Annotated in this window: 94 protein-coding genes, 2 tRNA genes, 2 pseudogenes, 1 CRISPR repeat array and 1 other annotated feature; of the genes and pseudogenes, 56 read left to right on the forward strand and 42 right to left on the reverse strand. The window is 54.2% G+C overall.

Translation table 11 applies throughout. The features are described 5' to 3' along the window. Nucleotides 1-503: 503 nt before the first annotated feature. Nucleotides 504-3,089, reverse strand: coding sequence for a heavy metal translocating P-type ATPase (locus tag WMO17_RS06555; protein ID WP_316542970.1), 2,586 nt, complete (start codon nucleotides 3,087-3,089; stop codon nucleotides 504-506). Between the two features lie 73 nt (nucleotides 3,090-3,162). Next, entirely contained in the window at nucleotides 3,163-3,519 is a 357-nt protein-coding gene (locus WMO17_RS06560) for an ArsR/SmtB family transcription factor (protein WP_015536701.1), read from the reverse strand. A gap of 232 nt (nucleotides 3,520-3,751) precedes the next feature. On the opposite strand from WMO17_RS06560, the gene WMO17_RS06565 reads away from it, so the two are divergent. Genes WMO17_RS06565 through WMO17_RS06580 form a run of 4 tightly spaced genes read left to right on the forward strand, consistent with a single transcriptional unit; the run spans nucleotide 3,752 to nucleotide 7,054 of the window. Further along, nucleotides 3,752-4,279: a DUF6921 family protein gene (locus WMO17_RS06565; protein WP_005935827.1), complete on the forward strand. Its 528-nt coding sequence runs from the start codon at nucleotides 3,752-3,754 to the stop codon at nucleotides 4,277-4,279. Continuing rightward, nucleotides 4,267-4,806, forward strand: coding sequence for a hypothetical protein (locus WMO17_RS06570; protein ID WP_005935830.1), 540 nt, complete (start codon nucleotides 4,267-4,269; stop codon nucleotides 4,804-4,806). Before WMO17_RS06565 ends, WMO17_RS06570 begins: the two co-directional genes overlap by 13 nt. Continuing rightward, complete coding sequence (locus WMO17_RS06575) at nucleotides 4,803-6,356, forward strand: FAD-binding protein (protein WP_349137719.1); 1,554 nt, start codon at nucleotides 4,803-4,805, stop codon at nucleotides 6,354-6,356. Before WMO17_RS06570 ends, WMO17_RS06575 begins: the two co-directional genes overlap by 4 nt. Continuing rightward, nucleotides 6,353-7,054 carry a succinate dehydrogenase/fumarate reductase iron-sulfur subunit gene (locus WMO17_RS06580; RefSeq protein WP_015536699.1) on the forward strand — a complete coding sequence of 234 codons (702 nt, stop codon included), beginning with the start codon at nucleotides 6,353-6,355 and terminating at the stop codon, nucleotides 7,052-7,054. Before WMO17_RS06575 ends, WMO17_RS06580 begins: the two co-directional genes overlap by 4 nt. 44 nt (nucleotides 7,055-7,098) lie before the next feature. On the opposite strand, the gene WMO17_RS06585 is transcribed toward WMO17_RS06580, so the two are convergent. The 5 genes from WMO17_RS06585 to WMO17_RS06605 all read right to left on the reverse strand — a co-directional run bounded on the left by WMO17_RS06585 (nucleotide 7,099) and on the right by WMO17_RS06605 (nucleotide 10,957). Next, on the reverse strand, nucleotides 7,099-7,350 hold the full coding sequence (locus WMO17_RS06585; protein ID WP_015536698.1) for a DUF6061 family protein: 252 nt from the start codon (nucleotides 7,348-7,350) through the stop codon (nucleotides 7,099-7,101). A 174-nt stretch (nucleotides 7,351-7,524) separates the two neighbouring features. Beyond that, a tRNA-Leu gene (locus WMO17_RS06590) sits at nucleotides 7,525-7,611 on the reverse strand. A gap of 220 nt (nucleotides 7,612-7,831) precedes the next feature. Then, a complete protein-coding gene (locus WMO17_RS06595; protein WP_332376642.1) occupies nucleotides 7,832-9,154 on the reverse strand; it encodes an ArsB/NhaD family transporter in 1,323 nt (440 codons plus the stop codon). Beyond that, entirely contained in the window at nucleotides 9,151-9,885 is a 735-nt protein-coding gene (locus WMO17_RS06600; protein ID WP_044954127.1) for a response regulator transcription factor, read from the reverse strand. Before WMO17_RS06600 ends, WMO17_RS06595 begins: the two co-directional genes overlap by 4 nt. Next, nucleotides 9,875-10,957 (reverse strand): sensor histidine kinase, encoded by a 1,083-nt coding sequence (locus WMO17_RS06605; RefSeq protein ID WP_005944943.1) that lies wholly within the window; start codon nucleotides 10,955-10,957, stop codon nucleotides 9,875-9,877. The genes WMO17_RS06600 and WMO17_RS06605 overlap by 11 nt, the downstream gene beginning before the upstream one ends. Nucleotides 10,958-11,128: 171 nt before the next feature. Between WMO17_RS06605 and WMO17_RS06610 the strand changes: the two genes are divergently transcribed. Together WMO17_RS06610 and WMO17_RS06615 are read left to right on the forward strand one after the other, a co-directional pair. After that, the gene (locus WMO17_RS06610) at nucleotides 11,129-12,151 is read left to right on the forward strand and encodes a threonine aldolase family protein (protein ID WP_005944946.1); all 1,023 of its coding nucleotides are present in this window, start codon (nucleotides 11,129-11,131) and stop codon (nucleotides 12,149-12,151) included. A 164-nt stretch (nucleotides 12,152-12,315) separates the two neighbouring features. Beyond that, nucleotides 12,316-12,831, forward strand: coding sequence for a PTS sugar transporter subunit IIA (locus WMO17_RS06615; RefSeq protein ID WP_005944949.1), 516 nt, complete (start codon nucleotides 12,316-12,318; stop codon nucleotides 12,829-12,831). Between the two features lie 64 nt (nucleotides 12,832-12,895). Here WMO17_RS06615 and WMO17_RS06620 read toward each other — a convergent pair whose 3' ends face one another. The 10 genes from WMO17_RS06620 to WMO17_RS06665 all read right to left on the reverse strand — a co-directional run bounded on the left by WMO17_RS06620 (nucleotide 12,896) and on the right by WMO17_RS06665 (nucleotide 21,381). Next, on the reverse strand, nucleotides 12,896-13,540 hold the full coding sequence (locus WMO17_RS06620; protein ID WP_097777278.1) for a YczE/YyaS/YitT family protein: 645 nt from the start codon (nucleotides 13,538-13,540) through the stop codon (nucleotides 12,896-12,898). A 48-nt stretch (nucleotides 13,541-13,588) separates the two neighbouring features. Then, nucleotides 13,589-14,533, reverse strand: coding sequence for a GTP-binding protein (locus WMO17_RS06625; RefSeq protein ID WP_120121288.1), 945 nt, complete (start codon nucleotides 14,531-14,533; stop codon nucleotides 13,589-13,591). Between the two features lie 120 nt (nucleotides 14,534-14,653). Continuing rightward, nucleotides 14,654-17,683 carry an EAL domain-containing protein gene (locus WMO17_RS06630; RefSeq protein WP_349137720.1) on the reverse strand — a complete coding sequence of 1,010 codons (3,030 nt, stop codon included), beginning with the start codon at nucleotides 17,681-17,683 and terminating at the stop codon, nucleotides 14,654-14,656. A gap of 36 nt (nucleotides 17,684-17,719) precedes the next feature. After that, on the reverse strand, nucleotides 17,720-17,980 hold the full coding sequence (locus tag WMO17_RS06635; protein WP_349137721.1) for a hypothetical protein: 261 nt from the start codon (nucleotides 17,978-17,980) through the stop codon (nucleotides 17,720-17,722). Nucleotides 17,981-18,053: 73 nt separating this feature from the next. Further along, complete coding sequence (locus WMO17_RS06640) at nucleotides 18,054-18,440, reverse strand: hypothetical protein (protein ID WP_349137722.1); 387 nt, start codon at nucleotides 18,438-18,440, stop codon at nucleotides 18,054-18,056. A gap of 199 nt (nucleotides 18,441-18,639) precedes the next feature. Beyond that, nucleotides 18,640-18,716 (reverse strand) — tRNA-Met (locus WMO17_RS06645). 86 nt (nucleotides 18,717-18,802) lie between these two features. Continuing rightward, complete coding sequence (locus WMO17_RS06650) at nucleotides 18,803-19,942, reverse strand: DUF4349 domain-containing protein (protein WP_349137723.1); 1,140 nt, start codon at nucleotides 19,940-19,942, stop codon at nucleotides 18,803-18,805. Then, on the reverse strand, nucleotides 19,929-20,420 hold the full coding sequence (locus WMO17_RS06655) for an RNA polymerase sigma factor (RefSeq protein WP_044954130.1): 492 nt from the start codon (nucleotides 20,418-20,420) through the stop codon (nucleotides 19,929-19,931). The genes WMO17_RS06650 and WMO17_RS06655 overlap by 14 nt, the downstream gene beginning before the upstream one ends. 122 nt (nucleotides 20,421-20,542) lie before the next feature. After that, nucleotides 20,543-21,118 carry a hypothetical protein gene (locus WMO17_RS06660; RefSeq protein ID WP_242959978.1) on the reverse strand — a complete coding sequence of 192 codons (576 nt, stop codon included), beginning with the start codon at nucleotides 21,116-21,118 and terminating at the stop codon, nucleotides 20,543-20,545. A gap of 125 nt (nucleotides 21,119-21,243) precedes the next feature. After that, the gene (locus tag WMO17_RS06665; protein WP_005944979.1) at nucleotides 21,244-21,381 is read right to left on the reverse strand and encodes a hypothetical protein; all 138 of its coding nucleotides are present in this window, start codon (nucleotides 21,379-21,381) and stop codon (nucleotides 21,244-21,246) included. A 333-nt stretch (nucleotides 21,382-21,714) separates the two neighbouring features. Here WMO17_RS06665 and WMO17_RS06670 point away from each other — a divergent pair, with 333 nt between their 5' ends. Beyond that, nucleotides 21,715-22,275, forward strand: a complete 561-nt coding sequence (locus tag WMO17_RS06670; protein ID WP_120081152.1) for a biotin transporter BioY — start codon at nucleotides 21,715-21,717, stop codon at nucleotides 22,273-22,275. A gap of 56 nt (nucleotides 22,276-22,331) precedes the next feature. Here WMO17_RS06670 and argF read toward each other — a convergent pair whose 3' ends face one another. Continuing rightward, nucleotides 22,332-23,330 (reverse strand): ornithine carbamoyltransferase, encoded by a 999-nt coding sequence (gene argF, locus WMO17_RS06675; protein WP_097777271.1) that lies wholly within the window; start codon nucleotides 23,328-23,330, stop codon nucleotides 22,332-22,334. Nucleotides 23,331-23,719: 389 nt separating this feature from the next. After that, a complete protein-coding gene (locus WMO17_RS06680; protein WP_005944992.1) occupies nucleotides 23,720-24,199 on the reverse strand; it encodes a deoxycytidylate deaminase in 480 nt (159 codons plus the stop codon). Nucleotides 24,200-24,442: 243 nt separating this feature from the next. Here WMO17_RS06680 and WMO17_RS06685 point away from each other — a divergent pair, with 243 nt between their 5' ends. The 8 genes from WMO17_RS06685 (at nucleotide 24,443) to WMO17_RS06720 (ending at nucleotide 33,735) form a co-directional block, all read left to right on the forward strand. Next, nucleotides 24,443-26,527: an elongation factor G gene (locus WMO17_RS06685; protein WP_097775001.1), complete on the forward strand. Its 2,085-nt coding sequence runs from the start codon at nucleotides 24,443-24,445 to the stop codon at nucleotides 26,525-26,527. 245 nt (nucleotides 26,528-26,772) lie between these two features. Next, entirely contained in the window at nucleotides 26,773-28,260 is a 1,488-nt protein-coding gene (locus WMO17_RS06690; protein ID WP_349137724.1) for a leucine-rich repeat domain-containing protein, read from the forward strand. Between the two features lie 208 nt (nucleotides 28,261-28,468). Continuing rightward, on the forward strand, nucleotides 28,469-28,954 hold the full coding sequence (greA, locus tag WMO17_RS06695; protein WP_005945007.1) for a transcription elongation factor GreA: 486 nt from the start codon (nucleotides 28,469-28,471) through the stop codon (nucleotides 28,952-28,954). 25 nt (nucleotides 28,955-28,979) lie between these two features. Then, the gene (lysS, locus tag WMO17_RS06700; RefSeq protein WP_349137725.1) at nucleotides 28,980-30,491 is read left to right on the forward strand and encodes a lysine--tRNA ligase; all 1,512 of its coding nucleotides are present in this window, start codon (nucleotides 28,980-28,982) and stop codon (nucleotides 30,489-30,491) included. 293 nt (nucleotides 30,492-30,784) lie between these two features. Next, nucleotides 30,785-31,009 carry a DUF6462 family protein gene (locus WMO17_RS06705; protein ID WP_117948960.1) on the forward strand — a complete coding sequence of 75 codons (225 nt, stop codon included), beginning with the start codon at nucleotides 30,785-30,787 and terminating at the stop codon, nucleotides 31,007-31,009. Between the two features lie 132 nt (nucleotides 31,010-31,141). Continuing rightward, nucleotides 31,142-32,014, forward strand: coding sequence for a DUF6017 domain-containing protein (locus WMO17_RS06710; RefSeq protein WP_349137726.1), 873 nt, complete (start codon nucleotides 31,142-31,144; stop codon nucleotides 32,012-32,014). Further along, a complete protein-coding gene (locus WMO17_RS06715) occupies nucleotides 31,995-32,846 on the forward strand; it encodes a ParA family protein (RefSeq protein ID WP_349137727.1) in 852 nt (283 codons plus the stop codon). Before WMO17_RS06710 ends, WMO17_RS06715 begins: the two co-directional genes overlap by 20 nt. Then, the gene (locus tag WMO17_RS06720; RefSeq protein ID WP_349137728.1) at nucleotides 32,803-33,735 is read left to right on the forward strand and encodes a ParB/RepB/Spo0J family partition protein; all 933 of its coding nucleotides are present in this window, start codon (nucleotides 32,803-32,805) and stop codon (nucleotides 33,733-33,735) included. Before WMO17_RS06715 ends, WMO17_RS06720 begins: the two co-directional genes overlap by 44 nt. A 288-nt stretch (nucleotides 33,736-34,023) precedes the next feature. On the opposite strand, the gene WMO17_RS06725 is transcribed toward WMO17_RS06720, so the two are convergent. Further along, nucleotides 34,024-35,199: an IS110 family RNA-guided transposase gene (locus WMO17_RS06725; RefSeq protein WP_005936957.1), complete on the reverse strand. Its 1,176-nt coding sequence runs from the start codon at nucleotides 35,197-35,199 to the stop codon at nucleotides 34,024-34,026. A gap of 257 nt (nucleotides 35,200-35,456) precedes the next feature. Here WMO17_RS06725 and WMO17_RS06730 point away from each other — a divergent pair, with 257 nt between their 5' ends. From WMO17_RS06730 to WMO17_RS06740, 4 genes and pseudogenes are all read left to right on the forward strand, one after another. Further along, nucleotides 35,457-35,927 carry a hypothetical protein gene (locus WMO17_RS06730; RefSeq protein WP_349137729.1) on the forward strand — a complete coding sequence of 157 codons (471 nt, stop codon included), beginning with the start codon at nucleotides 35,457-35,459 and terminating at the stop codon, nucleotides 35,925-35,927. A 7-nt stretch (nucleotides 35,928-35,934) separates the two neighbouring features. Then, nucleotides 35,935-36,060 (forward strand): annotated as a pseudogene (locus WMO17_RS13190) (DpnD/PcfM family protein); the annotation flags it as partial. 66 nt (nucleotides 36,061-36,126) lie between these two features. After that, nucleotides 36,127-36,552 carry a DUF3846 domain-containing protein gene (locus WMO17_RS06735; protein ID WP_423406592.1) on the forward strand — a complete coding sequence of 142 codons (426 nt, stop codon included), beginning with the start codon at nucleotides 36,127-36,129 and terminating at the stop codon, nucleotides 36,550-36,552. Nucleotides 36,553-36,581: 29 nt separating this feature from the next. After that, the gene (locus WMO17_RS06740) at nucleotides 36,582-37,250 is read left to right on the forward strand and encodes a tyrosine-type recombinase/integrase (RefSeq protein ID WP_349137730.1); all 669 of its coding nucleotides are present in this window, start codon (nucleotides 36,582-36,584) and stop codon (nucleotides 37,248-37,250) included. Nucleotides 37,251-37,967: 717 nt separating this feature from the next. Here WMO17_RS06740 and WMO17_RS06745 read toward each other — a convergent pair. From WMO17_RS06745 to WMO17_RS06760, 4 genes are all read right to left on the reverse strand, one after another. Beyond that, entirely contained in the window at nucleotides 37,968-39,443 is a 1,476-nt protein-coding gene (locus WMO17_RS06745) for a glycoside hydrolase family 32 protein (RefSeq protein ID WP_349137731.1), read from the reverse strand. Between the two features lie 24 nt (nucleotides 39,444-39,467). Then, a complete protein-coding gene (locus tag WMO17_RS06750) occupies nucleotides 39,468-41,138 on the reverse strand; it encodes an extracellular solute-binding protein (protein WP_349137732.1) in 1,671 nt (556 codons plus the stop codon). Between the two features lie 76 nt (nucleotides 41,139-41,214). Next, nucleotides 41,215-42,150 (reverse strand): carbohydrate ABC transporter permease, encoded by a 936-nt coding sequence (locus WMO17_RS06755; RefSeq protein WP_005945023.1) that lies wholly within the window; start codon nucleotides 42,148-42,150, stop codon nucleotides 41,215-41,217. Next, entirely contained in the window at nucleotides 42,134-43,081 is a 948-nt protein-coding gene (locus WMO17_RS06760; RefSeq protein ID WP_005945026.1) for an ABC transporter permease, read from the reverse strand. The genes WMO17_RS06755 and WMO17_RS06760 overlap by 17 nt, the downstream gene beginning before the upstream one ends. Before the next feature lie 360 nt (nucleotides 43,082-43,441). On the opposite strand from WMO17_RS06760, the gene WMO17_RS06765 reads away from it, so the two are divergent. The 5 genes from WMO17_RS06765 to WMO17_RS06785 are packed head-to-tail and all read left to right on the forward strand — an operon-like array spanning nucleotide 43,442 to nucleotide 48,581. Beyond that, complete coding sequence (locus WMO17_RS06765; RefSeq protein WP_349137733.1) at nucleotides 43,442-44,497, forward strand: LacI family DNA-binding transcriptional regulator; 1,056 nt, start codon at nucleotides 43,442-43,444, stop codon at nucleotides 44,495-44,497. 17 nt (nucleotides 44,498-44,514) lie between these two features. Beyond that, nucleotides 44,515-45,165 carry a YesL family protein gene (locus WMO17_RS06770; RefSeq protein WP_349137734.1) on the forward strand — a complete coding sequence of 217 codons (651 nt, stop codon included), beginning with the start codon at nucleotides 44,515-44,517 and terminating at the stop codon, nucleotides 45,163-45,165. After that, entirely contained in the window at nucleotides 45,152-45,769 is a 618-nt protein-coding gene (locus tag WMO17_RS06775) for a hypothetical protein (RefSeq protein ID WP_349137735.1), read from the forward strand. Before WMO17_RS06770 ends, WMO17_RS06775 begins: the two co-directional genes overlap by 14 nt. Before the next feature lie 43 nt (nucleotides 45,770-45,812). After that, nucleotides 45,813-46,745, forward strand: coding sequence for a carbohydrate kinase family protein (locus WMO17_RS06780; protein ID WP_349137736.1), 933 nt, complete (start codon nucleotides 45,813-45,815; stop codon nucleotides 46,743-46,745). A gap of 3 nt (nucleotides 46,746-46,748) precedes the next feature. Then, nucleotides 46,749-48,581, forward strand: a complete 1,833-nt coding sequence (locus WMO17_RS06785; protein ID WP_349137737.1) for an amylosucrase — start codon at nucleotides 46,749-46,751, stop codon at nucleotides 48,579-48,581. Nucleotides 48,582-48,793: 212 nt separating this feature from the next. Here the strand turns inward: WMO17_RS06785 and WMO17_RS06790 are convergent, their stop codons facing one another. From WMO17_RS06790 to WMO17_RS06825, 8 genes are all read right to left on the reverse strand, one after another. Further along, nucleotides 48,794-51,850 (reverse strand): autotransporter outer membrane beta-barrel domain-containing protein, encoded by a 3,057-nt coding sequence (locus tag WMO17_RS06790; protein ID WP_349137738.1) that lies wholly within the window; start codon nucleotides 51,848-51,850, stop codon nucleotides 48,794-48,796. Between the two features lie 219 nt (nucleotides 51,851-52,069). Beyond that, the gene (locus WMO17_RS06795) at nucleotides 52,070-54,745 is read right to left on the reverse strand and encodes an InlB B-repeat-containing protein (protein WP_349137739.1); all 2,676 of its coding nucleotides are present in this window, start codon (nucleotides 54,743-54,745) and stop codon (nucleotides 52,070-52,072) included. A gap of 229 nt (nucleotides 54,746-54,974) precedes the next feature. Beyond that, nucleotides 54,975-55,919, reverse strand: coding sequence for a bile acid:sodium symporter family protein (locus tag WMO17_RS06800; protein WP_349137740.1), 945 nt, complete (start codon nucleotides 55,917-55,919; stop codon nucleotides 54,975-54,977). A 79-nt stretch (nucleotides 55,920-55,998) separates the two neighbouring features. Then, nucleotides 55,999-56,255, reverse strand: a binding site (T-box leader). Between the two features lie 251 nt (nucleotides 56,256-56,506). Then, complete coding sequence (locus tag WMO17_RS06805; protein ID WP_349137741.1) at nucleotides 56,507-56,791, reverse strand: hypothetical protein; 285 nt, start codon at nucleotides 56,789-56,791, stop codon at nucleotides 56,507-56,509. A gap of 207 nt (nucleotides 56,792-56,998) precedes the next feature. Next, complete coding sequence (locus WMO17_RS06810; RefSeq protein WP_349137742.1) at nucleotides 56,999-58,279, reverse strand: TRAP transporter large permease; 1,281 nt, start codon at nucleotides 58,277-58,279, stop codon at nucleotides 56,999-57,001. Nucleotide 58,280: 1 nt separating this feature from the next. Beyond that, on the reverse strand, nucleotides 58,281-58,778 hold the full coding sequence (locus WMO17_RS06815; protein ID WP_179860418.1) for a TRAP transporter small permease: 498 nt from the start codon (nucleotides 58,776-58,778) through the stop codon (nucleotides 58,281-58,283). 89 nt (nucleotides 58,779-58,867) lie between these two features. After that, the gene (locus WMO17_RS06820; protein WP_349137743.1) at nucleotides 58,868-59,941 is read right to left on the reverse strand and encodes a TRAP transporter substrate-binding protein; all 1,074 of its coding nucleotides are present in this window, start codon (nucleotides 59,939-59,941) and stop codon (nucleotides 58,868-58,870) included. Between the two features lie 269 nt (nucleotides 59,942-60,210). Continuing rightward, complete coding sequence (locus tag WMO17_RS06825; RefSeq protein ID WP_349137744.1) at nucleotides 60,211-60,420, reverse strand: hypothetical protein; 210 nt, start codon at nucleotides 60,418-60,420, stop codon at nucleotides 60,211-60,213. Between the two features lie 353 nt (nucleotides 60,421-60,773). On the opposite strand from WMO17_RS06825, the gene WMO17_RS06830 reads away from it, so the two are divergent. The 6 genes from WMO17_RS06830 to WMO17_RS06855 all read left to right on the forward strand — a co-directional run bounded on the left by WMO17_RS06830 (nucleotide 60,774) and on the right by WMO17_RS06855 (nucleotide 66,975). Then, entirely contained in the window at nucleotides 60,774-61,811 is a 1,038-nt protein-coding gene (locus WMO17_RS06830) for a zinc-dependent alcohol dehydrogenase (protein WP_118526745.1), read from the forward strand. Nucleotides 61,812-61,865: 54 nt separating this feature from the next. After that, entirely contained in the window at nucleotides 61,866-62,633 is a 768-nt protein-coding gene (locus WMO17_RS06835; protein ID WP_207698472.1) for an SDR family oxidoreductase, read from the forward strand. 29 nt (nucleotides 62,634-62,662) lie between these two features. Then, entirely contained in the window at nucleotides 62,663-63,913 is a 1,251-nt protein-coding gene (locus WMO17_RS06840; protein ID WP_097773820.1) for an enolase C-terminal domain-like protein, read from the forward strand. Between the two features lie 89 nt (nucleotides 63,914-64,002). Next, nucleotides 64,003-65,151: a galactonate dehydratase gene (dgoD, locus tag WMO17_RS06845; protein ID WP_349137745.1), complete on the forward strand. Its 1,149-nt coding sequence runs from the start codon at nucleotides 64,003-64,005 to the stop codon at nucleotides 65,149-65,151. After that, entirely contained in the window at nucleotides 65,145-66,155 is a 1,011-nt protein-coding gene (locus tag WMO17_RS06850) for a zinc-dependent alcohol dehydrogenase (protein ID WP_349137746.1), read from the forward strand. The genes dgoD and WMO17_RS06850 overlap by 7 nt, the downstream gene beginning before the upstream one ends. Before the next feature lie 112 nt (nucleotides 66,156-66,267). Further along, entirely contained in the window at nucleotides 66,268-66,975 is a 708-nt protein-coding gene (locus WMO17_RS06855; RefSeq protein ID WP_349137747.1) for a FadR/GntR family transcriptional regulator, read from the forward strand. Between the two features lie 116 nt (nucleotides 66,976-67,091). Here WMO17_RS06855 and WMO17_RS06860 read toward each other — a convergent pair whose 3' ends face one another. Beyond that, nucleotides 67,092-67,529 carry an FAD-binding protein gene (locus tag WMO17_RS06860; protein WP_349137748.1) on the reverse strand — a complete coding sequence of 146 codons (438 nt, stop codon included), beginning with the start codon at nucleotides 67,527-67,529 and terminating at the stop codon, nucleotides 67,092-67,094. A 199-nt stretch (nucleotides 67,530-67,728) separates the two neighbouring features. On the opposite strand from WMO17_RS06860, the gene WMO17_RS06865 reads away from it, so the two are divergent. Beyond that, nucleotides 67,729-69,063 carry a threonine/serine exporter family protein gene (locus WMO17_RS06865; RefSeq protein WP_005942733.1) on the forward strand — a complete coding sequence of 445 codons (1,335 nt, stop codon included), beginning with the start codon at nucleotides 67,729-67,731 and terminating at the stop codon, nucleotides 69,061-69,063. A gap of 113 nt (nucleotides 69,064-69,176) precedes the next feature. Here WMO17_RS06865 and WMO17_RS06870 read toward each other — a convergent pair whose 3' ends face one another. Next, nucleotides 69,177-69,929, reverse strand: a complete 753-nt coding sequence (locus tag WMO17_RS06870) for a DUF4866 domain-containing protein (RefSeq protein WP_349137749.1) — start codon at nucleotides 69,927-69,929, stop codon at nucleotides 69,177-69,179. Nucleotides 69,930-70,133: 204 nt separating this feature from the next. On the opposite strand from WMO17_RS06870, the pseudogene WMO17_RS06875 reads away from it, so the two are divergent. Further along, nucleotides 70,134-70,307, forward strand: a pseudogene (locus WMO17_RS06875) (argininosuccinate synthase domain-containing protein); the annotation flags it as partial. 152 nt (nucleotides 70,308-70,459) lie between these two features. On the opposite strand, the gene WMO17_RS06880 reads toward WMO17_RS06875, so the two are convergent. Next, on the reverse strand, nucleotides 70,460-70,654 hold the full coding sequence (locus tag WMO17_RS06880) for a hypothetical protein (protein WP_349137750.1): 195 nt from the start codon (nucleotides 70,652-70,654) through the stop codon (nucleotides 70,460-70,462). A gap of 300 nt (nucleotides 70,655-70,954) precedes the next feature. On the opposite strand from WMO17_RS06880, the gene WMO17_RS06885 reads away from it, so the two are divergent. Then, complete coding sequence (locus tag WMO17_RS06885) at nucleotides 70,955-71,761, forward strand: AIM24 family protein (protein WP_349137751.1); 807 nt, start codon at nucleotides 70,955-70,957, stop codon at nucleotides 71,759-71,761. A gap of 145 nt (nucleotides 71,762-71,906) precedes the next feature. Here the strand turns inward: WMO17_RS06885 and WMO17_RS13195 are convergent, their stop codons facing one another. Both WMO17_RS13195 and WMO17_RS06890 read right to left on the reverse strand, forming a co-directional pair. Further along, entirely contained in the window at nucleotides 71,907-72,098 is a 192-nt protein-coding gene (locus tag WMO17_RS13195; protein WP_435387696.1) for a DUF7695 domain-containing protein, read from the reverse strand. A gap of 34 nt (nucleotides 72,099-72,132) precedes the next feature. Continuing rightward, entirely contained in the window at nucleotides 72,133-74,379 is a 2,247-nt protein-coding gene (locus WMO17_RS06890; RefSeq protein ID WP_349137752.1) for a DEAD/DEAH box helicase, read from the reverse strand. A gap of 280 nt (nucleotides 74,380-74,659) precedes the next feature. On the opposite strand from WMO17_RS06890, the gene WMO17_RS06895 reads away from it, so the two are divergent. Both WMO17_RS06895 and WMO17_RS06900 read left to right on the forward strand, forming a co-directional pair. Continuing rightward, on the forward strand, nucleotides 74,660-75,694 hold the full coding sequence (locus WMO17_RS06895) for a sigma-70 family RNA polymerase sigma factor (protein ID WP_349137753.1): 1,035 nt from the start codon (nucleotides 74,660-74,662) through the stop codon (nucleotides 75,692-75,694). A gap of 27 nt (nucleotides 75,695-75,721) precedes the next feature. Continuing rightward, nucleotides 75,722-78,877, forward strand: coding sequence for a DEAD/DEAH box helicase (locus WMO17_RS06900; protein WP_349137754.1), 3,156 nt, complete (start codon nucleotides 75,722-75,724; stop codon nucleotides 78,875-78,877). A 364-nt stretch (nucleotides 78,878-79,241) separates the two neighbouring features. Here the strand turns inward: WMO17_RS06900 and WMO17_RS06905 are convergent, their stop codons facing one another. Genes WMO17_RS06905 through WMO17_RS06915 form a run of 3 tightly spaced genes read right to left on the reverse strand, consistent with a single transcriptional unit; the run spans nucleotide 79,242 to nucleotide 82,317 of the window. Beyond that, a complete protein-coding gene (locus WMO17_RS06905) occupies nucleotides 79,242-80,687 on the reverse strand; it encodes a TM1812 family CRISPR-associated protein (protein WP_349137755.1) in 1,446 nt (481 codons plus the stop codon). A gap of 1 nt (nucleotide 80,688) precedes the next feature. Beyond that, complete coding sequence (locus tag WMO17_RS06910; RefSeq protein ID WP_349137756.1) at nucleotides 80,689-81,702, reverse strand: sigma-70 family RNA polymerase sigma factor; 1,014 nt, start codon at nucleotides 81,700-81,702, stop codon at nucleotides 80,689-80,691. A gap of 6 nt (nucleotides 81,703-81,708) precedes the next feature. Further along, on the reverse strand, nucleotides 81,709-82,317 hold the full coding sequence (locus tag WMO17_RS06915; RefSeq protein WP_349137757.1) for a TM1812 family CRISPR-associated protein: 609 nt from the start codon (nucleotides 82,315-82,317) through the stop codon (nucleotides 81,709-81,711). 1,140 nt (nucleotides 82,318-83,457) lie between these two features. On the opposite strand from WMO17_RS06915, the gene WMO17_RS06920 reads away from it, so the two are divergent. The 21 genes from WMO17_RS06920 to WMO17_RS07020 all read left to right on the forward strand — a co-directional run bounded on the left by WMO17_RS06920 (nucleotide 83,458) and on the right by WMO17_RS07020 (nucleotide 105,126). Beyond that, nucleotides 83,458-83,826, forward strand: coding sequence for a hypothetical protein (locus WMO17_RS06920; protein ID WP_349137758.1), 369 nt, complete (start codon nucleotides 83,458-83,460; stop codon nucleotides 83,824-83,826). Between the two features lie 149 nt (nucleotides 83,827-83,975). Next, a CRISPR array of direct repeats spans nucleotides 83,976-84,485; the repeat unit is 27 nt; unit sequence GTACCATCCCCGTAAGGGGGCGAAAAC. Between the two features lie 240 nt (nucleotides 84,486-84,725). Continuing rightward, the gene (gene cas10, locus WMO17_RS06925; RefSeq protein WP_349137759.1) at nucleotides 84,726-87,110 is read left to right on the forward strand and encodes a type III-A CRISPR-associated protein Cas10/Csm1; all 2,385 of its coding nucleotides are present in this window, start codon (nucleotides 84,726-84,728) and stop codon (nucleotides 87,108-87,110) included. Next, nucleotides 87,094-87,660, forward strand: coding sequence for a type III-A CRISPR-associated protein Csm2 (csm2, locus tag WMO17_RS06930; RefSeq protein WP_349137760.1), 567 nt, complete (start codon nucleotides 87,094-87,096; stop codon nucleotides 87,658-87,660). Before cas10 ends, csm2 begins: the two co-directional genes overlap by 17 nt. 4 nt (nucleotides 87,661-87,664) lie before the next feature. Next, on the forward strand, nucleotides 87,665-88,339 hold the full coding sequence (gene csm3, locus WMO17_RS06935; protein WP_349137761.1) for a type III-A CRISPR-associated RAMP protein Csm3: 675 nt from the start codon (nucleotides 87,665-87,667) through the stop codon (nucleotides 88,337-88,339). Beyond that, entirely contained in the window at nucleotides 88,320-89,285 is a 966-nt protein-coding gene (gene csm4, locus WMO17_RS06940; protein WP_349137762.1) for a type III-A CRISPR-associated RAMP protein Csm4, read from the forward strand. Before csm3 ends, csm4 begins: the two co-directional genes overlap by 20 nt. After that, nucleotides 89,282-90,385, forward strand: coding sequence for a type III-A CRISPR-associated RAMP protein Csm5 (csm5, locus tag WMO17_RS06945; RefSeq protein ID WP_349137763.1), 1,104 nt, complete (start codon nucleotides 89,282-89,284; stop codon nucleotides 90,383-90,385). Before csm4 ends, csm5 begins: the two co-directional genes overlap by 4 nt. Continuing rightward, the gene (gene cas6 / locus WMO17_RS06950; RefSeq protein WP_158395145.1) at nucleotides 90,382-91,137 is read left to right on the forward strand and encodes a CRISPR system precrRNA processing endoribonuclease RAMP protein Cas6; all 756 of its coding nucleotides are present in this window, start codon (nucleotides 90,382-90,384) and stop codon (nucleotides 91,135-91,137) included. The genes csm5 and cas6 overlap by 4 nt, the downstream gene beginning before the upstream one ends. Before the next feature lie 222 nt (nucleotides 91,138-91,359). Next, the gene (locus tag WMO17_RS06955) at nucleotides 91,360-94,518 is read left to right on the forward strand and encodes a DEAD/DEAH box helicase (RefSeq protein WP_349137764.1); all 3,159 of its coding nucleotides are present in this window, start codon (nucleotides 91,360-91,362) and stop codon (nucleotides 94,516-94,518) included. 12 nt (nucleotides 94,519-94,530) lie between these two features. Continuing rightward, entirely contained in the window at nucleotides 94,531-94,929 is a 399-nt protein-coding gene (locus tag WMO17_RS06960; RefSeq protein ID WP_349137765.1) for a (deoxy)nucleoside triphosphate pyrophosphohydrolase, read from the forward strand. Nucleotides 94,930-95,253: 324 nt separating this feature from the next. Beyond that, nucleotides 95,254-96,189, forward strand: a complete 936-nt coding sequence (locus WMO17_RS06965; RefSeq protein ID WP_349137766.1) for a DUF932 domain-containing protein — start codon at nucleotides 95,254-95,256, stop codon at nucleotides 96,187-96,189. A gap of 11 nt (nucleotides 96,190-96,200) precedes the next feature. Next, nucleotides 96,201-96,539 (forward strand): DUF3848 domain-containing protein, encoded by a 339-nt coding sequence (locus WMO17_RS06970; RefSeq protein WP_349137767.1) that lies wholly within the window; start codon nucleotides 96,201-96,203, stop codon nucleotides 96,537-96,539. After that, nucleotides 96,536-97,468 carry a YqaJ viral recombinase family nuclease gene (locus WMO17_RS06975; RefSeq protein ID WP_349137768.1) on the forward strand — a complete coding sequence of 311 codons (933 nt, stop codon included), beginning with the start codon at nucleotides 96,536-96,538 and terminating at the stop codon, nucleotides 97,466-97,468. Before WMO17_RS06970 ends, WMO17_RS06975 begins: the two co-directional genes overlap by 4 nt. Before the next feature lie 121 nt (nucleotides 97,469-97,589). Then, nucleotides 97,590-98,789: an ATP-binding protein gene (locus WMO17_RS06980; RefSeq protein ID WP_349137769.1), complete on the forward strand. Its 1,200-nt coding sequence runs from the start codon at nucleotides 97,590-97,592 to the stop codon at nucleotides 98,787-98,789. Nucleotides 98,790-98,861: 72 nt separating this feature from the next. Continuing rightward, a complete protein-coding gene (locus WMO17_RS06985; protein ID WP_349137770.1) occupies nucleotides 98,862-99,572 on the forward strand; it encodes a Sak single strand annealing protein in 711 nt (236 codons plus the stop codon). A gap of 112 nt (nucleotides 99,573-99,684) precedes the next feature. After that, the gene (locus WMO17_RS06990; RefSeq protein ID WP_005938717.1) at nucleotides 99,685-101,358 is read left to right on the forward strand and encodes an AAA family ATPase; all 1,674 of its coding nucleotides are present in this window, start codon (nucleotides 99,685-99,687) and stop codon (nucleotides 101,356-101,358) included. A gap of 25 nt (nucleotides 101,359-101,383) precedes the next feature. Beyond that, entirely contained in the window at nucleotides 101,384-101,566 is a 183-nt protein-coding gene (locus WMO17_RS06995) for a hypothetical protein (RefSeq protein WP_005938715.1), read from the forward strand. 104 nt (nucleotides 101,567-101,670) lie between these two features. Then, the gene (locus WMO17_RS07000; protein WP_349137771.1) at nucleotides 101,671-101,796 is read left to right on the forward strand and encodes a DUF3846 domain-containing protein; all 126 of its coding nucleotides are present in this window, start codon (nucleotides 101,671-101,673) and stop codon (nucleotides 101,794-101,796) included. A gap of 242 nt (nucleotides 101,797-102,038) precedes the next feature. Beyond that, nucleotides 102,039-103,145: an ATP-binding protein gene (locus WMO17_RS07005; RefSeq protein WP_349137772.1), complete on the forward strand. Its 1,107-nt coding sequence runs from the start codon at nucleotides 102,039-102,041 to the stop codon at nucleotides 103,143-103,145. Between the two features lie 19 nt (nucleotides 103,146-103,164). Then, nucleotides 103,165-103,452, forward strand: a complete 288-nt coding sequence (locus WMO17_RS07010) for a hypothetical protein (protein WP_349137773.1) — start codon at nucleotides 103,165-103,167, stop codon at nucleotides 103,450-103,452. 90 nt (nucleotides 103,453-103,542) lie between these two features. Next, nucleotides 103,543-103,779 (forward strand): hypothetical protein, encoded by a 237-nt coding sequence (locus WMO17_RS07015; protein ID WP_156072098.1) that lies wholly within the window; start codon nucleotides 103,543-103,545, stop codon nucleotides 103,777-103,779. A 66-nt stretch (nucleotides 103,780-103,845) separates the two neighbouring features. Further along, nucleotides 103,846-105,126 carry a site-specific integrase gene (locus WMO17_RS07020; RefSeq protein ID WP_349137774.1) on the forward strand — a complete coding sequence of 427 codons (1,281 nt, stop codon included), beginning with the start codon at nucleotides 103,846-103,848 and terminating at the stop codon, nucleotides 105,124-105,126. A 68-nt stretch (nucleotides 105,127-105,194) separates the two neighbouring features. Here WMO17_RS07020 and WMO17_RS07025 read toward each other — a convergent pair whose 3' ends face one another. After that, entirely contained in the window at nucleotides 105,195-106,334 is a 1,140-nt protein-coding gene (locus WMO17_RS07025) for an XRE family transcriptional regulator (RefSeq protein WP_349137775.1), read from the reverse strand. Between the two features lie 421 nt (nucleotides 106,335-106,755). After that, nucleotides 106,756-107,373 (reverse strand): recombinase zinc ribbon domain-containing protein (locus WMO17_RS07030; protein ID WP_349137776.1); only part of this gene is annotated, 618 nt, incomplete at its 5' end.

The following is a 107,373-nucleotide window of genomic DNA, read 5'->3' on the forward strand; positions in this document are numbered from 1 at the left end:
CGCAATGCAGAGGCCTGCTAACTACCTGACTGAAATCGAAACCTATCTGGAAAAGGCTCTTGCAGAAGCCCTTGAAGAAGAAAAAACGGCATAACGACAGGCACTTGTAAGCCATCAATGAGCCACCAGCCGCAAGTGCAGGGCGGAAAGCATCCGCGCCCTTGCGCCTGATAAAAATTGGAACTTTGATTTTCTCGCCCGGCTTTGCCATGGTGGGACAGTCAAAGGAGCGTGCGTTTGAACAAAAAGAAAAAGTCCACAAACATTTCCCCTTACCCCGATGATGTCATCGACCGTCTGGCACGGGCATTCTACCCGGCGATCCTTGCCTGCTGGAACAGCGAGGAAGGGCAGCGGGAGTTTGCCGCGTGGCAGGCGGAACAGGCTCATATTGCAACCAAAGAAAAACAGGAAGTTCCCGCTGGGGAACTCCCTGCCTTACTTATTGTGTGTGGATTTTTGCAGGGTGCGTCCGGGTGGGCGCACCCTGTTTTTGTTTGTGCTTATTTCTTCAGAATCCGCATTGCGTTCAGAACAGCGATGATCGTGACACCCACATCACCGAACACGGCTTCCCACATACCGGCCATGCCGAGTGCGCCCAGAACAAGGAACACGCTCTTGATGCCAAGAGCAATCACGATGTTCTGCATCACAATCCGTTTCGTAGCCTTTGCAACATCAATGGCTTCTACAAGTTTCGATGGTTCATCTGTCATCAGAACAACATCCGCAGCTTCAATCGCGGCATCCGAGCCAAGACCTCCCATGGCAATGCCGACATCTGCACGGGCAAGAACAGGGGCATCGTTGATGCCATCGCCCACGAAGGCGAGTTTGCTGCCCTGCCGTTTCTGCTTATCCAGCATTTCCAGCTTTTCGACCTTCTGGTCGGGCAAGAGCTGTGCATAATATGCATCCAGACCAAGTTCGTCTGCCACCGACTTGCCGATTCGCTCATCATCGCCGGTAAGCATAACAGTTTTTTCCACGCCGATCTTTTTCAGCTCTGCGATTGCGCACTTGCTGTCCGGCTTCACTTCATCTGCGATCAGGATACAGCCTACATAGCTACCATCCGCTGCTACATAGAACTTTGTTCCGGCTGCATCGCAAGCGGCATAGGCAATCTTTTCAGATTCCATCAGCTTACTGTTGCCAGCCAGTACCTTCTTTCCCTGCACCATAACGCTGATGCCGTGTCCTGAGATTTCCTCAAAGTCAGAGAACTGCTTCTGGTCGATTGGCTTTCCATAAGTCGCAAGAATCGACTTTGCAATCGGGTGGTTGGAATAACTCTCTGCCTGTGCAGCATACTCCAATACCTGCTCTTTCTGGTATCCGGCTGCCGGAATGATATTTGCGACCTCAAAAACACCCTTTGTTAAGGTGCCGGTCTTATCAAAGACCACCACGCTCACTTTGTTCAGTGCTTCCAGATAGTTGCTGCCCTTTACCAGCACACCGCGCTTGGATGCGGCACCAATACCGCCGAAGAAGGTCAGGGGAATAGAAATGACCAATGCACACGGGCAGGAAACGATCAGGAACACAAAACCTCTGCGCAACCACTCAGACCAGCCGCCGCCAAGGACGAGCGGCGGAATGATCGCCAACACAGCCGCCATTCCAACAACGACCGGCGTATAGTATCGTGCAAAGGTCGTGATGAAGTTCTCGGTGGGAGCTTTTCTTGCAGAAGCATTCTCCACAAGGTCAGTGATCTTCGATACCGTGGATTCCCCGAAGCTCTTTGTGACTTTCAGCGTCAGCAAACCGCTCTGGTTGATGCAGCCGGACAGGGCTTCATCGCCTTTGCGGATGCTTCTCGGCACAGATTCGCCGGTCAGTGCCTTGGTGTCCAGCATGGATTCGCCATCCACAACGATGCCATCCAGCGGGATTTTTTCACCGGGTTTTACCACGATGATCTCGCCCACCGCAACGCTTTCCGGAGAAACGACCTGCAATACGCCATTCCGCTTAACGGTCGCCGAATCCGGACAGATGTCCATAAGGTCAGAGATGGACTTTCTGGAACGCTTTACCGCCAGCGACTGGAAGAACTCTCCGACCTGATAGAACAGCATAACTGCAACAGCTTCCGGGTATTCCCCGATGGCAAATGCGCCGATCGTGGAAACACTCATCAGGAAATGCTCGTCAAACACCTGTCCTCTGGTGATATTTTTCACTGCCTGCCATACGACATCCCAGCCAAGAATCACATACGCCACAATCAGAAACGCCAGTTCCGCCAGAGTCGGCAGCTTTGCGAATACGGTCAATGCCATACCGATTGCATAGACCACAGCACCCACGGCAAGCCGTATCGTGCGCTTCTTATCCTCATCGTTATAGACCGCCGCTTTTTCATCCTTTTTGACAGGTGCAGTCGCTTCCAGCTGCTTTTCCGACACTTCAACATCCGGCTCATGGCTGTGTACGATCGTGGTAACGGTATCCAGCAAGGAAGCAGCTACCGATGTTCCAGCCTGAACAGTCAGCGTCTGGTTCATCAGATTCACGGTCGAAGAAGTCACGCCATCCAGCTCACCGACTTCTTTCTCGATCTTTGCTGAGCAGTTCGGGCAGTCCAAACCTTTCAGGAGATAGACTTTCGTCACCGCAGGTTCGGTCTTTTCCGACACTTCAACATCTGGCTCGTGGCTGTGGACGATCGTGGTAACGGTGTCCAGCAGGGAGGTAGCCACCGATGTTCCTGCCTGAACAGTCAATGTCTGGTTCATCAGATTCACGGTCGAAGAAGCCACGCCACCCAGCTCACCGACTTCTTTCTCGATCTTTGCTGAGCAGTTCGGGCAGTCCAGACCTTTCAGGAGATAGACTTTCGTCACCGCAGGTTCGGTCTTTTCCGACACTTCAACATCTGGCTCGTGGCTGTGGACGATCGTTTCGACCTGTTCCGCCAGTGTTGCATCCGCAGACTTTTCTGACTGAACGGTCAGTGTCTGCTGCATTAAATTCACAACCGAGGATTCCACTCCCGGCAATGCTCCGACCTCTTTTTCTATCTTGGCGGAACAATTCGGGCAATCCAGACCTTTCAGGATGAATACTCTTTTCATTTTGACCTCCACTACGTTTTCTTAATTGTTCAATCGCTCAACTTAAAAGACAAAAAGATAATCGCTTGCGCGATCATCCTCTTAAATGCTCAAATCCCTTGTCGATGATCTCCTTTACATGATCATCCGCCAGCGAATAATACACGATCTGGGCCTCTCTGCGGAATTTGACCAGTCCGGCAAGCCGGAGTGCTTTCAGCTGGTGAGAGATCGCCGATTTGGTGACGCCCAGCAGAACCGCAAGGTCGCATACACACATCTCGCTCTGTTCCAGAGCATGAAGGATCTGCACTCTTGTGCCATCTCCGAACAGCTTGAAAAGCGATGCAAGCTGGATGTAGTCGTCTTTCGGCTGCATTTTGCCTTTTACATCGTTCACGATGTCCTCATGGATCACATCGCAATTACAGGTGTATAAAGAATTTGACATCAGACGTTCTCCTTGTTTTGTAGTTGAACAACCGTTCAATCATATTATATCTGCTCTTCCTCCGTTGTCAAGAGGAAAAGTTAGCATCTGCTTCCTGCGATTTGTCGTCTAACAGACCTTGACAGCCTCCTTATTTCGCATACAATATAGTTGAGCGTTTACTCAACTGCCGTATTTTGCGCAGAAGATTTTTCATTTGAACAACCATGCAATAAATAAAAGAGGTCTGCCTGTGAAAGGAAAATTCATCACTCTGGTTCTGACATTGGGATTTCTTGCCGCGTTTGGCGTATTTATGCACTCGCCGCCCTCTATTCTGGATGGGCTGACCGGTGCGACCCCGAAAGCGAAACGTGCCGCACAGATGGCCGCACCGCTGGAGGGCAACTATCTGTTCTGCATCAACCCTGCGCTGGAACCGTTTTCCGATGCGGATTTCCGGAATGATCTGAAAGCATTTGTTTCCGGTGAGACAGAAGTCCTTTCCGATGCCGGACTGCCGCACATGACGCTTTCGGTCTGCGAAACAGACTATCCCTTGCTTTGCTATGCAACGGCTCTTTGTGAACGCCTGACTGCTGCCGGAGCAGATGTCACGTTGAAGCAGTACAGCGAAACCATGCTGCGTTCCCGTGCAATCAATGGGCGGTATCAACTGCTGCTGGTTTCGGAAAATACGCTTGATGCAACAGCATTGCCGGATGCAGACATCCTTCTGCTCTCCGCAGAAGAAATGGAGGACCCCTCATGCGAAAACTGAACACCATTCTCTCCGTTCTGCTACTTTTCATCTGTCTGCTTCATGGGCTGATGGGCAGTTTTATGTTGCTGGGCATCAGTTCCGGGGCAGGAAAGTTTCTGGCATGGATCGGCGTTGGCATTCTGGCGGCGCACACCGTCCTTGGGCTTTTGCTGACCGCACAGACATTCCGGGCTTCCCGGTCCGGCGGAAAACTCTACGGAAAGCAGAATGCTCTGTTCTGGGCAAGGCGCACCAGTGGGCTTGCTATTTTGCTCATGCTCTTTTTCCATATTGGCGTGTTCGGCAGAGTGCAGGACGGCGTATACATTCTGTTTCCGTTCACAACGGTCCGGCTGCTGACGCAGCTTTTACTGGTTGCTTCGGTATTTGTGCATCTTCTGCTCAATCTCCGACCCCTTCTGGTATCGCTGGGCATCGTCCGGGATAAGGAGCAGCGCGGCGACCTCTATCTGATTCTTTCTATACTGGTGCTGTTTGCTGCCGGTTCGATCATTCTATATTATATCGGGTGGAACAATGTATGAAACACACTTTGGTGATCGTGGGTGCAGGGCTGGCAGGGCTTTCCGCTGCTTTGACTGCTGTGAAAAACGGCTGGACGGTAAAGCTGGTGTCCTCCCTTGCCTCCGAGCGGGCGCAGTCTGTTATGGCAGAGGGCGGAATCAATGCAGCCTTGAATACCAAGGGAGAGGAGGATAGCCCGGAGCAGCATTATACAGATACCCTGACCGCTGCCTGTGGACTTGCTGACCCGAATGCAGTCTGGGGGATGACGCAGGCTGCGTCCGAACTGGTGCGCAGCCTGCACCATCTGGGAGTACAATTCAACGTGACAGATGACGATGAACTCGACCTGCGGAATTTTGGCGGACAGAAGAAAAAGCGGACGGCCTTTGCACAAAGCGATACGGGAAAGCAGCTAATGACCGCTCTGATTGATGCTGTGCGCCGGGAAGAAAGCGCAGGAACGGTCGAACGCTTTCCACACCATAAGTTCTGCACCCTGCTGCTTTCCGGGAACATCTGCGGTGGCTGCACAGTGCAGGACACCTATACTGGCGAACTGCTGCGGTTTGTATGCGATGCCGTCCTGATTGCCACAGGCGGGCTGCATGGCTTATTCGGTGATACGACCGGCTCTCTTGCCAATACCGGAGAAGTCACCGCAGAACTGTTCCGTCTGGGCGTTCCGATGGCAAATCTTGAAATGATCCAGTACCACCCTACCACGGTCGAACTGGGCGAAAAACGGATGCTTCTGAGTGAGGCCGCCCGTGGTGAGGGCGGGCGGCTGTTTGCATTACGGAACGGGAAGCCGTGGTATTTCATGGAAGAAAAATATCCGGAACTCGGCAACCTGATGCCGCGTGACATCACCGCGCGGGAAGTCTGGACGGTCAGCCGTGACTATGAGGTGTTCCTTGATATGACAGAGCTTCCTAAAGAAGTCATGGAGCATAAACTTGCCGGACTGGTGGATGATTGTCAGACCTATCTGCACAAAGATATTCGCAAAGAACCCATTCCGATTTTGCCGGGTATCCACTACTTTATGGGAGGCATTCAGGTGGACGAGCGGCACCGCACTTCGATGCGGAATCTGTACGCTGCCGGTGAATGCTGCGCTCAGTACCATGGCGCAAACCGTCTGGGTGGAAATTCTCTTCTGGGTGCGATCTATGGAGGACAGATTGCTGCGGAAACTGCCTGCCGGGAAACAGTCAGTTCCCCCAATATGCCCTGTGCCGAAGAATCCCTTCTGCCCGAACTTTCCCCGGACGCTCAAATGCAGATGAATCGTATCCTGCTGAACGCACTCGGTGTCGTGCGGGATGCACAGACATTGGAAGCGGGCATTCAGGAAATCCGCAAACTGTCTGGCACCCTTCCGCTTCTGGGCTGTGCCATGCTGGAAAGTGCCCTCGCCCGAAAAGAAAGCCGGGGTGCGCACTGGCGGGCAGATTATCCCCAACGCAACGATGCCGTTTACTGCAAAACCACCGTGGCACACTGGAACGGGCAGCATATCGCCATCAGCTTTGAATCCATCCCCGAAAGGCGGCATGATTTATGAACTACACCATCCGAATCAAACGGCAGGAAAACCCGCAGGCTTCACCCTGCTGGCAGGAGTTTTCCTTTGAGGGAAGTGCGGACACCTCGATTGCTTCGGTGTTGAACGAGCTGAATCACCGCAGCCCTCTGTGCGAAAAGAGCGGAACGGTCGTTTCCCCCATTGCGTGGGAATGCGGCTGCATGATACGCAAGTGCGGTGCCTGTGCCATGCGGATCAATGGTCTGCCTCGTCTTGCCTGTTCCGTTTTTCTGCGGGACTGTAAGGGAAGCGTTGTTACTCTGGAGCCTTTGAGCAAATTCCCACTGGTGAAAGATCTGGTCGTAGACCGTTCCGTGATCTTTGAAGCACTGAAGCGGACAAAGCTGTGGCTGGAAGGAGATGCGTTCCAGACCAGCTATACGCACAGCCAGCGGTATCGATCTGCTAAGTGTCTGCTCTGTGGCTGCTGCTTGGAGGTCTGCCCGAACTTTGACCCGAACAGTGAATTTGCTGGAGCTGTTCTGCCCGTCAACGCTTACCGTATTCTGAACGAAGAACAGGATATTGCCCATCAGACAGAACTCGCAAATGCGTATCGTCAGCTTTATTTTGAAGGCTGCGGAAAATCTCTTGCGTGCCAGGACATCTGCCCAGCCGGAATCCCGGTCGAAGAACTGATGTCACGTTCCAATGCCGCAGCGGTCTGGAAGCGATAAAGTGTAAAAGGGTATGCGGTTTATAGCCGCATACCCTTTTATGCTTAATCTTCTAATCCGTGACTTCCCGCCACATTCTTCAGATACTCCTCTGGTTCGCCGTTCAGAATCAAGTCTGCATAGCCAAGCGGGTCATTGTAGATGAGATAATCTAACTCCAACCTCTGCGCCATGGTCACGTCCAATTCATCCTCGACCCCAGTGCAGTCAATGGAGATCATTCTCCCATCCCGGAGCAGCAGCTCCACGCAGCCGGTATCCATGTTGAAATGGCAGGCTCTTGCATCGTACTTCATGTTTGTGTCCTTTCTGCCTTACGGCACCTTTACAGTTGTGACTTTTGTTATACGGTTCTTCTGATAAGGTTTTGGACACACAGCCGTCGGGAAGGAGCCTTCATTTTGCTTTCCGAAGAAAACAAAAAATCCGAACCCTTCTCCTATCGAGAAAAGGTTCGGATTTTCATGGTTTGGTGCGGATAAGAGGACTTGAACCTCCACCGAGTTGCCCCGATTAGAACCTGAATCTAACGCGTCTGCCAATTCCGCCATATCCGCATATTCTGTTGTATTCGTGAGCTGTGACGCTCGGAACGATAGTTATTATACCAGATATGGCAGAATTGTCAAGCATTTTTTCAAAAAAACTTTTTCCTCACTACAAAACGTCATACTTTCGCGAAAAAAGCCCTTTGCAGGCCGATTTTCCGGCGGTGCAGAGGGTCGGAGTTTCTTTGTTTTTTTTCTTCAGCAGGCAGCCGTTCCGGAGGCCAGAAGATCAGACTTTGCCCCACACCAGCCACAGGTACGCATAGCCTGCCAGCACGGCAGCCAGCGTAAAGGGCACGCCGATGCGCAGGAAGTCGCGGGTGGTGACGGTCTCGCCGTTTTTGCGCAGAATGCCAATGGCCGCGATATTGGCCGAAGCACCGATGGGGATCAGGTTGCCGCCCAACGTTGCACCGGTGAGCAGGCCGAAGTAAAACACATAGGGTTCCACGCCCACGCCATCGTTCATCAGGGCGGCGATGCTCTGCACCACCGGCAGCATGGCGGCCACGTAAGGGATGTTATCGATGAAGGCCGAAAGCACCACCGACACCACCACCAGCAGGGTGAACAGCCGGAAAGGGCTTTCCCCTGCCACGGCATGGAACAGCCGGGCTGCTGCGTCGATAACACCCGCCGCGTGGATGCCCGCGATCACGATGAACAAGCCAAACAACAGCAGCAGGGTATCGCAGTCCAGCTCGCCCAGCACATGCGCCAGCGGCTTTGCCGACCCTGCCCGCAGGCAGGCGCGCGCCACGCCAAACAGGCACAGCCCCATGCACACAAGACCGCTGCGCAGCTCGTACACCGTGTGCAGCGGCCCGGCTGCAGGCTCCGGCAGGAAAGATGCCGCAATGAGCAGACCCACCGTCAGCAGCATCAGGGCAGTGGGCACATCGTCCTCCACCTCAGTCTCCACCTTTGCGGCGATAGGCTGGGTCTCGCGGCGGAACAGCCACAGCAGCACTGCCAGCGAAGCAAGTGCGCCCAGCTCTACGCCCCAGAAGATGCCCGGACGGCCCCGCATCCAGAAGAAATCGAAGAAATTCATGTCGGCAAAGCTGCCCAGCAGGATGCTGGTGGTGTCGCCCACCAGCGTGGCCGCGCCCTGCAGGTTAGAGGACACCGCAATGGCAATGAGCACCGGCACCGGCGAGATCTTCAGCTTACGGGCAATGGCAAGGCCCACCGGTGCCACCATGAGCACCGTGGCCACATTGTCCACAAAAGCACTGATGACACCGGCGAACAGCGCCAGCATACACACCGCCCACTTGACATCCGGCACACGGACGATAAGCATTTCCGCCAGGCGGGCAGGCATTTTGCTCTCGATGAACAGTGCCACCGTACCCATGGTGCCCGCCATCATGAGCAGCACATTATAATCCACGGCCTGCAGCGCGGCGCGGAGTGAAAACTCGTAGACCCCTGCCTCGCCCAGCACAATAAAGAGCACCGCACTGCACAGTGCCACCCACGGGCGGTACTGCTGCAGCCGCAGCATCAATACATAGGTAACAGCAAACAGGATCAGTGCAAGTATCATTCGTTGATCTCCCCGCTGCGGGCATCCTCGTCGATCATGCGGTAGCCCACGCCCAGCTCATTGAGGATATAGGCATTGCTGCCCGGACGGCTGCCCAGCTTTTTGCGGATATTGGCCATGTTCACCTGCAGCTTTTTGGTGCTGCCGATGTCGGTATCGCCCCAGATGGCCTTGACGATGGCCGCATAGGTCATCACGCGGCCCGCGTGCTGGGAAAGAAACGCCACGATGTTGTATTCGGTCTGGGTCAGCTTGATCTCCTGCTCGTCCACGAACACCTTACGGCGGTCATAGTTGATGCGCATTCCCTGTGCGCGGAACTCACCCGCCGGGGCATTGCCGCCGTGCATGGCACTGTAGCGGTTCAGCCGCAGGGCAGCGCGCACGCGGGCCAGCAGTTCGCCGGTGCTGAAGGGCTTGGTGATGTAATCATTGGCACCCAGATCCAGCGCTTCGATCTTATCCATCTCGTCGGTGCGGGCCGAGAGCACTACGATGGGGGTCATATACTTCTGCCGCACGGTGCGGATGAATTCCAGCCCGTCCCGGTCCGGCAGGCCCAGATCCAGAATGACCAGATCCGGGTTGTGGGAGGCGAACAGGGTCAGGCCCATGGTACAGGTATGAGCCACCAGAGCCTGATAATCGTTGGTGGTGAGCAGCGTTTCGATAAAGCTGCAGATATTTGCCTCATCCTCTACGATCAGGACCTTGAATTTGTTATTGCTCATCTTCTGCATCCTCCATTTCAATTTCTTCGGTCTCCAGCCAGAAGCGGATGGTCGTTCCCTCACCCAGACGGCTCTCGGCCTTGATCTCGCCGCCGTGCGCCTTGATGATGGCCGCACACACCGAAAGGCCGATGCCCATGCCGTGCTTGCGGCTGTCTGCCGGTACATCCGGGTCGGTGCCGCCGGTGCCGGAGAACAGCGTTTTCAGCCGTTCTCTGGGGATGCCGCAGCCATTGTCCGTCACCTCGAACACCGCACGATTGCCCACCGTGAACACCTTCAAGGTCAGTTTTGTCATGCCCTCGGCGTGCAGAGCGGCATTTTCCAGCAGGTTCATCAGCACCTGCTGGATGAGCATGGAATCCATGGGGATCACGATAAAGGCATCCGGCGTTTCCAGCTCCACCGGGATCTCCGGGTAGCGCTTGCGGAACTTGACCAGCACCGTATCCAGCAGTTCGTCCAGCACAGTGGGGGTCTTTTGCACCGTCACCTTCTCGCTGTCGATGCGGGTGACGGAAAGCAGATTCTCCACCATGCGGGTCAGCCACTGGGCATCGCTGCAGGCTTCGCCAAGCAGTTTAATGGTCTTTTCCTTATCCAGCGAGTCATAATTTTCGATCACAGTGGAGCAGGCACCGTAGATGGAGGTGAGCGGGGTGCGCAGATCGTGAGAAACCGCGCGCAGAAGGTTTGCACGCATCTTCTCCTTCTCGCTTTCCATACGCAGCTGTTCCTGCTTTTTGATGCGGGTGGTAAGGGTGCTGGTCATGATGGACACCACCAGCATCACAAGGCCGGAGAACAGGTTTTCCGACAGGGTAAAGTTGAAGGCGAAATACGGTGAGAGGAAGGCAAAGTTCACAGCCAGCACGCTGATGAGCGAAGCCGCCACGCCCCACGCATAACCTTCTGTATACATAGAGGTGACGAATACCGCCAGCATAAAGATAAGCATTGCTACGCCCTCAATGCGGCCCATAACGGCCTGTGTAAGCATCACCATGGCATAGGCGGCGAACAGAGCCAGCAGCATTACGGTGGCATCCCGCACAAGCGTCTGTTTTTTCATGCACATTCCCCTTCCCAAATAATATATTCCGTTTCCCGCATTATACCATAGAAAAACTAAAGATACAGTAAAAATCCTTTGCCGTAAAGAGGGACGCGATTTGACACTCCCTCTCCCCCGTAGTAGAATAGCCCTATCAACACTTTATCTCACTGGATCAGGAGTAACGATATGCTGTATTTCGAGAACGACTACTGTGAGGGTGCACACCCTGCCATCCTGCAAAAGCTGGCCGAGACCAACTTTGAAAAGGTGCCCGGCTATGGCACCGACCCCTACTGCGCCAGCGCCAAAGCAAAGATCTGCGCTGCCTGCGGCTGCCCGGATGCAGACGTGACCTTCATCTCCGGCGGCACCCAGACCAACGCCATCGTCATTGCGTCCATGCTGCAGCGCTGGCAGGGCGTGATGGCTGCTGCCACCGGCCATGTGGCTGCACACGAAGCCGGTGCCATTGAGTATACCGGCCACAAGGTCATTGCCCTGCCCGCCCACGAGGGCAAGGTGAGCGCCGCCGATGTGCGCGACTGGTGCGCCACCTTCTATGCCGATGCCAACCACGACCACATGGTGTTCCCCGGCATGGTATATATCTCTCACCCGTCCGAGTACGGCACCCTGTACACCAAGGCTGAGCTGGAAGAGCTGCACGCTGTGTGTCAGGAGTACCACATGCCCCTGTTCATGGACGGCGCACGCCTGGGCTACGGTCTGATGGCCAAGGGCACCGATGTTACCCTGCAGGATATCGCCCGCCTGACCGATGTGTTCTACATCGGCGGCACCAAGGTGGGCGCGCTGTGCGGCGAGGCCGTGGTGTTCCCCCACGGCGCACCGGCCCACTTTATGACTATGGTCAAGCAACAGGGCGCGCTGCTTGCCAAGGGCCGTCTGATGGGCCTGCAGTTCGATGTGCTGTTCACCGACGATCTGTACACCCGCATCAGCCGGAACGCCATCGAAACCGCAGACCGTCTGAAGGAGGGCCTTGCTGCCAAGGGCTACCGCTTCTATATGGAGTCGCCCACCAATCAGGTGTTCCCCATTCTGGAAAACAGCCAGCTGGAAGCGCTGGAGCCACTGGCAAAGTTCGGCTTCTGGGAGAAGTACGACGACACCCACACCGTGATGCGCATTGCCACCAGCTGGGCCACCCGCATGGAGGAGATCGAGCAGCTGATCGACCTGATGTGACCCTGCCGAAGATTTTCTGCCGGTTTTATGCGGGATACCAATTGCAATTCCTTTCACAATGTGGTATCTTTTGGGTAGACCAATGGGTTGGAGACGGTGGGCCTTGCAGGACAGCGTTCCGGCCAGCTGGCTCTATGAAATGATCGGAAAGAAGGTATTTTAACATGGGCTTTTTTGATAAGCTGTTCGGCGGCAAGACCGAGCAGGAAGAGACTGTCAAATTCTTCGGTCAGAGCAAGACCGTTCTGACCCCCATCCGCGGCAAGGTGCTGGCACAGGCCGACATCCCCGACGAGACCTTTGCACAGGGCATCCTTGGCCCCGGCTGCGGCATCGAGCCCACCGGCAAGACCGTGTATGCTCCGTTTGACGGCACCGTGGAACAGGTGGCTTCCACCCTGCACGCCGTGGGCCTGACCAGCGAGGACGGCATCGAGATCCTGATCCATGTTGGCATGGACACTGTGGAGATGCAGGGCAAGGGCTTCAAGGCACTGGTCAAGGTGGGCGATAAGGTCAAGGCCGGCACCCCGCTGCTGAAGGTGGATCTGGACGCCATCCGCGCCGCAGGCCATCCCACCGCTACCGCCATCATCGTGACCAACGGCGATGACATGGGCGAGCTGAAGATGCTGGCCGAGGGCGATGTGCTGGCCGGCACCCCGCTGTTCAAGTTCTGATTTCTGCACAGCAAAAGGCGTGCACTTCCGCAAAGGAGGTGCACGCCTTTTTGATTTCCCGATCTTACTGGCCGCCCGGCTTGTAGTGCAGCACCCGCTCCGACACCAGCCCGTTGAAGAACTGGATGAAGGGCCCCAGGCAGAAGGCACAGATCAGCGTACCGATGCCCACAAGGCCGCCCAGCAGCCAGCACAGCAGCGCACACAGTGCATCGGTGAACACGCGGCAGCCGAAGTACGGCACCGGGGTGTAGTCCCGCAGGCCCAGCGAGAGGTAATCGTACGGGGCGATGCCCAGATCTGCCGTCTGGTACAGCGAAGCCCCCAGCGCCGTGACCGGCACCGCCAGCGCCACCCACAGCAGCTGCACCGGCAGGCCCAGCGCCTCGGCCGGGCCAAAGTGGGCTGCAATGGGGTCGTAGAAGGCCGTGACAATGAACCCGACGCCAATGCCGTTGACAAAGGTGCCCAGGCCGATGTACTTGCGCCCGAACCAGAACTGCAGTGCAAAGAACAGGATGTTCGTGCACAGGTTCTGCACGCCCAGCGAGATGCCCAGCATCTCGGCCAGACGCATATTCAGTGCGCTGATGGAGTCGTTGCCAAGGTGAGACTGCTTGAACAGTGCAATGCCCAGCCCGATGATCACAATACCGACCACCATGCCGAGGATGCGCCGCGCCGAGGGCATCTGCGGGTTCTTTTTCATGATTCTGTTCTCCTTTTTTGCACCAGTTTTACAACGTTCGTTGAAAGCTCAGCGGTGAAGCTGCGTTTCGATTCTTGCCCTGTCTAGTCCTTCGCCAATGACGATGAGCACATCCTGCCCCTGCGGGATGGGTTCCAGTGTTCTGCCGGCAGCGGTGGCGTTCAGCTCCAGCCAGCCGGTGGTGCCCTGCGGGTCCGGTGCAAAGCCCTTCACCCGCAGCACATGGCCGCAGGCGGCATCCGCAAACAGATGGTCGGCAGCGGCCTGCAGCTGCTGCAGCGTCAGGTGCTGCTCCAGAAAGCACAGAGAGCTGAAGGCTTCGTGCTCGTCAAAATGCAGCTTTTCGCAGCTGGCCTGCCTGCAGCCGCAGGCCGCAATGGCGGCAAGGTCGGCATCGGTAAGCCGTGCCCAGTCCTTGGTGATGATCTCTTCCGGCGCAAAGCGGCGGGAGCACTTGCAGCCCTCCAGCGCACGGGTCAGGTGGGCCACGGCGGCAGCGGTCTGCTGCTGCCCGGCCAACTGGGTACGGCTGACCAGCACCCGGCCCGCGTTGGCCGTCTCGGATGCCAGCACATACTCAGCCTGCGGCGAAAGCGTTTCCGGCAGCATGGCATCCACTATGGCGATCACATTGCCGATGTGATACCAGCGGTCCAGCGGGTCGTCCCGCAGCACATCAAAAAACTCATCCACATCAAAGATGCCGCTGGGTTCCACCACCACCCGGTCGAACCCGCGCATGGCCATGGCAATGAGCTTGGTGCGCATCCGGCGCTGGTGGGTGTCGCAGTCGCATCCGCCGCTGATGGTCTCAAGGTCGCAGTTCGGGCCAAGAAGGTCCTGCACCAGCATGGCATCCACGTTCACTGCGCCGAAGTCGTTTTCCAGAATGCAGACATTGTGGCCCTGTGCCACCAGATACCGGACATACCGGCGCAGAAAGGTGGTTTTGCCTGCGCCCAAAAAGCCGGTGATAAGGTCTACCTGTACCATAATAAAAAAGCACCTCCTGTGCTGTTGTTTGCCCGGTTCCAGTATACCGCAGCAAACTGCAATACGCCAGTGGCAGATGCAAAAAGCCCCGCATTTCTGCGGGACTTTTTATGTTCGTATTCAGCCGCTGTCGGATGCAGAGCTGTACTCGGCAATGACCTTGCGGGCGGCAGGTGCCATTTTGGCCGGCACGGCGGCAGGTTTTGCAAGGAAGTAGCCCTGCAGCGCATCCGCGCCCAGCTCGATGACCTTGCGCAGCTCGGCGGCGGTCTCCACGCCCTCGGCAATGATCTTCATGTTGCGCGGGTGGGCATAGGCCACGATGTTCTGCACGATCTGCTGCTTGTCCGGGTCGGTATCGATGCCGCGGATGATGGCGATATCCACCTTGATGAACCGGGGCGAAAGCTCCAGCAGGCTGTTCTCGTTGGCAAAGCCGCTGCCGTAATCGTCCAGCGCGAACATGCCGGAGAAGCCCGGCGCATGGCGCTTGACCTCCAGTGCTTCGTGGTTAATCTCCTCTTCCTCGGTGATCTCAATGACCATCTGACGGCGCAGTTCATGCCAGCGGCTATCCATATACTCGCTGTCCTCTCTGGGCAGGCAGATGCTTGCAATGGAGTTGATGAACAGCATCGTGTCCCTGCGCACAAGGCCCTCGCTGCGCAGGTGGTCGAAGTTCTCCAGCGATTTGAAGAAGGTCAGCCGCTCGATCTCGCACAGTGCGCCCTGCTCCCGCGCCAGCTTCATGATGGTAGCGGGCGAGCGCAGCGCTTCCATATCGGAGCGCATCAGGGCTTCGTATGCCATCGCCTTGCCGGTGCGGGCCGAGAAGACGGGCTGGAACACATAGTACACCCGCTCCTCGGTAAGCAGCTGCTGGAAGTCGCGTCTCAGCTGTGCGGCCTGTGCTTCCTGCTGGTAGATTTCCATGCTGAACTCTTCCAGATGTCCCTTGTTGGTGCGCTTGACCTGATAGAGGGCAAAGTCGGCATACTTTTTCAGGATGTCCATATCGGTGCCGTTGGCCGGGTACCACGCCACACCGCCGGAAATGCTGATACGCAGCTCATTGCCGCTGGGCAGGATGGCAACGCTCTTCTGCATGGCGCTGCTCAGGGTGCGGATCTTCTCACGGATCTGATCCTGACTGGAATAGCCGTAGAACAGCAGCACGAACTCATCGCCGGAAAGGCGGGACACCACAGTGCCGTTGGGTGTGTTCTCCGCAAGGCAGCGGCCAGTGCGGTGGATGTACTGGTCGCCCCAGTCGTGGCCGTAGGTATCGTTGATATGCTTGAGGTTGTCCAGATCCATCATCAGCAGAGCTGCAACGCCCAGCTGGTGCGGATCGCGGAACAGCTCTTCGCTCACGCGGTGGAAGGCCTGACGGTTATACAGGCCGGTCAGGATATCGTAATCGCGTTCGTGCTCAATACGCATGCGCTCCAGCGTGGTGGCGGTAACGTCCTCGGCCAGACCCACCTGCGTGGTCTGGTCGTTGGTGACGCGCAGCATGATGTAGCGGGTCTCGCCCTCCCTGCGGATGGTGAGTATCTTGTCTCCCTCTGCCGTGGTGGTACAGGGATGGGAAAGCTGGATGTTGCTCAGCTTTTCCTCAAAGCGGCGCACACTCAGGAAGTGATCCTTGGGCTGGGAGGCACCCAGCAACGCAAAAAAGTTATCGGTAACATACACACTGCCAGTGTCGAACCTCAGCTCATAGCCGCCCAGCTCCACACTGGCCATGTCCATGATGCGCAAAAACTTTGTGGAGTTGTTCAGCAGCTCGCTGTTCAAGCTGGTCAGTGCATCGGCCAGACGGTCCAGCTCCCGGATGTTGGTATGGGACAGCTGCGGGAACTGCTTTTTCTCCTGCCCGTCCACCACTTCGTGATACAGCAGCTCCACCGGATGGGCCAGATTGCGGGCAATGACCAGACTGCCCAGCGCGCCCAGCACCAGCGTAAACACAATGGCAATGGCGATCACGTTGCGCACATTGTCTGCAAAGGCAAACAGCACCTTGCTGTTCACGGTGCCGATCAGCAGCCAGCGCTCATTGGAAAACGGCGCGTTGCGGCTGTACAGGGTAATGGGCAGGGCCACGGCATAATAGTCTTTATTCCGTAGCGTCAGCCAGCACTCGTCCGCCCGGAGTTCGCAGTTCATCATGCCGGCCGGTGCTTCCGAAGTGATCATATCCTCGCTGGAAGTGACCGCCTTGCTGACGATAAAGGAGGTATCTTCCTCATCAGCAGTGGTGGAGACTAAGAAGTATGTGCCGGTATTGCCGTCCTGCAGTTCACTGTAAGGGAGCTTTGTCTGCAGGTAGCTGGTAAGCAGCTCCACACCCACCACACCGTAGATCGTGCCGTCCGGCAGGATCAGCGGCTGGGAGTAGGCAATGGCGGTGCGGCTGTCGTTGCCTATCTTATAGGCACTGGTGATCCAGCGGCCGTAATCCTCGGCGTTCAGCCTTGCGCCGTCCTCCCACGCGGTCTGGAAGGGAGTCTTGAAAAAGCCGTTGTCCTTCAGGCCGTAGTAGCGCAAGGTGGACTGCCAGCTTTTATCGGTGGTGATGCCCAGCTTTTTGACCACCGCCGAGCTGCCGCGCTCGATCATCAGATCGGCGTTGTCCTCCGAAGGACGGGCATCCGGGTCCAGATCCCGCAGGTAGATGCCGGGCAGGCCGCAGCCCACATCAAGGTTGTGCAGATTCACGGTGTTCAGTACCACAAAGATGCCACTGACCGGTTTTGCTCGCAGGGTGCTCACCAACTCCGGCGCAATGGCCGTGAGCAGTGCGTCGCTCTTCTCACGGCTCGTGTTCAGTTCGGCCAGATCGAGCTGGCCTTCTTCCTGCATGGCAAGAACGGTATTGTTGATGTGCTCCGACAGATCGGTCAGGTTCTGTGCATCCTGCATCAGGTCCTGCACGTAGCTGACGCGGTTGCGCACCTGCATGTTGAGCATGTCCTTGGCGTTTTGGTTCAGCCTGCCGTCCACATTGGTAATGGCAATGCTGACTGCCAGCAGCACCACCTCCACCAGCGTCACCAGCATCATGGCGTTAAAAATGGTGCGGAAGATAGGCCTGCCTGTTTTTTTGCGCCGGGCGGCATCCGTATCCTTCTGTCTGCGCAGCATCGCCATCACCTCTTTTCCTCAGCGTGTTCCGTCGGCTCAGTCCTCGTACTGTTTGAGCTGACCGCAGATATCCTGATACCATGCCTCAAAGTGATCGTTGGTCAGGAACTCGGCTTCTGCGTCCGCAGCGCTCTGACCCTCGGCGATGCGCTGCTCCACGGTCTCGCGGTCCGCAGCGGCAAGGTCACTCAGGCCGTATTCCAGCACCTTGCGGGCGCTGCTGCCGCAGCTCACGCAGCCAAGGGCCAGCGCCGCGGCGCACAGCCCGGACACGACCGCTTTGAGATATTTTTTCATCGATTTTCTCCCCTGAGGGCGCTCACGCAGCAGGACGTTCCGGCTACCATATTACCCGATTATGCTTAGTTTATCATACCATCTTTTTCCGGGTGCGTAAACAAAATCCGGCAAAAACCTTCACGATCACAAGAAAGCGGAAGAACTTTCCACCCATCGGAACAAAAAGCACAGCCGTCAACAGTTCATCCGCCTCGGCCAGCTGGGCCTCGGCAGCGGCATCGTCCAGCATATCCCTGCCCGCGCAGCGTTGCAGGATGACATGGCACACCGGGCGGCGTGTGGCCTCCAGCACCGAGTGACGGAAGCCGTAGCGGGAGACGTTCTTTTTGCCGTACAGCAGAATGAAGCCCATGCTGTTGCGGCTGTCCGCCCGCAGGAAGCCGTGGGTGATGTAGGGCATTGTAAATGGTAAATATAGAAGAAGCACCTCTGCGCAGTACGATTTTGCCGTCATCATTGAACGAGCGCAGCCCCCAGCAAGACCTTCAATCTGGCGGGCCTTGTGGGCAGCTACCATTTCAGCGGCGAGTAGGTATAAATTTTTGATACAGTAAGAGGGGCTGCTGCACTTTCGGCTAAAACGATGTGCAGCAGCCCCTTCTTCGTATCGGATACAGACAACAAAAAAGCGTTCTGAGAGATCTCAGAACGCTTGGTGGTTGCGGGGGCCGGATTTGAACCAACGACCTTCGGGTTATGAGCCCGACGAGCTACCAGACTGCTCCACCCCGCGATATTTACTTTGTGCTCTCAGCGGTTCTCGCTGACTGCTCAAGTATAATACCACAAGGGCGGGCGGATGTCAAGTACTTTTTTGATTTATTTTTTCTTCTTTTTCCAAACCACGAACCCTGCGCAGGCGGCGGCTGCGATCACCACCACCGGCCATGCACCGGCAAGGGCAACGATGACCTGCTGCAGGCCACCCACAAAGTTCTGCCAGCCAGCGGAAAGGGCGCTGACAAAGCGGCTGCCGAAGCCCTCGCTGGGCGGCGAGTAGGTGCTCACCTCGCTCAGGCTCACGTACACGGTGCACTCTTCCACCTGATCGTTGTACCAGTCCATCTGGCTCTGCCAGCTCTCGATCTGGCTCTGCACATCCGTCAGGCTGGACTCGATCTCAAGCAGGTCGGAGAGGTTGTCGGCCTGCTGCTGCAGCTGCTGCAGGCGGGTTCGCTGGTTCTTGAGATTCTCAAGCCGGGTCTCCACGTCCATGTACTGGGCGGTCACGTCGTCGGCCTGCTGGTTTTTGTAGGTCACGTTGCCTGCTTCGGCCACGGCGGCAAGAAAGTTCTCGTAGTTCTGCTGCGGCACCCGGTAGGTCAGGCTGACACTGCGGCTGTCACCGGTATCCGAGTATTCACTGCTGGATTCCAGATAGCCGCCCGCTTCAGCAAGGGCAGCATCCAGCGCAGCGCGGGCTGCGTCGTAGTCCTTGCTTTCCAGGCTGAGGTTCGCAGTGTAGATGATCTTTGCGTGGTCGGTGCTATGGGCCGCTGCTGCCGCGTCGTCCTCCGAATAAACAGCGGTGCCGTTGTCTGCGCCGCTTTCCAGCGCCATGGTGTTCAGACTGTAATCGGCTGCCATGGGGCTGTCCACAGCGGCGCGGTCCGCGCCGCCTGCCGCCATCGCCGCCGCAGTGCTGTCCGCAGAATAATAGACCGCCGGGCTGCTGCTCTTTGCGCCAAGGCCGATTTGTCCGGTGGCAAAAGCACCATAGCCTACCACGCACACAGCAAGGCAGGCCGCCAGTGCGCCCACCCGCTTTGCGGGGAAGCGGATCAGTTTCTTCTTCGGCTGCACCGGGGCGGACTGAGCCGGTACCGGTGCGGCGGTTTTCATCATGGGCTGGGCCTTTTCTTCTTCGGTCAACTGGTCGGTCATGGCCAGCAGCTTTGCCTTCAGATCGTCCGGGGCGTAGAGGTCGTCCGTCTCCATCTTGTACTCATACCACCTCATCTTCGATCTCCTCCTTCAGCATCGTATGTAACTGCGCCCGGGCACGCCGCAGCCAGCTCAGCACCGTGTTGGACGGTGCGCCCATCATCCGGCCGATCTCCGCCGCCGTGTACCCCTCGTAGTAATGCAGATAGATAGCATTGCGGTAGTTTTCCGGCAGGGCGCGCACTGCGTCCAGCACACTGCCGTCCTCAAACGCATCGGGCGCGGGCAGGTTCTCGTCCAGCTCGGTGTCCTTCTGATGGGCTGCGCGGGTCAGGTCCCGGCAGCGGTTGATGGCCACCCGCAGCAGCCACGCCTTGAGGTGCTCCTCACTCTCAAACGTACCATTATAATGCAGGAGCTTCTCGTAGACATCCTGCACCACGTCCTCGGCATCGGCTGTGCATCGGCTGTTGTGTATGGCAGCGCGGTAAACAGCATCGCTGTATTTCTGCACTGCCAGCGTAAATACTTCGTTTCTGGTCAGCTGTCCCATAGTTTCAAGCTCTCCTTTACCGCCTGTACAGGGCTGGTGGAATTCGTGTTCCACGGGGGACATTCACCCTATACACGGCTGAACGCCCCCGAAGATTGCATTGCTGGAAAAATTTATAAAAATCACCTTTTATATACTCTCTGCAGCAGGGCCACCCGTTCTGCAAGGAAGGTCTCGGCCTTCGGATGGTGCAGCCAGCGCTTGTTCGTCGCTGTGCCAGCCAGCTTTCTGCCCAGCGCTTCCGGGTCGGTATCGGCCTGCATCACATCCTGCATGGTCAGCTGCAGCGTCAGCGCCGCAGGGGTGTCCGGCAGCGGCGGCAGCGGGTCCTCCCACACAAAGGGCGGCAGCAGCTGCACCGCCACCGTGGCGCGGGTGCACTCCTCGGTGAGCAGCAGGGCTGCAGGCGTGCCGTCCGGCTGGACGTGCAGGGTGTTGTACAGCAGCTGCAGACTGCCCTCGGCCAGCAGGCGGATATCCCCCTCCCGCCCGGTAGGCGAAAGGCTCAAATATTCCCGCGCCTCGTCCAGATAGATGTGCCGGGCCGGTGCCTGCACGCGGGCATACAGCGCAGGCAGCGCAAAGCGGCCCGCTTTGTCCAGTGCGTGCTGCAAAAGCAGGTAGAACTCGGTCAGTGGGTAGGCCGGGTCCGGCTGCGGCATCCCGAAATCGGGGCGCGATACATGTCCTCCACCCATGGGGAACCTCCTTGACAAATAACGCTGATGCGGTATAATAAATACAGAAGGGGCGCTGACTGCAAGGGTCAGCTTTCCATCCCGTTTGTCAAAAAGATTGACCGCACAGTTTGGAAGCAGGGCGGTCAATCTTTTTTGTTATCATCGTCTTTCTTCTGGGAAAACTTTGCCACGACCTCAATGGTCAGGCGGATCACATCCACGATCAGGCTCAACAGTGTGAGAATGAACGTGAGCAATGCGAGAGTCTCCAAAAGAGTCATCCGACATCCCTCCCTTCGCCTTCAAGGCTCCGGGCAGGGCACTTGCAAAAAAGTTTCCTCCCGGAACCTCTGCTTCATCCTAAGTAGAAAACTAGATAAGAAGAATCAGCGATAACGGGACAGAAAGCATGACCACCAACTTTGCAATCAGCGCCTTATTGACAGTATATCACATTTCCCGACTCGACACAATGTGTTTTGTCCCCCGGTCAGTGTGCCGGGAGTTTTTATTGTAAACCCCCTCGAAACTTTATTGTTGACCATCTGTCTCCCGCTGCGCTATACTCGGGTACAGATGCCTTGTAAATTTTTAACAGAGGGGAATTTTATTCTATGAAAAACAAAAAACTGACCACCTATCAGATGGCTGTTACTGCGCTGATGGCCGCCGCGCTGTGCGTGCTTGGCCCGCTGAGCGTGCCCATCGGGGCCATTCCCATTTCGCTGTCAAACTTTGTCATCTGCCTGACCGTATGGCTGCTGGGGCCCAAGTTCGGCACCCTGAGCGTGGCGGTGTACCTGCTCATCGGCCTTGTGGGCGTGCCGGTGTTCTCCGGCTACGGCGCGGGCATTGCCAAGCTGGCAGGCCCCACCGGCGGCTATCTGGTGGGCTACCTGCTGCTGGCCTTCATCGGCGGTCTGTTCATCGAAAAGAGCAAGGGCCAGCCGGTGATCTCCGGCATCGGCCTTGTGCTGGGCGATGCCGCCTGCTACGTGCTGGGCACCGCATGGTTCGTGTTCCAGATGCAGTGCGATCTGGGCTATGCGCTTTCGGTGTGCGTGTACCCGTTCATTGCGCTGGACCTCGCCAAGATCGTGGTGAGCTGCATCGTGGGTGCACTGCTGCGCAAGCGTCTGGTACAGGCTGGCGTGCTGAAGCTGAAGGAAGCCTAACAGGAAAAGCAAAAGGGAGACTGCAAACGCAGCCTCCCTTTTTTATTTGTGATCCGTTATTTTACATAGCCAAGGGTCGCAGCCATCACGGCCTTGATGGTGTGCATCCGGTTCTCGGCTTCGTCGAACACGATGCTCTGGGGGCCTTCAAACACTTCATCGGTCACTTCCATGGCATCGCGGCCAAAGCGCTCTCCCATCTCCTTGCCCACGGTGGTCTTGTGGTCGTGGAAGGCGGGCAGGCAGTGCATGAACACAGCGTGCGGGCCTGCAATGTCCATCAGCTGCTGGTTGATCTGGTAGGCGGCAAGGTCGTTGATGCGCTCAGCCCACACCTCCACCGGCTCACCCATGGACACCCACACATCGGTGTACAGCACGTCGGCACCCTTGGCGGCCTTGGCGGGATCCTCCTCAAAGGTGAGGGTGGCACCGGTCTCGGCAGCGATCTTCTGGCACTCGGCCACGAGGGCAGCGTCCGGCTGGTACTTCTTGGGTGCACAGGCGGTGAAGTTCAGGCCCATCTTGGCGCAGCCCACCATCAGGCTGTTGCCCATGTTGTAGCGGGCATCGCCGAAGTAAACAAAGTTGATGCCCTTCAGGTGGCCAAAGTGCTCCCGGATGGTGAGGAAGTCGGCCAGGATCTGGGTGGGATGGAACTCGTTGGTCAGGCCGTTCCACACCGGCACACCGGCGTAGTGGGCAAGGTCTTCCACGATCTGCTGGCCATAGCCGCGGTACTCGATGCCGTCGAACATGCGGCCCAGCACACGGGCAGTGTCGGCGATGGACTCCTTCTTGCCGATCTGGCTGCCGGACGGGTCAAGATAGGTCACTTCCATGCCCAGATCGTGAGCAGCGACCTCGAAGCTGCAACGGGTGCGGGTGGAGGTCTTTTCAAAGATCAGGGCGATGTTCTTGCCTGCCAGCTGGTCATTGTGGCGGATGCCGGCCTTCTTTTTTGCCTTCAGGTCTGCGGCAAGGTCCAGCAGTTCTTCGATCTCGGCAGGGGTGTAGTCCAATAGCTTCAAAAAGCTGCGGTTCTTCAGACTCATTGTATATTTTCCTCTCTATGCAAATTTCATTGTATATTTATACTTATATTACATATTATACTGGGATTCTGAAAAAATTGCAATACCCTGTCGGATATGCTATACTGGCTGTGCTGCCCTTCTCCATTCTGGCAACAGAAGGGGGTGGATATCATGGACACCATTCTAACCAATTTTCTGGTGGCTGTCGCAGCACAGGTAGCTGCACACTTCCTGTGCAAGTGGCTTGAGAGTCACCGCAAGGGCAAGTAAGCACAAAAAGAACCCTCTCGGAGCTGCAACTCTGAGAGGGCTCTTTTTTGTGCGTGGATACAATGGAATGTTCTAACCAACTTCCTACCCTTAGTATATGCAATCCCACACAAAAGTCAAGATGCTATGAAAAAAGTTCACAGCTCCAGCTCGGCCTTCCGTCCGGTGGACTGATAGGCAGTCAGCTTCACGCCGGCCTTTTTGAACATGAACCGCGCCGCCACGCTGGAATCGCTGTCGTGGTACTTGTCGCCGTAGTACACCACCTCGGCAATGCCCGACTGGATGATGGCCTTGGTGCACTCGTTGCAGGGGAACAGCGTCACGTACACCCGCGCACCTTTCAGGTTATTGTGGGCGCTGTTGAGGATGGCGTTCAGCTCGGCGTGGCACACGTACATATACTTGGTGTCCAGCGGTGCGCCCTCCCGCTCCCAGGGCATCTCGTCGTCGCTGCAGCCAATGGGCATACCGTTGTAGCCCAAGGACAGAATTTTGTTTTCCGAGCTGACGATGCACGCGCCCACCTGACTGTTGGGGTCCTTGGAGCGCATGGCCGTGAGCAGCGCAATGCCCATGAAATATTCATCCCAGTTGATGTAATCCGTGCGTTTCATTTTGGTATGCTCCTTGTGCCTTTATTCTGCCTTTTATTATAGCGTATCGCTGTGGATTTTACAATAAACTTTGGCACTGCCGTGCAACTTGCACAAAACCTTGCCCCGAAGTTTGGCGCTTGATTCGTCAGAATTTTCAAACGAAATATTTAAAAATCATTTTGAGTGTGGTATTATCTTTGTAAAATATGCCACAAAAGCGGAGAGAATGCTCCGTGCGGCGGAAATGAGGGAAAAACCGATATGAAATACGCAAGCAACAACATCCGCAATATCCTGATTGCCGGTCATGCCGGCAGCGGCAAGACCACGCTCACCGAGGCGCTGGTCTATTTTTCGGGCGCTGCCGAGCGTATGGGCCGGGTCGAGGACGGCACTACTGTTTCGGACTTTGACCCCGAGGAAGCAAAGCGCAAGGCCAGCCTGTCGGCATCGGTCGTCCCCGTGGAGTACGAGGGCATCAAGTACAACCTGATCGATGCGCCGGGCCTGTTCGACTTCGAGGCCGGTGAGTACGAGGGCATCCGCGCAGCCGAGAGCGTGCTGGTGGTGGTGTCCGGCCGCAGCGGCGTGACTGTGGGTGCCGAGAAGGCGTTCCAGCTGGCCCGCAAGAATGGCAAGGCTACCATGGTGTTCGTCTCCAAGTGCGATCTGGAGAATGCCAACTACTTCAAGATCCTTGAGGATATGAAGATCAAGTTCGGCTCCACCGTCTGCCCCTGCGTGGTGCCCGCCAAGTTGGACGACGGCACCCCCGTGTACATCAACCTGTTCAGCCAGAAGGCCTTCAAGTACGAGGGCGGCAAGCAGATCCAGGTGGACCTGCCGGACATCGGCCACCGTTTTCAGGGCCTGATCGAGGCCATGAGCGAAGCCATTGCCGAGACCGACGATGAGCTGATGGAAAAGTTCTTCGGCGGCGAAGCCTTCACCACCGAAGAGATCGTGGAAGGCATGCGCAAGGGCGTCAAGGACGGCCTGATCACCCCCGTGTTCTGCGGCAGCGCCGTGAACCAGCAGGCGCTGGATATGCTGCTGTTCAACATGCACAAGCTGCTGCCCAGCCCGGAGCACGAAGCCAGCACGCTGGCCGAGGATGCCGCCGGCGAGCCGGTGGAGCTGCACTGCACCGTGGACGAGCCTACCGCCGCCTACGTGTTCAAGACCGTGGCCGACCCGTTCGTGGGCAAGCTGAGCTACCTGCGCGTGGTCAGCGGCAAGGTGACTGCAGGCGAACCCCTCACCAACGCCCGCACCGGCGATGTGGAGAAGATCTCCAAGCCCCTCACCGTCATTGGCAAAAAGCAGGTGGACTCCGACGGCATCATTGCCGGTGACATCGGCGCAGTGGCAAAGCTGGTGAGCGCCAAGACCGGCGACACCCTGTGCGACGCTGAGCGCGTGGTCAAGCTGCCCGCCCCCGTGTTCCCCAAGCCCAGCCTGTTCATGGCCGTCACTGTGGCCAAGAAGGGCGACGAGGGCAAGATCAGCAGCGCGCTGGCCCGCCTGATGGAAGAAGACCCCACCCTGAGCTACGAGAACAACGCCGAGACTCATCAGCAGGTGATCGGCGGTCTGGGCGAGCAGCATCTGGACGTGGTGAAGGCCAAACTCAAGAACAAGTTCGGCGTGGAGATCGGGCTGGAAGCACCCCGCATCGCCTACCGCGAGTCCATCCGCAAGGCCTGCCAGAAGCAGGGCCGTCATAAGAAGCAGACCGGCGGTCACGGCCAGTTCGGCGATGTCGTCATCAACTTTGAGCCCTGCGACAGCGAACAGGTGGTGTTTGAGGAGAAGGTGTTCGGCGGCAGCGTGCCCAAGAACTTCTTCCCGGCTGTTGAAAAGGGCGTGCGCCTTGCCGCCGAAAAGGGCGTACTGGCAGGCTACCCCGTGGTGGGCCTGAAAGCCACCCTGCTGGACGGCAGCTACCACCCGGTGGACAGCTCCGAGATGGCCTTTATTATGGCCGCAAAGCTGGCTTACAAGGCCGCTATGCCGGAGGCCGGCCCGGTCATTCTGGAACCCATCCACACCCTGAAGGCTCATGTGCCAAACGACAACACCGGCGATATCATGGGCGATGTGACCAAGCGCCGCGGCCGCGTGCTGGGCATGGAGCCGGACGAGGACGGCCTGCAGACCATCATCGCCGAAGTGCCGCTGGCAGAGCTTGCAAACTTTACCACCTTCATCCGGCAGACCACGCAGGGCCGCGGCTGGTTCACCACCGAGTTTGCCCGCTACGAGGTTCTGCCCGAGATGCTGGTGCCTGCCGTTGTGGAGCAGGCCAAGAAGCTGGGCAATCTGGACGAGAGCGCAGACGATTGATTCTCTAACTGAATAGGACATTTCCCCGATCCCCGCCGACACCTTTTTCCCTCTGTCGGCGGGGATTTTTGTTGTTATTTTTCTCAGATCCTCTAAAATCTCTGCCATTTTTAGGCATCCTTCCAATCTTGTCTAAAATCCTTGATTTCTGTTGGGGGGGTAGAATAAAGATTGGTGAATCTTTTTTGTCCACAATCCGCGCAGACAAGATCCACCCGCAAAAGTCGTATCAAGGAGGAATTTATATGAAAACGCGACTTATCAGCCTGCTGCTGGCATTCAGCATGGCACTGACATTTCTGCCTGTCGGGACAGTCTCTGCATTTGCGGCGGAGACGGGCGATACATTTAACTTTAACGGTCTTACATACGAGATAACAAGTGACACAACCGCCAAAGTCAAAGGACCCGAAGCAACCACCTTATTGACCCAAGTAACTATTCCAGAAAAAGCAACAAATTCCTTGAATGGAGAATCCTACACTGTAACAGCCATTGCGGATAAAGCTTTTCGCAACACAAGATTTAACGGCGAAATCACATCCATCACACTTCCCGATAGTTTGAAGGAAATCGGTGATTTCGCTTTCTTTTCTTGCTTCAAACTCGAAGACATCAATCTTCCCGATGGGCTTACTAAAATCGGGTATCAAGCTTTTCAGAACTGTTATAGTTTAACAGAAATCACCATTCCAAGCAGTGTAACTACTATGAGTTCACATGTGTTCAACCGCTGTATCGGACTAAAAAAAGTTACCTTTGAAAAGAATTCGCAGCTAAGCGCGCTTCCTGATGCAACCTTTGCCAACTGTGAAAGTCTGGAGTCTTTTACCCTTCCCAATGGATTCACTTCCATCGGCGAAAATGCTTTTTATAAATGCGGAAATCTCACCACATTAAACATCTCGGATGATGTTACTGAAATCAAAAAAGATGCTTTTATTGATTGCGCAAAGTTCAACACTATCAATTATGACGGTACCAAATACTCTTGGAACGCTCTACTAAAAAGCGGCAGCGTAGATAACACAGTTTTGGAAAAAATTCAAGCGGACGGCTTCACCGTGAATTACTGGGTACAGCCTTTGGTCGTCAGCGGCGGCATTTTCACAGTAGATGGCGATCCTGTAGTTGGCGATACAGCTATTGTGCCCGTCGGTGCTACAGTTGAAATCACTTTTGATCAGCAGTCTTTCGCTGACAGTGGTCTCTCTTTTGGTAGTTGGGAGATTGATGGTTTAAGCAATTCAGAATACTACAAAAATAAAGAAAGCTTCACCTTTACTATGCCTAAGAATCGCGTAGCAGTCACAGCTTCAACAATGGATATTCCCATCATCGATGACTCCCCTGTTGACCCTGGCATCAGCACTGCGGTAACGATCATTGGCGGTGCACTGCTGGTGGGCGGGCTGCATCAGCTGGGCACCGAGCTGTGGCTGATCCATCATCTGCCCAAGGGTACCGCCATCCCGGAAACTCGCATCGAACTGGCCGAAGTGCTCTGGAAGGATGCCGGACAGCCTGCTCCTGCTGCCGAAGCCGCTTATACCGATATCGACACCGACGACACCGATGCGCAGCAGGCTGCACAGTGGGCAATTGAAAACGAGCTGATGACGCTGCGCAGCAGTGAGCATCCGGAAAAATTCGACCCCCATATGCCGGTCTCCACCGTAAAAGCCATTCGCGCGTGGAAAAAGGCACAGCAGATGAAACCGTCTGCCAAGTAACACCCAATGGAATCAAAACAGCCCGTTCTCCTTTTTTGAAGAGCGGGCTGTTCCGTTATTTGCTCCAGCCGACACATTTTTCTGCCCTACCGCCGCCTTTTTTGTTGACAAAGCAGCCGCCTGCTATTATAATAATGTAGTCAAAATGGCATTCTTGTGCGGCTTTGCGGCTGCACAGCACAAATAGAGACAAGGAGAGATTCTCAACATGGCACAAGAGATCAAAATGTCCGCTGCCGGTCTGAAGGCAATGCAGGAGGAGCTGGAATACCTCAAAACGGTGCGCCGCAAGGAGCTGGCCGAAGAGATCAAGGAAGCACGCAGCCACGGCGACCTTTCCGAGAACAGCGAGTACGACGAGGCCAAGAATACGCAGGGTCTGGTGGAGAACCGCATCACCGAACTGGAGCAGATGATCAAGAACGCCGTCATCATTGATGAGAGCGAGCTGAGCGTGGACAATGTCTCTGTGGGCACCCACGTCACCATTCTCATGACCGGCGAGGACGAGAACGAGGAGTACGACATTGTGGGCCGCACCGAAGCCGACCCCCTGAACGGCAAGATCAGCGACGAAAGCCCCGTGGGCCACGCTCTGCTGGGCAAGGCTGTTGGCGACAAGGCCGAAGTGCTGCTGCCCACCGGCCACACCGTGGAGTACACCGTGCTGAACATTACCCACGCTGCAGGCTGAGCAGGCCAAACGAATAGGAGAAACCATGGAAGAACAAAAGAAGAACCCGGCGCAGGGCCTGTCCGAGAGCGAGCAGGTGCAGGTGCGCCGCCAGAAGCTGGCCGACCTGCAGGCTGCAGGCCACGACCCCTTCACCCTGACCAAGTACCCGCAGGATGCCTACTCTGCCGACCTGAAGGCCGAGTTTGCTGACCTGCCCAACGAGACCGACAGCGGCAAGACCGTGGCGTTGGCTGGCCGTATGATGTCCAAGCGCGTAATGGGCAAGGCAAGCTTTGCCCACCTGCGGGACGATAAGGGCGACATTCAGCTGTACGTCCGCCGCGATGAGCTGGGCGAAGAGCCCTACGCCGCCTTCAAGAAGCTGGACGTGGGCGATATCATCGGCGTGAAGGGCGAGGTGTTCCGCACCAAGACCGGCGAACTGAGCGTCCGCGCCACCGAGCTGACCCTGCTGGCCAAGAGCCTGCGTCCCCTGCCCGAGAAGTTCCACGGCCTGACCGACACCGAGATGCGTTACCGTCAGCGCTACGTGGACCTGATCGCCAACCCTGAGGTGAAGGACACCTTCGTGAAGCGCAGCCAGATCCTGAAGGAGATCCGCTCCTATCTGGACGAGAAGGGCTTCCTGGAGGTGGACACCCCCATCCTGACCCCCTTCGAGATCGGCGCATCCGCACGCCCCTTCTACACCCATCACAACAGCCTGAACATGGACATGGTGCTGCGCATCGAGACCGAGCTGTACCTCAAGCGCCTGATCGTGGGCGGCATGGACCGCGTGTACGAGGTGGGCCGCATCTTCCGCAACGAGGGCATGGACCCCAAGCACAACCCGGAGTTCACCAGCATCGAGCTGTATCAGGCCTTCACCGACTTCCACGGCATGATGGATCTGGTGGAGGAGCTGTACAAGCGCCTTGCCCAGAAGATCTGCGGCAGCATGGTCATCCCCTATCAGGGCAAGCAGATCGACATGGGCCACTGGGAGCGCCTGACCATGGTGGAAGCGGTGAAGAAGTATTCCGGCGTGGACTTCAACGACTGGAAGTCCGACGAGGATGCCATCGCCGCCGCCAAGGAGCACCACGTGGAGCTGCCCGAGGTGCCCACCAAGGGTGCCATTCTGGCCGAGTTCTTTGATGCCTTCGTGGAGGACAAGCTCATCCAGCCCACCTTCATCTACGACTACCCCGTGGAGATCAGCCCGCTGGCAAAGCGCAAGCCGGACGACCCCGCCTTCACCGAGCGCTTTGAGTATTTCATCGACTGCACCGAGTACGGCAACGCCTTCAGCGAGCTGAACGACCCCATCGACCAGAAGGGCCGCTTTGAGCGTCAGGTGGCCGAGCGCAAGGCCATCGAGCCCGACTGCAAGGCACAGGTGGACTACGACTATGTGAACGCACTGGAGTACGGTCTGCCCCCCACGGGCGGTCTGGGCTTCGGCGTGGACCGTCTGGTGATGCTGCTCACCGACAGCGCCTCCATCCGCGATGTGCTGCTGTTCCCCACAATGCGCCCGGAATCTAACTAAGCTACGTGGTAATCCTTGTGTCTCCGACAGTCTGCACGAACTGAAAATCCGACCCTGAATGTACCAAAAACCTGAATGTTCAGACGGATTTCTTAGGGGCTTGTCGGAGAAGGCAAAAATCCCAAACGGAGCGTGACGGATTTTCGCCAGTTCCACATCCAGCAGAAAACTGTAAACGAGAAAACAGTCAAGAGGACATTTCACCATCGGCAAAAGCCGAAAGTGGAGTGTCCTTTTTCTATATCCTGATAATGCAAGTATACCACATAACCTTGACAAAGGAGAAGAATACCATGGCACATAAGCGAAACTCGGTTGAAGTTCCTGAACTGGAAAAACTGCTGGCTGGAAAGAAAAAGAAATACGTTCGCTACGAGGAAGGGGCAGTCCTCTACTCGATGGGCAAAAACTCTTTCCGACAAGTCGCACAGGATGCTCACGCTGTCGTCCGGTTGAAACGCATTGCACTGGTGAACGTAGAAGTGCTGGACGAATATCTGGAATCCTTTCGTGAATAATTGAATTAGCTTTACATAGCGCACTTTCAGTTTCCACAAAATTGAAGGTGCGTTTTTTCTTTTGCAAAAATCAGACAAGGAGGTTTTGCACATGATCACACACTCACAGTTGAAAATCCGAGGCCACACCAAATGATGCTCGACTACTTCTATGGGCAGTCAGGTGAACTGTTCGCCTACTTTCGCATACCGAAAGCACTCTTTCAGGACAGCCGTTTCCGGCAACTCTCTACGGATGCCCGGACACTGTACGGCATCCTGCTCGATCGTATGAGCCTGTCTGCAAAGAATAGCTGGGTGGATGAACATGGGCGTGTGTATATCATCTACACCGTCCGGGAGGTGCAGGAATCTCTCTGCTGCGCCGAGCACAAGGCGGTCAAGTTGTTCCGGGAGCTAGAACAGGCAGACCTCATCGAACGCAAACGGCGTGGGCTGGGCAGACCCAGCTTGATCTACGTCAAGAACTTTTCATCTGGACTGCCAAAAGCGCAAATACAGAATTGTGCAAACAGCAATTCTTGTGCTGCCGAAAGTGCAGTTCAGGTGCGGCCAAAATCGCAATCTAATAAGACTGATAAGAATAAAACAGAGAGGAACCATCCTTTCCTCCCGGATGAAACGGACAGGCTGACCCAGCGAGAACAGCTTGAAGATTATTTTTATCAGGCATTGGAGGTCGAACTGCTGCTCCGGCTCTGCCCGGATGATGAGGACGCCATCTATCAAATCGTGGACTTGCTTGTGGACACTTGCTCCACCAAACGCAAGATGTTGAGGATTGCCGGGGATGATAAGCCTGTCGAAGTAGTGCGCAGTCGGTTGAAAAAGCTGAACGCAGACCATATCCGCTTCGTGCTGGGCTGTCTGGCAGAGAACACTTCCCCTGTGCGGAACATGAAGCAATATCTGCTGGCGGCATTATTCAATGCGCCTACGACCATGAATCTCTACTATCAGAACAAAACGAACCACGACTTTGCGCGTGGCTCTCCGGGGAGGTGATATTATCGCAAAGAAAGCAACCACAATCGCCATCGTCAACCAAAAAGGCGGCACGGCCAAAACCACCACCTGTGAAAATTTGGGCATCGGTCTGGCTATGGAGGGGAAGAAAGTTCTGCTGGTGGATGTTGACCCGCAGGGCTCACTCACCATCAGTATGGGCTGGCAGCAGCCGGATGAACTGCCCACTACGCTTTCCACTCTCATGCAGAAAGCTATGAATGACCAGCCCATCCAGCCCGGTGAGGTCATCCTGCACCATGCGGAGGGTGTTGACCTTATCCCGGCCAACATTGAGCTGGCGGGAATGGAAGTTGCCCTTGTCAACAGTATGAACCGGGAAAAGATGCTAAAGCAGGTGTTGGACAGTGCCAAACGCGAGTACGATTATATTCTACTGGACTGCACTCCTTCGCTGGGAATGCTCACCGTCAATGCGCTGGCTGCGGCAGATACCACGTTGATTCCGATGCAAGCGCAGTACCTCTCTGCCAAAGGACTGGAACAGCTCTTGCAGACGATTGGAAAAGTGCGGCGGCAGATAAACCCAAAATTAAAAATCGAGGGTATTTTGCTCACCATGACGGACAACCGCACCACCTATGGAAAGCAGATCGACAATCTAATCCGGCAAGGCTATGGCCGGAAGATCAATGTATTCGAGCAGACGATTCCCCGGTCTGTCCGTGCCGCTGAAATCAGTGCGGCAGGAAAAAGCATTTTTGCCTATGACCCAAAAGGAAAAGTGGCAGAAGCCTACAAATCTCTGACGAAGGAGGTGCTGGCCGATGCCGATAGACAGCGGAAACTTAGCTCTGAAAGGGCTAGATGAACTTTTCTCTACGGAGGAAAAGCGACAGGAAGAGCAGCGCGAACAGGTGCAACAGATTCCCATTGATGAGCTGCATCCGTTCACCAACCATCCTTTCAAAGTCGTGGACGATGAAGCCATGACCCGGACGGTGGAAAGCATTGCCCAGTTTGGTGTGCTGGCACCGCTTATCGCAAGACCGCGTCCGGATGGTGACGGATATGAGATTATCTCTGGCCACCGCCGCCAGTTCGCTGCAAAGATGGCTGGACTGGAAACGCTGCCCGTCATTGTGCGTGACATGGACGATGATGCCGCCACGATTTTAATGGTCGATTCCAACTTGCAGCGAGAACACATCTCGCCCAGTGAAAGGGCTTTTGCGTACAAAATGAAGATGGATGCCATGAAAAGAACTGCTGGTAGACCACCAAAAGAAAATCCCCGACAAGTTGTCGGGAATTTTGAAACAGCCGATCTTATCGGTAAAGAAAGTGGTGAAAGCGGCAGACAAGTCCAGCGATTTATTCGTCTGACAAACCTCATCCCCGAACTTCTGGATATGGTAGACGAGAAAAAAGTATCGTTCAATCCTGCGGTTGAACTGTCCTATCTCTCGCACGAACAGCAGCAAGAAGTGATAAACGCAATGGACGACACGCAAAATGCGCCCTCATTCTCACAGGCAAAGCGCATAAAGAAGCTGGCGCAGGAGGGCAATTTTACTTCAGAAGCCGTAGTCGATATTATGGGCGAGGAAAAGAAAAGCGAGCAAGACACTGTAACCATCAAAAACGAAACTCTGCGCAAATACTTTCCTCGCAGTTATACGCCCCGGCAAATGGAAGAAAAAATCATACAGCTTCTGGATGCGTGGCAGAAAAAGCGTCAACGTGACAATGAGCGTTGACAGCGCATGAACCGATAAGACCCGATTGGGTCTTTTATTTTGCAAAAAATTTAGGAGACTAACTATTAAAAGTCAAGCCCCAAAATGAAAAAATCCGTCTGCCGACCGCTGCCCCTGACAAACAGCATTCAAATGCCATAATCAATGCAGCGAGGGCGACGGAGAGAATAGCAAAGCAAGCCCGGCCAACCCTCGCAGAAACAGAATAGCATTTGAATGCTTCGGTTTGTCAAGGGTTCGCTGCGCCAGCTAAGTTGTTCTTGGATTTGGCTCAGGCTCTGGAGAGAATCAGGCAGCTACAAGATATGCTTTGCCAGATTTCTGCAAGGCATAGATTAGCCGCACAAGTTTCTTCGTGGCATGGGATAAGGCAACATTGTAGTGCTTTCCTTCAGCACGTTTCTTGGCAAGATATTCAGCAAAGACGGGATTCCAGTGGCAGACGTACTTGGTTGCGTTGTAGAGGGCATATCGCAAATAACGAGAACCACGCTTCTCCATGTGAGCGTAACAGTTTGTAAGTTTTCCGGACTGGTATGTAGATGGAGAGCAGCCAGCGTAAGCAAGGATTTTGTCAGGAGATTCAAAGTTGGAAAAATCACCGATTTCAGCAAGAATCATGGCTGCTGACTGGATACCGACACCGGGAATAGAAAGAATCGGTGGATTCAGTTCATCCATGATTTTCTGAATAGAAACTTCAATTTCATCAATCTCGGAGGTGAGTTCCCGAATGAGTTTAATGGTATGCTTCAGTTCCAGAAATTTAGCAGGCATAACGGAACCAATGGAAGTTCTGGCAGCATCTCGAATCTGGATAGCCTTATCTTTGCCATAACGACCCTTGGATGCTGTCGCAAGAAGGTTTGTCAGCTTGGTGAGATGAATTTCTGAAATCTGTTTTGCACCGGGATATTCACTGAGGAGCGCATAAACCGAAGCAATATGGAGAGAGGGAACGAGCTTCTCCAGTTCTGGAAACAGAATCGTGACCAGTCTGGACACTGACTGCTTCAGCTTGGCTCTTTCACGAACCTTATCGAATCGGTATCTTGTTAGTGACTTTAACTCTTCGTTATGGTATGCTGTATCCGTGTAGGACTTGAGGTCTACATCGGACAATAGCATAGTTGCAATCGTTCTTGCATCCACACGATCGGTTTTGGTTTTGCGAAGGCTGAGACTTTTTCGGTACAGGTTGGTGTGCAAAGGATTCATGACATAGACGGCCAGGTCATTGTCAAGAAGAAATCCAAGAATGTTGTAGCTGTAATGTCCGGTAGCCTCAAGTCCTACTTTTATTTTGTCTGACTTTTTGGTACAGTCTCGAATCGTCTGAAGCAGCTGCTTGAAGCCATCCATGTTATTGGGGATGGTAATGCAGTCGGCACGAATCGTTCCGTCCGAGTCGAGAATACAGCAGTCGTGCTTATCCTTGGCAACGTCAATTCCAACACAAACCATTTTGATACCTCCGGCGTATTTATTTCGATGCTGTTCAGGACCACAGACTTCTTTGCTCTTGTAACCTCGTTCTAAATAAACCGTCTGGCGGTATCTAACTGATTAACATTTCAACAAAGAAGCTGTGGTTGGAGCCTCCCAAAAACCGTCTTTGCGGTAGTAACGCCTCACCAATCCACAGCACCCTGAAACTATTGTAGCATTCCGCTGGAGAGCGGTCTATAAATACTACTATTTTATTATACGAGGTAACGCCCATGAACAATACGATTGATTTCAATACCGCAAAGACCATCGGCACCATGAGCAAGAAAATCGACCATATCGACGATACAGTGTCCAGCTTCTTCTCTTTCATGCACATGGTCATGCAGAACGAACTTGGCAATGCAGAGCCATACTTTGCAGCAACTTCTCCCGTTCTGGATTTGACCGTGATCCGGCCTGACGATGCGCCGCATATCCTGCCCTGCTTCGATGAAGCAGATGAGGGCATCAGCATTTCCGAAGATGAACCGCTGAGCTTCCGCTACAACCCCAAGCAGGTCATTAAGCTGATGGGCAAGCGGTATCTGGTCGGCCCGGTGATTTTCCATCGCTTCGATGATGACGGGAATTTTGCATCCCTGACGATGAGCGATATGTACGCCATCCAGAAATATCTGGAAAGCAGCAGTGTCACTCTGATGATCGACCGCGACAAGCTGACCTGCATCTGCATCGACTGAGGTGTGCATGAAGAAGTTTGATGTAGAAATCACAGAAACGCTCCAGCGCACGGTTTCTGTCGAAGCCGCTTCACAGGAAGAAGCAGAGAAAATCGTCACGAAAGCGTGGAATAATGAGGACTATGTTCTCGACTCCGCAGATTTTGTCGGTGTCGATTTCAAAACTGTGGGTGAGCAGGAACTTTCTGAAAGCAGAAAAATGGAGGTGCTTCTGGTTCAACCCGGTATGTATCCGCAGAAAGCCACCATCGGCACGGAACTGAAAGATTTTCAGGATGCTGTCGGTGGCACCATTGCGGCAAGCTACCCTTTCGATGATCCGGTTGCCATCGTTTACAACGATGAAGGAAAGCTGACTGGACTGCCCCTGAACCGTGCCTTGCGAGATGAGGATGGGCGGATGTACGACGCTGTTGCTGGAACCTTTCTGGTGGTGGGGTTGGGAGAGGAGGATTTTGCATCACTTTCCCCGGAGTTGGCACAGAAGTATGAGAAGCAATTTCACCAGCCGGAAACTTTTTTGAAATTGGGGAATCGCCTGTTGGTGATTCCTGTCCCGGACGATGCTGTGAAGTCTGCCGAGAATAAAGTCGTGATCAAGCCCCCAGCGGAACATGACCGTTAAATCTAAACTTCTGCACGGGAGGTGGTAAAATGCAGGAAGAAGTCGAGCAGAAAACATTCAACATCGTGGTGTCTACTACAAAGTTGACCGCCCGGACAATTCTTAATGCCGGAAAAGCTGCCATTCAACAGCAGCAAGCGAAGATGGCTGGCGGCAAACAGAGCGTCCGAATGCTCCTGCGGCAGAATCGGGGTGTTTCCAGTGTGGAAATCGACAAAACAAATATCCGTGGGTTTGAACGGTATGCAAAAAAATATGGCATCCGCATTATTCCAATGATTGATGAAGTGTTCGATGCCTTTCTGGAAGAATACCAGTATCAAAAGGTCATTGGTTTCTGCACCGATGAAATTGATGGGTACTCCGGCTTTGTTTTCTGCACTGGTGATGGAAAGGTTTATCTCCCCAATGCCATCAACCGCACTATCCGCTCGATTTGTGCAGACTATAATAAGGAAGAAGAATCCAAGGCGAAGGAAGAAAATCGTGACCCGGTTCTTCTGCCAAAGTTTAGCTGCCATATCCTGCGGCACACATTCTGCACTCGCTTCTGCGAGAACGAAACCAACCTGAAGGTCATTCAGGAAATCATGGGTCATGCGGATATTTCCACCACAATGGATGTATACGCAGAAGCAACCCAAGAGAAAAAGAAAGAATCCATGGCCTCTCTGCAAAGCGCATTGCTTGTCCGGTAAGGCATAGATTCAAAATAACAGAAATGTTCCTCTCTGCTGGACAAAGAAGCACATCTCGTTTATCACGGTTTGACAGCGAACAACACCCGTTGTCACGGTTTCCGTCACGCTCCATCAAAAAAGGGCTGTGACCAAAACTGTACACAACTTTCGTGGACGCTGTTGGAGCTTGTTGGAGGGTTCATTGAAAAGAGGGTTTACTTCGTGGACGTTGTTGGAGTCTGACGGACGATAACAGAGCCAGTTCTTGCCACATCCCCACGATGAAGCCGATTGAGCAGTAAATTCCGCGTTTGCGCAGCAATGAAAGCCCCAGTGGGGCTTTTAAGCGGCCGAGCGGTCTTGCGCCAGCAAGATGGAGGGGCCTTGCCCCGACAAGCTCCAATTTGCAATTAGAAAAGCCTGAAACTTCTTGATGTACCGAGAAGTTTCAGGCTTTTTCTTTTGATGGATTTCCAGCGAAAATTGCGCCATACGCCAATTTTACGCCAAACGATGCAGGATTTTGTGCAGAGCAAAAAGAGCGTTGTTCGGGTTTGCGTAAGCAAAATGGAGGGGCCTTGCCCCGACAAGTTCGCGTTTAGCGCAAAGTTGGAGCATATGGTGGATGGGCGTAGACCTGTAAAGAGCTAATATAACAAACACAGCCCCGCTTTGGCGAAGGAGAAGCCAAAGCGGGGCTGTATTCAATGAAGGAGAAATGAAAGGAATATCAGGTTACAGATTCAACTCAAACTGTTCCACCGTAACAGTTGCTTTGCCATCGGCAGCAAAGGTGATGCCGTCGGCAGACTGGGGCGTGTAGATCCATGCGGTCATGGTCTGCTCACCGTCGTTGGCGAAAACTTCGATGCTGTTTTTATCCAGCAGGATGCGGAGCTTCAGGGCACCGTTCTGGCTGCGCACCTTGCAGCTGCGGCGGTGAACAATGTCGGCACGGGAACCGGCATAGCTGCGATCCAGTGTCAGCTCGGAGGTGTAGGGGTCGTAGGTCAGGCTGGTGTGATGGTCTGCATCGGCGGCCAGCTTCAGGGTGAAGGAGCGGTATTCGCCGGGCTGCACCGTGACGGTCAGGTCGGCCACACGGCCCTTGATGCCTTCCAGAGAAGTTTCGCTTTGCACCGTCACATTTTCGTGCAGGGTGCGCTTGCCGTGGACGGCGTCCAGCTCCCGCACCGGGGCCTGAACAATGCGTCCATCCTTGATGTGCAGCTCCCGGGGGCAGATGGTCTGCCCGAACCACTTGCAGCCCTTGGGCTTATCTTCGGTGTCCGACCATGTCTGCAGCCATGCGGTCATGATGCGGCGGCCGTCCGGGGCAAGGGTGGTCTGGGTGGCGTAGAAGTCGATGCCGCCGTCCATCAGCTGCACGTTTTCCTTGGTGAAGGTGTGGGTGGCTTGGTCGTAATTGCCGATGAAGGCAATCACGTTGTGACCGTTGTGGAACTCGCCCTTGGGCAGCATCTCCATGGGGCCGAGCATCAAGACCTGCTTGCCGTCCAGCGGGAAGAAGTCCGGGCACTCCCACATTTTGCCGTACTGATTGTTGCAGCGTTCCAGCACCGTGACAAAGTGCCAGTCGAAGCCGTCCTTGCTCTGGAACAGTGCTGCTGCGCCGCTGCCGTCCTCGGCCAGGCAGACGGTGACGGCGGAGTAGGTGCCGTCGGCCTCACGCCAGATCTTGGGGTCCCGGAAATCGAACTTACTGAAGCCCTCCGGCAGGTCTTTCTGGGTCAGCACCGGGTTGCAGGCAGGCTTTTCGTAGTTGAGACCGTCACCGATGGCAATGCTCTGGGTCTGGATGTCCCGCATCTCCCCATTGGGCTGCTTTTCTGCCACCACACTGGTGTACATCAGCAGCTGCTTGCCGTCATCCATCTCGGTAGCAGAACCGGAGAAGCAGCCGGGGCCGTTGTCCGCCGGGGAATCCGGGGCGAGTGCACAGGGCAGATACTCCCAGTGCAGCAGGTCGGTGCTGACCGCGTGACCCCAGTGCATGGGCGCCCACCGCACATCGTAGGGGTTATACTGATAGAACTGGTGATACTTCCCTTTATAATAAGAGAAGCCGTTGGGGTCGTTGAGCCAGCCCACATAAGGAGTCATGTGGTAAGCAGGGCGTTCCGCCGGGGAAATGGCAGCGCCGTGCTCGGCCTCATAGGCACGGGCTTTTTGTAAAGTCAAATCGTTCATGGAATCCTCCAAAGGAAAGAATTCTTATGCGTAGTAAGCATCCAGATATTTCTGCATAATGCCCAGATAGTCGGACAGGCCGTAGTCTTCCAGCTTGCTCAGATATTCGTTCCACTCTGCATCCGTAGTGCCGTTCATGATCCAGTCGGCCTTCTGCGTATTCATGTAGGTCTGCAGATCTGCCTGCAGGTTAGAGACCTGCTCGGTGTCCTCGCTGCTCATAAAGACATTGGGATAGACATAATCGTTGTTCATATCCGGGGTGTAGATCTCCTTGATCCAGTCCAGACGATACTGTGCATCGTCCGGGCAGGTAACGTATACACCATAGTAATCATCCAGAACCGCCAGAGGTCCACTGACACACTGCGCTTCACGGACTTCCACGGGAGAAGCATCGCCCAGAGGAGCGTGCTTCAGCATGGGCTCGCCCTTATCGTTGGTGGACAGTTCAAAGATGTTAAAGCCTTCCGCATCGCCGTAAGTACCCCAGTTGTTCTGCGGAGACTGGAGGGGTGCGTACATCTGATCCAGCCATGCGCAAACCAGTGCAGGGTTCGTCGCCTTTGCGGTGACAACGCATCTGCCGCGGGCAAAGCCGCTGGTGAAAGAGCCGTTCTGCGGAGTGATATTCCGGGTATCGGCGGTCAGGGCGGGCAGCGGCTCCCAGTCGGTCAGGTTGTCAATGTTGGCAACATCCCAGCTGAAACAGACACCATAGCGGCCAGCCTTGCCCTTGGAAACATAGGTGGACCACTCCTGCGTGAAGCACTCCGGGTCGATGAGCTTCTCGGCATACAGCTTGTGCAGCCAGTCCAGACCATCACGGTAGCCCTGCTGGGTGGCGGCACAGATAACTTTCCGGTCATTGGTAACGGCAATATGGCGGTCCTTGTCAGCATCGCCGTAGCCTTCACCAAAGCCATTGATGAGGATGCTGGGGTCCTGATCGCCGTTGTTGACGATGCAGGACATGGGGATGATGTCGCCGTCAATGCCATACTCTGCCTTGATAGAAGCAGCGTTATCACGGAATGCAATCAGCACCTGCTCAAACTCGTCCACTGTGGTGGGCATCGACAGACCGAGGAAGTTCAGCCACTTGGTATTGATGAAGCTCATGTTGCCAATGGTCTGGATGGCGGTCTTTTCCGAGCCGAGCTGCTCGATCCAGGGCAGTGCCCAGATGTGGCCATCGCTGTCGGTGCACATGGTGCGGTACTCCGGGTACTGCTCAAAGACCTTCTGGAGATAAGGCATATTGTTGTCAATGTAGTCTTCCAGATTGAGGATGACACCCTGATCTGCGTAGCGCAGCAGATTGCTGTCGGTAAAATCAGCAGTAAAAACAAAATCCGTCAGGGTGTTGGGGTTGGACATATTCAGGGTGATCTTATCGCTCCACTGGTCGGACTGGATGGCGGTCCAGTCGATGTGCACATTGGTCTGCTCTTCCAGACGCTTGAAGATGGTGCGGTTGTTCGGTTCGGGTTCGCTGCCCACAGGGAAGCTGGTCATACCGGTAAAGGTGACCTTTTCGGACAGCGGAAATGTAACGGCACCGGTCACGTCCACAGCTGCGGCAGCAGAATCGCCGCTGCCGGTGGATTTGCCGCCACAGGCAGACAGAGCAGCGGCAGAGCCCGCCAGAGCGCAGACCTTGAGGAAGTTGCGGCGAGAGATCAGCTTTTTCATGGTATTTTCTCCTTTTTCGTGTTTCTTTTTTCGTGTAACAGATGAGCGTACCTGCTTATAAAATTCTGGAATATCCTCAGCCTTTAATGGAACCAGCCATGATGCCGGCATCAAAATACTTCTGGAAGAAGGGATACATCACCAGCAGCGGCAGGCTGGAAATAATAATGGTTGCATATTTGAGCAGTTCTGCCATCTTGGCACGTTCGGCAGTGCTCTGGATATCTGCGATCATGCCGGATTCCGGCTGGCTCTGGATCAGGATGGAACGCAGCACCAGCTGCAGCGGCTGCTTCGATGCGCTGTTCAGGTAGATCATGGCGTCAAAGTAGCTGTTCCACATGGCCACGAACTGCCACAGGGCCAGAACTGCCACCACCGGCATACAGACGGGCAGCAGGATCTTGAAGAAGTAAAGCATCTCGCTGGCTCCATCCACATCCGCAGCTTCGCGCAGCTCACGCGGGACGCCTTGATAATAGGTACGGGCAATGATCATGTTCCACACGCTGAATGCTCCCGGCAGAATGACCGCCCACATGGAATCCAGCAGACCCAGATTGTTGATGAGCAGGTAGGTGGGGATCAGACCGCCGCTGAAAAACATCGTGATCACAAACAAGGTGTTGAAGATCTTTTTGCCTTTGAAGTCCGGCAGCGACATGGGATAAGCGGCAAGCATCGTCACAGCTACCGAGATGATGGTGAAGATGATCGAGTAAAGCACTGCGTTCCTGAAGCCGACCCAGATCTGCTTGTCCGAAACGACACGCTGGTAAGCATCCAGACTCCACTTGCTGAAATCAAAGGAGATGCCCTTGTTTTGCAGCGTGACCGGGTCCATAAAGGACGCGATAACGATGTAGATCATCGGAACGATGATCGCCAGCAGGAACAAGCCCAGAAGTGCGTAGCCGCAGTACAGGATGATCTTATCTTGTCTGGTGTAGAGGGCCATTTTTGATTTTTTCTGTTTTGCCATGGTAAACCCCTCCTTACAAGCCCTTGCCATCGTTCATTTTGGCAACGATCTTGTTCACTGCGATCAGCAGGATGACGTTGACAACGGTGTTGAACAGACCGACTGCCGTGGAAAAGCTGTAATCGCCGTCCAACAGGCCCTTTTTATAAACGTACGTTGCAATGATCTCGGCAGTGTTCAGGTTCAGGTCCGTTTGCAGGGCATAGGCCTTTTCAAAACCGATGCTCATGATGTTGCCTGCCTGCAGGATAAACTGAATAACAACCATATCCTTAATGGCGGGCCACTCCACCGTCATGATCTGCTGGATCAGGTTTGCGCCGTCGATCATCGCAGCTTCCTTCAGATCTTTGCTGGCGTTAGAAAGGGATGCGGTGTACATGATGGATGCCCAGCCTGCACCCTGCCAGATGCCGCTGATGATGTAGATGGGGCGGAACGCTTCCGGCAGCGTCATGAAGTTGATGCTGGTGTGAAGCAGGCCGTTCACCGGACCGGTGACACTCAGCAGCACCCGGACGATGCCGCACAGCACGATGACCGAGATGAAGTTGGGCATATACAGCACCAGCTGCACCTTCTGCTTGATCTTCTTGCTCTCGATACGGTTGAGCAGGAATGCCAGCAGGATGGGGATCGGGAAGCCCCACAGCAGACCGTAGACGCTCAGCTTCAGGGTGTTGATCAGATAACGCTGGAAGTCCGGCGAGGACATGAAGCGGGTAAAGTTTTTGAAGCCTACCCACTCGCTGCCCCAGATGCCCTTGAAGGGATTGTACTTCTGGAACGCGATCAGCACACCGCCCATGGGAGCGTACTTGAACACCAGCGTCAGCGCCACGGCAGGCAGCAGGAACAACAGGTAAAGCTGCCAATGCCGTTTGATGTAGACCCATGTGTTGTGCAGCTTGCGTTCTGCTGTCAGCACAGCCGTTTCCGGCGAGGCCGTCTTTGCTTTCATGAATCATTCTCCTCCTTTTTGATTTGCTTGCCGTTTGATTCGCACTTTACATTTGCACCTTTGAATTTTACGTTTTTCACTTCTATTGTGCAAATGTAAAATCCTTTGATTTATTTATACCACTCACGCAAGCGAATGTCAACGATAATTCATGGTATACATCAAAAATTATTGTGGATTTGTACAGATGCACAAATCCAAAAGTGCGCAAATATGCAAAATGATGATTTGCATTTTTGCATTTGACTAATTTGTGCATTTGCACTATACTGGAGTCGCAAAGAATAAGATCCGTCACCGGACTTTATCTATAAAAGAAAGAACACCCGCCCCCTATATTGTAAAGAAAGAGGATGACTTATGGCAACCAAAGTCACCATTCAGGATATTGCAAACGAACTGCAGCTTTCCCGCAACACAGTTTCAAAGGCCATCAACAACACCGGTGTGCTGGCAGATGCCACACGGGAGAAGATCCTGCGCAAAGCCGCCGAAATGGGCTATAAGCAGTTTGCCTATCTGCCGCTGTTTCAGGAAGACACTGCAAAAGCAGCAGAGCATTCCATTCTGCCGAGTGACAAACGGGAGATCGCCATGCTGACGACCCAGTTTCTGAGCAGCTCTCACTTTTCCTCCATGATGCTGGATCGTTTCCAGTCGGAAATCGAGCATCTGCATAGCTGCACGACCATTCATCGCATTTCTCCCATAGAGCTGAAAGAGAAAAAGCTTCCATCTTCTCTCAACATCCAGCGCACAGCCGGCATCATCTGCATTGAAGTATTCGACTATGACTACGCACAGATGCTGTGCGATCTGGATGTTCCGCTGCTGTTTGTAGACACCCCTGTGATGGATATGCGTCCTCCCCTTAAAGCTGACCGCCTTTATATGGAAAACCGCATTGAGATCCAGAATGCGGTGGCCCACATGGTCCAGCGCGGCAAAAAACGCATCAGCTTTGCGGGGGATAAAAACCACTGTCAGTCCTTTTTTGAGCGTTATATGGCTTATAAGGATGCAGTGGAGTACTTTGGTCTGACAGAAGGCCTGAGCACCTGTGCGATGCCATCTGGACAGCAGAACTATCCGGTATCCCTGTACGAAACCATACGTCGGTTCAAAACGATGCCGGATGCCTTTGTCTGCGCCAATGACTTTGTTGCCATGGATCTGGTCAAGGCATTGAATGAGCTGGGGTATTCGGTTCCCGATGATATCTGGGTCTGCGGCTTCGATGACAGTCAGGAGGCTTCCTACTTTGCCCCCCATCTGACTTCGATCCATATCCATGGACAGATCATGGGCTACACCGCTGCCAATCTGCTTATGACCCGCATCGAAGAGCCATCGCTGAACTATCGCACCGTCTATACGGAAACCAACCTGATCCTGCGCGAATCCACAGGAGATTGAGCGAAAGGAGAACCCCCATGCGTGACCTGTGCAATACGGACAAGCCGCTGTTTGCTGTGCTGACGAAATTGACTTACAGTGCTTACCTGAACATCTTATGGCTCGTGTGCAGCCTGCCCATCGTTACCATAGGAGCTTCTACGACCGCATTGTTCTACGTCACGCTCAAAATGGCGGAAGATCGGGACGATGGTCTGACCCGGATGTTTTTTAAGGCGTTCCGGGAAAATTTTAAGCCTGCCACAAAACTCTGGCTGATCCTGCTGACAGTCGGCAGTTTCCTCGTTGCGGATGGCTTTGTGCTGCGCCGAATGTGGAGCGAAAACATTTTCTGGACGCTGCTCACTGCAGTGCTTATTGGTGCGGCAATTCTGTACGGCATCGTTCTGCTGTATGCCTTTCCTCTGCTGGCACGGTTTGAAAACACCACCTTCGGCATCCTGAAAACAGCGTTTCTCGTGGGTGTCCGGTATCTGTTTTGCACCCTGCTGATGGCGGCGATCTATGGCATCATGGGGTACGTCATAGTGTTTGTGTTCACGCCTGCATTCCTGCTGGGCATGGGCTTGTGCGCCATGCTCTGCTCCTTTCTGATGCTTCGGATTCTCTATCTGATCGGTGGAGACCCTGATGCAGTACACGAGGAATACGACCATGACAAAAACTGACCGGGATACGCTCCGCTCTCTCCATGGGCGCAAAAAGTGGGAGCACATCTGGGCATATTACAAGCTGCCCATTGTGATCGTGCTCATCGTCGTCTATATCCTCGGGTATGCAGCCTACCGTCATGTGACGAAAAAAGAGGATGTGCTTTACCTTGGTCTGGTAAATATCACTGCCGGGTCTGATCTGACGGAACAGCTTACCACCGGCTTTGCCGAGGCGCAGGGTCTGACCAAAAAGCAACAGGTCGATCTGCTGTCCGGCTTGCTGCTCAGCGAAAGCGAACGCGCAGAGGAGCAGTATGTATATGCTTCGGAGATGAAGCTGCTGGGTGCAGTCAGTGCCCAGCGGTTAGATGTTGTTCTGATGGACGAATATGCACGGGATCGACTGTTGGCAGATGATTATTTTCTCGATCTGCGGACACTGGATGCGTCTTTCCATGCACTGTCGGGTCTGAACGCCGGTGGGACCGTGCTGGATATTTCGGACACGCCGTTTGTCAGGCAGGCAGGTTTTTCTGGCAGGGTCTATCTTGGGGTAGTGCAGAATGCACCGCACCCGGAGCGTGCAGCCGCTTACATTCATTATCTGTTCCAGCGGTGACCGTTGGGTTTTAGCTTATAGGATAAAAATAAGGAGAAAACGCATGGACATTTTAACGATTGGTGAAGTTTTGATCGACCTGACCCAGACCGGCAAGGATGCGCGCGGCATCCCCCAGTTTGCCGCAAACCCCGGCGGTGCACCGGCCAATCTGGCTGTGGCTGCTTCCAGACTGGGCGCACAGACCGCCTTTATCGGCAAGGTGGGTGCGGATGCCTTTGGCCGCTACCTGAAAGAGGTTCTGGCAGAAAACAAGGTAGACGTTTCCGGCATGGCGGTGGATGCAGACCATCCCACCACTATGGCTGTTGTCTCGGTGGATGCCACCGGTGAGCGGGATTTCAGCTTCTACCGCAGCGCCAACGCTGACGTGATGCTGTGCAAGGAGGACATTTCGGACGAGGCTCTGAAGGCTGCCAAAATCGTCCACTTCGGCTCTGTCAGCCTCACCGCTGACCCCTCCCGCACTGCCACGCTGGATGCCGCCGCCCGTGCCAAAAAGCTGGGTGCTACCATCACCTACGACCCCAACTACCGTGCAAACCTCTGGAAGAACAAAGAGGATGCCATTGCACAGATGAAAGCTCCCCTGCCGCTGGTGGATATCCTGAAGGTGTCCGATGAAGAACTTCCCCTGCTCACCGGAACCACTGACTGCGAAAGCGGCACGGCACAACTGGCACAGAACGGCATCCGGCTGATTTTCGTCACCTTGGGTGCAAATGGCGTATTCTACCGCTTTGGGGACAAGACCGGCCATGTGGCAGGTGTCCCCTGCAAGGTGGGTGATACCAACGGCGCAGGCGACACTTTCTTTGGGGCGGCTCTGTCCAAGCTCTGCAAGGAGAAGCTGGACACCCTGACGGTGGACAAGCTGGAAGGCATTCTGGCCTTTGCCAACAAAGCGGCCAGCATCACCACCAGCCGACATGGTGCTATCCCCGCCATGCCCACCCTTGCAGAAGTGGAGGGCTGAACCATGGCAGCAAAACAGGAATTTGCGTCCCGGTTTGCCAAGCACAAGGACGAGCTGGAATGGCTGTTCATGGAACTGTACCACAACCGGGAAGGGCTGGAAGTTCTGGAGCGGGAGATGGCAGAAGCCTACAACGCCCGCAGCGCCGAGCTGAAAGCACTGGACAAGGCGCGCTCTGCCGACCCGGAGTGGTACAAGCGGGGCAATATGTTCGGCATGACCATGTACACCGACCTCTTTGCCGGAAACCTGAAAGAACTGGCAAAGAAGCTGCCCTACCTCAAGGAGCAGAAGCTGACCTATCTGCACCTGATGCCTCTGCTGCAGATGCCCCATCCCCACAACGATGGCGGCTATGCGGTGGAGGATTTTGACACCGTAGACCCGGCCCTTGGCACCAACAAAGATCTGGAAAACCTGACCCGGGAGCTGCGGAAAGCAGGCATCAGCCTGTGTCTGGATTTTGTCATGAATCACACCGCCAGCACCCACCGCTGGGCCATGGCGGCAAAAGCCGGAGACCCGTGGTTTCAGGCCTATTACCATCTCTACGAGGACCGCACCATCCCCGACCAGTACGAGCAGACGGTGCCTCAGGTGTTCCCCAACACCGCACCCGGCAACTTTACATGGTGTGAGGAAATGCACAAGTGGGTGCTGACCACCTTCCACGACTACCAGTGGGATCTGAACTACGCAAACCCGGCGGTGTTCGTGGACATGACCAAGAGCATTCTGCATCTGGCAAATCTGGGCGTAGAGGTGTTCCGCATTGATGCAGTGCCTTATATCTGGAAGCAGCTGGGCACCACCTGCCGCAATCTGCCCCAGGTGCACACCATCGTGCGGATGCTGCGCATGGTGCTGGAATGCGTCTGCCCGGCGGTCATCCTCAAGGGCGAGGTGGTCATGGCTCCCAAGGAGCTGGCCGCCTATTTCGGCACCCCGGAAAAACCGGAATGCCACATGCTCTACAACGTGTCCACCATGGTCAACCTGTGGGGTGCCCTTGCCAGCCGGGATACCCGGCTGCTGAAGGCGCAGCTGGATGCCCTCCATGCCCTGCCGGACAACTGCTGGTTCGTGAACTATCTGCGCTGCCACGATGATATCGGCTGGGGTCTGGATGAGGCGGTGGAGAAGCGGCTTGGCATTGACCCGCAGAAGCACAAGGAATATCTGTATCACTTCTATGAGGGCAATTTCCCCGGCAGCTGGGCAAAGGGTGAGCTGTACAACTACGACCCCGCCACCGGCGATGCCCGCAGCTGCGGCACCACCGCCAGCCTGTGCGGTATCGAGCAGGCACTGGAAAAAGGCGATAAAACCGCACTGGACTACGCCGTAAAGCGTGACCTGCTGCTGCACACTTCCATGGCGTTTTTGCAGGGCTTCCCCATGCTGAACTGCGGGGATGAAATTGCACAGCTCAACGGCTGGGACTACAAAAACGACCCTGACCGTGTGGAGGACAGCCGCAATCTGCACCGCAGCAAATTCAACTGGGAGGATGCCAAGCAGCGCACCCGGAAGGGCACGCTGCAAAACAAGTTGTGGCAGGGCATGGAGCAGCTGCGCCAAATGCGTGCAGACCCCTGCTTTGCCCCGGATGCATGGGTGACCACATGGGACAGCCACAACCCCGGTGTGCTGGCGCTGGTACGCAAGCGCGGCGAGGAAACGCTGGTGGGGCTATTCAACTTTACCGAGTACCCGGCAGGGGCAAGTCTGGACGCTCTGGGCGGCGAGTATCACACCCCGGAGGGCACTTCCGTCTGGCTGGCGGATGTGGAACTGGAGCCGTATCAGGCACTGCTGGTAAAAACAAATAAGTAAAGCGGAATACTCCGGTAACTTTCTCTTGGTCGGAAAGTTGCCGGAGTATTTTTGTTTCGCGCAAACTGCAAGGTCACTGGATCATTGAAATGTCGGAGATGATTGCCACCGCCAATGCCACGCGTGCCTGCGCAAAAAATCCCCCCGATACCGGGTATCCGGTATCGGGGGGATCTGTCATTCTGAGGCTTTACGGAGGAAGCGCTCAGAGGTTACTTTTTGGGGAACGCCTTGTTCCAGATCTCAATGGTCTTGAACTTGGGCATCCAGCCGTCCGATTCAAACTTGCCTTCCCGTGCATCCAGCAGACCCTGCTCCACGCACCACTGAGCGGCCTTGGCCTGCTCGGCATCGGTGATGTCTGCAAAGGCGGGCTGTGCGGCGGGTTCGGGCTTGCCCTTCTCAGTCCAGATGAGCAGTGCCAGCTGGCCGCGGTTTGCCGGGATGGCCGCGCCCTCGGGCAGGAGGTTGTGCAGGATGACGCGGGTGGCGATCTCGTAGCCGCCCCAGATGGCTGCACCGCCCACGGCCACGGCGGCAATGGTGCCACCTGTGGTATCCATGGGTGCAGGTTCTACGCCGAAGTCTTCATCAATAGGTTCGTCCGGTCCGGCCACCGGGCTGGCCGACCAGTGGGCGATCAGTTTGACCGGGTAAACGGGCATCTCAAACGTCGTGGCCGCGCTCTTGGCATTGTCCAGCTTGAGCTGCAGATTTTCCGGAATGCCACCGGGGAATTTCTCGTAGAAGCTATCGGGGTACTTGATCTCCCATTCCACGAACTCCATGCCGGGGTATTTCTCGGCATCATACGGGGTAGCTGTGATCTCCACCGTGGTGCCGATCTCTGCGGGGATATCGCCGCCCTCGCCCAGAGTGGACTTTGCCGTGCCGCCCGTAACAGTAACAGTACTCCTCAGCACGGAAGCGGGGATGCTGTAAACGGCGGTCAGCTTCACGCCGTCCTGCGGCATGGTAAAGACGATCTTTTCCGTGCCCTTTTCCGTTTCGGAGCCCAGACTACCCTCAATTATGCCAATATTCTTGCTGGAATCTTTTTCCACCTTCCAGTGATGGAACGACTCATTCTCCTTGGCAGGCTCATCGGCTTCGATCGTGACGGTCTGGCCCGGCTGTACGAACACCGTGCCCGTCTGGCTTTCGCCCTCTCCGACGCGGATCGTGCCGCCCTTCACTGTGACCTGCATATCTAATACAGGTGCCGGGAAGCTATAAGAAGCTTTCAGCTCCACCGGGCTGGCCGGCATGGTGAAGGTCATAGTTTTTTCGGTATTTTTCTGCGCTTCGGTCAGTTCAAAGCTTTCCGGGCTGATCACTTTCCAGCCGCCGAACTTTGTAACACTCGGGTTTTTGTTCTCACCGCTCACTGTGACCTTTTCGCCTGCAAAGGCGGTAGTCAGTTTTCCATCCGTGTCACCAACGACCTGCGCGGTGCCGTTTTTCACGGTAATGCTGTAAGTCTCCCTCGGCTCAATGCGCAGGTATCTTTTTTCTATTGTCTCAGGAATCGGGGTAATGCGGGAGTCCTTGTACTCCGAAGATTTGGCGTACTCCGAAGATTTGGCCATGATATAGACATAGGGTTTGCCATTCGCCTGAGTGAAGCTCACTTTGCCAAGGTTCTCGTAACTGTAACGGTTACTGTCCAGTTCCACAATACCGCTGCATGTGATCTCTGCGCCGTCCTGACCGATCGAACGATTCACACTGCCGGACGTCACCGTCACATTGTTTGCACTCTTCACCGTCAGCTTCGAAACCGTCGTGCCATGCTCATTACCAAGCTTTATATCGCCAATACAGTCAATCATCGTTTCGCCGCTAATGCCGCCTTCGGTCGTGACCGTGTCTGCCTTCACGGTAAGGCCATTCGTTATCAGGTTTCGGCCGTCACCACGCGAACCGCCCCAATTTTCGAGGATCACATCACCGGAACAGGTGATCTCCGCCTTGCCTTGAATTGCTGCAGCCGCACCGCCACCTAGCTTGGTCACTTTCACATCCTTTGCGCCGTTTACGGTCAGGTCACCTTCCACAACGTGGGATGCATCCGCTTCCAGATCAATGGAAACATCCTCCGGTGCCGTGATGGTCAGGGCGCCTTCAAAGGATTTTCCATCCTTCAGCTTCAGGGTCTTTTCCTCAATGTCATAGCAGAGGGCACCGTCGCTTAAGATATCTTTATAGTTTACACCGTTAACAGCTGTCTCATTGACCATAATATCCCAGTTTGCGGTATTCTCCACATTGCCGTTTTGGTTCACATAGGTGATGGCACCGGTCAGGTTGCTTTTGTCGATTTCGCCATTCGTGCCGCCAATCCAGACACCAGTACCGGATTTTACGGTAACATTGCCGCCGGTGATCTGGATGTTTTCGCCTTTGCCATTCACTCGCCCGCCGCCAATAGCCGCAACTTTTTCACCGCCGCCGGACTCTGCATGTACCGTGCCGCCATTGATGGTGATGTCTTTGCCGTTGCCCTTGAGGCCGCCGCCAATGCCTGCTGCTTCGCTGCCGCCATAAGCCGTTACATCACCGTCATTGATCGTAATATTGCTGCCGCCGAGCATACCCGGACGGTTGCCCACATTGCCGCTGCCGATGCCTGCACCCCATTCACCGCCGTGGGCGGTGATGGTGCCGCTTTCGATCACAATATTGCTGCAGCCTTTCTGGGAACCACTGCCAATGCCTGCGCCGCCCTGACCGCCGTAGGCTTCCAGCGTACCGGTGCCGCTGATGGTCAGGGTCCCGTTGTCGTCGGCCTTTTCCACACCGGCGTGGCCCCAGCCGCTTTGCAGGGTATTCGTGCCGCTGATGATCAGCTCCACATCACCGCTGACCGAGACTGCCGCACCGGAAGCATCGATATTGACATTATGCAGCGTCACTTTTGCTGCCGTGGTGCCGCCTTCGATGGTCAGGGTGTTGGTCGTCCGGCCGCCGTCCGTTGTGATATACAGATTACCACTTTGCTGGGCTTCATTATCGCCCTGCTTGGCATACTGTTTGCCATCATCCCCAATATAGACTGTGATGCTGCCGTACTTGAGATTCATCTGATACTCAGGTTCTGCCATCATATCGTTCTCTTCGTCCAGCACGCTCACCGCGCTTTTGGCGGCGGTGCTCTGCTGGAGCAGGGCATCGGTGCTTGCGGCCAGAGCCGGGGCGGAAAGGCTGAACATCATGCACGCTGCCAGCGCAGCGGAAGCTGCCCGCCGGGCCAAAATATTTCGTTTCATAGGGGTTCCTCCTTTGCGAAAATTATTACGGGGGGGGGTATGCATTACGGTACTTTGATTATCTCACACTTTACCGGATTTTGGAAGCAAACCTGCGTGAATCGCCCTAAAAGCAGCGTGAAAAGCATGATTTGTGCCGGTTCTGTTGCAGTTGTCCGGCCCGCAGGCACAGCAAAGCCCCCCGGCAGGCCTTCGTCTGCCGGGGGGCTGTTTGCTGTTTTACTGCTTGGGGAATGCCTTATTCCACACTTCGATCACCTTGAACTTCGGGGTCCAGCCTTCGGGCTCAAAGCGGTCGCCCTTGGCATCCATGGTGCCCTGCTCGGTGCACCACTGTGCGGCCTTTGCCATGTCAGCGTCGGCCACATCCGCAAAGGCGGGTGCGCCTGCGGGTTCGGGTCTGCCTGCGGTGTTCCACACCAGCAGGGCCAGCTGGCCGCGGTTTGCCGGGATGGCTGCGCCCTCGGGCAGGAGGCCGTTCAGGATGATGCGGGTGGCGATCTCGTAGCCGCCCCAGATGGCTGCACCACCAACGGCCACGGCGGCAATTGCACCGCCCGTGGTATCCATGGGTGCAGGTTCTACGCCGAAGTCTTCATCAATAGGTTCGTCCGGGTCAGGCTTGGCCACCGGGCTTGCCGACCAGTGGGCGATCAGTTTGACCGGGTAAACGGGCATCTTAAACGTCGTGGTCGCGCTCTTGGCATTGTCCAGCTTGAGCTGCAGATTTTCCGGAATGCCACCGGGGAATTTCTCGTAGAAGCTATCGGGGTACTTGATCTCCCATTCCACGAACTCCATGCCGGGGTATTTCTCGGCATCATATGGGGTAGCTGTGATCTTCACCTCGGTGCCGATCTCTGCGGGGATATCGCTGCCCTCGCCCAGAGTGGACTTTGCCGTGCCGCCCTCAACAGTAACGGTACTCCTCAGCACGGAAGCGGGGATGCTGTAAACGGCGGTCAGATTCACGCCGTCCTGCGGCATGGTAAAGACGATCTTTTCCGTGCCCTTTTCCGTTTCGGAACCCAGACTACCCTCAATTATGCCAATATTCTTGCTGGAATCTTTTTCCACCTTCCAGTGATGGAACGACTCATTCTCCTTGGCAGGCTCATCGGCTTCGATCGTGACGGTCTGGCCCGGCTGTACGAACACCGTGCCCGTCTGGCTTTTGCCCTCTCCGACGCGGATCGTGCCGCCATTCACTGTGACCTGCATATCTAATACAGGTGCCGGGAAACTATAAGAAGCTTTCAGCTCCACCGGGCTGGCCGGCATGGTGAAGGTCATGCTTTCTTCGGTATTTTTCTGCTCTTCGGTCAGTTCAAAGCCTTCCGGGCTGATCACTTTCCAGCCGCCGAACTTTGTAACATCCGGGTTTCTGTTCTTACCGCTCACCGTGACCTTTTCGCCCTGCAGCACAAAGATTGTTTCTCCGCTCTCGGTGCCTGCTTCGGCAATGCCGTTGACCACCGTAACAGCGGCACGGTACACAGCAGTCAGCTTGACCGCCGCATCCGGCATGGTAAACTTCAGCGGGTTGGCTTTCAGTTCTTCCTCGGTCTTGCCAATATCACCGCCAGACACCACCCAGTGGTCAAACTGGTAGCCATCCGCGCTGCGATCGGTCGCAGTCACGGTCACGTCTGCATCCGGGCGGGCAAAGTCCACCGCGTTGCCGTTCACTTCGGCAGTGCCGCCGGTCACACTCAACTTGCTGGCGTAGTGCGCAGTCAGCTCCACTTCGCCTGCAGGCATGATGAATTCAAACGATTTTTCTCTCAGCTTATCGGCATCAATGGTAAAGCCATCAGGAGCTACCACTTCCCAGCCGTCAAACTTCCGGTCGTCAGATTCGGCTCCGGTTGCAGTAACCTTGACCTTCTGGCCCTTAAAGCTGTCCAACTGAGCTTCTGTTGTATCGCCCACTGTAACAGTGCCATTGTTTACCTTGATCCTGGCGTTCTGCTTTTCTTCAATACGCAGGTAGCGATAGGGCACATCGGACGGGATAGGCGTAACGCTTGCATCAATTGCGCCCTCATCTGCACCTTCGCTGGTATAGTAGACGTAGTTTTTGCCTTTTGCCTGTGTAAAGGTGACAGTGCCCACAGGGCCGCCCTGTGCGTTGTTTTTCAGGATCACAGTGCCGGAAGCGGTGATTTGGGTGTTTTCGGAAATCGCTTGTGTGTCATTGATTATAACAGTAACATTATCAGCCTTGTTGATCGTCAGGTTTTTCGCCGCTCTACCGTCGGTACTCTCAATGGTCACGTTACCCTCGCTGGTGATATTTGCGTTGTCCGTTACAACGCTGTAGCCTGCAGAAAGGATCACTTCGCTGGAATCATAAATGTTCAGGCTTCCGTTCACAGCCCTATTTTTGTCGCTGCGGATATCCACCTTACCGGTGCAGTTGATCGTGCTGGTATCACCTCTGGAGAAAATCGCATCATACTCATCACTGCTGATCGTTACATTATGTGCCTTCACTACGATCAGTTTATCCGTTACTGTGCTGCTATTTTCTCCCTTCAGTTCTATATCCTTGCCGGGTGCGTTGATTTTTTGAAGCGACCTTGGTAGTTTGCCATTCGACTTCAACGTTTGGGTGGTCGGGTCATAACTCAGCACACCCTTATTTAAAATGTCTTTATAGTTTTTGCTGGTAACGCGGGTTGGTGTAGTGGATTCACCGCCTACTTCAAGGCCATAATCCTGCACATCCTCATCGTTCTCTTCGTCCAGCACGCTCACGGCGCTGCGGCGAGTCATGCTCAACTGCATCAGCGCATCGGTGCTTTCGGCCAGCGCCGGAGCGGAAAAGGTGAACATCATGCATCCGGCCAGTGCCGCCGATACTGCACGCCGGATAAGTTTGCCTTGTTTCATGGTACAACCTCCTTTTTCCCCTCGCATTTTTACGGGGGGGGGTATATATTACAGTATCTTGATTATCCCACACTTTACCGCATTTTGGAAGCAAACCTGCGTGAATCGCCCTAAAAGCAGCGTGAAAAGCACGATTTGTGCCGGTTCTGTTGCAGATGTCCGGCCCACAGGCACAGCAAAACCCCCGGCAGGTTTGCGCCTGCCGGGGGCTTTACTGTGTTATGAAAGATCAATCCTTCTTCTCTGCTGTGCGGGCAAAGAAGTTGGCGAGGATCGCACCGGAAATGTTATGCCACACGGAGAACACAGCGCCGGGAATGGTAGCCAGCGGATACTGTGCAAAGTGTGCGGCGGCCAGACTGGTTGCAAGGCCGGAGTTCTGCATGCCCACCTCGATGGAGATCGCGCGGCACTTGGTGGAGTCCAGCTTGAGCAGCTTGCCCACGCCAAAGCCGGTGAGATAGCCCAGCACATTGTGCAGGATGACCACCACAAGGATCAGCAGACCGCTGGTCATGATCTTGGCGCTGTTGGCGGAGACCACGGCGCAGATGATCAGCACGATGGCGGTAGTGGAGACCAGAGGCAGCACACGGACGGCTTCCTCGGTGAACTTATGGAAGAAGTGATTGACCACAAAGCCCAGTGCGATGGGCACCAGCACCACCTTGACGATGGACATGAACATGCTCATGGGGTTCACGTCAACACGCTGGCCAGCGTACAGCAGGGTGAGCAGCGGGGTGAGGAGCGGAGCCAGCACGGTGGAAACAGCGGTCATGCCAACGGACAGTGCAACGTCGCCCTTGGAAAGGTAGGTCATCACGTTGGAAGAGGTGCCGCCGGGGCAGGTGCCAACCAGGATCACGCCAATGGCCAGCTCGGTGGGCAGGTGGAACACCTGCGTGAGCGCCCATGCCAGAAACGGCATGAGGGTGAACTGTGCAACGCAGCCGATAATCACGTCCTTCGGGCGGCTGAACACCACCTTGAAGTCCCCCGGCTTCAGGGTAAGGCCCATGCCGAACATCACGATGCCCAGCAGGTTATTGACCCACGCCGTCTTTACCACGCTGAACGGGCCGGGGAAGAACAGGGCACCCGCGGCCACCACAATAACGATGGCGGCCATGTACTTGCCCACAAAGTCGCTTACTTTTTCCAGTGTCTTCATAATTGTTTCTCCTTTTCCTTCTGACATGCTTTGGGACAAAAGCATCCGCAAAACAAAACGCCCTTGTCCCCTACGGTCTGTAAGAGACAAAGGCGTATAATATCCTCTGCGGTACCACTCTTATTGCCAGCACAACGCTGACCACTCAGTGCACGTCCAACAACGCGCGGCCCGTGATAACGGGGGCCTGCCGTTCCTGCTTACTGGGGCGCACACTGCCCATTCAGCCGGAAAGCTCGGAGAGGATCTTCCCACGGATGCCCTGCACTGCCTTGCACCAACCGGCAGCTCTCTGCAGCATTCCTTCCGGGTACTTTTTCTCGTCATAGCCGTAATATTCTTGGTGACATGGAGTATACTCCCCTGCAAAGGCAAAGTCAATAGAATGGGGCCTTCTGATTTTTCATGCAGTTCATTTCAGGAGTGAAAGTGGTTCACGCAGCAGACAAAGCAGAACGGCATCGATGCCGACTGCTCCGGCAGGATGACGCGAAGCCATGGTCTAAAGAGTAGGCCGCAATGCCATCCCATCACACAACAAAAGACCGCTCATCTTTTCGGGTGAGCGGTCTTGCTGTTTCTGCGGTTTATTCGCCTTTGGCTTTTGTAAGCAGCATGTGCACGTATTCCGCGCAGGCATCCCAGTCGCGGGCGGCGACCTTGTCCTTCGGCATCAGGCTGCTGGCAAGGCCCACGCCAAGGCATCCCGCCTTGCGGAACTCCGGGATGTTCTCCGGCGTTACGCCGCCAATGGCAGTGTTGCTCTCGGCCCCCGCAATGCGGATGCCGTAGTTGGAAACATAGCGCAGCGGGCCCATGCGGTCCGGCGCAAAGGCGGCCATGGTCTCGCCAAGGGTAACAAGTTGTGCCATAAACAATGCTCCTTTCCGGGTCTTTGGCAAAAAAAGAGAATCAGGCCGCTTCCACCCGGGAGGGATGAAAGCAGCCTGACCTCTGCACGAATGGTTTCTGTTTTGGGAGATCGTTGGGAAGTAATGGAGAATGCAAAGCAAGGGATAGGAGATTTAGGAGAAAATTTAGAAAAAGCTTTTCATGAGCATCTGCTGTCCGGTTGCAGATCAGGCCAGCATGTTGGGGATGGTCAGGCAGATAGCCGGGCAGTAAGCAACTGCGAACATGACCGCGATGAACAGAAGGATGAACGGCCACATTTCCTTGAGCAGATTGGTGAACTTGATCTTTGCAACAGCGGTTGCGATGTACAGGGTAACGCCAACGGGAGGAGTGATGCCGCCCAGAATGAAGGTGAGCACCATGACCATGCCGAAGTGGATGCCGTCGATGCCGGCAGCTGCGGCGATGGGGTAGAAGATGGGCACCATGATGATGGCGGCAGAGGTGGTATCCATGAACATGCCGATGATGCACATGGCAATGATCATCAGGAGCATCAGGATGTTGGGGTTGGTGGAGATGCCGGTCAGCAGAGCGGACACCTGCTCGGGGAACTTCTCAATGGCCAGGCAGTAACCGAATGCGGTGGTGCTTGCCACGATGAGCATGGTCATGCCGGAGGTGCGGGCTGCGCTGAGGACCGTCTTGATGGCACCCTCAAAGGTGAACTCCTTGTAGACGAAGATGCCGATGATCAGACCGTAAGCACCGGCGATTGCACCGGCCTCGGTTGCAGTGAACACACCGGACAGGATGCCGCCAATGATGATCAGAGGCATGACCAGCGCAGGCAGAGCATTGATGAAGGACTTGACCATGCGCTTGAAGTCGAACTTGACCTTCACATCGCCGTCGTACTTGGCAGGGTTCTTCTTTGCCTTGATGAAAGCGTAGATCATCTGACTGACACCCACCAGAATGCCGGGGATCACGCCTGCCATGAACAGCTTACCAACGGAGATACCGGTAATGGAGCTGTATAGCACCATCAGGATGGAAGGCGGAATGATGGAACCGATGGTTGCGGATGCAGCGGTGACGGCAGTGGCGTAGTCGCGGTCGAAACCGGCTTCGTCCATGGAGCCGATCAGCATGCCGCCGATGGAAGCAACGTCGGCAGAGGTGGAGCCGGAAACGCCTGCAAACAGCATGGATGCCAGAATGTTGACGTGTGCCAGACCGCCGGGGATAAAGCCGACCAGCTCGTTTGCAAAGCCGACGATGCGCTTGGTAACGCCACAGGCATTCATGATCTCGCCTGCGAAGATGAACAGCGGAATTGCCATCAGGGTGAAGGAGTCACCACCAGCGAAGATGCGCTGGGTGAGGATGACGAGATCTTTACCGTTCAGGGCCAGATACAGCATGGAGGAGATGCCGACGCCGAACGCAACAGGCACGCCGATGAGCAGCATCAGAAAGAAGATACCAATGATCATCCACATATTACATGCCACCTCCCATGTCGCCTGCATCTAATTTTTCGCTGCCGCCCTTGCCCAGCAGGAGAAGCAGCTCTTCAATGAACATACCGGCACTGCCAATGACCATGGCCAGATACACAACAGACATGGGCAGATGCATGGTGCTGGAACGGTTGGTCCAGTTCTCAATAACCATGCGGGTGCTCATGCAGAAGAATATGGCCAGATAGGCAAGAACCAGCACGCGGGAGAACTTTTTCACGATGGTGTGCAGCGGCTCCGGAAGAGCATCCACCACGATGTCCAGACCGATGTGGCCGTCGTCGCGCATGACGTAGATGGAGCCGAGATAGACCATGCCTGCAAAGGTGTAGCGGCCAAACTCGACTGCAAAGCTCAGCGGCGAGTTAAAGATATAACGCATGATAACGTTCAGGGTGGTAACACCGAACATTGCGATGAAGAGAACCAGAATGCACACATTCAGGATCTTATCCACCGTTTTACGCACATTTTTCATGCGGGGTTCATCTCCTTTTATTCAATTAAGTGCGGGCAAGCCCTTTGAGGCCTGCCCGCACATTTTTTCAGGGAAAGACGGACGGTCTATCAGAGAGCAACACCCATGGAAGTCAGGATCTGCTTGCCGACATCGGTCTTTGCGCAAGCATATGCGTTGTAGTTGATCTTTGCCTTCAGGCTGTCAACATCGGTGTCCACCACTTCCAGACCGGCACCTTTCAGAGCGTCGAAGTTTGCATCGCTGCCGTCCTTGGTAGCATTCAGGCCAAACTCGCAGGCTTCCTTAGCGGCCTCGGTCAGGATGTTCTGCTGCTCTTCGGTCAGCTTCTGGAACACCTGCTCGGAAACGGAGATGGTGGTGGGTCCAATGATGTGGTTGGAAACGTTGACGTACTTGCACACTTCCTGCATGGAGGCGGACATGATGGACTCGGGGATGTTCTCCACAGCGGACACCAGACCGGTATCCAGTGCGGTGTAGGTCTCGCCCCATGCCACAGGAGTGGGAGCAGCGCCCAGCTGGGTGAAGGTCTCTTTATAAGTAGAGGAGTCCGGGATGCGGATGATCAGGCCGGACATATCGTCCACGGTGTTCAGAGGCTTATCGGTGGTAAAGATCTGACGGAATGCCAGCACGTAGTAGTCCAGAATGCGGACATTGGTCTTGTCCAGGATCATCTGTGCAACGGTGGTGCCAGCCTCACCGGCCAGCTTCTCAGCGCAGTCGTCGTAGCTGCTGTATACGAAGGGCAGGCACAGGCAGCCGGCCTCGTCCACGTAGTTTGCATAGAACTCGGCAGCGATCACGGCCAGATCCAGAGTGCCGTTGGTCAGGGCCTGCAGGTTCTCGGTCTCGGTGCCCAGAGTTGCAGCGGAGTAAACGTCCACCTTCATCTTGCCCTCGGACTTCTCAGCGACCAGACGAGCGAACTCCTCAGCAGTCTTGTTGATGGAGTGGCTTGCAGCCATCTGGTGGCTCATGGTCAGGGTGACATCGGCCTTGACATCATCGTACTTGCCGGCAGCGGCGGTGCTGGATGCAGCCGTGCTGGATGCAGTGGCGGTGGAGCCGGAAGTGACACCGCAGCCAGCCAGAGCAGCGGCAGCTGCGGTCACGCCAGCAGCCTTCAGGAAATCACGGCGGTTGATGTACTGTTTCATCTTGTTGTCCTCCAATTTTCTTAAACATCATGACCGGGCTTGTGTCAGCCGGTCTGCACGTACTTTTCTGGCGCCCACCTGCGTGGGACTTTCTGTTGCCAACATAATAGCATGTAATACAAGCATTGTCAACATTCTTTTTACAAGTTACATGTTTTTTGTGCAGAGTGCACTTGTTTCAAAATGCAAATCTGTACAATTCAAAGATAAAACTTAAGATTTTTAGCCACTTTTGTTATACTTTTGACTTTTTTGACGTTTCATCGTTGTCACATCTCTTCATATTCCTGTGCTTTTTGTCCGTTCAAGTTGACGTTTTTCACTTTTGGGGCTTCATTTTCTTCTGCCGGCTTCCACCGTCCACCGCCTCTTTCTCCCCTCTTCCGACCCGATCCGGCACCGCTGGCGCACCCCAACTTGTTTTTTGGCCGAAACAAGTTCATCTTCCGCAAGAGGCATTTATAATAGGAAATATCCATAAAACAATCCGTCCTGCCATTTTTTCTGTGATACATGTCCAGTTTCGTCAGAATTCCTGCCCGCAGCTGCTATTCTTTGCCGTATCTTTATTTTTAATACTCCTTCTATTCCGCTCTTATGCTCTGCCGGGCGCTTGTCTTGACATCAGTTTCCGTCTTGTATCACAAAACGGCATGCCCAGAATTGTGCAGTTAGTCGAAAATCATCCTTAAATCCCTGTTTTTTCAAATTTCCTCTTGCTTTTCTTGTATTGTCGTGTATACTAAAGCCAATGAATCTTGTATTACAACAAGATACGACGACGGAACATTTACAAGAAGATCACTGATCACCAACAAGGAGGTCTACTGTTATGAAAGAGTGTTGGGTCACCGAGCCGCTCCACTTTGAGATGCGCGAGACTGAGATCCCTGAACCGAAGGACAACGAAGTCCAGATCAAGATGATGGCTGCTGGTGTCTGCGGCAGCGACATCCATATTTATAAGGGCGAGAACCCCAACTCCCGCTACCCGCTGATCCCCGGCCACGAGAATGTTGGTCTGGTCACCAAGGTTGGCGCAGACTGCAAAAACATCAAGGTGGGCGACCACGTCGTGATTGACTACGTGATTCGCTGCGGCGAGTGCTACCAGTGCAAGCATGGCCGCGGCAATGTCTGCGAGCACGTTCTGGTGCGCGGCAGCGGCACCAACGGCGGCTGGCGTGAATACTGGTGCGTCGAAGAGCCTTACGTCTACAAGATCGACGACAGCATTCCCTGGAAAGATGCCGCTCTGATCGAGCCGCTGACCATCGGCGAGCACAGCACCAGCCGTGCAGGCGTGTGCGAGGACGATGTGGTGTTCATTCTGGGCACCGGCACCATCGGCACCATCATTGCACAGGCCTGCAAGCTCAAGGGTGCTAAAACCGTCATCTGCTGCGACATCAGCGACAGTAGTCTGGAGCGCAGCAAGCAGTTCGGTGCCGATTACACCGTGAACAGCAAAACGCAGGACATCGTTGCCGAAGTGCAGAAGATCACCAACGGCCACGGCTGCACCGTCGCATTCGACTCCGCCTGCTTCCCCGGCAGCCTGACCATGATCATGCAGCCCGGCATCGTGTGCAACGCAGGCCGTGTGGTCCCCATGGGCTTCTGCACCGTGCCCGAAAAGATCACTCAGCAGATGATCAATGGCCGTGAGCTGACCATCTGCGGCACCCGCATGAGCCTGAACCAGTGGGTCCCCACTGCACAGAAGATGGCCGAGGGCAAGTACCACATGGAAGGTCTTGCAACCACCTTCGTCAAGTTCAGCGAGATCGAAAAGGTCTTCGACAACATCGTTCATCCGGACCCGGCCGTCAAGAAGACCGTTATCCTGTTCGACGGCGCAGAGGACTGACCCTCTGGCCCTGATATAAACACGTACATTATAAAATAGAAGGAGATCATTATTATGGCTGCTCTTACTAAGTTTGATATTGCCGGCAAGCATGCGATCGTTACCGGCGGCGCACAGGGTCTGTCCCGCGGCATGGCCGAAGGTCTGCTGGAGGCAGGCTGCAAGGTCGTCATCATCGATGTCCAGAAGGAAAAAGTGGAAAAGGTCTGCGAGGAGTACCGCGCCAAGGGTCTGGAAGCCTACTCTGTCATCGGCAATCTGGCTGACCGTGAGGACCTGAACCGCGCCTTCGACGAAGCACTGCAGATTTTGGACGGTCGTCTGGACGTTCTGGTCCCCGCTGCAGGCATCCAGCGCCGCTATCTGCCCGAGGAGTTCCCCGCAGAGCAGTGGGATCTGGTCATGAAGATCAATCTGGACCACGTCTGGTTCATGATCCAGCGTTCTCTGCAGGTCATGCTCAAGCAGCCCACTGGCGGCAAGATCATCACCATCGGCTCCATGGCTTCCTACTTCGGCTGCACCACTGTGCCTGCCTACACCGCAACCAAGGGCGCTGTTGCTCAGCTGACCAAGAGCGTTGCTGTTGACTGCGCCGGCCGCGGCATCAACATCAACTGCATCTGCCCGGGCTACATGGACACCGAGATGTGCGCCAACATGACGCAGGAGCGCAAGGACGAGTGCACCAAGCGCATCCCCGCTGGCCGCTGGGGCCTGCCCGAGGATATGAAGGGTCCCGTCGTCTTCCTGGCTTCCGCTGCATCCGACTACCTGAACGGTGCCCTGATCCCCGTTGACGGCGGCTATCTGGTCAAGTAATCAACACATAAAAAGGGAGGAACCCTGTCATGGCCCCTACCATACGCGATATTAAAGTGATCTGCACCGCCCCCGAGGGCATCAATCTGGTGGTGGTGAAGGTGGAGACCAGCGAGCCGGGCCTGTACGGTCTGGGCTGCGCCACCTTCGCTTACCGCCACCTGACCGTGCAGCATCTCATTGAGACCTATCTGCGTCCGCTGCTGATCGGCAAGGATGTGCGCAACATCTCCGACCTGTGGCAGCTGATGCACCAGAACGCCTACTGGCGCTGCGGCCCCATCGTCAACAATGCCATCTCCGGTGTGGATATGGCCCTGTGGGACATCAAGGGCAAAATGGCCAACATGCCTGTGTACGACCTGTTCGGCGGCAAAATGCGCGCCGGTGTTCCGGTGTACCGCCATGTGGACGGTGCCAATGTGGACGAGATCTGCGAGAACATCGAGAAGTATCGTTCCATCGGTGTCAAGCACATCCGCTGCCAGTGCGGCGGCTACGGCGGCGGCGGCTTTGGCCCTGCTCCGGAGTGGGCAGCCAAGGGCGCAGAGCCGGGCGTGTATCTGGACAGCAAGAAGTATATGCGCGACACCCTGAAGCTGTTCGACGGCATCCGTGCCAAGGAAGGCTTCGACATTGATCTGGTGCACGATGTGCACGAGCGCATCCACCCCACCGAGGCTGTCACCTTTGTCAAGGAGATGGAGCCTTACAAGCTGTTCTTCATGGAGGACGTTGTGCCTCTGGAGCAGGTGGAATGGCTGGATAAGATCAAGCAGACCAGCGTGACCCCGCTGAGCCAGGGCGAGCTGTTCAACAACCCTGCCGAGTACAAGAAGCTGGTGCAGAACCGCAGCATCGACTACATGCGCGTGCATCTGAGCCAGGTGGGCGGCATCACCCCGGCCCGCAAGCTGCAGATGTTCTGCGAGCAGTATGGTGTGCGCATCTGCTGGCACGGCCCCGGCGACATGAGCCCGCTGGCCCATGCAGCCAACATCCACATCGATCTGGCCGCTCAGAATCTGGGCCTGCAGGAGTGGAGCGGCATCGAACCGCCCAACTTCGTCATCCAGAAGCTGAAGGATAACCACGGCGCTCTGCTGGAAGTGTTCCCCGGTATGCCCGAGTACGGCAACGACGGCTTTGTTTACGCCAACGACAAGCCCGGTCTCGGCGTAGACCTGAATGAGAAGGAGGCCGCAAAGTATCCCTGTGAGAATACTGTGACCACCTGGACCCAGACCCGCAACCGCGACGGCAGCCTGCAGACTCCGTAATTTGCAATAATCTTTGACACTGTACGATCCCTGACGGAGAAACACGGCTGGAATCGTACAGTGTTTTTTGTTCTCAAAGGAGCATTGCTATGAAGATCACAAAACTTCAGACATGGCTGGTGCGTCCCCGCTGGGCTTTTATTGAGATCAGCACCGATGCAGGCATTTCCGGCTGGGGCGAGCCGGTGCTGGAAGGCCGCGCCGCCACCGTATGCGAGTGCATCCATGAGATGGAGCCGTACCTCATTGGTGCCGACCCCATGAAGATCGAAGACCTGTGGACTGTGCTGTTCCGCGGCGGCTTCTACCGCGGCGGCGGCATCCTGATGAGCGCCATCTCCGGCATCGATCAGGCCCTGTGGGATATCAAGGGCAAATACTGCAATGTGCCGGTCTGGCAGCTGATGGGCGGCAGCTGCCGCGATAAGATGCGGGTGTACAGCTGGGTGGGCGGCGACCGCCCAGCCGATGTGGGCCGCGCTGCGCTGGAAAAGAAACAGCAGGGCTTCACCGCCATCAAGATGAACGGCACCGACGAGCTGCAGTTTCTGGACAGCTACGCCAAGATCGATGCCCTGCTGGAGCGCGTAGCCAGCGTGCGTGAGAGCTGCGGCAAGGATTTTGGCATTGCCATTGATTTTCACGGCCGGGTGCACAAGCCCATGGCAAAGATCGTGGCCAAAAAGCTGGAAGAGTTCGACCCCATGTTCATTGAGGAACCCGTTCTCTGCGATAACATGGAGTATTTCCCCGAGATTGCGGCGGCCTGCAACATCCCCATTGCTACCGGTGAACGCCTGTTCACCAAGTACGATTTCAAGCATCTGCTGGCCATTGGCGGCGTGGACATCGTGCAGCCGGACCTTTCCCATGCCGGTGGCCTGACCGAGTGCAAGAAGATCGCCGCCATGGCCGAAGCCCACGATGTGGCCCTTGCTCCCCACTGCCCGCTTGGCCCGGTGGCCCTTGCCAGCTGCCTGAATCTGGATGCCACCTGCTACAACGCGGCCATTCAGGAGCAAAGCATCGGCATCCACTACAACGAGGGCCGCAGCGTGCTGGACTATGCGCTGAACCCCGAGGATTTCAAGTTCGTGAACGGCTTTGTCAGCCTGCCCCAGAAGCCCGGCCTTGGCGTAGAGGTGAACAAGGCTCTGGTGGAGGAAGAGGGCCAAACCCCGCATAGCTGGAAGAACCCGGTTTGGAGGCATGAGGACGGGAGCGTGGCAGAATGGTAAACATGATGAAAGCACTGGTGTTCACCGCACCGCATACCTTTGAATACCAGGATGTTCCCCGCCCTGAACCGGCACCGGACGAGGTGCTGGTGGAGGTAAAGGCCTGCGCCATCTGTGGCAGCGATGTGCACGGCAGCAGCGGTGAGAACGGGCGGCGCATCCCGCCGCTGGTCATGGGCCACGAAGCCAGCGGCACCATTGCGCAGCTGGGCGAAGCCGTGCAGAGCTGGGCCGTGGGCGACCGCGTCACCTTTGATTCCACCGAATACTGCGGCTGCTGCTGGTTCTGCACCCACGGGATGCACAACCTCTGCGCACAGCGCCGCATCGTAGGCGTTGCCTGCACCGAGTACCGCAAAAATGGTGCCATGGCCCAGTACATCGCCGTAAAGGCCCGCACTTTGTATGCCCTGCCGCCCACCGTCAGCTTTGAACAGGGCTGCCTTGTGGAACCGTTTGCCGTGGGAATGCACGCCGTGCTGCGCAGCGGCCTTGCCGCCGGGCAGACCGCTGCCGTGATCGGTGACGGCACCATTGGCCTGATGACCCTGATTGCCGCAAAAAGTCAGGGCGCACAGGTCTGCATAAGCGGCCACCACGCCCGGCCCATGCAGCTGGCCGCACAGCTGGGTGCACTGGACTGCGCTCAGCTGCCGCAGCTCACCGCAGAGCGCGGTGCCGATGTGGTGTACGATGCCGTCGGTTCCCAAAGCTCCTTTACACAGGCCATGGAGCTGGTGCGCAAGGGCGGACGCATCATGGTCATTGGCAACCACGCCCGGACCATCGACTTCCCGCTGCAGCGCTGCATCACCGAGCAGATCGATGTGCAGTTCAGCTATTCCTCCGCCGGGGAGTACCCGGTCTGCCTGCAGGCCATTGCCGAGGGCCGCGCCGGCCTGACCGGCCTGTGGCAGAGCTTTCCGCTGGCCGAGGGTGCGCAGGTGTTCGACCGCCTTGTGCACCGGGACGAAAGCCTGACCAAAGCCGTCCTGATCCCGTGAGCAGTTGTCTGCATACAAGTTTTTTTCTGCCAGTTTTCGCTGATTTTGATTTACTTTTGCAACATCCTATGATATAGTTAGAAAAAGTTGTAATACAAAGAGGTGTTCCACTATGGCCGATAAGGGCAGCGTCACCGGAAAGATTGCCCACTATATCCGCAAAAATATCCGCAACGGCAACTGGACCGTGGGCGAGAAGATTCCCAGTGAAAACCAGCTGTGCGAAGAGCTGGGGGTCAGCCGTGTGTCCGTGCGCAGCGCCCTGCAGCAGTTCATTGCGCTGGGCATTCTGGAAAGCGTGCACGGCAAGGGCACCTTCCTGATCTCGGACGATCTTTCGGCCTTCTATTCCAATGTGGAGGAACCGGCTCCCACCATCGATGCTACCGAGACCATGAAGCAGATCTTGGAGTTCCGCAGCATCGTGGAACCGGCAGTCTGCGCACAGGTGGCCCAGACCGCCTCGCCGGAGCTGATTGCCAAACTGGAGGGCCACCTCAAGGCCATGAAGGCCTCTGTGGGCAAGTGCGAAGAGTTCATCAACGCGGACGTGGCGTTCCATATGGAGATCATCAACGCCTGCGGCAACGATTACACCATTGCCATTATGAACGAGACCTTCCAGCGCCGTGCTAGTCTGGGTAAGATGCTCATTCTTTCCAACGGTTACTACGGCGGCATCTACTACCACGGCATTCTGTTGGACGCTTTCCGCAAGCATGACGCCAAGCGTGCCCGGGTCATGATGGAAGAGCATCTGCAGCACGGCCTGTACGATCTGGAATCCGATAATCTGGGGCAGGAGAAAAACGACCTCTGAGCCGCTTTTTCCTGTCTGATACGCAAAAAAGATCCCGTTCACCCAGAAGTGGACGGGATCTTTTATTGCTTATGGGGCTTTACTGCAGCCGATCAGGCTTTGACGAAGGCAGCTGCTTACTTTACAGCCAGATATTTGCCCAGTTCGCGGCCCAGCGTCAGGCACATACCAATGCTCACACCGGGGATCGGGGTGATATACTCGGGACCAAAGCGCATACCGCAGGTGTTGCCGGAAGCGTACAGGCCCTCGATGGGCTGATAATCCTCGTTCAGCACCTGCTGGTCATTGGTGGTCACAAAGCCGCCGGTGGTCACCAGTGCAAAGCCCAGACTCGGGGTGGTGACATGGGCGTAGAAGGGAGCCTTTGCAACTGCATTCAGGAAGTGCGGGTCCTTGGCAAAGTCGCTGTCGCAGCCCTCGGCGCAAACCTTATTGTATTGCTCCACAGTAGCGGAAAGGGCTGCAGGCTCCACACCGATGTACTCAGCCAGCTGTTCGATGGTGCCGGCGCCGGCAACAGCCGTGACATAGCGGAGTTGTTGAAGGGTCACGGCAGTTTCCTTTCGGCGTGTTTTTTCTATCCTACCGCAGAGCCGCCAAAAACGCAACGTATTTTCTTCTTTGAAATACCAAACGAATATTGCCGGCATATCCAAGATACGTTTTACCCACCCTGCAATTTCCCTTATAATAGCACCGCAGTCTTGAAACAGCTGCAACATTCCCATATCACAAAGGAGGCTTTCCGGTATGGGACAACGGCAAAGTGAGATCATCAAAAATCACATGGAAGTTTACTGGCACGACTATGCGTCGGCCAGCAAGGGCGTTCCCATTACCGAGGCGGGGCTTGTGGAAAAAGCCTCCGTCATTGGACGCACCGGGCTGATGCTGCTGGAATGCGGCACCGGCGCATGGCGTGTCCGAAGCTCCATGAACACCCTTTCGCGGGAGCTGGGAGTCACAACAACAGCGGATATCGGCCTGTTGTCCATTGAGTTCACCTGCTTTGACGGTGACCAGTGTTATACCCAGTCACTCTGTCTGACAAATACGGGCGTGAATACCTCCCGGCTGAACCGACTGGAGCATTTCGTCAACGACTTCGACCGGGAAGGAAAATTTATGACCGGCGAAGAACTGCACAGCCACCTCGATGAGATCGAGCGCATCCACGGCTTGTATTCGCCCATCGCACTGGGCTTTGCAGCTGCACTGGCCTGCAGCTGCTTCACCTTTCTGCTGGGCGGCGGCATTGTGGAAATGCTGTGTGCCTTCTGCGGTGCAGGCATCGGCAACTTTGTACGGTGCAAGCTGACAAAGCACCATTTCACCCTGTTTCTGGGCATTACGGCGTCGGTCTGTTCAGCAAGCCTCGTGTATGCCATCCTGCTGAAGCTGGCAGAGGTGCTGTTTGCCGTATCGGCGCAGCACGAGGCGGGGTATATCTGCTCCATGCTCTTCATCATTCCGGGCTTTCCGTTCATTACCAGCGGCATCGACCTTGCCAAGCTGGATATGCGCTCCGGGCTGGAACGTCTGGCCTACGCCGTCCTCATCATTCTGGTGGCAACCATGACGGCTTGGATCATGGCACTGCTGCTGCATTTGCAGCCGGTGCAGTTCCCTGCCCTGAGCCTGACACTCCCGGAAGAGATCGTGTTCCGGCTGCTGGCAAGTTTTGGCGGTGTGTTCGGCTTTTCGCTCATGTTCAACAGTCCCCGGAACCTGGCAGTCTGCGCCGCCCTTATCGGTGCGGTAACGAACACGTTCCGGCTGGAGCTGGTGAGCCTTGCGGGCTTTCCGCCCGCTGTTGCAGCGTTTCTGGGCGCACTGCTGTCCGGACTGCTGGCCTCCTGCCTGAAGAGCGCCGCCGGTTATCCCCGCATCTCCGTCACCGTGCCGTCCATCGTTATCATGGTACCGGGACTGTATTTCTACCGTGCCATCTATAATCTGGGCATCCTGTCTCTGATGGACTCCGCCACATGGTTTGCAGATGCCATTCTCATCATCGTGGCACTGCCGTTAGGGCTGATCTTCGCCCGTATTGTCACTGACAAGACTTTCCGTTATTGCACCTGATGTGCAGCATTTCCATTCTCTCATATAAGGCAAAACGCAGCGAATCTTTTAACGGTTCGCTGCGTTTTGTTTTGCTGTGATGCACTTATAAAAGGAGTTCGTTTACAGGGCATTTACTCCCCGTAAACGATCTTGGTAGTAGTTTCCACATGGCGTTCCAGCCGGTCGGCAAAGTGTTCCAGCGGCAGAAAAACGCCAAGTTCATCGTAGCGGGTTCCGCCGTCCTTGAGCGTATCCTGTCCATAGTAGACCACGGAACGGGGCAGTGCGTGCTGCAGCTTCATCTGGATATCCCAGACGGTGGAGTAGGCCTCCGCTTCCGTTACCTTCTGCTTCACGGTGTCCGGCAGTTCGTAGATCAGCAGCAGCCCCAAATGCTGGTTGTAGTGGTACTCCACCACATCCATCGAGCCTTCGTCGTAGCCGTGATACTTGCAGTAGCCGCTGGCAAGGTACATTTTTACCTTTTCCTGCTTCTGGAATACCCGGATGAACCGGTCGTATACTTTGCTGCTCACGGCAAATTTGTTGTTCGGCAAAAGAACGCCGACATCATCCGTCAGGATCACCGGGTTCGGCTGACCATCGGCGTTGAATTTGAACGGGATCAGGGCAGCGTTCCGTAGCAGGTCAAACATACTGTGCTGGCAGATCGCCATCAGAAAGGCAGACAGATCCTTGTTCTCGTAGGCATTGAACAGTGCTGCGGCAAACTGCTGTGCACTCACGGCCGGCGCATCCAGTACGTCTGCCATGTCCAGCGAGTCGTTGAAGGTATCCATCAGGCGTCGGCAGGCTTCTGGATTTTTCAGGATCTCCCCGAACAGTGCCTCTGCCTTTTCTTCTCTTGGAAATATCGTTGCCATCAAAAAGACCCTCTTTCTGTTTATTTCCAGCTACCTATTATAGATTCATAATGCCCAGCTGTGAAATACTGCTTTCATATTGCTGCTATATACAGAACACTTTTTACACATTTTCCAAGTGCCTGTACAATGGACGCTGCAATCATGAAATTGCACGAGAGAAATCGAAAAGTATATAAGTTGGTTTGAACGGAGGCAGTTCCTATGTCTGAGATCAAAAAGGTCGTGCTGGCATATTCCGGCGGTCTGGACACATCGATTATCATCCCGTGGCTGAAAGAGCACTATAACAACTGCGAAGTCATTGCCGTGTGCGGCAATGTGGGGCAGAAGGGTGAGCTGGAAGGCTTGGAAGAGCGCGCCAAGGCAAGCGGCGCATTGTCTACTTTTTACGGACCGGTTCAGCCTTTTGGCTAAATAACTCTGGTCTTTTTTGTTGGGGCGTGTGCAACAGCCCCGTGTTATCATTTTGAATAATAGGTTTTAGATTCGAAAGCCAACCAGATGATCGAAGCCTTTGACTCGGCCAATCAACTGGTCAAAGATGAAGTTTTGGCTCTGCCAGAAGAATAATCCCCACAAACCAGAAAAAACGTCAACGCATGAGAGAGCAATCTCTCGCGTTTGACGTTTTTCTTTTTTGTTTTGCCACCGTCATTCTGCACAAAATTCAAGGATAAAATTTTACACCCCAAAATCTGCAAAAATCGGGTTTTCGGAGCCATTTTGCCGATCCTCCCCGAATTTTGCTACAGATCTGCTACAAACGGCAGTTTTTCGACTTGCATCAGTAACCTGTTTTTTATATTCTCACTGGCCAAACTTTCAATTCCTATACTCTCCCCTCGCCAAAAAAGTCTCAAATGTTTTGTGTGGTTTGATGATAGTATTTTCAGTTGACGTATGATACACTGAATTTTAAGGAGTTATTCAGTTGTACTGTGACTACTTATCTAAGCATTTTTACGGACACCAAATCTTGCATACAAAAATGCGAAATCTGCTTTGAAATGGGGTATTTGCTTATGTTTAAAATCAACAATCTGGCAAATCAGATAAGTCACATCGTCACCGAACAGAAGGGTATCTTCTCTATTGTTGAGCACAATATCGATTTCTCCGTAGCGCCTTGCAATGCAATGGAAGAATACTATATGAGCCAGATGAATGTCAAACGGAAACAGGCCATTGCCAATCTCAACGGAAAAGTTGGGCTTGTTCTTCAAGCGGGCGCAATGCAGTACATTGTTGGCAACGTGCAAGCAACCACCGGATTGAAGGGTGTTGGCGACTTCTTAGGCAAAATGGTAAAAAGTTCCGTCACAAAAGAAAGCGCAATCAAGCCGGAGTACGTCGGAACGGGTGTGCTCGTGACCGAACCCACCTATAAATATCTTCTGACCGAAAATGTCGGTGACTGGACAGGCGGTCTTGTAATGGAAGACGGCATGTTCCTGGCCTGTGAATCCACTGTCAAGCACGAGGTTCAAGCACGCTCCTCGCTTTCTTCTGCAGCACTCGGAAATGAAGGACTCTTCAATCTACGGCTTGCTGGCAATGGTGTATGTGTACTGGAAAGCAATGTTCCCCGTTCGGAAATCGTAGAAATCGACCTTCAAGACGACGTTTTAAAAATTGATGGCAGCTTTGCGATTTGCTGGTCCGGCAGTCTCAGCTTTACGGTTGAACGTTCCGGAAAAACCTTGCTTGGTTCTGCCGCATCCGGCGAGGGTCTGGTAAATGTTTATAAGGGAACTGGCAAAGTATGGCTTGCTCCATTAACGCCTTCTCAATCACTGGTTAGCGCAACGCATGCAAAAAATGCAAAGTAATTGACCGCCTGTTCTTATTGCTTTCACTGTTTTACTTCTTTACAGCATCATCTTTGCAAAAAGCTCTTGGCCTTTAATATAGAGGTCAAGAGCTTTTTTGCTTGCCGCTGAACTTCTGCTTCAAAGATCGTGTTCAACTTAATTTTCAATCGTCTACACTTTGCGTTTCAGATAATTCTTCCCAGTCTTCCGTGTTTCCACTCCTACGGAGATACTCATTTCCCCCATCGACAGCACATGATCCACAAAAACAAAACTTGAAATCATGTACAGAACAGCTTTCAATACTGTCCCCGCACTTTTTGCACCGGATCATATTTCTCGCTATTTTCATCATGCACGTCACCCGCAGTCAATTATCGGCGTTCACATCATTTTTTGAGCCGCAAATAGTATTTTTCAAGGCTCTTATCGCAGACATCCACAATATGCAACCAATCTTCCCGTGTAAGCTTGCGGAAGATGATCGGATTTACCTCGATAGTCTCCACATCCTTGCAGCGCATCAGGAATCGCATATCTTCAAAGCGCTTGAAGGGGTTGGAGAGGATGTTCTTCTCCACATCCTTCCGGGTATAACCGCCCTTCTGGTAAATGCTGGTGGATTTCTCTGCGATCATTCCGTGCGCCTTGCGGTCCTCGTAGAAGTCGATGAAGTAATCCACCACATCCGGCAGGGCAACTCTGCCATTGCTGTCCATGTACTCATAAATTGCTTTGAGCAGGACCGGCTTATAGGAAAAGCTCATATCCATCGTTTCAATGAATTTCATGAACTTATCTGCCATATTCTGCGGCGTGATGAGATCCCAGCCGTACTGCTTGGCAATGTTTCGGACACTTTCCTCGCGGAAATAGTGGAACATCCGCTTATCGCCAAAGGGAATCGAAAGGTCCGGTTTGACTTTTCCGTCCTTAATGTAGCGCTCCACCGTCTCGGACTGTACATCCACCATCCGGACGAACTCGATCTGCGAGATCATATCCTTGACGCTGTTCTGCCAGTTGAAAAGGTCGATGATCTCATAGTCAGACACATCGATCGGCACATCCAACCATGCTTCGGGCTTTTCACCCTGGAACAACATATCCTGATCCAGCTTGCGCTTGTTCTCTGGCGCCAGCACATACGCCATGGGCTGATATTTTGAAATATCCAGCACCCGATGCAGACTGTAGGGCATATTGAACATATTGGCGTTGTCTACAAAATCAATCACCAGCAGGTCATCTTTTCCCGGACAGCGGCGGGTGCCACGACCAAGCTGCTGCAAATAAATCGTTTTGGACATGGTCGGGCGCGCCATGAACAGCACCGTGGTATGCGGGCTGTCCCAGCCTTCGTTCAGAAGGTCGCAGGCGCAAAGAACATTGGTCGAGCCGGTTTCATAGTCCTTCAGGATTTTTTCCCGAGCCTCTACCCGATCCCGCCCGGAAACTGCTTCCGCCTTCACGCCGCTATCCCGCAGTAGCTTTGCAATTTCGGCTGCATGGTCTACGCTGGCGCAGAAGATCACGGTCTTTTTGCCGTTGACATACTTTAAATATGTATCAACGATCAACTGATTCCGTTCCGGGATGAACAGCTTGCTTTCCAGATCCTGCGAATTGTATTTGATGCCGTTGATCCGCACATCGGTCAGGTCGATGTTGGTCTTGACCCAGATACAGCGAATCGGCACCAGAACGCCACGCTCCACGGCAGTCTTGAGATCCATTTTGTGGGCAACGTTCTGGAACAGCTCCAGCATATCTTCGCCATCGCTGCGTTCCGGAGTGGCGGTCAGACCCAGAATGAACTTCGGGTGGAAGTAGGTGAAAATCTTCTGGTAGGTGTTGGCTGCCGCATGGTGGCATTCGTCTACAATCAGGTAGTCAAAATCCATAGGCGAGAACTTTTCCAGATCCTTAGAGATGCTCTGCACCGTGGCAAAAATGACCGTCTGGGTCATATCCTTCTGACTTCCGGTGTACTCTCCCAAAGTCGCTTCCGGCCAGACCTTGGCGAAAGTCTCTTTTGCCTGAGATGCCAGCTTCAGGGCGTTGACCAGAAACAGCGTGCGTCCGCCCACTGCCTTGGCATCCGTTGCTGCTGTGATAGTTTTACCTACGCCGGTTGCATGGTACAGCAGCGCAATGGTTTTGCCGCCCTCACGCATCTTCTTGAGGTTGTCGATAGCCTCCTGCTGATAATCCCGAAGCTCGATGGTCTGTCCCATCTGAACCGGCAGGTCCGCTTCAAACGCCTTGAACATGGGGCTGGTGCCCAGAAATGTGATCAGCTCATCCTTGACCTTTTCCGGTTGCTTTTCCAACTGGCTGTAGATCCAACGGTAGACTTTCCAGTTATCATAGATCAGGCTGTTCTGCTTCAGGAGGTCGTCAGCGTATTTGTTTTCGGACACCTTGCTCGGGTTGTGGTAGGTCTCGCCGTCAATTTCGATTGCGATTTTGGATTCAGATGATTCCAGCGCAAAATCGATATAACGGTGCCGACCATAGATGTCCACACAGGGGTACTGGACCTGCAAATTCTCGGTTTTCTCAGGTCCAAAAGCCTCACAGAAAAGCTGCACAAACAGCTCCTCCGCACGGCTGTTGACACTGGTTGCTTTCATTGGCTCCATGGTGGCCTCCTAAAACGATATTCCCAATTAAGATTTATAATTTTATTATATCATACGCAAAAAGCTCTGTATAGTTTGTTTCTTTGGCAAGGTTTTCTGTCCTTGCTGCTTAATTCTATACCTTTATAAGAGAACTCATTGATTTTTTATTTGACTGACGTTTCCAAAAAGATAACCATAAGTTTTTTCTCAAAAGACTTAACTCTACTGCATCCATGGGCTTCTACTAAGCGAAGACACTTACAGTTGGAAGTGAAAGCGGGGTTTTACCATGGAATATAATGCAGTTTTGAATCGTGTACGCCCGATGCTGACGAACGGCAATCACCTGTCTGCGCAAGGCTTTGAGGCGCTGTTTGGTTCCTGTTCTCAGCAGGAACAGGAGCATCTGCTGGCCGAGCTGGCGGGGCTCGGCATCCTAGTGGATACCAGCGCCGCTATACCCAGCAGCAGAAAGGCCACTTCTTTCTGCCGCAGCGACTTTACCTCCAAGCAGCTTTGGTCTATGACCAACGAGCAGCTCTGCGTATTGGCACAGCAGGGTGATGAGAGCGCCAAGGAGATCCTTGTGCGCAAGACCGCCGGTTTTGTCCACCTGATGGCCCGCAGAGTTCCGCAGCTGCTCGCCCATAGCTGCCTGACCGAGGAGGATAACTTCCAGAACGGCATTCTTGGACTGTTTGCTGCGATCCAGCGGTTCGATGCGCTTCAGGGCTACAGCTTCCTGACCTATGCCGCTTACTGGATCCGCCAGTCCATCCTGCGCGAAGCCATCAACACCGGCCTTACGGTACGCATCCCGGTACACTATTTTGACACGCTCTGCCGGGTGCGCGTCGTCTGCAGCACCTGCATGCAGCTAGATGGTCCGGATCTCTGGCATGCCATTGCCGAGGCTGAAGCCAGCAGCGGTCACCCCTGCACGGTGGAGCAGGCGCGCCGCTACCTGAGCGACATGCTCGTTTACCTCAACGTTACCAGCCTGAATCTTATGGTCGGCGAGAGCCACGACACCGAGCTTGCGGAGCTTCTGGCGGATGACGTCAGCCCCGATCCTGTGGACACTGTGAGCGAGAACGAGACCGTTCAGGAAGTCCGGTTGCTTCTTTCTCAGCTTCCCGAACGTGAGTCCACTGTGCTCCGGCTGCGCTACGGTATCCCGGATGACCGCTGCCGTACGCTGGACGAGATCGGTGCGCAGCTGGGCGTCACGCGGGAACGTATCCGCCAGATTCAGGTGCGTGCCGAGCGCCATCTGCGGGAGATGCTGAAGCGCCGCTCCTCATCCACCCTTTTTGCTGCCTGATTTTTTGACCTGATGGAAGATTTTGCCATGAATACATTGCTTTGTTCTTATCTTTCCGCCCATGCTGCTGAGGATGCTCTGTTTGTCTTGTGGGGTTTTTCTCCGGAGGACGCTGGCCTTCCACGTCCTTCTCTGGATGCTTTGCTGCAGCAGCGCCTGTCCCGCTACCTGAGCAGTCTGCTGCAGCAGAGCCCCTGTGTGATCACCGCAGAGGAGTTTGCCCTGCACGCCGATACCCTTGCGCAGGAGTTCCCGCACATCATTCTGGTGCAGAACACCTGCTACCGCACGCTGCTGCCCATGTCTGTGACGCTTACGCCGGAGATGCAGTCCGGCCTTCTGAGTCACTTTGACCCGGAAACGCCGCAGGATACTCCGCTGCCCGGCATTGAACCCTGCCTGCGTGTCTACTCCAACCTGCTGCATACGGAGGAAGGCATTGCCTGCTGCATTCCTTTGGACGCTCTGCTGCGTCAGTACCCACAGGTCGAGCGCGTATCGCTTGGTGCAGCACCGCATATGGTTCCCGAAACCGCCGCCAGCAGCTCTGCCTTTGCGCTTACCGGAGAAGCCGATTATTTCTGCCTTGTGCAGCAGCTGCGCCGTGGCAAAACGCTCTGCGTTTCAGCCGACAGCTTCATCGGCGATGAGGCTGATCTTGCCGACAGCCTTGCGGCGTTGGCTGGCGCTTTTCCGGGTCAGCTTTCCAGAGCGCATGCGCAGACGATGCAGCCGGAGCGCCCCGTCTGCCCGGAGGCGCGCACCCTTCTGCAGCAGCACTGGGGTTACCCGGACTTTCTCCCGCTGGATGTCTACGACCTGGACGCTCTGCATTGCGGCGAGAAGAAGCTGCGCACCATCACCCAAGAGGACATCATCGATGACCTCATCCAGCAGGCAGAGCTTTGCCGCACAGGGCAGACTTACCGCGACCTGTTCGTGACTGCCTCCACCGGTGCGGGCAAAAGCGTGATGTTCCAGATCCCGGCGATCGACCTTGCCGAGAAGTACGGGATGGTCACGCTGGTGATCTCGCCGCTGATCGGCCTGATGAACGATCAGGTACAGGGCATGGAGAAGCACCGCTACGCCAAGGCCCGCACCATCAACTCCGACATCCCGCCAATGGTCAAAAAGACCATTGCGCAGGAGGTGCAGGAAGGCCGCTGCGACATCCTGTATCTTTCGCCGGAGTCCTTGCTGAGCCGCAGCGATATCTCCGACCTGATCGGCGACCGTGCCATCGGCCTGCTGATCGTGGACGAGGCCCATATTGTGACCACCTGGGGCAAGCAGTTCCGCCCGGACTACTGGTTTCTGGGTGACTACGTGAACAAGCTGCGCAAACAGCAGCTGAACGGTCCCCACCATCACGCCTTTGTCACCGCCACCTTTACCGCCACCGCCACCTACGGCGGCGAGGAGGACATGTACCGCGAGACCCTGCGGAGCCTGCACATGTCCCCGGACCCCATCGTTTATCTTGGCTGCGTGCGCCGCCGCAACATCGAGCTGTGCATCCGGGAGGTGCCACGCGTGACCGGCCGCCGGGAGTACGAGCTGGACAAGTTCCAGGCTCTGACCGGGCAGATCACCGCCGCACTGGAGCAGGGGCAGAAGACCCTGGTCTACTTTCCCACCGTCAGTCTGCTGGAGCGCTTCTACACCCATTGCCTTGCACAGCGTCTGGGCAATGCTGTGACCCGTTACCACGCGCAGCTTTCCGGCGAGGCCAAAGCGGAGGATCTGGAGGATTTCCGCAGCGGCAAGCGCCGGATCATGCTGGCCACCAAAGCCTTTGGCATGGGCATCGACATCCCGGACATTGCCCTTGTGCTGCACTTTGCCCCCACCGGTAACCTGTGTGATTACACGCAGGAGATCGGCCGCGCCGCCCGTGACCCAGAGATCCACGGCCGTGCCGTGTACGAGCACATGGCCAACGACTTCAAGCACATCAACCGCCTGCACGGCCTTTCCAGCATTCAGCCCTGGCAGCTGGTGCAGGTGATGCGCAAGGTGCTGCAGCTGTACCGCCAGCACCGCGCCAGCCAGCCGGCCACTGCCACCAAGCACCGCAACGAGCTTCTGGTGGACGCCGAGAGTTTCGCCTACATCTTTGCCAGCCCTAACGGCGAGCACCAGCAGGACCCGCTGGCCAAGGTCAAGACCGCCATGCTACTGATCCAGAAGGACAGCGAAGCACGCGGCTATGCGCCCTTCATCATGCGGCCCTCTCCTCTGTTCACCCACGGGTATTTTCTGCTCAGCAGCGCCGATGCCGCCGCAGTCAACTGCATCTGTACCGGTGCTGCCACCCTGCAGGATGAGGCCGCCGGAGTCTACGACGTAGACCTTGCCCGCCTGTGGATCAGCCGCTGGCAGAACGATTTTTCCTTCCCGCAGTTCAAGTACCTGCTGTACACCCACAGCGACAAGCTGCCGCTGAATGCCCAGCTGCGCCTGACCCCCGCCATGCAGCTGACGCTGGAGTGGCACGCCAATGCGGATGCCCGTTTTTCCGTACTGCTGCGCGCCCTGAAGGAGATCTTCTTCGAGGCTGCCCGTAGTGGCCAGTATCTCTACGATCGGGATGCCGCCGCACGGCTGGCGCAGGCCACAGGCCTGAGCAGCACCCGTGCCACCAGTGCAGTGCGCGTAGTGCTGGCGGCTGTGCAGTCCTGGCAGCAGCATTCGTCCCGCCTGCAGCGCACCCGTGTGCTGCGCCGCGGCACCACGCAGGAAGGCGCAGAGTACAGCGTCGTGGACCCGTTCATCAGCGAGTTTTTCCACTGGCTGGAGCAGAGCTTTGCTGTTCTGCACAGCAGCGAGACCTGCCGCTATCTGCCGGTGAATGATTCTGCCCAGAGCAGCGAGCGTCTGACCCCGGCTCTGGGCGTGCTGGAGGAGCTGGACCTGCTCCACTTTGCCCTGCTGGGCGGCTCCAACAGCCGCCTGTACCTCTATATTAACCAGACCCAGACCCTGGAGCTGGCTGACCGCGGCTTTTACCGCAACCGCTTGCTGGAGCGCATTGCCCAGCGCCACACCGATGCTGTGCGGCTGATGAGCTGGCTGTTTACCAGCGGCTTTTCCAGCGAGCAGCTCTGGGACCGTATCGAGGAATACTTCCTCGGCCTGCCCATTCAGGGCTTTGACGCCCCTTCTGCCGAATCGAGGTGATCTTTATGACTTATCTTTTCTGCTCCATCCGCGCTTCTCCGGTGTATAGTTCTTTTCTTTTGACTCAATGTGTGATATAGTAAAGTTATACTCCGTAAGGGGATGGAACTAGCTTGATGGGGTAGCTGGTCTTGATGAACGTGTACTTACAATTTATCCCCGCAAGGGGACGAAAACTTTGCGCCCTGCCCGCTGCCCATGATGCTGTCCTATTGCAATTTATCCCCGCAAGGGGACGAAAGCTCCATAACTGGATATTTAGGCGTTGTCATTCGGATGCAATCCCCGCAAGGGGACAACAAAGCACCTCTGCCACTGGCGTTTGCCAGCAGCGGAGGTGCTTTGCTTTTTCTTATATTCTACTTTACAGGTTGGGAGCTGCGCCTGCCGGAATCGTCTTTGTAACAGGCAGCGCCTTGACGCCTTGCGGAACATCCGGCTTCATGGGGCGAATCTCCTGCAGATAATCTGCCACATCCTGCAGGGTCTGCTCAATATGGGCCGTGTCCAGCGGAAGAATACGGTCGCTTTGCAGACCAAAAGCCGTATCACTGGCATGGTTGATCTGGTTGCGGTACTGCATCACACACTGGTAGAACAGTGCCGCATCCTCGATCTGCCACCGGACCTCCGGGTCGATCACCAGCTGACCGGAAGCGAGGATCGTATCCATATAGGCGTGCATTTCTTTCGAATTTGCTACACCGAACAGCATATTGCCATCTGCATCGTCCTTGCTGTGGGTCAGGCGCAGATCCGTTGTATAGGGATACTCCTTTTGCATCAAAGTCAGGCGGCAAAAATGGAAGTGGAACAGCGGATATACCCACGCCTTGCCCTTATTCTGATTCTGCTCTGCCAGATATGCCCAGCCGGTTTCTGTAGGCTGCACAAAAAGATGACGGCAGACATAGGTCGGCATCTGCTCACACAGCAGGGTCAGTGCCTGCTGATACATGCCGTGTTCTGTGCACCAGCTTACCAGCGCAGGAAGATTGTTTTTGGGGGAAGCCAGCAGACCTTCAAATTCTGTGCGGAAGCGGTCATTCAGCAGGTGGAAGAACAAGCTGGTCAGATTTTTGCTCTCCTTGGGCGGCGCCTGCAGTGCCTGTGCGATCTGGCTCAGGTCTTCATTCAGCGCCTGCACCCGGCACAGCGCCAGGTCATCCGAGAACTGGTTGATGCGGGCAAGCAGGGTATGCAGAGCCGGGTCGCTCTCGCCCTCGCTCCACAGATAGCCTTTCAGCTTCTGTGCAGTGCCGGTGGAAAAGAACTCGTCCATGGCCGTGATGAGGTCGAACAGGCTGTACAGCTGACTGCTGTCATGGATGCGGGAAGTGCCATCCGGAAGCAGTTCGGAGTAGATCACCCTGCGGGTCTCCACACCGCGCAGGTCACGCATACAGCGAGCTGCTGTTACCAGAAGCATCGCCGTGTCCCGCATGCCGCCGGAAAGGTCGATGGAAAGGGTATCTTCCGCTTCAATTTTTCCCAGTAACAGAGAGATCGCCCGGAACTGTGCCTTGTCGTCCATGCTGTCCGGTACCGGGATCACCACAAGCCGCTCTGCCGGAATGCCCGCCGAAGGCAGGAATACATCCCGGAAATATTCCACGGTGGTGCAGGTTTTCCCGTCCGGCAGATGCACGGTAGGGCTGGTGCGCACCAGCTCACTGCACAGTGCCAGAATACAGTCCAGACCTTCCTTGTGCTTTTTCAGCTCCAAAACCGCCGCTTCATTGGTCTGGGTATGAATGTTCGGATTTTTGCCGAAGGGGCTCATATATAAAAGCAATACATTGCGTTCCATCTTATACCTCCTCCTGTTCCACTTTCATCTGCATCAGTTTTTGCTGCCATGTTTTGCGCCGCTGCGATACAGCCGCTTTGCTCACGCCGAGAAACTCTGCCACGGTCTTATCCTGCGCCGGGTTGCGCCCCGGCTCCAGCAGCGCATGGACGGCGGCGCATTCCAGTGCCTTGGGTGCATAGGGCGGCTGAACTGTAAACTCCACATACCGGTGCAGCAGCAGGATATCCCACAGGCAGTTGTCCTGTTCCAGCGGACGCAGATCATCGCAGTTTGCCAGCCGCGCGGGCGCATCCTCTGCCGGGTCCAGCGCGTCGTTGTTGCGCAGAAAGCCCATCAGCACGCTGCTCCACAACGGGCCAGATGTCTTACCGTATTTTTCCTTCTGCTGCAGGTTCATCAGCCCTATGCCGCGGTGCAGCCATGCCAGCATTTCACTGCTCTGCTCCACCTGCTCTTCCACGCTTTTTTCTTGGGAGGCCACCCGGTCACCCAGCGCCGAATCCTCTCCGCCAGTGTCGTCCAGACTGAGTACCGACTGCTTATTGCGCAGTGCTTCCCGCAGGGTCTTTACACCCACCCCGACAATATCGGCGATCACCTGTTCTTTTTCCGGGTCACGGCAGAGCATACTCTCTGTAATTCCGTTCTTTTCCATGTACTCCAGCGCTTTTTTGATCTTGCGGTTTGTTTCGCGTCCGAAACCCATCACAGCCATTTCTTCCTGCTGCTGGTCGTGTGCCTGTGCATGACGGACGGCGGCGCGCAGATACATACTGAAGGTCTGCCCCGGCTTTGCTTCCCAAAAATCAAACGCATCCAGAAACGCCTTGCAGAAATCGACGCTGTTCCATGCATCCTCTCCCCTTCCGGGAGTCTGTGCAGTCAGAAAGCATTCCGCCCAGAAAGTGCGGAACCGTTCATCATTGGCATCGTGCAGCTTTTTGCGCTGTTCCGGCGGCAGCTGCAGCAGCGGCGAAGCGTCAATGTCCGCCCATGTTTTCACATCATTCATCGCTGCTCAGTCCTCCCGGTGCTCGTTCATCCAGATCAGCTGATGGAACACTTGTTCGGCGGTCCTGCTGTCGCGCATGGTACCTACCAGCCCGGCAAGCTGATACAGTGCTGCCATATCGTAAAGCCGCGCGCTGAGCACCTGCCCGTTTTCCCGCTTGACCTCACCATAATACACACCGCCTACTTCCAGCTCCGTATGGGTAGCTTCGGCACAAGTCAATGCCGTCAGCGTGACCACCGGGATGCTCTTGGAGCCGTAGGTGATGCAGGCATACACCCGCGTGATCTGCGGCAGGGCATCCACCAGATCCCTGCACAGGCCGATCAGTGTTTCCGAGCGCTGATCCTCGGGCAGGTGGAGCTGACGCACCTGATTTTCTGCAATGCCCAGCTGCGCCAGCTCTTCCAGCAGGCGCTGATAGTTGCGGGCGGTATCGGCATTTTCCTGCCGGATGGCCAGCAGCTGCACCGTATCCCCGGGTTCAAGGGTATCCCGCATCACCTGCACGATGGGGAAACAGGTGGCCGTGGGCGGGGCTGCATGTTCCCGCTGGTACAGCATAGGGTCCAGCTTTCCCTGCAAAGGTACGGTGGTGATATACGTCTTCAGCACAGGGCAACACTCCTTTTTATAAGATCCATTATCTGCATCATACCATGAAACTGCCCCGCGCACAAGGCAGGCCAAACGAATTTGTGCCCGTTCTTTTCAGCACAAAAGCACATCATTGTAATAAAGTGAGTATTTTCTAGCCATCCGGCTCTTCAGTTTTGCGGTGTTTTGTGATATATTTAGGGTACCATCCCCGTAAGGGGGCGAAAACGAAGTGCTGCGGGTGCTGCTGTATCAGGACAGCGTACCATCCCCGTAAGGGGGCGAAAACAGAAAAACGTTTTGATTGCTCTGCGGGATAACAGTACCATCCCCGTAAGGGGGCGAAAACACAGCGCTGCTTTTGAGGAACTTCTTCGTGCTGGTACCATCCCCGTAAGGGGGCGAAAACCGCATCGCATCGTAGAACATCTTAGCGATGAAAGTACCATCCCCGTAAGGGGGCGAAAACATCAGGCCCGGCACACTGTACATCGGCATAGGAGTACAATCCCCGCAAGGGGGCGAAAACCTGAACTGTGCTACAAAAGCCGCTTTCTTTTCCGTACCATCCCCGTAAGGGGGCGAAAACGCCTTTGCGCAGGCGTACTACGATGCACTGGATGTACAATCCCCGTAAGGGGACGAAAACAACAGAATTCCATCCATAATCAGAGAAGAAGAGGTACAATCCCCGCAAGGGGGCGAAAACGCAATTTGCGGACGGCATAGACAACATGTGATAGTACGATCCCCGTAAGGGGGCGAAAACATACTGATAAGCGCCATCGGTCACACCCCCTTTCTGTACAATCCCCGCAAGGGGGCGAAAACTAACATTGCCATCATAAGTACCATCCTTTCGATGTACCATCCCCGTAAGGGGGCGAAAACCACATTCCATACCATGAAAAATTCATGTGATGGATACCATCCCCGTAAGGGGACGAAAACTCGGTATAGAGCACCCAGCTTGCCAGAGTCAGAATACCATCCCCGTAAGGGGGCGAAAACATGGTCCAGTTCGGCATAGAGTTCAGGGCGAAGGTACAATCCCCGTAAGGGGGCAAACCAAAGCAAGAAAAGTAATTTCAAGTTTCTTGCTTAACTATCCGCATTCCATGGGCTTTTTCTCTTTGCAATGTCAAGGAGGAATGCCCTATGTTCATCAACTTTACCAATCACCCGTCCACTCAGTGGAGTGCCGAGCAAAAGGCTGCAGCGCAGGTCTACGGCAAGGTGATCGACCTTGCCTTTCCTGCCATTGACCCCGCCACCAACGAGGCCGTGCTGGACTCCCTTGCCACGGTATATGCCGACCACATCCTGCACCTTAGCCCGGATGCCGTGCTCTGTCAGGGCGAGTGCACCTTTGTGTACCGGGTAGTCCAGCGTCTGGAAGCCGCGGGCATCCCCACGCTGGCCGCCTGCTCCCGCCGCAAGAGTCAGGAGACCACCTACCCGGACGGCAGCACCCTGAAGCGCAGCATCTTCGCCTTTGCAGGCTTCCGCCGCTATGGCTCGCCCTGAAAGAGGGTTTTCTTTCTATCCTCCACGGCACAATAATGATTCAGGATTTATCGTTGTCCTTTTCGCGCGGTTTCACTTTATTTCAATAAAGTGAATAGCTTTCAGGCATTCAGCTCTTCCATTTTACGATCTTCTGTGATATATTTAGTGCACCATCCCCGTAAGGGGGCGAAAACTCAAACTTGCAGCTATCCGTGTCCCAATAAATGGTACCATCCCCGTAAGGGGGCGAAAACTCCCCTGCCTTGGAGCAGCGCTCACAGCACACCGTACCATCCCCGCAAGGGGGCGAAAACTTATGATGATTGTACGCTTTCAGGTACGTGTACAGGTACTATCCCCGTAAGGGGACGAAAACTTAAAGTGCGCTTCATTATTCCGGTTCATTCTCGTACCATCCCCGTAAGGGGGCGAAAACCAATGCCTCGTCCAGCTTCGTCAGTGCCAGACTGTACCATCCCCGTAAGGGGGCGAAAACCTTATAGGTTGCTTCACCGTCGTCCATGTACAGGTACCATCCCCGTAAGGGGGCGAAAACTTGAACAGAGTAACGAGTTTTTCGTAGCTTGCAGTACCATCCCCGTAAGGGGGCAAAAACTTCGGGTCCTCCTTTGTGTAAACCTTTTCGAGCTGTACCATCCCCGCAAGGGGACAAAAAACTCCGCATCAAAAAAAGATGCGGAGTTTTTCTTTTGCAAACCTTAACTCTTTGTTTTCTGTGGGCTGTCCCTCTATGAACGGAACGATTGCAGCTGCTGTGATATTTTCTCTGCTGCGGCTTTTGCATGGCGACAAAATGTGCTATAATAAAGCCAATTCCAAGCATCTCTTACAAAATTGACAAATACGTTTTCCGTTTATTGTGCAATTGTTCCACAATCCGTAAAGGAGATGGTATTTTGAACGTTCTCACCCTGCAGTCCACCTATGGCGGGCTGCTGCACGACACCGGCAAAGCGGTGTACCGTGCCGGTGGGCAGCGCGGCAGCCACAGTGAACAGGGCTACCAGTTTTTGCACGGCGTTTTGCCCGGTGCAGGCTGGGCACCGGCGCTGGACTGTGTGCGCTACCACCACGCCGCCGCGCTGCGCGGTGCAGCAAAGACTCTGCCCGCCGATTCCCCGGCCTATATCGTTTATCTGGCAGATTATCTTTCTGCCGCCGCAGACCGCCGGGAGGTCGAAGGCGAAAGCAGTTTCTTCCGGCGGGATCTTCCGCTGGACTCGGTGTTCACCCACCTGAACGGTACGCACCCCGGCTGGATGATGCCTGCGCAGCCGCAGGACGGCAGCCTGAAGCTGCCACGGCAGCAGCAGCCGCTTTCCGCTTCCGTCTATGCAGATGCTGTACGCAAGTTGAAGGAGTGTCTGCCGGATCTGCAGCCGCAGCCGGAGTGGATCAACTCTCTGCTGGGTCTGCTGGAAACGCAGTTCAGCTGTTTTCCGTCCAGCACCTTTACCGGCGAAAGCCCGGATGTTTCTCTGTTTGACCACGCCAAGACCACCGCAGCCATTGCGGCGTGCATCAGTGAATATGTGCAGGCAAACAACATCACCGACCTGCGCAAGGCACTTTTTGAGCAGGAGAAGGATTTTTGCCAGAAGGACGCTTTTCTGCTCTATACCGCTGATTTTTCCCGCATCCAGAAGTTTCTTTATACCGTCCATACCGAAAACGCCCTGCGCTCCCTGCGCAGCCGGTCGTTCTTTCTGGAGCTGCTCATGGAGCACTATCTGGACGAGCTTCTGGCCGGGTGCGGCGTGTCCCGCGCCAACCTGATCTACAGCGGCGGCGGACACTGCTATGTGCTGCTGCCCAACACTGCCGCTGTGGCCGATACCCTGACCCGGTGGAACCGGCAGTTCAACCGCTGGCTGCAGCTGCAGTTCGGCACCCAGCTGTTTCTGGCCAACGCATGGACACCCTGCTCCGGCAACGACCTGACCAATACCCCGGCTGAAAAAAGCCCCTACAAAGAGCTGTTCCGCCGGGTGAACCGGCTGCTGGAACAGCACAAATTCCACCGCTATACCGCAGAGGATCTGCGGCTGCTGAACAGCACCGCCGCTTACCCGGATGGCCGGGAATGTAAGGTGTGCGGCACCAGTGCCAACTTGAAGGATGATCTCTGCCCTTGGTGCAAACTGTTTGTAGATCTTTCTAACAAGATTCAGAACAAGCGCGTTCTGGTGGTAAGCCGTCAGCCCTCGGCTGCCGATGACTGTACGCTGCCTGCACTGGACGGCGGCAGCGAGTATCTGTCCCTGACGGATCAGCTTTCTGCCCGCAAACGGCTGGCTTCCGGCGAGCCGGTCGTGCGTGTATATACCAAAAATGCACCGTTCACCGGCCTTACTTACAGCACCAACCTGTACGTTGGCGATTACGCCGCCAGCAACAGCATGGAAGAACTGGCAGGGCAGTCCGAGGGCGTGCGCCGCATTGCGGTCTGCCGTATGGATGTGGACAACCTCGGGCACGCATTTATCTCCGGTTTCGAGCAGGAAAACGAGAAAGACCCGGTCAAACGGATGCACTATGTTACCCTGTCCCGCACCTCGGCGTTCTCCCGGCAGATGTCACTGTTTTTCAAGTGCTACATCAACGGCATTCTCGAAGGGCTGCAAGTGAGCATTGTTTATGCCGGCGGCGATGATGTATTCCTTGTGGGCGCATGGAACGCTGTGCTGGATGCAGCGCAGCGCATCCAGCGTAATTTTACCGTATTCTCCTGCGGTGCACTGACCCTCAGCGCAGGCATCGGCATCTTTGATGACCATTACCCCATCCGGCTTTCCGCCGAGGAAACCGCCGCGCTGGAAGAAGCCGCCAAGCATCTGCCCGGCAAAAATGCAGTGGCACTGTTTACGCCGGAGCGCAAAGCAGTCCGGGATGCAAAGGGCAACCTGCTGGTGCAGCCGGAGCAGGGACATATCTATGCGTGGGATGTATTCCGTACAAAGGTCCTGACCGAAAAGGTCGGCTGCCTGCAAAGCTTCTTCGGCAAGGATAACGCCGAGCATGGAAACGCCATGCTCTACAACCTGCTGGCACTGCTGCGGGAAGCCGAAAACGACCGCATCAACCTTGCACGGTACGCTTACCTGCTGGCGCGGCTTTCCCCCAAAAAGAATGCAGCAAATTACAAAGCCTACAAGCAATTCTCTCACAGCATGATGGATTGGGCATTGGATGCTGTACAGCGTCACCAGCTCATCACCGCAATTTATATTTATGTCTATCAGAACAGAAAGGGTGGCGACACAGATGGCAGGATGGAATGACAATGGCCGGGGCAGCTATGGCGGCGGTGGCTATAACAACAACCGGAGCGGATATAGCAACAGCTACAACGGAAACCGCAGCAGTTCCGGCAGCTATAACAGCCGTAGCAGCTATGGGCAGCAGAAAGAGCTGCCGCCGGAGATCACGCCGAAAAAGGTGCCGGAAGATTATGTAGACGAAGCCGAGCGTATTATGAGCAACCTGATGAGCCAGCCCAAAAAAGTGACCACTAGCAAGATCCGTGGCCTGCTGAGTCTTGTAACAGAGATTTTTAACGTTGAAAATCTCCGCACCGAAGAAGCACTTTTGCCCGAAAGTGTTGTAAAGATTAATCTGATGCGAGTTCGGGTAGCCTATGAATATGGTCGCGATACCGGAGAAAGTGTCGGTAAAGATAAAGCTTATCCCATGAAAGACTTTATTTCGCAATCGCATCTGCTGGAATACCTCAAGGGCATTTCCACCGACCGTGCGGACCTGATCCGCTTTGCACACTACATGGAAGCGCTGGTCGCTTTCCACCGCTACTTCGGCGGCAAGGAGGGGTAATCATATGTATGGAAAAATTCTGATCCGGTGCGATCTGGAAGTGCGCACCGGTATGCACATCGGCGGTTCCTCTGCCTTTTCTGCCATTGGTGCTGTGGACAGCCCGGTGGTGCGTGACCCCTATACCGGCTATCCCATCGTACCCGGCAGCAGCTTGAAAGGCAAGCTGCGTACCCTGCTGGCTCGCAGCACATATCAGGATATCGAAGCAATGGCAAAAGCCGGAAGTTGCGACAAAGACCCCGAGCAAATCCTCCGCCTGTTCGGTTCCTCGGAACCGGTGCGTCGTTCCCGCCTGCAGTTTGCGGATGCCTTTTTGTCTAATGCCAAAGAGCTTTCCAATGTGGGTGTGACCGAGGTCAAGACCGAGAACGCAATTTCCCGTGCAAACTCCGTGGCCAATCCCCGCCAGATTGAGCGTGTGATCGCCGGCGCAAAGTTCGGTGTCAGCATCGTTTACGATGTGACCGACCCGGCACAGGTCAAGGAAGATCTTTCTCTTCTGGCCAAAGGCATGAAGCTGCTGCAGATGGATTATCTGGGCGGCCATGGTTCTCGCGGCAGCGGCCGTGTCAGCCTGAAAAACTTTGCGCTGGAAGGCTATGGCGCGCAGATGGATCTCAGCCGCCTGAAATCCCTCTTTGATGAGGTGGATAGTTATGAACTATTTTCTGTTTAAGCTGCAGTTTGACACAGCTGTTCATTTCGGAGGAGCCGACTCTGCATTGTCGCTTTATACCTCCGAAGAGGCCCTGCGGGCAGATACCCTGTTTTCTACCCTCTGCCATGAGACCCTCGTCCAGCACGGAGAAGAAGCCTTAGAACAGCTTTGTGCGCAGGTCCGGCAGGGAAAATTCCTGCTCAGCGATACAATGCCCTGGTATGGCGAAACGTTTTACCTGCCAAAGCCCATTGCCGCGTCAGAATCCACCGAGGAGGTAGAAACCACCCTGCGTAAAAAGGTAAAGAAGCTAGCCTGGATCCCTGTGTTGGAATTCGACCGCTACGCCAGAAGCCTGCATGAAGGTCATTTTACCCCTGACGAGCAACCGGAAAGTTTTGGCACCCACTATGAGCAGACCAAGGCAGCTGTTCCCATGCAGGGGGATACCATGCCGTATCAGGTTGGACTGTTCCGTTTTGCGCCGGACTGCGGACTGTATTTCATCTGCGGATTTACCGAAGATGGTCAGGATGAAGATCTGGAGTATTTGCTGGATTGGCTGGGCGCTACCGGCATCGGCGGCAAAGTCAGCTCTGGTTATGGAAAGTTCCATGTTGTAGACAAGATTTATCTGAACGAACCTTTTGACGAGCAGACGGAGTGGATGTATCACGCTCTTTCTGCCGAGCATGCTCCTTATCTGCTGCTGAGTACCAGCTTGCCGCAGACAGATGAACTGGATAATGCATTAGAGGGTGCCTCCTTCCAGCTGGTGCGCCGCAGCGGCTTCATGGCATCCGATCGTGTGGAAACTCCACTGAAGAAAAAAACGCAGTATGCCCTTTCGGCAGGGTCTGTCCTGCAAAATCGTTATCAAGGTGCTTTGTATGATGTTGGTTTGTCGGATGTGCATCCGGTATACCGCTATTCCAAGCCAATCTTTATGGGGGTGACATTATGATTCAGCAGGATCATCTTCAGATCTTTGACCTTACTCTAAATGTATGGGCACCTCTGTTTGTTGGCAACGGCAGCAGCTATACCAAAAAAGAATACATGTACAATACCCGCAATGGCAAAGTCTCCTTTCTGGACGAGCAAAAATTTTTCAGTTTTCTGGTCGAGCACGATCTGGTGGACAAGTACGGACAGTTTATGCTTAGCGAGCAGTCCAATCTCTGGGCATTTCTGACTAAGGACTGCGGCATTTCCGATGCGGAGCTGAAAACGCTGACGCGCTATCAGATCGAGGTGGGGGACGCCCTGGATGCGGAGCACTCGCTGAAAGAGATCCATGCTTTCCAGCGTGATGCGCAGGGCCATGCCTACATTCCCGGCAGCAGCATCAAGGGTGCGCTGCGTACCGCATGGCTGCTGAGTGCGGTATTGGCTGACCGCAGCACCGGACACAGCCTTGCACAAAACCGCCGGGCCACCTTTCCGGAAGAGAAATATGTCAACCAGCTGCATCTGCGCACTCTGAAAGATGAAAGCATCGCTTCGGACGCCGTTAACAGCATTTTCCGTGGCATTCAGGTCTCCGACAGTGCCCCCATCCCGGATGCGCAGATGGTCCTTGTCGGAAAATTTGATGCACTTGTGAACGGTTCCTTTGCGAAGGGCAGTAATCGCGGCATCCCCATGTGTCGGGAATGCGCAGCGTCCGGCACTAAGGTACGCTTCAAGCTGACGCTGGATCAATCGGTGCTGAAGGGGCGCATTACCAAAGAGTCCCTTCTGGAGGCCATTCAGCAGTTTGATACTTACTACGAGCAGACGTATAGCAGGCACTTCACCCCGCCGAGCGGTGCAGTCAACCTGCCGCAGCAGCCACACCTGATCCTGGGCGGCGGCTCCGGGTTCTTTGCCAAGTCGCTGGCGTACCCCTATCTGGGCGAAGAAGAGGGACTGCGCTGGACGGCAGAACAAATGAAACAAATGTTCCACAACCACAAGCATGAGCGTGATGCCGAAAATGGCATTTCCCCGCACACCATGAAATATGCTCGCTTTCGTGGTCGGCTTTATCCCTATGGATATTGCGGGGTGAGTATCTTATGATCCAGCAGATTCAACTGGTTTTATCTCCGCCCAATGACGTGCGGATTCCCCAGTCGTGGTCCTATCGTCTGTATGGCTGGCTGATGTCACAGATTTCTTCTGAATTTGGAGAGCAGATGCATCTGCAAGGGGAACACCCCATTGCGCATTTTCTATGTTTTTCGCCGGAAAAACAGTCTTTGATCTGGACGGTCAACCTGCTAAATGACGCTGCTCGACAGGTAGTTTTTCCCGTTTTGGAATCTGCAAAGGAAATCCCTCTGCATGAATTGACACTCCCGGTTTCAGAGGTCCGCACCTTTCCGGCAATCTCCGCTGAAGAGCTGATCCGTTCTGGGCGCTCCCGCAGCGAAACCCGTGCCAAAATTGCTTTTCTGTCGCCTTGCGCCTTTAAGCAGTCCGGCCGCTATACTATTTTCCCGCAGGAAACTCTGCTTTTGCAAAGTCTGATTGCGCATTGGAACGCTGCCTTTCCAGAATATGCCCTTATCGATTCTGATGCACTGCAGGCTTTACAGCAAGGGCTTCATATTGTGGATTATAATCTCCATACCACACGTTATCTGTTGAAAGAAACGCGCATTCCAGCCTTTCAAGGCAATGTGACCATCGAGGCACGCCTTGCGCCGCCGCTTCTGGAACTTTGGAACGCGTTGCTCTCTTTTGCATCCCATGGCGGAGTTGGCATCAAAACCACTCTTGGAATGGGAGGCGCTGCTACGGATTTTTATAAAAAAACACCCGTTATATAAGCCTCATTGCTATCGAGAGACTGTTGCACTGCATCAGCCTCTTTTTATTGTAGCATCATACAAATTATCACGACCTCTATTATTTTTTATAAAAGCAATGCAGCTACAGTATATTTTCTGAGATCAAAAACTTCTTTTTCAATCAGATGCGGTTTATTCTCGATCATTGAATATTCTTCTAACGGGCGCTATAATAAAAGAAAACGGTAAGGAAGTGCACCTATGCTCTACCCCGGTCTGTACGAACAGGTCATCAATAACGCACTGAACCGCGAGCTTGCAGAGATCCCGGAAGCCTGCAAGTCCACTGCGCCCATCGACACGGCGGAGGCTGCCAAGGTGCTGGCGCAGTATCTGACCGACGTGGTACAGAAGGGTCTTGAGAACGTGCAGGACAACGGCGGCGGCATCGAGGCGCAGATCCAGCTGGCAAATCAGATCGTGACCACCATCCAGAACACCACACAGGAAGCTGACTTTGCCGCGCTCGGTGTTGACCAGCGGGCAGAGCAGCTTCTTGCGCTTTTGCAGCAGAATGACCCGCGCATTGCTACAGGAAAAAGCGCAAAGGACCTTGACCGCCCGGAAACCTCCATTGCGCAAAGTTCCCTGTTTACCGGCGCTATCCATGAGCCGCAGATGTACACGGAGCTGAAAAAGGAGATCGTTTCCGCCGACCGTATTGATATGCTGGTCTCCTTTATCAAGTGGAGCGGCTTACGCCTCATCATGGACGAGCTGCGGCAGTTTGCGCAAAGCGGCGGTGAGTTGCGCATCATCACCACCTCTTATATGGGCGCTACGGACGTAAAAGCCATTGAGGAGCTGCGCGCACTGCCCAATACGAAGATCAAGGTGAGCTACGACACCAAGCGTACCCGGCTCCACGCAAAGACCTATGTATTTTACCGGAGAACCGGCTTTACTACGGCGTATGTAGGCTCCTCCAACCTGTCCAATGCGGCAATTTCCAGCGGTCTGGAATGGAACGTCAAGGTGACCCAAAAGGACCTGCCGGAGACCATTGAAAAGATCGCAGCCACTTTTGAAAGCTACTGGAATTCCAGCGAGTTTGAATATTACGATGAAGGACAGCGGGAACGGCTGACCCGCGCCCTGAAAGCCGAAAAATACAGCGAGACCGACCACAGCGGAATCTACACCCTGGATATTCTGCCCTATTCCTACCAGCAGGAAATTCTGGACCGACTGGATGCCGAGCGCACCGTTCGGGGTTACAACCGCAACTTGGTAGTCGCCGCTACCGGCACCGGTAAAACCGTGATCTCCGCACTGGATTACAAGCGCTTCTGCAGGCAGCATCCGGGGCAGCCCTGCCGGCTACTGTTTGTGGCACACCGGGAGGAGATCCTGAAGCAGAGCCTGTACACCTTCCGGGCGGTGCTGAAGGATGCCAATTTCGGCGAACTGTATGTGGGCAGCCACAAAGCCGACAGCATCGACCATCTGTTTGTTTCCATCCAGACCTTCAATTCTCAGGAGCTTGCCGCTAAAACGGCAGCGGATTTTTACGATTACATCGTTGTAGACGAGTTCCATCATGCAGCTGCACCCACTTATCAGAAGCTGCTGGAATATTATCAATCGAAGATCCTGCTGGGGCTGACCGCTACCCCGGAACGTATGGACGGCAAAAGCGTTCTGGACTATTTCGGCGGGCGCATTGCCGCCGAGATCCGTCTGCCGGAGGCCATTGACCGGAAACTACTTTGTCCCTTCCAATATTTCGGCGTCACCGACACCGCAGATCTGAGCAGCCTGAAATGGCGTACCGGCGGCTACGATAAAAACGAATTGTCCAACCTGTACACCCTCAGCGGCATGGTGGCGGAGCGCCGCGCTGACCTTGTGGTGAGCTCCATCCTGAAATATGTCACCGATATCGACGAGGTAAAGGGTTTGGGCTTCTGCGTTTCCATTGCTCATGCCCAATTTATGGCGCGCTACTTTAATACCCACGGCATCCCGTCTATGGCACTGACCGGCGATTCTCCTGACGAGGAGCGCAACGCCGCCAAGCAGCGGCTGGTTTCCGGGGAACTCCGATTCCTCTTTGTAGTGGACATTTACAACGAGGGTGTGGATATCCCCGAGGTGAACACGGTGCTGTTCCTGCGTCCTACCGAGTCGCTGACCGTGTTTTTGCAGCAGTTGGGGCGCGGCTTACGTCTGGCAGAAAACAAGGATTGCCTGACCGTTCTGGATTTCATCGGACAGGCCAACAAAAAGTACAATTTTGAGGAGAAATTCGCAGCACTGCTTTCCAACACCACCCGCAGCGTCAGCCGGGAGCTCAAAGAGGGCTTTGTCTCTGCACCTAAAGGCTGCTATATTCAGTTGGAGAAATATGCCGCAAAATATGTGCTGGACAATATCAGCGCCTCCTATGACCGCACCTCCGGGCTTGTGGCGCGGGCGGCTGCCTTCACCGAGGATACCGGTCTGCCCCTGACACTGGGGAACTTCCTCGACTACTACCATCTCGACCCCCGGGCCATCTACAGCAAAAAGGTCTGCTTCAGCAGACTGTGCGTCCGCGCAGGGGCGGCATCCGATTTTGCAGAGCCTTTGGAAGAAACTATGACCAAAGCCCTTGCCCGCTTTGCGGTCGTGGATTCCCGCAGGTGGATCCGGTTTTTGCTGGGGCTTCTGCCGAAATTGGATAACACCGACTTTGCAGCCCTGCCGCCGGTAGAGCAGCGGATGCTGCAAATGTTTTATGTGACCCTCTGGGGCAAAACTGCAGAAAGCTGGGAGGATGAAGAAGTTCTCGATAACCTGTATGCTCTCTCGGATAGTCCCGTTTTGCTGGGGGAACTGCAGGCACTTTTGCAGTATCAATATGACCGCATTGATTTTATCGACGAACCTGTGGATGTAGGCTTTGATTGTCCGCTGGACCTGCACTGCACCTATACCCGCGACCAGCTGCTAGTGGCACTGGACTTTTTGAAGCCTGCCACTGTCCGCGAGGGTGTGAAGTGGCTGCCGGAAAAGCAGCTGGACGTATTCTTTGTGACCCTGAACAAAGCGGACAAGGATTACTCTCCCACCACCATGTACAAGGATTATTCCATTAACGAAAGCCTGTTCCACTGGCAGAGCCAGAGCACCACCGCCGAAAACTCTGCCACCGGGCAGCGCTACATCCATCACCGGGAAAAAGGAAGCCGTGTGCTGTTATTCGTGCGTGAGTTCAAGGCAGATGCCCGTTTTGGCGGTGCAGGAGCGTATACCTATCTGGGCACGGTGAACTATGTGAAGCATGAGGGCTCCCGTCCCATGAATATCACATGGAAGCTGGACCGCCCGATTCCTGCAAAGTTCCTCAAAAAGACCAACAAGCTGGTAGTCGGTTAAAAGGAGAATATCATGAAGGTTGTTCGCGTTGTTGCAGCTGTGATCTGCGACGATATTCAGACGAAACATAAAATTTATGCCACCGCCCGCGGCTACGGCGAATATAAGGGCGGATGGGAGTTCCCGGGTGGCAAAATCGAGCCGGGTGAAACCCCGCAGCAGGCACTGAAACGAGAGATCCGGGAAGAGCTGGATACCGAGATCGCGGTAGGCGACCTCATCGACACCATTGAATACGATTATCCCGCCTTCCATCTTTCCATGGACTGTTTCTGGTGTGAGGTGGTCTCCGGCAAACTGGTGTTGAAAGAAGCCGAGGCTGCACGCTGGCTGACTAAAGAGGAGCTTGATTCTGTTCCGTGGCTTCCGGCGGACCAACTTCTTTTAGCGCAAATACGTCCTGCATTATAATTTTTTATGATAAATTCCTCTCTCTAGCTTTCTCAAATTTCCATTTTTCACCCAGATATAATAATCATGATCCAAAGCCTCTGAGTCGAAAGACTCAGGGGCTTTTTCATGTCTGGAGGTGAGCACTTTGTTATTCCGCACCATCACTATCATTATTACCATCGTATTTTAAAGCGCAGCTGCGCAGAAAGGAGAAAGCATTATGAACTTTTGGTCCGAAATCGTCAAAGAGGTTGGCACCGTCCTGGTGGAAGTCCTCGTCCGCATCGCTGAAGAAATGGAAAACAACAATTGATCACAGTACACTGAAAAGGAGATTTTACTATGCCCGCAAATGTTGAAACGATGTTCTCTGTCCGTGAGACCCCTTGGCACGGCCTTGGCCGGATCATCATGGATGCCCCTGCAAGCCGTGAAGCCTTGGAACTGGCCGGCCTGGATTGGCAGGTGGAGAGCCGTAATATCTATTCTGGTACAGGTGCTATGATCCCCGGCTATCGCGCAAATGTCCGCAGCACCGATGATGCTGTTCTAGGCGTGGTATCCGATCGCTACCGCATTGTCCAGAATGAGGAAGCATTCCAGTTCACCGATGATCTGCTGGGTGAAGGTGTCACTTATGAAACTGCCGGTTCCCTGCAGGGCGGCAAGAAGGTCTGGATGCTGGCAAGGCTTCCGCGGAAATATCTTATCGCTGGAGATCAGGTAGTACCATATCTTGTGATCTTCAACAGTCATGACGGCAGTTCTGGTGTGAAAGTGGCCATGACTCCGATCCGTGTAGTCTGCCAGAACACGCTGAACCTCGCGCTGAATACCGCAAAGCGCAGCTGGACTGCACGCCACACCGAAAATGTTCTGCTCCGCGTGCAGGATGCCCGTGAAACCCTGCAGCTGGCCAGCAACTATATGGTTGAACTCGGCAACCGTGGCGAAGAGCTGGCTCGCATCGATTTATCCGATCACAAGGTGCAGGAGTTCATCAATGAGTTTTTCCCGATTTCTGAGGACCTGTCCGATTGCCAGCGGAAGAATAACCTGCGCCTGCAGGAAGATCTGAAGGCTCGCTATTATAACGCACCGGATCTGGAATGGGTCGGCAAGAACGGTTGGCGCTTTATCAACGCAGTCTCCGATTTTGCCACCCACGCGGATCCTCTCCGCAAGACCAAAAACTACAACGAGAACCTGTTCCTGCGCACCGCAGAGGGCAACCCCATGATCGACAAGGCTTACAAGATGGTGCTGGCAGCAGCATAAAGGAGCAAGCCATGAATGATGTAAATAACCGCATTTTCAGGGAATTCACGGAATTTTTTGACAACGTTGAGAAGAATGCTTCTGAAATCAGCGTTACCATGGCTTATGAGATCACGATGAAAAGTACCATCAGCACCGCCATTATTGTTTTGGAATCCGAGGGTAGACTGGAGGAGCGCTACTGGAACCATCTCAGGGTGCAAAATAATATTCTGGATTTTCTTTACGACATGTGGGTTGGCTCTTGCCATTCATTGGCCAGTGACTTTTCCACGATCATGAAAGACTTGGTGGAATACGACTTCATCATTACTGAATCAATTATGAGAGAAAGGATGCAAAGTGCATGAAAAGATTGATTTCAACTTTGAACCTGTCCAAAGAGGATTGGCTCCGTTACCGCAAATGCGGTATTACTGGCACGGATGCCGGGGCTATTCTTGGTCTAAATCCCTACCGCTCGGCATTTCAGGTGTACCACGATAAAATCAGTGATACCTTTGAGAATATCGACAATGAGGCTATGCGTCAGGGACGCGATCTGGAAGATTATGTCGCGCAGCGCTTCACCGAGGCCACCGGTCTGAAGGTACGCCGTGCAAATGCCATTTACCAGAGCGAGGAACATCCGCTGCTTCTGGCAGATTTTGACCGCCTGATCGTTGGGCAAAAAGCTGGATTAGAGTGCAAAACGGTTTCGCCGTTTTCTGCGGACAAGTGGGCTGATGGAAAAATCCCTGCACATTACATGGCTCAGGTCAATCACTATCTGGCTGTCAGCGGTTTTGACTGCTGGTACATTGCTGCTCTGATTTTCGGGAAGGAACTGGTGATTCACAAGATCACAACCGACAAAGAAGTTCTGAACAACCTCATTGCCAAGGAAGAGCACTTCTGGAAATACAACGTGATGCCCGAAATTCCGCCTGTACCTACCGGAAGCGAGGGGGATACACAGCAGATCAATCAGCTGTACTCTGCAGATGATAGAAACAAAACTGCCGATCTGAATCCCATCCGCGACCTGTTGGATAAGCGGCAGGAGCTTTCTGATCAGATCGAACAGCTGGAGCAGGAAAAAGCCTCTATTGAACAGCAGGTGAAGTTGGAGATGCAGGACGCCGCCTATGGTACAGCACCGGGCTACAAGGTGTCCTGGGTATCCTCCGAAAGTAAACGGGTAGACTCCCAGCGTTTGAAGAAAGAACAGCCCGATATTTTCAATCGGTACAGCAAGAATGTAAGCAGCCGCAGGTTTACCATTATCCATGCAGCATAATTTTTGTACGCCTATAGGCACACAAAATTCGCGCTTTAGCTATTTTTATTTAATAGAAAAGCACAATACTGTTTACACAACAATAATTGTATGCTAAGATAAGAATATGAGGTGATGCACGATGGTTCTGCGCAAAAGTTATTTGGATAAGATCATTCCTTTTATCGATCAGGATCTGATTAAAGTTCTGGTTGGAATCCGGCGCTGTGGAAAAACAGTCCTTCTCGGTCAGATCAAGGACGTGCTCCTCCAGCGCAACATTCCCGCACAGAACATTATTCAGGCCAATTTTGAGTCCATGCGCTTCCGCAACACCCGTACTGCAGAAACGCTTTACGACTACATCGCAGAAAAAGCGGAAGGCTGCACCGGCAAAATTTATATTCTTCTGGATGAGATTCAGGAGGTGGAGCGCTGGCAGATTGCAATCAATTCTCTTCGTGTCGATTTCGATTGTGATATTTACCTGACCGGCTCCAATTCCAAGCTGCTTTCCGGCGAATTGGCAACCTATCTTTCCGGACGATACATCCAGATTCAGCTTTTCCCCTTTTCGCTGGCCGAAGCAAAACAGCAATGCATTGAAAACGGAACCTATACTTCGGATGAAAAGCTCTTCGCAGACTATTTGAAGTACGGCGGTTTTCCGCAGCGTTTCTTCCTCCCTGACGATCATTCAATCACCACCTATCTGGGCGATCTTTACGAGGCTATCATTGTCCGTGACATCATGCTGCGCCACAATATTCGCGAACAGACCGCATTACGTAATGTCCTTGCATTCCTGCTGGACAATATCGGCAATCCGTTTTCTGCCCGTAATATCAGTGGACGCATGGTTTCGGAAGGAATCAAGACAACCACTGCTACCGTGCTGAACTACGTTGATTATTTCAAGGAAGCCTTTATCCTTCTGAATGCAAGCCGCTATGATATCAAAGGAAAAGCGCTCCTGTCCAGCACAGAAAAGTACTATGCAGTCGATCTTGGGTTGCGGAACGTTATCAAGAAAAGCGAAGAGCTTGACAGCAACAAGCTGTATGAGAACATCGTATATCTGGAAATGCGGAGCCGTGGCTATGAAGTTCAGGTCGGCAAGCTGGACGACACCGAAATTGATTTTATCTGCTACCGTGGAGATGAAAAGCTCTATATTCAGGTTGCTTACCTGATCACTCCCGCCGATGAAGAACGGGAGTTCGGTAATCTTGAGCGGCTGCACGACAACTATCCTAAGTATGTTATCAGTGGTGATTTGGCGAATTTAAGCCGAAACGGAATCATTCATCGAAACATCATTGATTTTCTGCTCAATCCGTAATTTTCACATCATGGGGCACAACAGTTGACGCTGTTGTGCCCTTTTTTCTTTATCAGAATTGGAGGCATTCTTATGGAAAATCCATTCGTAAAATTATTTGCTATCGACTTCAAAGATCATCTGGAAGTCAAGAAGTCCGTCAATACCGAGTTAAAATATGTAAGCTGGGCGTATGCCTGGGCGGAGGTAAAAAAGCTATATCCTGCTGCCAGCTACGAGGTCAAGAAATTCAACGGCCTGCCCTATGTTTATGACCCCATCACCGGCTTCATGGTGTACACCACTGTCACGATTGAGGGCGTTTCGCACGAAATGTGGCTTCCGGTTTTGGACAGTTCCAACAAAGCCATGAAAGCCGTGCCTTACACCTATACCACCCCGAAATGGGACTACAATCCGCAGACCCGCCGCCGTGAAAAGATCGGCATGGAAGAACGTACCGTAGAAGCAGCCTCTATGTTCGATGTGAATAAAGCTATCATGCGGTGCTTAGTGAAGAACCTTGCTATGTTTGGCCTTGGCCTGTATGTTTATGCCGGAGAGGATTTGCCGGAAGATGCTGCACCGCAGCCGGAGGCGGAACTGCAAAAGCAGCCGAAACCGAGATCCGCTACCCCGAAGCAGGAACAGCCGCCCATGCCCTGCATCTGCGCCCGGTGCAACCAGCCCATCAAGAGGGTCAAGCTGAAGGATGGCTCCATCATGCAGGCGGCAGAGTTTGCAGCCACCCATGAGGGAATGTGCGCTGACTGCTATAAAGCCACCAGATTGAACGTAGCATAATAAAACTGCTCTATTTCGATGTCACTTGATTCTTGTATGATTCTATATTTCATGGTACACTTACAGTAGTGAGTTCTGAAAGCTCTCCTCTGTGAGTGGAAAGGAGCATTGCATGAAAGATTTGCAGTTTCCTGTTGGAATCTCGAATTTTGAAAAGATTCGAGAAGGCGGGTATTATTATATCGACAAGACCAATCTGATTTCTGAACTTCTTAGCGGTGGTATCGCTGAAGTAACATTGATCACTCGTCCTCGCCGTTTCGGAAAATCACTTGGTATGAGCACTCTCGCAAATTTTCTGGACATCCGCAAAGACAGCAAGCAACTGTTTGAGGGATTGGCGATCTCCAAAAATACAGAGCTTTGCAAAAAATGGATGAACCAGTGTCCTGTGGTATTTTTCTCTTTCAAGGATACGGACGGTCTGACCTTTGAAAGCGCCTATGGAATGCTGCGCATGAAACTGGCATTTGCATTCCAGGATTATCAGTTTCTTTTGGATGACGATGCTATTTCTGACGATGACAAAAGCATCTTTAAGCGGATTCTGGGACGCACTGCATCCATGGATGAAACAAAAAGCTGCTTTTTGCTATTGACCCGGATGCTGGAAATCCACTTCAAAAAATCGGCGGTCGTCATTCTGGATGAGTATGATGTTCCCATTGCAAAAGCCAGCAGCAACGGATATTATTCGCAGATGCTGGACGTGATGCGGGCTATGATGAGCACCACGCTCAAAGACAATACTTCGCTTGACTTTGCTGTTATTACCGGCTGTCTGAAAATTGCTAAAGAAAGCATTTTTACCGGGACGAACAATTTTGTTTCGGACACGATTCTTTCTCCCCGGTTGAGCGAATCCTTTGGTTTCACACAGACAGATGTAGATCAAATGCTGAAAGATGCTGGTCTTGAATCGCAGTCTGCTGAAATCAAGGCATGGTACGACGGTTATCATTTTGGCGATGCAGACATTTATTGTCCGTGGGATGTGATCAGTTATCTGCGGGATTTCCAGTATGGTGTAGCACAGAAGCCGAAAAGCTATTGGAAAAACACCAGTGATAACGCCATCATCCGTTCTTTCATCGACTATGCAGGCGACAATATCACCACAAAGCTTGAAACTCTGATGGCTGGCGGCTCTATTGTTCAGCATATTGAAGAAAACCTGACCTACGATTATCTGCACTCCTCTGAGGAAAATCTTTGGAGTGTGCTGTATCTGACAGGCTATCTGACCAAGGTGCGGGATAAAGATTTGACGGATTCGCTGCCGGATGGCTGCTCTGCGCTGATGATTCCCAATGCAGAGATTCAGGAAATTTTTGAAACCACTGTAAGCAAGTGGTTTGACGATAGCGCTAAGGCGTGGAACCGCAGCCCTTTGTTTGATGCAGTCTGGAGCGGAAACAGCGAAGCTCTGACAAAAGAAATGACCAAGCTGCTGCGTATGACCATCAGTTACCATGACTATCGGGAGGATTTTTACCACGCTTTCCTTGCGGGCATCTTTACTGGTGCTGGCTATGTGGTGGAATCCAACAAAGAGCATGGCGAGGGTCGCAGCGATGTCATTGTAAAGGATATCCGCAATGGCCGTGTGGCAATTTTTGAAGCCAAGTATTCCAAAACTCTGGATGCTCTGCCGGATGCCTGTGATGCTGCCATTCAGCAGATCAATGACCGGATGTATGCAGCAGACTTCCGGGATGACTATGATGACATCCTCTGTTATGGCATCGCATTCTTCAAAAAGCGTTGTATGGTACGCAAAAAATAAACACTATACTGGAGGCCCACACAATATGTGCGATGTGCTTGATAAAGTGGAAAACCGTGGCATTGCAAAGGGAAAAGCCGAAGGGGAAGATACGCTGGCTTTGCTGATGAAGAAGCTGTTCGATCAGAACCGTATTGAAGATGCAAAGCGGGCTTCTGAAGATAAGGAGTACCGTGCTCGGCTGATGAAAGAGTTTGGCATCAGCTGAGCAAAAAATTATATGTACAACTGGGAGAGTGTCTTCGGATGCTCTCCCTTTACTTTTGCAGGACAGTCCGCGTGGATTGTCCTGTTTTTATTTGGAGGCATACAATGAAAGAAGAAAAAATCAAAGTCCTTGCGCTCCTGCCAATGGAGCTGCCAAAGGAAATCGAGCTGGACAACACGCTTGAAGCCATGCAGAAATTTGTAGGCGGGCTGATCGAATGCATCACATAAGCTCTATCTCACCCTTGATCTTGTGAAACGTTTGGTCGCAAAGCGCATGCCGGAATTTCTTACATCTGATGTTCTGGCTCAGTTGACTGAAGCTGGCATTCTTTCGAGCTCTATCGTAAAGACGCTCACGCTCTCTACCGGGCATTCCAAAAATGTCAGGCTTCGATCAATTAATCGCAGCTTTGTGAATGGATATGGTCGTCGTGACATTACAACTATTTCAACCTAAAGGAGGTTATCTTATGATTTCAAGGCCAGAAATCCAGGCATTCCTTGGCACGTATCAGGAAGGTGCTGAAAAATTCCCGGTCCACCTTCAACTTCACCCCGGAGTTGATCCTTCCAGTATATTCCTTACTGGATCAAGCGGCAGCGGAAAATCCACGGCGGGGCAATGCATGGCAATTCAATTCGCTAAGCAAAGAACCCCCTTGCTCGCATTGGACCTTGGACACACTTTGTCGCCTGATCACATTTGCCCACCGCTGTCCTCTGAATTTGAGGCACTGGCAATCAGGCATGATCTCTACAATGAATCTGTGGCCACCGACATTCTCAATCCTAAACCTTGTGGAAGCAATACAGAGTCCCCCTATGACACGGCCTATGGTCTTTGCCAGATCATTGGACAAAATAATCGTTTTGGCCCTGCTCAAATCGCATCGCTCACAGCCGAGGTCAAAACGATTGTGGAGCACCGGGAAATTTGTCCCCATATCTTCCCAAGCATTCTTAAGGCATTGAAAAGTTCCACTTCTGCAAATGTCCGCATGTTGGGAAATCGACTGGAGCCGCTTCTCCAGCATGATGTGTTTGAACGCCGCCAAAACGGAAGCTCTTCCCTTCCGATTTCGCCTCATATACATATTTTTGATGTGAGCAGCTATCCTGATACAATCAGGACTACCTTGGCAGAACTTCTGTTGTACGATTGGTTTCGCTCCGCTCGTGCGCTGCAGATTCCCATCGTTATCATGGTCGATGAAGTGCAGAATCTCAGGCTTGGTCGCGGCACGATTCTGAACCGAATTATCACAGAAGGCCGCAAGTTTTCAATCGGTTCTATTCTAATCTCACAATCTTTGAAGGGCTTTGCTCCAGATGAGCAGTTGGCGTTGAGTCAGACTGGAACCAAGCTTTTCTTCAAACCGCCGCTCACGGAAATTCGAGCCTGTTCCGAGATGCTAGCCGAACCAGTTCGGCGTTCCGGAACGGTCGAGCTTCTTAAAAAGCTGAAGGTCGGTCAGTGCCTTCTGTTATCCGATTTCACGCACATCGGAGACTCGCTCCAACCCAGCTCCGACTGTATTCAGGTAAGCATCAACTTTCCGACATCTATTATTGAATAAACAAGTAGGAGGATTTATCATGAACATCCCAGATGGATTTTTTGAAAACCCTGTTTCTCCCGAGTACGCTGATCTGCTTTCAACTATGGGCGCCCCAATTTACTTTACAGAGGCTCCATGTTGCCACTCCGGCGATTGTGGATACATCGATTGTAGTGCTATCACGCTGCGTGACCAGAGCCTATTCTTTAACTGCGGCTATGTCGTTCCCCCTTTAAACGCCCAATATGAGGAAGTACAACCCGATTTGCATTCTTTGGAGCGTTATGATTTTTCAAAAATGCCAGATCTTCCCTGGTACCCTTAATCACACTTTAAGAGTCCTATATCTGAGAAAGATATTCTTACTTTGAAGCCACCTGTGCTTTCCATTATTTTGCGAAAGGAGAGAAAAGTTATGATTGATAAGCAACAGGATTTTCTTACACTAACAGGTGCGGCTCGCCGTGCACGGAGCGAAGGTTATGATATAACATACCACGGTCTCCGCAATCTCGTAGCCGCCGGTTACATAAGTCACGTACCGAACGGATCACGTATCTACGTGTTTTACCCCAATGTGATCCGCTTTCTCCAGAAGGGGCTCACGGCTGAGCAGAGCCTGGACTACCAGCTTTCCCGCGCCCGTAACTGATCTAACCGTTCGCCCTCAGTATCCTCCGATGCTGAGGGCATTTTTTGAAGCAGGAGGTTCAAATCTATGTTCTGTGAAAATTGCGGCCATCAAATCTCAGATACCGCTAAATTCTGCTCTGCCTGCGGTCATCCCGTTGGCACAACGCCATCCCCCGGTGCAGTAGCTCCACCTGCCGTTCCAGCCAAACGAGAATCGCCCCGGCTGAAAGCCTCGTCTGGCAATGGCAGCATCACACGAATGTCCGGAATACGCCGGAAGCCATGGCTGCTCCGAATGCCGATCCCCGATCCTCACACCGGAATTACAGTCATGAAGGCTGTTGGCACCTACGTCACCCGTGAAGAAGCCGAGGCGGTACGCGCCGAAATGATGAAGCGTCCGGCCACACCCTATCAGGACTCTACCCTGCAGGACTGCTTCCGGATGTTCAAAGAGTCCCGTGAATATAAGGGCCGGTCCGATAAGGCTCGCGAGCTCTATGACATTGCGTGGAAATATCTCCGTCCGCTGTGGCACTTCAAAATTGCCGCCCTCTATGCGCAGGACTTTCAAAACATCTTAGACAAGATGGCCGATAACGGCCTGTCTCAAAGTATGTTGGAAAAAGAGCGTACTCTTATCAGTAAGCTGTATCGCACAGCCATTGGCTGGCGTGTCGTGGATGCCAACCTTGCATCTGTCCTGAAAGTCGAAGGACGCAAATCTCCGGAACGCGAGATTTTCACGGACGAACAGGTGACGCTGATCCTGAGCCAAAAGAACACGCCCACCGGGCAGATGGTAATTGCTCTTCTGGCCTGCGGAGTTCGTATCTATGAGCTGCTGCACTTCAAACACGAAGATTTTCACCGCACGGAATCCGGTGCTTATCTGATCGGCGGCTGCAAGACCGAGGCCGGACGCAACCGCATCATTCCCATTCTCGACTTTGGCATTCCGGTTTTTGAACATGCGTATGCCACCTCTGTGGAAAATGGTCCGCTCTTTCCCAATGGAAAAGGCGGTTTCTGGAATGAGAAGAACTGGCGTAACCGCAAATTCTATCCTTTCTTGGAGGAAATCGGCATCCAGCCGAATCCTTACGACGAAAATGGTAAGCGCAAACCGGAGTTTGCCGGGAAGCTTGCCACCTATACGCCCTACACCACCCGCCATACCTACGCCAGCCTTTGTGACCGCGCAGGCGTCAACAAGGATATCCTGAAACGCGCTGTCGGGCACACGCCCAAATCCAAAACGCTGGATGAAGTCTATCTCCATCCGAAAGCGACCCAGATGATCGAAGCCTTTGACTCGGCCAATCAACTGGTCAAAGATGAAGTTCTGGCTCTGCCAGAAGAATAACCCCTACATACCAGAAAAACCGTCAACGCATGAGAGAGAAATCTCTCACGTTTTGACGGTTTTCTTTTTTACCCTAAAAGCACTCTTGCTCTGCGCTGTACCTCTTTTTCGATCATCTTCAAGCGATTTGGCGGCAGATTATAACGTGTCGCTCTGCGGTCAAAATGGAAATCCAGCAGCTTATGGAGCATTGTACGGTGACGAGGTTTCATTGCACTCTTTGCAGCTGCAAAGAAATCATCGTATGCAAGCGGAAGCAGTGTGCGGGCATATTCATCAAATGCTTTCTGGTTGTCCCAAAGATCCGTTCCGCCCAGACTGAACAGCGAGTTTCCGTGGTCAAACAGCGGTGCGGGTGCCGCAATCGCATTGGTCTTATTATCTACCAGCACGCCAAAGTTTCCATAGTGGCGGTCTGTATTGCAGATGATTGCATCAAAGACCAGCATATCTTCCAGTGCATCCACAAAGTTCTGACCTAACGTCTGATAATACGCAAAAATTGCTTTTATTCCACCTTTGGACACAAGCTGTCCGATGGGAATATAAGAATACTCTTTGCTGGTGAACAGCTCACACTTGGAACAAAGCGTCTTTTTCAGATCTTTTGTCAGGGTGTAGCGAATCGCATTCACGCCCATCACCTGTGCAACTTGATAAGCATACATTTCCGAGTACGGTTCAAATCCCAGATTACTGAACCCTGACGTGCCACCTTTATAAAGATAGATTTTTCCGTTTTGTCTGCGCCAGCATTTTGGCAGCATCCCGTTGGTCGAGAACTCCGGGCAGGACGCAAGCGAAGTTCGTATGCTGCTGCCATATCCTGTAAAGGCGATTGCTGCCAGCACCTGACTGAATCGGTTATCGTAAAGATTTACTTTTTCAAAGGTGTCACCGGAGCCCTCTGCATCTACCCAAAAGCAATCATTGAGTGAAAGTCCTTTGCAGACGGTGATAATTCCCAGCGGACGATTCAAAGAAAGCCCCACCTTGGAGAGCAGAGCATCTACATACGCTCGGTTCTTCGGAATTGTGCGATGCCGCAGCCAGCGTTCTACGCCATCTTCTGATACAGTCAGGTTCAAAGGTAGAAAGGAACTGTTTTCTTCGTAAACCTTTATAATATGGAGGTCAGTATCTGCACTGTCCATGTTTGCTTCAAAGGTAAGCAGTGGCAAATCAAAATGCCGGATGGTGTAGCGCACAGCGATTTCTCCTTTCATCCATGATCTTTTTCTTTATTATACGGCATCAGAATCCGAATGAAAAGCACCGTCGTCATTCTGTACAAAATTTGAGGATAAAATTTTATACCCAAAAATCTGCAAAAATCGGGTTTCCGGAGCCATTTTGCCGTTCCTCCCCGAATTTTGCTACAGATCTGCTACAAACTTGCTACAAACGACTGAAAAGGGGACATAAAGATTTCAAACCATTCTCTGACCAGCTGGACTTTTGAGCATCATCCCCGGTAGACATTCCTGACCGTTGGAACCCGCGCACTAATCAAAGCCCTGCTAGGGCTTTGATTGCCCCGCCTGCGGCGCGGCCGTGCTGTTCGAGTCCCTAATTCTCTATACACTAACATAAGTCCGCGTATAGTGCAAAAAAAGCCACTAACTTCTGTTAGTGGCTTATGCATGGTGGAGCATTGTCCACAGCACTCGAACCCAACACTTCCTCACGGGTGACCGTTTTGGCATCATCCGTGAAGTTGAAATTGAGTACGACCCGGTCATCAAAGACGTAGACCGAGTTGACAAAGGTATCAATGATCTGCCGCTGGTGTTCCGTGCTGCCCACGTCACCCTTGCGGAATTTTTCAAGCCAGAACCGAATCCACTCACGGGTCAGGACGGGCTTTTTCAGCTCTTCTTCCAGAATGCTGGTGTTCAGGGCTTCTTTCCGGGCTTCCAGCTCGTCCAACCGCTGCTTGGTGGTCGGGGTCAGGATGCCCTGTTCAATGGCTTCCAGAAGGTTTGCGAGTCGTTTCTCTGTATCCCGGAGTTGCTCTTTCAGAACAGGCAGCCGGGTGTTCTCCTGCTGCTGGGCTTCCATGACCAAATCTATCAGCCGTTCGATGATTTCATCGCTGAAAATCACCTTAATGGCAGTGTCCACCACGAACCGTTCCAGCGGCTCCTTGCGGATGGCTTTCAGGTCGCAATGCGCCTTGCCGTGGCGTTTGGCGTTGCCGCACTTGTAGTAATAGTAGGTGTTTCCCATGTGGCTGGTGCCGCTTTC

This window comes from Faecalibacterium faecis, assembly GCF_040096475.1.
GTDB classification, from domain to species: domain Bacteria; phylum Bacillota; class Clostridia; order Oscillospirales; family Ruminococcaceae; genus Faecalibacterium; species Faecalibacterium taiwanense.

Coding starts and splice junctions, on each gene's coding strand:
- WMO17_RS06555 (WP_316542970.1), bottom strand. CDS start 3,089: ATGAAAAGAGTATTCATCCTGAAAGGTCTGGATTGCCCGAATTGTTCC.
- WMO17_RS06560 (WP_015536701.1), bottom strand. CDS start 3,519: ATGTCAAATTCTTTATACACCTGTAATTGCGATGTGATCCATGAGGAC.
- WMO17_RS06570 (WP_005935830.1), top strand. CDS start 4,267: ATGCGAAAACTGAACACCATTCTCTCCGTTCTGCTACTTTTCATCTGT.
- WMO17_RS06575 (WP_349137719.1), top strand. CDS start 4,803: ATGAAACACACTTTGGTGATCGTGGGTGCAGGGCTGGCAGGGCTTTCC.
- WMO17_RS06580 (WP_015536699.1), top strand. CDS start 6,353: ATGAACTACACCATCCGAATCAAACGGCAGGAAAACCCGCAGGCTTCA.
- WMO17_RS06585 (WP_015536698.1), bottom strand. CDS start 7,350: ATGAAGTACGATGCAAGAGCCTGCCATTTCAACATGGATACCGGCTGC.
- WMO17_RS06595 (WP_332376642.1), bottom strand. CDS start 9,154: ATGATACTTGCACTGATCCTGTTTGCTGTTACCTATGTATTGATGCTG.
- WMO17_RS06600 (WP_044954127.1), bottom strand. CDS start 9,885: ATGAGCAATAACAAATTCAAGGTCCTGATCGTAGAGGATGAGGCAAAT.
- WMO17_RS06605 (WP_005944943.1), bottom strand. CDS start 10,957: ATGAAAAAACAGACGCTTGTGCGGGATGCCACCGTAATGCTGCTGGCT.
- WMO17_RS06610 (WP_005944946.1), top strand. CDS start 11,129: ATGCTGTATTTCGAGAACGACTACTGTGAGGGTGCACACCCTGCCATC.
- WMO17_RS06615 (WP_005944949.1), top strand. CDS start 12,316: ATGGGCTTTTTTGATAAGCTGTTCGGCGGCAAGACCGAGCAGGAAGAG.
- WMO17_RS06620 (WP_097777278.1), bottom strand. CDS start 13,540: ATGAAAAAGAACCCGCAGATGCCCTCGGCGCGGCGCATCCTCGGCATG.
- WMO17_RS06625 (WP_120121288.1), bottom strand. CDS start 14,533: ATGGTACAGGTAGACCTTATCACCGGCTTTTTGGGCGCAGGCAAAACC.
- WMO17_RS06630 (WP_349137720.1), bottom strand. CDS start 17,683: ATGCTGCGCAGACAGAAGGATACGGATGCCGCCCGGCGCAAAAAAACA.
- WMO17_RS06635 (WP_349137721.1), bottom strand. CDS start 17,980: ATGAAAAAATATCTCAAAGCGGTCGTGTCCGGGCTGTGCGCCGCGGCG.
- WMO17_RS06640 (WP_349137722.1), bottom strand. CDS start 18,440: ATGATGACGGCAAAATCGTACTGCGCAGAGGTGCTTCTTCTATATTTA.
- WMO17_RS06650 (WP_349137723.1), bottom strand. CDS start 19,942: ATGAGGTGGTATGAGTACAAGATGGAGACGGACGACCTCTACGCCCCG.
- WMO17_RS06655 (WP_044954130.1), bottom strand. CDS start 20,420: ATGGGACAGCTGACCAGAAACGAAGTATTTACGCTGGCAGTGCAGAAA.
- WMO17_RS06660 (WP_242959978.1), bottom strand. CDS start 21,118: ATGGGTGGAGGACATGTATCGCGCCCCGATTTCGGGATGCCGCAGCCG.
- WMO17_RS06665 (WP_005944979.1), bottom strand. CDS start 21,381: ATGACTCTTTTGGAGACTCTCGCATTGCTCACGTTCATTCTCACACTG.
- WMO17_RS06670 (WP_120081152.1), top strand. CDS start 21,715: ATGAAAAACAAAAAACTGACCACCTATCAGATGGCTGTTACTGCGCTG.
- argF (WP_097777271.1), bottom strand. CDS start 23,330: ATGAGTCTGAAGAACCGCAGCTTTTTGAAGCTATTGGACTACACCCCT.
- WMO17_RS06680 (WP_005944992.1), bottom strand. CDS start 24,199: ATGAAACGCACGGATTACATCAACTGGGATGAATATTTCATGGGCATT.
- WMO17_RS06685 (WP_097775001.1), top strand. CDS start 24,443: ATGAAATACGCAAGCAACAACATCCGCAATATCCTGATTGCCGGTCAT.
- WMO17_RS06690 (WP_349137724.1), top strand. CDS start 26,773: ATGAAAACGCGACTTATCAGCCTGCTGCTGGCATTCAGCATGGCACTG.
- greA (WP_005945007.1), top strand. CDS start 28,469: ATGGCACAAGAGATCAAAATGTCCGCTGCCGGTCTGAAGGCAATGCAG.
- lysS (WP_349137725.1), top strand. CDS start 28,980: ATGGAAGAACAAAAGAAGAACCCGGCGCAGGGCCTGTCCGAGAGCGAG.
- WMO17_RS06705 (WP_117948960.1), top strand. CDS start 30,785: ATGGCACATAAGCGAAACTCGGTTGAAGTTCCTGAACTGGAAAAACTG.
- WMO17_RS06710 (WP_349137726.1), top strand. CDS start 31,142: ATGATGCTCGACTACTTCTATGGGCAGTCAGGTGAACTGTTCGCCTAC.
- WMO17_RS06720 (WP_349137728.1), top strand. CDS start 32,803: ATGCCGATAGACAGCGGAAACTTAGCTCTGAAAGGGCTAGATGAACTT.
- WMO17_RS06725 (WP_005936957.1), bottom strand. CDS start 35,199: ATGGTTTGTGTTGGAATTGACGTTGCCAAGGATAAGCACGACTGCTGT.
- WMO17_RS06730 (WP_349137729.1), top strand. CDS start 35,457: ATGAACAATACGATTGATTTCAATACCGCAAAGACCATCGGCACCATG.
- WMO17_RS06735 (WP_423406592.1), top strand. CDS start 36,127: ATGGAGGTGCTTCTGGTTCAACCCGGTATGTATCCGCAGAAAGCCACC.
- WMO17_RS06740 (WP_349137730.1), top strand. CDS start 36,582: ATGCAGGAAGAAGTCGAGCAGAAAACATTCAACATCGTGGTGTCTACT.
- WMO17_RS06745 (WP_349137731.1), bottom strand. CDS start 39,443: ATGAACGATTTGACTTTACAAAAAGCCCGTGCCTATGAGGCCGAGCAC.
- WMO17_RS06750 (WP_349137732.1), bottom strand. CDS start 41,138: ATGAAAAAGCTGATCTCTCGCCGCAACTTCCTCAAGGTCTGCGCTCTG.
- WMO17_RS06755 (WP_005945023.1), bottom strand. CDS start 42,150: ATGGCAAGGGCTTGTAAGGAGGGGTTTACCATGGCAAAACAGAAAAAA.
- WMO17_RS06760 (WP_005945026.1), bottom strand. CDS start 43,081: ATGAAAGCAAAGACGGCCTCGCCGGAAACGGCTGTGCTGACAGCAGAA.
- WMO17_RS06765 (WP_349137733.1), top strand. CDS start 43,442: ATGGCAACCAAAGTCACCATTCAGGATATTGCAAACGAACTGCAGCTT.
- WMO17_RS06770 (WP_349137734.1), top strand. CDS start 44,515: ATGCGTGACCTGTGCAATACGGACAAGCCGCTGTTTGCTGTGCTGACG.
- WMO17_RS06775 (WP_349137735.1), top strand. CDS start 45,152: ATGACAAAAACTGACCGGGATACGCTCCGCTCTCTCCATGGGCGCAAA.
- WMO17_RS06780 (WP_349137736.1), top strand. CDS start 45,813: ATGGACATTTTAACGATTGGTGAAGTTTTGATCGACCTGACCCAGACC.
- WMO17_RS06785 (WP_349137737.1), top strand. CDS start 46,749: ATGGCAGCAAAACAGGAATTTGCGTCCCGGTTTGCCAAGCACAAGGAC.
- WMO17_RS06790 (WP_349137738.1), bottom strand. CDS start 51,850: ATGAAACGAAATATTTTGGCCCGGCGGGCAGCTTCCGCTGCGCTGGCA.
- WMO17_RS06795 (WP_349137739.1), bottom strand. CDS start 54,745: ATGAAACAAGGCAAACTTATCCGGCGTGCAGTATCGGCGGCACTGGCC.
- WMO17_RS06800 (WP_349137740.1), bottom strand. CDS start 55,919: ATGAAGACACTGGAAAAAGTAAGCGACTTTGTGGGCAAGTACATGGCC.
- WMO17_RS06805 (WP_349137741.1), bottom strand. CDS start 56,791: ATGGCACAACTTGTTACCCTTGGCGAGACCATGGCCGCCTTTGCGCCG.
- WMO17_RS06810 (WP_349137742.1), bottom strand. CDS start 58,279: ATGTGGATGATCATTGGTATCTTCTTTCTGATGCTGCTCATCGGCGTG.
- WMO17_RS06815 (WP_179860418.1), bottom strand. CDS start 58,778: ATGAAAAATGTGCGTAAAACGGTGGATAAGATCCTGAATGTGTGCATT.
- WMO17_RS06820 (WP_349137743.1), bottom strand. CDS start 59,941: ATGAAACAGTACATCAACCGCCGTGATTTCCTGAAGGCTGCTGGCGTG.
- WMO17_RS06825 (WP_349137744.1), bottom strand. CDS start 60,420: ATGGATATTTCCTATTATAAATGCCTCTTGCGGAAGATGAACTTGTTT.
- WMO17_RS06830 (WP_118526745.1), top strand. CDS start 60,774: ATGAAAGAGTGTTGGGTCACCGAGCCGCTCCACTTTGAGATGCGCGAG.
- WMO17_RS06835 (WP_207698472.1), top strand. CDS start 61,866: ATGGCTGCTCTTACTAAGTTTGATATTGCCGGCAAGCATGCGATCGTT.
- WMO17_RS06840 (WP_097773820.1), top strand. CDS start 62,663: ATGGCCCCTACCATACGCGATATTAAAGTGATCTGCACCGCCCCCGAG.
- dgoD (WP_349137745.1), top strand. CDS start 64,003: ATGAAGATCACAAAACTTCAGACATGGCTGGTGCGTCCCCGCTGGGCT.
- WMO17_RS06850 (WP_349137746.1), top strand. CDS start 65,145: ATGGTAAACATGATGAAAGCACTGGTGTTCACCGCACCGCATACCTTT.
- WMO17_RS06855 (WP_349137747.1), top strand. CDS start 66,268: ATGGCCGATAAGGGCAGCGTCACCGGAAAGATTGCCCACTATATCCGC.
- WMO17_RS06865 (WP_005942733.1), top strand. CDS start 67,729: ATGGGACAACGGCAAAGTGAGATCATCAAAAATCACATGGAAGTTTAC.
- WMO17_RS06870 (WP_349137749.1), bottom strand. CDS start 69,929: ATGGCAACGATATTTCCAAGAGAAGAAAAGGCAGAGGCACTGTTCGGG.
- WMO17_RS06880 (WP_349137750.1), bottom strand. CDS start 70,654: ATGGCTCCGAAAACCCGATTTTTGCAGATTTTGGGGTGTAAAATTTTA.
- WMO17_RS06885 (WP_349137751.1), top strand. CDS start 70,955: ATGTTTAAAATCAACAATCTGGCAAATCAGATAAGTCACATCGTCACC.
- WMO17_RS13195 (WP_435387696.1), bottom strand. CDS start 72,098: ATGATGAAAATAGCGAGAAATATGATCCGGTGCAAAAAGTGCGGGGAC.
- WMO17_RS06890 (WP_349137752.1), bottom strand. CDS start 74,379: ATGAAAGCAACCAGTGTCAACAGCCGTGCGGAGGAGCTGTTTGTGCAG.
- WMO17_RS06895 (WP_349137753.1), top strand. CDS start 74,660: ATGGAATATAATGCAGTTTTGAATCGTGTACGCCCGATGCTGACGAAC.
- WMO17_RS06900 (WP_349137754.1), top strand. CDS start 75,722: ATGAATACATTGCTTTGTTCTTATCTTTCCGCCCATGCTGCTGAGGAT.
- WMO17_RS06905 (WP_349137755.1), bottom strand. CDS start 80,687: ATGGAACGCAATGTATTGCTTTTATATATGAGCCCCTTCGGCAAAAAT.
- WMO17_RS06910 (WP_349137756.1), bottom strand. CDS start 81,702: ATGAATGATGTGAAAACATGGGCGGACATTGACGCTTCGCCGCTGCTG.
- WMO17_RS06920 (WP_349137758.1), top strand. CDS start 83,458: ATGTTCATCAACTTTACCAATCACCCGTCCACTCAGTGGAGTGCCGAG.
- csm2 (WP_349137760.1), top strand. CDS start 87,094: ATGGCAGGATGGAATGACAATGGCCGGGGCAGCTATGGCGGCGGTGGC.
- csm3 (WP_349137761.1), top strand. CDS start 87,665: ATGTATGGAAAAATTCTGATCCGGTGCGATCTGGAAGTGCGCACCGGT.
- csm4 (WP_349137762.1), top strand. CDS start 88,320: ATGAACTATTTTCTGTTTAAGCTGCAGTTTGACACAGCTGTTCATTTC.
- csm5 (WP_349137763.1), top strand. CDS start 89,282: ATGATTCAGCAGGATCATCTTCAGATCTTTGACCTTACTCTAAATGTA.
- cas6 (WP_158395145.1), top strand. CDS start 90,382: ATGATCCAGCAGATTCAACTGGTTTTATCTCCGCCCAATGACGTGCGG.
- WMO17_RS06955 (WP_349137764.1), top strand. CDS start 91,360: ATGCTCTACCCCGGTCTGTACGAACAGGTCATCAATAACGCACTGAAC.
- WMO17_RS06960 (WP_349137765.1), top strand. CDS start 94,531: ATGAAGGTTGTTCGCGTTGTTGCAGCTGTGATCTGCGACGATATTCAG.
- WMO17_RS06965 (WP_349137766.1), top strand. CDS start 95,254: ATGCCCGCAAATGTTGAAACGATGTTCTCTGTCCGTGAGACCCCTTGG.
- WMO17_RS06970 (WP_349137767.1), top strand. CDS start 96,201: ATGAATGATGTAAATAACCGCATTTTCAGGGAATTCACGGAATTTTTT.
- WMO17_RS06975 (WP_349137768.1), top strand. CDS start 96,536: ATGAAAAGATTGATTTCAACTTTGAACCTGTCCAAAGAGGATTGGCTC.
- WMO17_RS06980 (WP_349137769.1), top strand. CDS start 97,590: ATGGTTCTGCGCAAAAGTTATTTGGATAAGATCATTCCTTTTATCGAT.
- WMO17_RS06985 (WP_349137770.1), top strand. CDS start 98,862: ATGGAAAATCCATTCGTAAAATTATTTGCTATCGACTTCAAAGATCAT.
- WMO17_RS06990 (WP_005938717.1), top strand. CDS start 99,685: ATGAAAGATTTGCAGTTTCCTGTTGGAATCTCGAATTTTGAAAAGATT.
- WMO17_RS06995 (WP_005938715.1), top strand. CDS start 101,384: ATGTGCGATGTGCTTGATAAAGTGGAAAACCGTGGCATTGCAAAGGGA.
- WMO17_RS07000 (WP_349137771.1), top strand. CDS start 101,671: ATGAAAGAAGAAAAAATCAAAGTCCTTGCGCTCCTGCCAATGGAGCTG.
- WMO17_RS07005 (WP_349137772.1), top strand. CDS start 102,039: ATGATTTCAAGGCCAGAAATCCAGGCATTCCTTGGCACGTATCAGGAA.
- WMO17_RS07010 (WP_349137773.1), top strand. CDS start 103,165: ATGAACATCCCAGATGGATTTTTTGAAAACCCTGTTTCTCCCGAGTAC.
- WMO17_RS07015 (WP_156072098.1), top strand. CDS start 103,543: ATGATTGATAAGCAACAGGATTTTCTTACACTAACAGGTGCGGCTCGC.
- WMO17_RS07020 (WP_349137774.1), top strand. CDS start 103,846: ATGTTCTGTGAAAATTGCGGCCATCAAATCTCAGATACCGCTAAATTC.